This is a genomic window from Synechocystis sp. FACHB-383 (assembly GCF_014698605.1).
Taxonomy (GTDB): domain Bacteria; phylum Cyanobacteriota; class Cyanobacteriia; order Cyanobacteriales; family Microcystaceae; genus Synechocystis; species Synechocystis salina.
Map to the genome: position 1 here is coordinate 1 of NZ_JACJTJ010000041.1, position 115,343 is coordinate 115,343.

The 115,343-nt window shown below is 47.7% G+C and carries 107 protein-coding genes, 2 tRNA genes, 1 pseudogene and 1 riboswitch; of the genes and pseudogenes, 51 read left to right on the top strand and 59 right to left on the bottom strand.

The features are described 5' to 3' along the window. The 18 genes from H6G45_RS11860 to H6G45_RS11945 all read left to right on the top strand — a co-directional run. Positions 1 to 242 (top strand): DUF4114 domain-containing protein (locus tag H6G45_RS11860; RefSeq protein WP_190598637.1); only part of this gene is annotated, 242 nt, incomplete at its 5' end. Positions 243 to 480: 238 nt separating this feature from the next. Continuing rightward, positions 481 to 1,215: a YoaK family protein gene (locus tag H6G45_RS11865; RefSeq protein ID WP_190598638.1), complete on the top strand. Its 735-nt coding sequence runs from the start codon at positions 481 to 483 to the stop codon at positions 1,213 to 1,215. A gap of 319 nt (positions 1,216 to 1,534) precedes the next feature. Beyond that, complete coding sequence (locus H6G45_RS11870; RefSeq protein WP_190598639.1) at positions 1,535 to 5,131, top strand: AAA-like domain-containing protein; 3,597 nt, start codon at positions 1,535 to 1,537, stop codon at positions 5,129 to 5,131. A gap of 330 nt (positions 5,132 to 5,461) precedes the next feature. Continuing rightward, complete coding sequence (locus H6G45_RS11875) at positions 5,462 to 6,250, top strand: V4R domain-containing protein (protein ID WP_190598640.1); 789 nt, start codon at positions 5,462 to 5,464, stop codon at positions 6,248 to 6,250. Beyond that, positions 6,247 to 6,672 (top strand): hypothetical protein, encoded by a 426-nt coding sequence (locus H6G45_RS11880; protein ID WP_190598641.1) that lies wholly within the window; start codon positions 6,247 to 6,249, stop codon positions 6,670 to 6,672. The genes H6G45_RS11875 and H6G45_RS11880 overlap by 4 nt, the downstream gene beginning before the upstream one ends. Positions 6,673 to 6,686: 14 nt before the next feature. After that, on the top strand, positions 6,687 to 7,199 hold the full coding sequence (locus H6G45_RS11885) for a phycobilisome protein (protein WP_190598642.1): 513 nt from the start codon (positions 6,687 to 6,689) through the stop codon (positions 7,197 to 7,199). 2 nt (positions 7,200 to 7,201) lie between these two features. Then, positions 7,202 to 7,867 (top strand): V4R domain-containing protein, encoded by a 666-nt coding sequence (locus H6G45_RS11890; RefSeq protein WP_190598643.1) that lies wholly within the window; start codon positions 7,202 to 7,204, stop codon positions 7,865 to 7,867. A 30-nt stretch (positions 7,868 to 7,897) separates the two neighbouring features. Next, a complete protein-coding gene (locus tag H6G45_RS11895; protein ID WP_190598644.1) occupies positions 7,898 to 8,380 on the top strand; it encodes a 2Fe-2S iron-sulfur cluster-binding protein in 483 nt (160 codons plus the stop codon). Between the two features lie 52 nt (positions 8,381 to 8,432). Continuing rightward, the gene (locus H6G45_RS11900) at positions 8,433 to 8,903 is read left to right on the top strand and encodes an allophycocyanin (protein WP_190598645.1); all 471 of its coding nucleotides are present in this window, start codon (positions 8,433 to 8,435) and stop codon (positions 8,901 to 8,903) included. Positions 8,904 to 8,937: 34 nt separating this feature from the next. After that, positions 8,938 to 9,249 (top strand): 2Fe-2S iron-sulfur cluster-binding protein, encoded by a 312-nt coding sequence (locus H6G45_RS11905; protein ID WP_190598646.1) that lies wholly within the window; start codon positions 8,938 to 8,940, stop codon positions 9,247 to 9,249. 120 nt (positions 9,250 to 9,369) lie between these two features. Beyond that, positions 9,370 to 10,296, top strand: coding sequence for a tetratricopeptide repeat protein (locus H6G45_RS11910; RefSeq protein WP_190598647.1), 927 nt, complete (start codon positions 9,370 to 9,372; stop codon positions 10,294 to 10,296). Positions 10,297 to 10,416: 120 nt separating this feature from the next. Beyond that, a complete protein-coding gene (locus H6G45_RS11915; RefSeq protein ID WP_199309733.1) occupies positions 10,417 to 12,279 on the top strand; it encodes a serine/threonine-protein kinase in 1,863 nt (620 codons plus the stop codon). Between the two features lie 74 nt (positions 12,280 to 12,353). Then, the gene (locus H6G45_RS11920) at positions 12,354 to 12,575 is read left to right on the top strand and encodes a hypothetical protein (RefSeq protein ID WP_190598648.1); all 222 of its coding nucleotides are present in this window, start codon (positions 12,354 to 12,356) and stop codon (positions 12,573 to 12,575) included. 24 nt (positions 12,576 to 12,599) lie between these two features. Then, the gene (locus H6G45_RS11925) at positions 12,600 to 12,737 is read left to right on the top strand and encodes a hypothetical protein (RefSeq protein WP_190598782.1); all 138 of its coding nucleotides are present in this window, start codon (positions 12,600 to 12,602) and stop codon (positions 12,735 to 12,737) included. A 17-nt stretch (positions 12,738 to 12,754) separates the two neighbouring features. Beyond that, positions 12,755 to 13,243: a type II toxin-antitoxin system VapC family toxin gene (locus tag H6G45_RS11930; protein ID WP_190598649.1), complete on the top strand. Its 489-nt coding sequence runs from the start codon at positions 12,755 to 12,757 to the stop codon at positions 13,241 to 13,243. A 218-nt stretch (positions 13,244 to 13,461) separates the two neighbouring features. Beyond that, entirely contained in the window at positions 13,462 to 14,628 is a 1,167-nt protein-coding gene (locus H6G45_RS11935) for a lipid-A-disaccharide synthase-related protein (RefSeq protein ID WP_190598650.1), read from the top strand. Positions 14,629 to 14,762: 134 nt separating this feature from the next. Beyond that, positions 14,763 to 15,731, top strand: coding sequence for a GAF domain-containing protein (locus tag H6G45_RS11940; RefSeq protein WP_190598651.1), 969 nt, complete (start codon positions 14,763 to 14,765; stop codon positions 15,729 to 15,731). A 174-nt stretch (positions 15,732 to 15,905) separates the two neighbouring features. Continuing rightward, positions 15,906 to 16,154: a hypothetical protein gene (locus tag H6G45_RS11945; protein ID WP_190598652.1), complete on the top strand. Its 249-nt coding sequence runs from the start codon at positions 15,906 to 15,908 to the stop codon at positions 16,152 to 16,154. 11 nt (positions 16,155 to 16,165) lie between these two features. Here the strand turns inward: H6G45_RS11945 and H6G45_RS11950 are convergent, their stop codons facing one another. The 9 genes from H6G45_RS11950 to H6G45_RS11990 form a co-directional block, all read right to left on the bottom strand. Then, on the bottom strand, positions 16,166 to 17,179 hold the full coding sequence (locus H6G45_RS11950) for an aromatic ring-hydroxylating dioxygenase subunit alpha (protein WP_190598653.1): 1,014 nt from the start codon (positions 17,177 to 17,179) through the stop codon (positions 16,166 to 16,168). Further along, entirely contained in the window at positions 17,169 to 17,465 is a 297-nt protein-coding gene (locus H6G45_RS11955; protein ID WP_190598654.1) for a 2Fe-2S iron-sulfur cluster-binding protein, read from the bottom strand. Before H6G45_RS11955 ends, H6G45_RS11950 begins: the two co-directional genes overlap by 11 nt. A gap of 304 nt (positions 17,466 to 17,769) precedes the next feature. Continuing rightward, positions 17,770 to 20,538 (bottom strand): hybrid sensor histidine kinase/response regulator, encoded by a 2,769-nt coding sequence (locus H6G45_RS11960; RefSeq protein WP_190598655.1) that lies wholly within the window; start codon positions 20,536 to 20,538, stop codon positions 17,770 to 17,772. Positions 20,539 to 20,593: 55 nt separating this feature from the next. Next, entirely contained in the window at positions 20,594 to 23,047 is a 2,454-nt protein-coding gene (locus H6G45_RS11965; RefSeq protein WP_190598656.1) for a HAMP domain-containing methyl-accepting chemotaxis protein, read from the bottom strand. 119 nt (positions 23,048 to 23,166) lie between these two features. Further along, the gene (locus tag H6G45_RS11970; protein WP_190598657.1) at positions 23,167 to 23,637 is read right to left on the bottom strand and encodes a chemotaxis protein CheW; all 471 of its coding nucleotides are present in this window, start codon (positions 23,635 to 23,637) and stop codon (positions 23,167 to 23,169) included. 32 nt (positions 23,638 to 23,669) lie between these two features. Then, entirely contained in the window at positions 23,670 to 24,035 is a 366-nt protein-coding gene (locus H6G45_RS11975; RefSeq protein ID WP_190598658.1) for a response regulator, read from the bottom strand. 153 nt (positions 24,036 to 24,188) lie between these two features. Then, on the bottom strand, positions 24,189 to 25,403 hold the full coding sequence (locus tag H6G45_RS11980) for a response regulator (RefSeq protein ID WP_190598659.1): 1,215 nt from the start codon (positions 25,401 to 25,403) through the stop codon (positions 24,189 to 24,191). 501 nt (positions 25,404 to 25,904) lie between these two features. After that, positions 25,905 to 27,905, bottom strand: a complete 2,001-nt coding sequence (locus H6G45_RS11985) for an RNB domain-containing ribonuclease (RefSeq protein ID WP_190598660.1) — start codon at positions 27,903 to 27,905, stop codon at positions 25,905 to 25,907. A gap of 78 nt (positions 27,906 to 27,983) precedes the next feature. Next, positions 27,984 to 28,568 (bottom strand): thioredoxin family protein, encoded by a 585-nt coding sequence (locus tag H6G45_RS11990; protein ID WP_190598661.1) that lies wholly within the window; start codon positions 28,566 to 28,568, stop codon positions 27,984 to 27,986. 100 nt (positions 28,569 to 28,668) lie between these two features. Here H6G45_RS11990 and ftsH1 point away from each other — a divergent pair, with 100 nt between their 5' ends. Both ftsH1 and H6G45_RS12000 read left to right on the top strand, forming a co-directional pair. Beyond that, on the top strand, positions 28,669 to 30,666 hold the full coding sequence (gene ftsH1 / locus H6G45_RS11995; protein WP_190598662.1) for an ATP-dependent zinc metalloprotease FtsH1: 1,998 nt from the start codon (positions 28,669 to 28,671) through the stop codon (positions 30,664 to 30,666). 14 nt (positions 30,667 to 30,680) lie between these two features. Then, entirely contained in the window at positions 30,681 to 31,151 is a 471-nt protein-coding gene (locus H6G45_RS12000; protein ID WP_190598663.1) for a hypothetical protein, read from the top strand. On the opposite strand, the gene H6G45_RS12005 is transcribed toward H6G45_RS12000, so the two are convergent. After that, positions 31,148 to 31,285 carry a hypothetical protein gene (locus tag H6G45_RS12005; protein ID WP_190598664.1) on the bottom strand — a complete coding sequence of 46 codons (138 nt, stop codon included), beginning with the start codon at positions 31,283 to 31,285 and terminating at the stop codon, positions 31,148 to 31,150. The genes H6G45_RS12000 and H6G45_RS12005 overlap by 4 nt on opposite strands. A gap of 109 nt (positions 31,286 to 31,394) precedes the next feature. Here H6G45_RS12005 and H6G45_RS12010 point away from each other — a divergent pair, with 109 nt between their 5' ends. The 3 genes from H6G45_RS12010 (at position 31,395) to H6G45_RS12020 (ending at position 34,960) form a co-directional block, all read left to right on the top strand. Then, on the top strand, positions 31,395 to 31,634 hold the full coding sequence (locus H6G45_RS12010) for a ferrous iron transport protein A (protein WP_190598665.1): 240 nt from the start codon (positions 31,395 to 31,397) through the stop codon (positions 31,632 to 31,634). 7 nt (positions 31,635 to 31,641) lie between these two features. After that, positions 31,642 to 33,492: a ferrous iron transport protein B gene (gene feoB, locus H6G45_RS12015; RefSeq protein ID WP_190598666.1), complete on the top strand. Its 1,851-nt coding sequence runs from the start codon at positions 31,642 to 31,644 to the stop codon at positions 33,490 to 33,492. A gap of 379 nt (positions 33,493 to 33,871) precedes the next feature. After that, complete coding sequence (locus tag H6G45_RS12020; protein ID WP_190598667.1) at positions 33,872 to 34,960, top strand: calcium/sodium antiporter; 1,089 nt, start codon at positions 33,872 to 33,874, stop codon at positions 34,958 to 34,960. Between the two features lie 239 nt (positions 34,961 to 35,199). Here the strand turns inward: H6G45_RS12020 and H6G45_RS12025 are convergent, their stop codons facing one another. From H6G45_RS12025 to H6G45_RS12080, 12 genes are all read right to left on the bottom strand, one after another. Continuing rightward, on the bottom strand, positions 35,200 to 36,279 hold the full coding sequence (locus tag H6G45_RS12025) for a DUF2157 domain-containing protein (RefSeq protein ID WP_242018153.1): 1,080 nt from the start codon (positions 36,277 to 36,279) through the stop codon (positions 35,200 to 35,202). A gap of 162 nt (positions 36,280 to 36,441) precedes the next feature. Beyond that, positions 36,442 to 37,251: a nucleoside triphosphate pyrophosphohydrolase gene (gene mazG, locus H6G45_RS12030; protein WP_190598668.1), complete on the bottom strand. Its 810-nt coding sequence runs from the start codon at positions 37,249 to 37,251 to the stop codon at positions 36,442 to 36,444. Positions 37,252 to 37,382: 131 nt separating this feature from the next. After that, entirely contained in the window at positions 37,383 to 38,567 is a 1,185-nt protein-coding gene (gene cruG, locus H6G45_RS12035; RefSeq protein WP_190598771.1) for a 2'-O-glycosyltransferase CruG, read from the bottom strand. Positions 38,568 to 38,602: 35 nt separating this feature from the next. After that, a complete protein-coding gene (locus tag H6G45_RS12040) occupies positions 38,603 to 40,633 on the bottom strand; it encodes a PAS domain-containing sensor histidine kinase (protein ID WP_190598669.1) in 2,031 nt (676 codons plus the stop codon). Between the two features lie 410 nt (positions 40,634 to 41,043). Beyond that, complete coding sequence (locus H6G45_RS12045) at positions 41,044 to 41,934, bottom strand: DUF2887 domain-containing protein (protein WP_190598670.1); 891 nt, start codon at positions 41,932 to 41,934, stop codon at positions 41,044 to 41,046. 6 nt (positions 41,935 to 41,940) lie between these two features. After that, positions 41,941 to 43,068 carry a glutamate 5-kinase gene (proB, locus tag H6G45_RS12050; protein ID WP_190598772.1) on the bottom strand — a complete coding sequence of 376 codons (1,128 nt, stop codon included), beginning with the start codon at positions 43,066 to 43,068 and terminating at the stop codon, positions 41,941 to 41,943. Between the two features lie 85 nt (positions 43,069 to 43,153). Beyond that, on the bottom strand, positions 43,154 to 43,273 hold the full coding sequence (locus H6G45_RS12055; protein ID WP_010871724.1) for a photosystem II reaction center protein J: 120 nt from the start codon (positions 43,271 to 43,273) through the stop codon (positions 43,154 to 43,156). 32 nt (positions 43,274 to 43,305) lie between these two features. Then, positions 43,306 to 43,425: a photosystem II reaction center protein L gene (locus tag H6G45_RS12060; RefSeq protein ID WP_010871723.1), complete on the bottom strand. Its 120-nt coding sequence runs from the start codon at positions 43,423 to 43,425 to the stop codon at positions 43,306 to 43,308. A 9-nt stretch (positions 43,426 to 43,434) separates the two neighbouring features. Next, complete coding sequence (gene psbF, locus H6G45_RS12065) at positions 43,435 to 43,569, bottom strand: cytochrome b559 subunit beta (RefSeq protein WP_010871722.1); 135 nt, start codon at positions 43,567 to 43,569, stop codon at positions 43,435 to 43,437. A gap of 37 nt (positions 43,570 to 43,606) precedes the next feature. Beyond that, entirely contained in the window at positions 43,607 to 43,852 is a 246-nt protein-coding gene (gene psbE, locus H6G45_RS12070) for a cytochrome b559 subunit alpha (protein ID WP_010871721.1), read from the bottom strand. 84 nt (positions 43,853 to 43,936) lie between these two features. Continuing rightward, complete coding sequence (locus H6G45_RS12075; protein ID WP_190598671.1) at positions 43,937 to 44,965, bottom strand: photosynthesis system II assembly factor Ycf48; 1,029 nt, start codon at positions 44,963 to 44,965, stop codon at positions 43,937 to 43,939. A gap of 55 nt (positions 44,966 to 45,020) precedes the next feature. Then, positions 45,021 to 45,368: a rubredoxin gene (locus tag H6G45_RS12080; RefSeq protein ID WP_190598672.1), complete on the bottom strand. Its 348-nt coding sequence runs from the start codon at positions 45,366 to 45,368 to the stop codon at positions 45,021 to 45,023. A 235-nt stretch (positions 45,369 to 45,603) separates the two neighbouring features. Between H6G45_RS12080 and dxs the strand changes: the two genes are divergently transcribed. Next, positions 45,604 to 47,520 carry a 1-deoxy-D-xylulose-5-phosphate synthase gene (gene dxs / locus H6G45_RS12085; RefSeq protein ID WP_190598673.1) on the top strand — a complete coding sequence of 639 codons (1,917 nt, stop codon included), beginning with the start codon at positions 45,604 to 45,606 and terminating at the stop codon, positions 47,518 to 47,520. Between the two features lie 184 nt (positions 47,521 to 47,704). Here the strand turns inward: dxs and H6G45_RS12090 are convergent, their stop codons facing one another. After that, positions 47,705 to 48,451 carry a DUF561 domain-containing protein gene (locus tag H6G45_RS12090; protein ID WP_190598674.1) on the bottom strand — a complete coding sequence of 249 codons (747 nt, stop codon included), beginning with the start codon at positions 48,449 to 48,451 and terminating at the stop codon, positions 47,705 to 47,707. Positions 48,452 to 48,581: 130 nt separating this feature from the next. On the opposite strand from H6G45_RS12090, the gene H6G45_RS12095 reads away from it, so the two are divergent. The 5 genes from H6G45_RS12095 to H6G45_RS12115 all read left to right on the top strand — a co-directional run bounded on the left by H6G45_RS12095 (position 48,582) and on the right by H6G45_RS12115 (position 54,122). Next, complete coding sequence (locus tag H6G45_RS12095) at positions 48,582 to 51,059, top strand: phospholipid carrier-dependent glycosyltransferase (RefSeq protein WP_190598675.1); 2,478 nt, start codon at positions 48,582 to 48,584, stop codon at positions 51,057 to 51,059. A 114-nt stretch (positions 51,060 to 51,173) separates the two neighbouring features. Then, positions 51,174 to 51,428 carry a 2TM domain-containing protein gene (locus H6G45_RS12100; protein ID WP_010871713.1) on the top strand — a complete coding sequence of 85 codons (255 nt, stop codon included), beginning with the start codon at positions 51,174 to 51,176 and terminating at the stop codon, positions 51,426 to 51,428. Between the two features lie 50 nt (positions 51,429 to 51,478). After that, complete coding sequence (locus H6G45_RS12105; RefSeq protein ID WP_190598676.1) at positions 51,479 to 51,949, top strand: DUF29 domain-containing protein; 471 nt, start codon at positions 51,479 to 51,481, stop codon at positions 51,947 to 51,949. 17 nt (positions 51,950 to 51,966) lie between these two features. Continuing rightward, the gene (gene ureC, locus H6G45_RS12110) at positions 51,967 to 53,676 is read left to right on the top strand and encodes an urease subunit alpha (protein ID WP_190598677.1); all 1,710 of its coding nucleotides are present in this window, start codon (positions 51,967 to 51,969) and stop codon (positions 53,674 to 53,676) included. A gap of 110 nt (positions 53,677 to 53,786) precedes the next feature. Continuing rightward, positions 53,787 to 54,122 (top strand): hypothetical protein, encoded by a 336-nt coding sequence (locus tag H6G45_RS12115; RefSeq protein WP_190598678.1) that lies wholly within the window; start codon positions 53,787 to 53,789, stop codon positions 54,120 to 54,122. A 66-nt stretch (positions 54,123 to 54,188) separates the two neighbouring features. Here the strand turns inward: H6G45_RS12115 and H6G45_RS12120 are convergent, their stop codons facing one another. From H6G45_RS12120 to H6G45_RS12155, 8 genes are all read right to left on the bottom strand, one after another. Then, a complete protein-coding gene (locus tag H6G45_RS12120; protein WP_190598679.1) occupies positions 54,189 to 55,745 on the bottom strand; it encodes a mercuric reductase in 1,557 nt (518 codons plus the stop codon). Positions 55,746 to 55,870: 125 nt separating this feature from the next. Beyond that, the gene (locus H6G45_RS12125; protein WP_190598680.1) at positions 55,871 to 56,644 is read right to left on the bottom strand and encodes a TVP38/TMEM64 family protein; all 774 of its coding nucleotides are present in this window, start codon (positions 56,642 to 56,644) and stop codon (positions 55,871 to 55,873) included. A gap of 39 nt (positions 56,645 to 56,683) precedes the next feature. Continuing rightward, positions 56,684 to 57,694: an arsenosugar biosynthesis radical SAM (seleno)protein ArsS gene (gene arsS, locus H6G45_RS12130; protein ID WP_190598681.1), complete on the bottom strand. Its 1,011-nt coding sequence runs from the start codon at positions 57,692 to 57,694 to the stop codon at positions 56,684 to 56,686. A 66-nt stretch (positions 57,695 to 57,760) separates the two neighbouring features. Further along, positions 57,761 to 58,729, bottom strand: a complete 969-nt coding sequence (arsM, locus tag H6G45_RS12135) for an arsenosugar biosynthesis arsenite methyltransferase ArsM (RefSeq protein ID WP_190598682.1) — start codon at positions 58,727 to 58,729, stop codon at positions 57,761 to 57,763. 49 nt (positions 58,730 to 58,778) lie between these two features. Beyond that, complete coding sequence (locus H6G45_RS12140) at positions 58,779 to 59,483, bottom strand: TVP38/TMEM64 family protein (RefSeq protein ID WP_190598683.1); 705 nt, start codon at positions 59,481 to 59,483, stop codon at positions 58,779 to 58,781. Between the two features lie 265 nt (positions 59,484 to 59,748). Then, entirely contained in the window at positions 59,749 to 62,208 is a 2,460-nt protein-coding gene (gene ppsA / locus H6G45_RS12145; protein WP_190598684.1) for a pyruvate, water dikinase, read from the bottom strand. 276 nt (positions 62,209 to 62,484) lie between these two features. After that, positions 62,485 to 63,162: a CatA-like O-acetyltransferase gene (locus tag H6G45_RS12150; RefSeq protein ID WP_190598685.1), complete on the bottom strand. Its 678-nt coding sequence runs from the start codon at positions 63,160 to 63,162 to the stop codon at positions 62,485 to 62,487. A gap of 60 nt (positions 63,163 to 63,222) precedes the next feature. Beyond that, the gene (locus H6G45_RS12155) at positions 63,223 to 63,855 is read right to left on the bottom strand and encodes an FHA domain-containing protein (RefSeq protein ID WP_190598686.1); all 633 of its coding nucleotides are present in this window, start codon (positions 63,853 to 63,855) and stop codon (positions 63,223 to 63,225) included. A gap of 212 nt (positions 63,856 to 64,067) precedes the next feature. Here H6G45_RS12155 and minC point away from each other — a divergent pair, with 212 nt between their 5' ends. From minC to ppk1, 5 genes are all read left to right on the top strand, one after another. Beyond that, entirely contained in the window at positions 64,068 to 64,811 is a 744-nt protein-coding gene (gene minC / locus H6G45_RS12160) for a septum site-determining protein MinC (protein WP_190598687.1), read from the top strand. 65 nt (positions 64,812 to 64,876) lie between these two features. Then, entirely contained in the window at positions 64,877 to 65,677 is an 801-nt protein-coding gene (minD, locus tag H6G45_RS12165; protein ID WP_190598688.1) for a septum site-determining protein MinD, read from the top strand. Between the two features lie 57 nt (positions 65,678 to 65,734). Next, positions 65,735 to 66,028, top strand: coding sequence for a cell division topological specificity factor MinE (gene minE / locus H6G45_RS12170; protein WP_190598689.1), 294 nt, complete (start codon positions 65,735 to 65,737; stop codon positions 66,026 to 66,028). 9 nt (positions 66,029 to 66,037) lie between these two features. Next, the gene (locus H6G45_RS12175; RefSeq protein WP_199309736.1) at positions 66,038 to 66,250 is read left to right on the top strand and encodes a hypothetical protein; all 213 of its coding nucleotides are present in this window, start codon (positions 66,038 to 66,040) and stop codon (positions 66,248 to 66,250) included. Between the two features lie 384 nt (positions 66,251 to 66,634). After that, complete coding sequence (gene ppk1 / locus H6G45_RS12180) at positions 66,635 to 68,815, top strand: polyphosphate kinase 1 (protein ID WP_190598690.1); 2,181 nt, start codon at positions 66,635 to 66,637, stop codon at positions 68,813 to 68,815. A 6-nt stretch (positions 68,816 to 68,821) separates the two neighbouring features. On the opposite strand, the gene H6G45_RS12185 is transcribed toward ppk1, so the two are convergent. From H6G45_RS12185 to H6G45_RS12210, 5 genes are all read right to left on the bottom strand, one after another. Beyond that, a complete protein-coding gene (locus H6G45_RS12185) occupies positions 68,822 to 70,306 on the bottom strand; it encodes a serine hydrolase (protein ID WP_190598691.1) in 1,485 nt (494 codons plus the stop codon). 170 nt (positions 70,307 to 70,476) lie between these two features. Continuing rightward, entirely contained in the window at positions 70,477 to 71,223 is a 747-nt protein-coding gene (locus H6G45_RS12190) for a TrmJ/YjtD family RNA methyltransferase (protein WP_190598692.1), read from the bottom strand. Between the two features lie 166 nt (positions 71,224 to 71,389). Next, entirely contained in the window at positions 71,390 to 72,346 is a 957-nt protein-coding gene (locus tag H6G45_RS12195; RefSeq protein ID WP_190598693.1) for a YihY/virulence factor BrkB family protein, read from the bottom strand. 190 nt (positions 72,347 to 72,536) lie between these two features. After that, positions 72,537 to 73,916, bottom strand: a complete 1,380-nt coding sequence (gene thiC, locus H6G45_RS12200) for a phosphomethylpyrimidine synthase (protein WP_190598694.1) — start codon at positions 73,914 to 73,916, stop codon at positions 72,537 to 72,539. A 7-nt stretch (positions 73,917 to 73,923) separates the two neighbouring features. Next, positions 73,924 to 74,019: riboswitch (TPP riboswitch) on the bottom strand. A gap of 616 nt (positions 74,020 to 74,635) precedes the next feature. Then, a tRNA-Asn gene (locus H6G45_RS12210) sits at positions 74,636 to 74,707 on the bottom strand. A gap of 219 nt (positions 74,708 to 74,926) precedes the next feature. Here H6G45_RS12210 and H6G45_RS12215 point away from each other — a divergent pair. Both H6G45_RS12215 and H6G45_RS12220 read left to right on the top strand, forming a co-directional pair. Next, positions 74,927 to 75,394 carry a hypothetical protein gene (locus H6G45_RS12215; protein ID WP_190598696.1) on the top strand — a complete coding sequence of 156 codons (468 nt, stop codon included), beginning with the start codon at positions 74,927 to 74,929 and terminating at the stop codon, positions 75,392 to 75,394. An 80-nt stretch (positions 75,395 to 75,474) separates the two neighbouring features. Beyond that, positions 75,475 to 77,079, top strand: coding sequence for a radical SAM protein (locus H6G45_RS12220; RefSeq protein ID WP_190598697.1), 1,605 nt, complete (start codon positions 75,475 to 75,477; stop codon positions 77,077 to 77,079). A gap of 15 nt (positions 77,080 to 77,094) precedes the next feature. Here H6G45_RS12220 and aroA read toward each other — a convergent pair whose 3' ends face one another. Further along, positions 77,095 to 78,438 carry a 3-phosphoshikimate 1-carboxyvinyltransferase gene (gene aroA / locus H6G45_RS12225; protein WP_190598698.1) on the bottom strand — a complete coding sequence of 448 codons (1,344 nt, stop codon included), beginning with the start codon at positions 78,436 to 78,438 and terminating at the stop codon, positions 77,095 to 77,097. Between the two features lie 107 nt (positions 78,439 to 78,545). Here aroA and H6G45_RS12230 point away from each other — a divergent pair, with 107 nt between their 5' ends. Together H6G45_RS12230 and H6G45_RS12235 are read left to right on the top strand one after the other, a co-directional pair. After that, the gene (locus tag H6G45_RS12230; protein WP_242018154.1) at positions 78,546 to 78,992 is read left to right on the top strand and encodes a hypothetical protein; all 447 of its coding nucleotides are present in this window, start codon (positions 78,546 to 78,548) and stop codon (positions 78,990 to 78,992) included. A gap of 220 nt (positions 78,993 to 79,212) precedes the next feature. Then, positions 79,213 to 79,284 (top strand) — tRNA-Gln (locus H6G45_RS12235). Positions 79,285 to 79,346: 62 nt separating this feature from the next. Here H6G45_RS12235 and H6G45_RS12240 read toward each other — a convergent pair. Beyond that, entirely contained in the window at positions 79,347 to 79,673 is a 327-nt protein-coding gene (locus H6G45_RS12240; protein WP_199309739.1) for a hypothetical protein, read from the bottom strand. A gap of 276 nt (positions 79,674 to 79,949) precedes the next feature. Between H6G45_RS12240 and H6G45_RS12245 the strand changes: the two genes are divergently transcribed. Continuing rightward, on the top strand, positions 79,950 to 80,774 hold the full coding sequence (locus tag H6G45_RS12245; protein WP_190598699.1) for a photosystem II manganese-stabilizing polypeptide: 825 nt from the start codon (positions 79,950 to 79,952) through the stop codon (positions 80,772 to 80,774). Between the two features lie 137 nt (positions 80,775 to 80,911). On the opposite strand, the gene H6G45_RS12250 is transcribed toward H6G45_RS12245, so the two are convergent. Beyond that, positions 80,912 to 82,597, bottom strand: coding sequence for a DUF697 domain-containing protein (locus H6G45_RS12250; protein ID WP_190598700.1), 1,686 nt, complete (start codon positions 82,595 to 82,597; stop codon positions 80,912 to 80,914). 225 nt (positions 82,598 to 82,822) lie between these two features. Between H6G45_RS12250 and H6G45_RS12255 the strand changes: the two genes are divergently transcribed. After that, complete coding sequence (locus H6G45_RS12255; protein WP_242018155.1) at positions 82,823 to 84,736, top strand: PP2C family protein-serine/threonine phosphatase; 1,914 nt, start codon at positions 82,823 to 82,825, stop codon at positions 84,734 to 84,736. Between the two features lie 48 nt (positions 84,737 to 84,784). Here H6G45_RS12255 and H6G45_RS12260 read toward each other — a convergent pair whose 3' ends face one another. Next, complete coding sequence (locus H6G45_RS12260) at positions 84,785 to 85,381, bottom strand: rhomboid family intramembrane serine protease (RefSeq protein WP_190598701.1); 597 nt, start codon at positions 85,379 to 85,381, stop codon at positions 84,785 to 84,787. Positions 85,382 to 85,484: 103 nt separating this feature from the next. Between H6G45_RS12260 and H6G45_RS12265 the strand changes: the two genes are divergently transcribed. Continuing rightward, entirely contained in the window at positions 85,485 to 88,604 is a 3,120-nt protein-coding gene (locus H6G45_RS12265) for a DEAD/DEAH box helicase (RefSeq protein WP_190598702.1), read from the top strand. 127 nt (positions 88,605 to 88,731) lie between these two features. Here the strand turns inward: H6G45_RS12265 and apcB are convergent, their stop codons facing one another. The 8 genes and pseudogenes from apcB to H6G45_RS12305 all read right to left on the bottom strand — a co-directional run bounded on the left by apcB (position 88,732) and on the right by H6G45_RS12305 (position 95,837). Beyond that, positions 88,732 to 89,241, bottom strand: coding sequence for an allophycocyanin subunit beta (gene apcB / locus H6G45_RS12270; protein ID WP_190598703.1), 510 nt, complete (start codon positions 89,239 to 89,241; stop codon positions 88,732 to 88,734). A 191-nt stretch (positions 89,242 to 89,432) separates the two neighbouring features. Then, positions 89,433 to 90,603: pseudogene (locus H6G45_RS12275) on the bottom strand (chromate transporter). Positions 90,604 to 90,685: 82 nt separating this feature from the next. Next, on the bottom strand, positions 90,686 to 91,753 hold the full coding sequence (locus H6G45_RS12280; protein WP_190598704.1) for a sulfate/molybdate ABC transporter ATP-binding protein: 1,068 nt from the start codon (positions 91,751 to 91,753) through the stop codon (positions 90,686 to 90,688). 76 nt (positions 91,754 to 91,829) lie between these two features. Further along, entirely contained in the window at positions 91,830 to 92,660 is an 831-nt protein-coding gene (gene cysW, locus H6G45_RS12285; protein ID WP_190598705.1) for a sulfate ABC transporter permease subunit CysW, read from the bottom strand. Beyond that, a complete protein-coding gene (gene cysT / locus H6G45_RS12290; RefSeq protein ID WP_190598706.1) occupies positions 92,647 to 93,507 on the bottom strand; it encodes a sulfate ABC transporter permease subunit CysT in 861 nt (286 codons plus the stop codon). Before cysT ends, cysW begins: the two co-directional genes overlap by 14 nt. A 1-nt stretch (position 93,508) precedes the next feature. After that, positions 93,509 to 93,802: an NIL domain-containing protein gene (locus H6G45_RS12295; protein WP_190598707.1), complete on the bottom strand. Its 294-nt coding sequence runs from the start codon at positions 93,800 to 93,802 to the stop codon at positions 93,509 to 93,511. Positions 93,803 to 93,838: 36 nt separating this feature from the next. Beyond that, positions 93,839 to 94,909: a sulfate ABC transporter substrate-binding protein gene (locus tag H6G45_RS12300; protein ID WP_190598708.1), complete on the bottom strand. Its 1,071-nt coding sequence runs from the start codon at positions 94,907 to 94,909 to the stop codon at positions 93,839 to 93,841. A gap of 262 nt (positions 94,910 to 95,171) precedes the next feature. Further along, positions 95,172 to 95,837 (bottom strand): hypothetical protein, encoded by a 666-nt coding sequence (locus H6G45_RS12305; RefSeq protein ID WP_190598709.1) that lies wholly within the window; start codon positions 95,835 to 95,837, stop codon positions 95,172 to 95,174. A gap of 210 nt (positions 95,838 to 96,047) precedes the next feature. Here H6G45_RS12305 and H6G45_RS12310 point away from each other — a divergent pair, with 210 nt between their 5' ends. Beyond that, positions 96,048 to 96,899 (top strand): prohibitin family protein, encoded by an 852-nt coding sequence (locus tag H6G45_RS12310; protein WP_190598710.1) that lies wholly within the window; start codon positions 96,048 to 96,050, stop codon positions 96,897 to 96,899. Positions 96,900 to 96,901: 2 nt separating this feature from the next. Here H6G45_RS12310 and H6G45_RS12315 read toward each other — a convergent pair whose 3' ends face one another. Together H6G45_RS12315 and H6G45_RS12320 are read right to left on the bottom strand one after the other, a co-directional pair. Beyond that, complete coding sequence (locus tag H6G45_RS12315) at positions 96,902 to 97,825, bottom strand: LysR substrate-binding domain-containing protein (protein WP_190598711.1); 924 nt, start codon at positions 97,823 to 97,825, stop codon at positions 96,902 to 96,904. Between the two features lie 29 nt (positions 97,826 to 97,854). Next, positions 97,855 to 99,141, bottom strand: a complete 1,287-nt coding sequence (locus H6G45_RS12320) for an aliphatic sulfonate ABC transporter substrate-binding protein (protein WP_199309740.1) — start codon at positions 99,139 to 99,141, stop codon at positions 97,855 to 97,857. Positions 99,142 to 99,492: 351 nt separating this feature from the next. Between H6G45_RS12320 and H6G45_RS12325 the strand changes: the two genes are divergently transcribed. The 5 genes from H6G45_RS12325 to H6G45_RS12345 all read left to right on the top strand — a co-directional run bounded on the left by H6G45_RS12325 (position 99,493) and on the right by H6G45_RS12345 (position 103,448). Next, positions 99,493 to 100,170, top strand: coding sequence for a cadmium resistance transporter (locus H6G45_RS12325; protein ID WP_199309741.1), 678 nt, complete (start codon positions 99,493 to 99,495; stop codon positions 100,168 to 100,170). A gap of 143 nt (positions 100,171 to 100,313) precedes the next feature. Further along, positions 100,314 to 101,057 carry a cadmium resistance transporter gene (locus H6G45_RS12330; RefSeq protein ID WP_190598712.1) on the top strand — a complete coding sequence of 248 codons (744 nt, stop codon included), beginning with the start codon at positions 100,314 to 100,316 and terminating at the stop codon, positions 101,055 to 101,057. Positions 101,058 to 101,112: 55 nt separating this feature from the next. Then, the gene (locus H6G45_RS12335) at positions 101,113 to 101,778 is read left to right on the top strand and encodes a cadmium resistance transporter (RefSeq protein ID WP_190598713.1); all 666 of its coding nucleotides are present in this window, start codon (positions 101,113 to 101,115) and stop codon (positions 101,776 to 101,778) included. Positions 101,779 to 101,838: 60 nt separating this feature from the next. Further along, entirely contained in the window at positions 101,839 to 102,267 is a 429-nt protein-coding gene (locus tag H6G45_RS12340) for a DUF202 domain-containing protein (RefSeq protein WP_190598714.1), read from the top strand. Between the two features lie 422 nt (positions 102,268 to 102,689). Next, positions 102,690 to 103,448, top strand: a complete 759-nt coding sequence (locus H6G45_RS12345) for a class II glutamine amidotransferase (protein ID WP_242018156.1) — start codon at positions 102,690 to 102,692, stop codon at positions 103,446 to 103,448. Here the strand turns inward: H6G45_RS12345 and H6G45_RS12350 are convergent. The 7 genes from H6G45_RS12350 to cysK form a co-directional block, all read right to left on the bottom strand. After that, positions 103,404 to 104,039, bottom strand: a complete 636-nt coding sequence (locus H6G45_RS12350) for a phosphatase PAP2 family protein (RefSeq protein ID WP_190598716.1) — start codon at positions 104,037 to 104,039, stop codon at positions 103,404 to 103,406. The two genes, H6G45_RS12345 and H6G45_RS12350, sit on opposite strands and share 45 nt — an antisense overlap. A 73-nt stretch (positions 104,040 to 104,112) precedes the next feature. After that, positions 104,113 to 105,108, bottom strand: a complete 996-nt coding sequence (locus tag H6G45_RS12355; RefSeq protein ID WP_190598717.1) for a sulfurtransferase — start codon at positions 105,106 to 105,108, stop codon at positions 104,113 to 104,115. 68 nt (positions 105,109 to 105,176) lie between these two features. Further along, positions 105,177 to 105,593 carry a hypothetical protein gene (locus H6G45_RS12360; protein WP_190598718.1) on the bottom strand — a complete coding sequence of 139 codons (417 nt, stop codon included), beginning with the start codon at positions 105,591 to 105,593 and terminating at the stop codon, positions 105,177 to 105,179. Positions 105,594 to 105,654: 61 nt separating this feature from the next. Beyond that, a complete protein-coding gene (locus tag H6G45_RS12365) occupies positions 105,655 to 105,894 on the bottom strand; it encodes a hypothetical protein (protein ID WP_206754991.1) in 240 nt (79 codons plus the stop codon). Between the two features lie 109 nt (positions 105,895 to 106,003). Continuing rightward, entirely contained in the window at positions 106,004 to 106,636 is a 633-nt protein-coding gene (locus tag H6G45_RS12370) for a Crp/Fnr family transcriptional regulator (protein ID WP_199309742.1), read from the bottom strand. A 51-nt stretch (positions 106,637 to 106,687) separates the two neighbouring features. Further along, positions 106,688 to 107,992, bottom strand: a complete 1,305-nt coding sequence (locus H6G45_RS12375; protein ID WP_190598720.1) for a cysteine desulfurase — start codon at positions 107,990 to 107,992, stop codon at positions 106,688 to 106,690. A 118-nt stretch (positions 107,993 to 108,110) separates the two neighbouring features. Next, entirely contained in the window at positions 108,111 to 109,088 is a 978-nt protein-coding gene (gene cysK / locus H6G45_RS12380; protein ID WP_190598721.1) for a cysteine synthase A, read from the bottom strand. A 217-nt stretch (positions 109,089 to 109,305) separates the two neighbouring features. Between cysK and H6G45_RS12385 the strand changes: the two genes are divergently transcribed. Beyond that, a complete protein-coding gene (locus H6G45_RS12385) occupies positions 109,306 to 110,076 on the top strand; it encodes a Crp/Fnr family transcriptional regulator (protein WP_242018157.1) in 771 nt (256 codons plus the stop codon). Between the two features lie 176 nt (positions 110,077 to 110,252). Here H6G45_RS12385 and H6G45_RS12390 read toward each other — a convergent pair whose 3' ends face one another. Beyond that, positions 110,253 to 111,038, bottom strand: coding sequence for a hypothetical protein (locus H6G45_RS12390; protein ID WP_190598723.1), 786 nt, complete (start codon positions 111,036 to 111,038; stop codon positions 110,253 to 110,255). A 75-nt stretch (positions 111,039 to 111,113) separates the two neighbouring features. Between H6G45_RS12390 and H6G45_RS12395 the strand changes: the two genes are divergently transcribed. After that, entirely contained in the window at positions 111,114 to 111,920 is an 807-nt protein-coding gene (locus tag H6G45_RS12395; RefSeq protein WP_190598724.1) for an inositol monophosphatase family protein, read from the top strand. A gap of 328 nt (positions 111,921 to 112,248) precedes the next feature. Beyond that, positions 112,249 to 113,001, top strand: a complete 753-nt coding sequence (locus H6G45_RS12400; protein WP_190598779.1) for a response regulator transcription factor — start codon at positions 112,249 to 112,251, stop codon at positions 112,999 to 113,001. Here H6G45_RS12400 and H6G45_RS12405 read toward each other — a convergent pair. Then, positions 112,994 to 114,421, bottom strand: coding sequence for a DUF3370 domain-containing protein (locus tag H6G45_RS12405; protein ID WP_190598725.1), 1,428 nt, complete (start codon positions 114,419 to 114,421; stop codon positions 112,994 to 112,996). The genes H6G45_RS12400 and H6G45_RS12405 overlap by 8 nt on opposite strands. A 196-nt stretch (positions 114,422 to 114,617) precedes the next feature. Between H6G45_RS12405 and H6G45_RS12410 the strand changes: the two genes are divergently transcribed. After that, on the top strand, positions 114,618 to 115,337 hold the full coding sequence (locus H6G45_RS12410) for a hypothetical protein (protein WP_190598726.1): 720 nt from the start codon (positions 114,618 to 114,620) through the stop codon (positions 115,335 to 115,337). Positions 115,338 to 115,343 lie beyond the last annotated feature (6 nt).

Here is a 115,343-nt window from a genome sequence, read left to right on the forward strand (position 1 = left end):
GCATGGTGATTATTCCCAACGCCACCATTGCAGAGGTGCTGAACCAAAATCCCGGTAATGATCCCAATCTTGGCCCCGTTGCTCTTTTCTCTTTTAATGAGGCTAATCCCGGTGGTATTAATCAAATGTCCCGTCTTGGTAGTAACCTTTTTGGTTTTGAAGATATAGTTGGGGGCGGTGATCAGGATTACAATGATGTGATTTTACAATTTAGTTTTCCAACTTCTAACGCCGTAAATTAGAATTTATTCAGTGTTACTTTACGCGCATGGTCAAGCTAAGAATGGACTTAAAAAATTGCCTTGTCAGTAAAGAATCCTTGCTAAAATGAGGAACTCTTCCAAGTTTATCCTCCTTAATCAGGAGCGCTAGGGGGAGACTAACTAGCATTGTCAGAAAAGCAGAGGAGGGGGTAATTAACCACAATTGTCAGATTTTTGAGACACGCTCTAACATAACTTTGCCATGTAACCATAGACGATGAAACTATTATTAAATGAGCAGTTTATTGTCGGTGTTTTATTCAGTTGGGTAGCCGGCTTTGTCGATGCAGCTAGCTTTCTAGGGTTGAATGGTTTATTCACCTCTCACATTACTGGCAATCTGGTCATAGCGGCAACGGAAATAATTGGCGTGGGGGGACAAGCCCTGTGGGTTAGACTTGCAGTCATTCCCGTTTTTATGTTTGCCGTTATCCTTACCACTGTCCTGGCTCGCCGCCATCAACTAAAGCTCAGCCATTTGATTAGTATGGAAACTTTAGTTTTACTGTTATTTACCATAACTGCAATTATTTTGGCTCCAGCCCACCATAAATCAGCCAATAATTTGCCGTTATTTTTGACTGGCTCCCTAGGAGTATTTTCCATGGGAATGCAAAATGCGTTAATGCGGGAATCCCTCGGACATATTGCCCCTACCACCGCCATGACCAATAATTTGACCCAATTCACCATGGATCTAGCATTAATTAGTGGACTACAAGACACCCTTCGCCCAAGGGCATCCTGCCAGGATCTTGATGCTTGCCGCACAAGACTAATAAAATTTGGCAGTGCATTGCTAGGATTTAGTGTCGGTGCTATTTTCGGTGGAGTTTTGACGGCTAAATTGGGTTTATCTTCATTATGCTTACCTTTGGTGTTGATGCTGTGGTTGTCATTAAAAGCTGAACTGATTTTCCGCCATACTGATATGAATGCTGGGTTAAAATAAAATCTGATTCAACCTGCTTAAGCGTGATCAAAGTTTTTAATTAATAAATCTTTTCCAATTTTTTTTCGGTCTAATCTTGCTTATTAAGTCAACTCAATTAGGATTTACGACGGCTAAGTTTTTTGTCTATTTTATTCCCAAATTCAGATGGTAATAACAGCCTTATAAATGCACTTTTGTCTTAGTTTTAAGGTGGTTTGCTATCTGCGTATAATGAAAGTCAGAGGCGGAAACCATAGCTCCCCTCAAAGAGTCGATGCACTATTGCAAACCGTTACTTGCCCTTTGGCGGGATAGTCAAAGACATAACTAAATAACAATGTCCTCCATGTCCCTAAATTTATTGCAATCGAGTCCCTACCAGGTGGGGGGAAGTTTGGCCGCTAACCATCCCAGTTATAGCCAACGGGAGGCAGACCGGGAACTTTTGGCCCAGTTGCGAGGAGGGAAATTTTGCTATGTGTTCAACTGCCGGCAGATGGGCAAATCTAGCCTGCGGGTACGTACCATGCATCAACTACAGCAAGATGGGGTGGTGTGTGTTTCCATTGACATCACCAGTTTGGGCACTGAAGCTGACCCACAAAAATGGTATAACGGCATTATTACCCAGCTTTACCTTGGTCTATCTTTGGCGGGCAAAGTGGCCCTCAAACCCTGGTTGCGGGAGCGGGAACAACTCAGTCCCATTCAAAAGTTACGAGAATTTGTTGAATCGGTCATTCTTCAAACCATTGGCGATCGCCAGATTGTCATTTTTATTGATGAAATTGATAAGGTGCTGAGCCTGCCCTTTTCCCTGGATGACTTTTTTTCTTACATTCGTTTTTGCTACAACCAACGGGCGGATGATAGGGAATATAATCGCCTCAGCTTTGCCCTCTTTGGGGTAGCGACCCCCTCGGATTTAATTGATAATAAAACCCAAACTCCCTTTAACATTGGCCAAGCCATTGCCCTGACTGGGTTTACCCTAACAGAAGCCCTGCCCCTCAGCGCTGGTTTTGCGGTGGATGAAGGGAGTGCCCAGGCAATTCTCAGGGAAATTTTAGCCTGGACAGGGGGACAACCCTTTTTAACCCAGAAGGTCTGCGAACTAGTGGCCCAAGCTCTGCAAGGGGGGGAGTTGCATTGCCAAGCTGACACCATTCCCACCGCCATTGCCCAGGTGATCGGAGATAAAATCATTCACCACTGGGAATCCAATGACGAACCGGTACATTTTCGCACCATCGGCGATCGCCTTTTGAAGGACGAGGCCCGCAGTGGGCAACTGTTGGGACTGTACCAAGAAATTCTGCATAAGGGTGCCATTCCGGCGGACGATAGCGTCGAACAAACGGTGTTGCGGCTAACAGGGCTGGTGGTCAAAGTGGAAGGGCAATTGCGTCCCTATAACCCCATTTACCAAGCAATTTTTAATGCCCAATGGGTTAGTAAAGAGCTCAATAAACTCCGACCCTACAGCACTAACCTCCAGGCTTGGATCAATTCCAATTACCAAGACTCTTCTCGATTACTACGGGGGGAAGCTCTGCGGGAAGCCTTGGCCTGGGCCAGCAGTAAAAACCTCAGTGGGGTGGATTACCGTTACCTCAACGCCAGTCAAAATCAGGAACAGGAAGCTTCCCTGGCCGCCAACCAAATTTTGACCCAGGCCAATGTCAAGGCTAAACGGATGATCAGCTTCGGTATTGTGGTGCTGATGATGTCCCTGGGGGGATCGGCGATCGCCTTAAGCCAGGCTTACTTTGCCACCCTCAAGCAACAACGGAGTCAACAGGGCACAGAACTACAACGCTTAGGCACTAGCGCCCAACGGCAATTCACCTTTGATCAAATTCCGGGTTTGGTGACAGCTTTGGAGGCAGGGCAACAACTCCACCACCTAGTCAAAGCGAATGAAACCCTCAGTCAATATCCCGCCACCAGTCCATTGGTAAGTTTGCAACAAATTCTTAGCCAAATTGCCGAAAAAAATATTCTCACGGGCCATAGGGACGGAGTGACCAGTGTGGCCATTAGTCCCGACAACAATTTAATTGCTTCTGCTTCCCGGGATGCAACAGTGCGCCTTTGGACTCCCCAGGGCCGATTTTTGCGGGAACTGACTGGCCATAATGACAGTATCTATCGGGTGGATTTCTCCCCCAACGGTAAAGTGATCGCCACCGCCGGTCAGGATCAAACGGTCAAAATTTGGGATCTGGAAGGCAACGTTTTGCAGACCCTAAAGGGCCATCAAGATTCTGTTTATAGCGTCAGTTTCAGCCCCGATGGAGAAACCCTGGCTTCCACCTCCCGGGACCGCACTGTGCGTATTTGGCATTGGCGATCGGGTAAAACCCTAGCTGTGTTGGAGGGGCACACGAAATCCGTGGATGATGCCCAATTTAGTCCCGATGGCCAAACCCTGGTCAGCGTCTGCCGGGATGGGCAAATTCGCCTCTGGGATTTGCAGGGTAAGCTCATCCGTCAGTTTGGCTTGCCGGAGGTGGCCTTTTTTGGGGTTAATTGGCACCCCGATGGCAACCTACTGGCCGTGGCGGCGGACGATGGCACTGTGAGACTTTGGAATCTCCAGGGGGAAATTAAAGCCACCCTATTGGGCCATGATGAATTTGTCACCAGGGTAGTCTTCAGCCCTGATGGTAAAGAGTTATTTTCTAGCAGTAGTAACGGCAGCATCATTCACTGGTCCACCAGCGGCAAAATGCTGAAAAAGTACCAGGGTTACCCAGAGGCAATTTTTGGTTTAGCCCTAGCCACCAATGGTGCCCTATTGGCGATCGGCTTGGAAAATAACTTGGTTAAGGTCTGGGATATGACCCCAAAGCCCGATTTGGTTAGCCTCAATTTGCCTGGTGTACTTGGGGGCTTAGCAGAAAACGCCCATACGAATACTATTGCGTTGGCAATGGAAAATGAACCCTTAATGTTATTCAATACGGCAGACCAAAGCCGCCGGACTTTACCAAATACTAGCCAAAATGTTAATCGCCTCCAGTTCAGTGTTGATGGCCGCTGGTTATTGGGGCAACGGGGTCGGCAATGGCAACTGTGGCAACTCCAGGCCAAGCCCCAATTGCTCAAAGCCTGGACGGCGGATATTGGCCGTGTTTACGATGTGGACCTACGCACCCCCCCCACATCTCCCCAATGGGCGATCGCCGTAGCCACCGGTAGCGGAGAAGTGCAACTTTGGCAGGGGGCAAACAACGAAAATCCTAGTGGGAACCACGCCCAAGGGGATAGCAATAGCAACCCCAGTAATGCCATTGAATTGCATGGCCCCATTGCCCTGGCCCTGGGCAACCCCATGCAACGAAAAGAACCCATCCGCAGTGTTAGCCTCCACCCGACCTTACCCCAACTGGCCGCCGGAGATGAGCAGGGTAATCTCACCCTCTGGAATTTTGATGGCACCCTAATTAAAAGCATTGTGGCCCACGGCGATCGCCTCAATCAACTGCAATACAGCCCCAACGGTAAATACCTATTAAGTGCTGGTCGGGAAGGCACCGCCAAAATTTGGAGTGTGGAGGGGGAATTGTTACACACCCTAAAAAGTGACCCTCTACCCATCGATCAGATTGCCATCAGTCCCGACAGCCAATGGATCGCCACCGCTGCCAGTGATGGCATGGTCAGACTTTGGGACCAACAGGGTAACCTCCGGGGGGAATTTACCAGTACATCGGGATCATTATTAGGGCTAGGCTTTAATCGGGAAGGCCAATGGTTACTGGCCGTGGCCCAAAATGGTGATCTGCAAAGTTGGCCCGTAACTCCGGAGAAGGAGCGGCTCCGCCAACTAGTGGAGCAGGGTTGTGGCTGGTTGAGGGATTATCTGGCCACCGAGAAACAACCAGCCCAGACCTATTCCCTGGAATTTTGCCAGTCAACGGAAAATTGAAGGGCAGTTTTGTCAACAGAAGAAATACAAACTTAACAATAATTAATGGAGAAATGTTTAGTTGTCTTTTCTACTTTGACAACGTTTTGTAACGGAGATTTATCCTGCCTACAAAAGCCATGTAAAAATTAGAATTAGTTGGGATTTTTAGAGTAACACTGATTAAACTTTGTACTGGCTACAAAGTGGGTCAGCCGTTGGTTGAATTTTCCCCATTTAGGAAAATAGTCAGTGGTTATTCAGAATTACTCAACACCGTGAACCCAGGGCAAGGCTCTTGTTTTTCACCGCATTTACCCGTTTTATCCTGAATCCTTTTCTAACCCATAGATGGGTTGCCTGCCAAGCCAAACTGATTTTTTTACCATACCCAAGGGGATGTCGTCCATGGTTTTAACTTCCATTAGTACATCAAACACTCCGGCCCAGGTCAAAGGATCTAACTTGTTGGAACATAGTTTAAGAAAGGTTCATCCCAACAAACACCACCACTATCAAGTGGAGGACTTCTTTTGTTTTCAAATGAATTCTGGTTCCATTGTGGACTGGAATAATTGCCGTAACGTTCTTACCAGCGAAGATTTTATCGTTGGCTTAATTGACGGTTTGCAAGAGGAAGTGGGCAACGCCTCCAGTGTGGTCATGTACAACATCGGGAAAGAGTGGGGTCATTACGATGCTGAGTTTTTTAATCAATGGTTCCTGACCGAATTTGGTTACACCAGTTCTTTGAGCGAGCTCAATCTTAACTATGTGCTGGAAGGTTGGTGGTGGCCCTTCACTGCCCAGGGCTGGGGGAACTGGGCCATTGACCTAAGTGAGCAAAAAAACGGTTTTCTGTTTGTGGACATTTTCGACTCCGCCGTGGCCCGCACCTTGGGAGATGTGGGTAAACCAGTCTGTCATATTTACGCTGGCCTGTTGGCAGGGTTCTTCAGTCGCCTGGTGAAAAAGTCCCTCAACTGCATTGAAATTCAGTGCTACGCCATGGGGGAAACCTATTGCAAGTTTCTAATCGGCAAACAGGACCGCATTGATGCGGCCACCTTCTGGCAAAACGAAGGGGCCAATGCCAATGACATTGCCACCAAGCTGGTTAAGGGAGAGTACCTCAAATGATCCATCCAGCCCAATGGGCCCAGATGAAAGTGGGGGATTTTTTCCGGGGTTACAACTGGCAGGGCTCCCCCTGGGTGTTGGAGTCTTCGGTGACGGAGGAAAGCCTAGATAACTTGCCCTCTTTGGTTTGTCTGTCGGTGGCGGATTTCTTTTCCCAGGGAAATTGGACTGGGCAACAATCCCGCCCTGGGGGGGAAAACTTACCAACGTTGCATCGTCCCAAAGCCCCTCCCCGACCCCTTTCCCTCACAGCCTCGGTGGCGGATTTTTGTCGGGGTATTCAGTGGCAAGGTCAGCCATTGCCTCAACCATTGGCGATCGCCAGTTCTCGCCCTGCCAAGCTAGAACAACTAGAACAAAAAGCGCCGGTGACCAAGCTAGAACCGGCCATTGGTTTGGAAGATCTTTCCGATTTATTTTAGGGGTCCATAAAATTATGCAAAAGGATTTTGAACGGCTCTTTCATCGGGCGGAAGACCATTATCTCCATCCTCTGGAAATTATTTCCTTCCGCAAAAATTTAGGCTTAATGCAAGAACGGTTAAACACCTACCGCCTCCTGCGGGATAGGGAAACTATTCTTTTCCAGGCGATCGCCGACCAATTGGAAATGGAATTTAACGATGCACCGGTGGCCCAACTGCACCAAGCTCTCCTGCATTGGATTAGCATTTTGCGCTACGGAGCCATGGCCATGCTCCTGAGTAATCCCGAATACCTACAATACCGTTTGTTGGAGTGGCTAGAGGGAGTGGTACAGGCCCATGAAATGGTGGCCATGGAAACCAGGGTATCGGAATTACTAAAAGAACAGTTACAGTCCCTGTTGGAGCCCCTCCAATACCATCTCCTAGAACCCTTTTTAGCCCAGGCAGACCAAACCATCCTCGGCCAGGCCCCTGCGCCCGCCCCAGAGGAAGAAGCAGAAATGATGACCCTAGGAGAGTAACGATGATTGACGTAAATGCTCTGATTAATGCCCAACCCCCCAAAGGTAACTACTTTGCCCCGGACGTTTATCTCCAAGGGGATAACGAGTTTGGCCTGTTGGAAAATCGCAGTGGAGCCCGCCTAATTGCCCTGCCCGATACCCTCATCAAAGGTCTATTCTCCGCCCTAGATTCCGAACTAGGCATTGGGGCTGGGGTGGCCCTCACCGCCTGTGGCAAAACCTGGGGCAGTGCTTTCTATAAGCGCTTTGCCGACGAACTGCAGGAATACTATGGCAAGCCAATCCAGGCCATGGCCATGGTGGAATTCCTGCAGACCTTTAAACAATGTTGGAAATCCCACGGTTACGGCCTGGTGGATATCGACTTGAAATACTACCAAAACGGCTTCATTGTGGCCGAGGTGATTAATTCCCCTTTTGTGGCCTGTGCTCCCCAGGGTAAAAGCCCCATGGGTTTCCTGGAGGCGGGCATGCTGGCCGCCTTTTTCTCACAGTTAACCGGTGAAAAGCTCCACTGTGAGCAAACCGTCTGTGAGTCCCTGGGGGCGGAAAAAAATCTTTTCATCCTCGGCCTGAAGGAGCGCCTTAAACCAGTTTCTGCTTGGTTAACAGAAGGCCATGACCATGCCACCATTATGGAATTGCTCTGTCGCCAACAGGGCTAATATCAGTATTACAGCACTAAGGAGGATTGTGTGGCTAAAACCATTAGACTCGACCCCATCAATTTAAAAGTCGCCATTGAGACTAACGATAATCTGCTTTCAGGATTACTTAGTCAAGATTTGCGAATTATGAAGGAGTGTGGTGGTCGGGGGATGTGTGCCACTTGTCATGTTTACGTCACCGCTGGGATGGAAAGTCTTTCCCCCCTCAACCGTCGGGAACAGCGCACCCTAGAGGTGATTACTACCCATAATGGCCGCTCCCGCTTGGCCTGCCAGGCCCGGGTGTTGGACGAAGGGGTGGTGGTGGAGTTGCCCGCTGGGATGTACGTCAGTGAAATCGAGGACATCGAGGAACTGATTGGCCGTCGGGCGGAGGAAAACATTTTAAATCCTCGGGATGGGGGCATCCTGGTGGAAAAAGGTAAATTAATTACCCGTTCGATGATTAGTCAATTAGCAGATCAGTTACAGGCAGCCAAAATCCAAATTGCCAAGGATGTGGATGAGTAGGCACCGGCCCATGGGGGCAGTTTGATTTTTATTTTTATGAGGTATGTGATTGATGTTTAAATCCCTAACTCGTTTGACCATTGATACCGATGGCCGTTACGCCACGGATCAAGAATTGCAGTTTTTGCAGGATTTGTTAGATACGGCGGAAATCCGTATTAGTGCCTATGAAAAAATCCGGGACAACGAAGAACAAATTATTAACCGCTGGGAAGCGGAAAAACGGAACCTGCCCCAGGATACTTTCCACATGGGCGATCGGGATGTGACGGAGATTTGTCGGCGGGATATGACCAATGTGTTCCGTTGTTCAATTACGGCCATTTTATTTGGGGATTTAGACCGCCTGCGGGAGGGTTTATTGATTTGGTACCAAACTATTGTGCGTGCCTACAACTATACTGAGTACGCCAAGATTAGTTATAAAGTGATCCAGGAAACCATTAAGGAATTTCTGGAACCTGATGAGGTGGCAATGGTGTTGCCAGCGCTGAAGTTGGACCACACCATTCTCAGTAGCTAATGGGCTAATTTTGAATCAATTGTTTGGATCATTCATGGATACGCTTTATTCCGTTAATCTGGTCAATCCGGCCACGGGCAGTGATGTCACCATCCAGGTGGAGGCGGATGAGTTAATTCTCGAAGCGGCGGAAAATCAGGGATTGGATTTGCCCTATTCCTGTCGGGCGGCGTCCTGTGTGGCCTGTGCAGGTCAATTGCTGGAGGGAACCATTGAGCATACGGATAAGGGATCTGATTTCCTTAAGCCGGAGGAATTGGCGGCGGGTTGTGTGTTGCTCTGTGCGGCCTATGCCACTGCCAATTGCAAAATTCTTACTCACCAAGAGGAAGCTTTGTTTGGTTAAATCTCCAGCGGGGTTCTCCGATCTTCCATAGGATGCCCAGCATGTTCAAACTCTGTTGATGGGCTTTTCTGAGCTCTAGCAATCTGTGTTCTATCCATTGTCGGCAAAGGAATCAGGATTATGATGGAAAATCAAGTTAATGAACAAACGGTAACTTCCCAGGGAAACGGGGCCCCAACCACGGGCTACAAATCCGGGCTCTGGGATGGTTTGTCGGTGGTAGCGTTAATCGGTGGGGCGATCGCCAGTGTGGTTTTGCCTGCTAACCCAGCGGCCGGGGTAATTCCAGTGGCGGCCGGGGTCGGACTCCATTTATTTAACCGTAAGCAATTGGAACAGCATTTGCTGGCCAATCAACAGGCCACAGCGGCCCAGATTGTCCAGTTGGTGAACCAAAACCAAGCCCATCTGCAGGAATATCTACAAAAATTCCAAGGGGATGTTCACACTTCCCTCGGTCAACAGCAACAGGCGATCGCCGCTAACCAAGCAAATTTGACCAAAGCTTTCCGGGCAACCGCTGCACAGACCCATGAAATCCTAGACCACCAACATCAAGACCTAGTTGCTGTGGTTCAGGAGTTACGCACCATGGAAACCTGCACCCAAAGCATTGCCGCCTATCCCCATGCTGAGGCTTATTACCAACGGGGCTTGAGCCATTTCCGCTTGGAAGATTGGACCGAAGCAGTGCGGGATTGCACGGAAGCTATCCGCCTTAGGGGCGATTTGGCCGGTGCTTTTCACCATCGGGGCATGGCCTACGCCCGCCTAGATAACCGCAAGCAAGCCACGGACGATTTACGTCAGGCCTACAAGCTCTATTTTGACCAAGGGGATTTGGACAACTATGAAGTGGCCAGGGCTCTCCATAAGCAGTACTATGAAGGGCCAGTGGAAGATCTGGAGCTAGAAATGGAAGCCACCGCGGCAATGGCCCCAGCGGATGGTGTTGGCCATGAAGCTTACATTGCCGATCCAGACCGGGAAATTAAACCCCTGTTGACGGAAGAAAGCAACACCACGGCGGCCAACTTGTTTGGTTAAAGCTGCGGTTTCAGCCCGTTGGCCAAGACTTCCCCCATTGCCTCCAAGACAACAACAACAGCAATAATCGCCTGGGACAAAGGTAAGATAGAGTCACTCCCTGTCCTAGGCGTGTTTTTTATGGTGAAGACTGCCAATGTGGCGGTTATGCCACTGTTTCCCCGCTCCCAATATAGAATTATTGGACAAATTGGACAGGGACAGTTCGGACGGGTTTACTGTGCTATCCACCGGCTTACGGGTAGAATGTTTGCCCTCAAGGATTTGGAGCACCGGGTATTTCCCACCAACAAATTTCTGCGGGAACTGTCCTATCTGCTGACCCTACGCCATCCCAACATTGTGGCTTGCCATGGCTTGGAATACCATCCTGGGGGGCGCTATTTGGTGATGGATTACTGCGAGGGGGGCACTCTACGGGACATTATCGATGGGGATGGAGATTTATGTGTGGCGGGAAAAATAGACCTAGTACGACAGATATTGCTGGGTTTGGCCCAGGCCCATCAGCACGACATTGTCCACTGTGACCTCAAACCAGAAAATATCCTGTTAATTCCGCGGGGAGAGGGGTGGCAGGTGAAAGTATCAGATTTTGGCATTGCTCGCCTGACGGCAAAAACGGGCAATCCTAACTTCGGCAAAGGTTATACTGGTTCCCCCGCCTATATGGCCCCGGAACGCTTCTACGGCAAATTTTCTGTGGCTTCCGACATTTATGCAGTGGGCATTTTACTGTACGAGCTCATTGTCGGCGATCGCCCATTTTCAGGATTTCCTAAAGCTTTACAGACGGCCCATCTCAATACCCGCCTAACTTTACCGCCGGAATTTCCCCCCTTGCTTGGTTCCATCGTCCAACGAGCTTTGGAGAAATTGCCCCAACGGCGATTTTCCAGTGCCGCAGCCATGGCCAGTGCTTTGGCAACGGCCCAAAAACAAGCATTGGAACAGAGTCTCCCCCAGGCTAACGGCTATCTTTACCATCACCTTGCCCCGGCCTCGCTGACTTTTACGGCCACGGTGAAACACAGTACCCCTTTGCTATTTCCCGTCAACCACCTAACCAGGGCAGGACTTTGGCTGTATCTGGGCAATGGGACCAAACTGTACCTATGGCAATATGGCGACGGCAATTTCGAGCACCATCCCTTGCCCCGATGGTCTTTGGGTTTGCCGGGAACCATGGCTAACCTGGAGGTAAACCAAGACCAAATTAGCCTGTTAATCCAGGGGGGTGAAACGGGAGAATGGCAATTTTACCAATGGCGAGAAACCCTACTTAGGAATCTTTGCCTACCCAAGCCCTGCATCAATTTGCAAGCAGATCGTCTGTTGGCTAACCTGAGCCCCGGGGGCAAAACCCTGGCAGTGGTGGTGGGCGATCAAAACAGTGCTAAAGGTTACTTTCAGGTATGGCGGACTGACCTCTGCTTAGCGGTGGCCCCGGCATTGCCAACTCGATGTCCTTGCCAACTGCTCACCCTAGATCAAAACCATGGCCTGTTAGTGCAGTCACCATCAACTGCGAGTCACCGTCAGACTGTTTTTTTCCTATTTAATCGGCGGGGGTCTGTGTTTCCGGCATTTCGTCTTTCTTTTTTAGTGTCTCAATTGGTGGTTAACCGCTACTCCCGTAACCATTTGTTTGGCTTGGCCGATGATGCCCCCCAAACCGGTATTTTGATTCGTCTGCAACCCCTAAAAGTCAATCGCATTGCTTTAAATGTCCAGCCCCAATTCGTTCAGCCTTTTCCCTGGGGTTACTTGCTGGCCGATCGCCATGGGGAAGTGGCTCTGTTGGATTATGAGGGTTTTCTATTTGGCAATTTTTCCCTAGGGGAAACTATCACGGCGATCGCCCCCATGGGTCGTTATCTCTGCTTGTTTGCCACGTGGCAGGGCAATGGGGGAAATTTACGTCTGCTGGATTTGGGCTCCCAGGTGGAAAACATTATCCGCCAACGCCAAGAAAAACGTTAAGATCGCAAACTGTAACTGTTGTTACCTAAGGGTAACCACCGTCATTTTTTTGCAATCTAAGGGAATTGAGGACAATGTTTAAACCTGGCTTACTTTTGTCTTTGCTTGTTGTGGGTTGTTTGTTAGTGGTCAGTGGTTGCGGCGGTGGTAATCGGGAAGAGGAAGGTAGACAAAATCAACAGAACATGGAACAGCAAGAAGATAGGGCTGGGGATAACGATAATCATGCCAATGATGACCACAATGATGATAACGAGGAAGATAATGACAATGACGACAACGATAAAGATGACTGAAGCGGTTTGGTTCTAATTACCCCAGTGAAGATCCTTTTCATTAGTAACGGCCACGGAGAAGACCTCAACGCCGGCCTGATTATCGATGCCCTACAACGGCGATCGCCGGAATTTGATCTGTTTGTTCTGCCCTTGGTGGGGATAGGGAAAGCCTATCAATAGACACTTTGGTCTAAACCATGAAAAGTACGGTTTACGTCGAAACAAGTGTGATTAGCTATCTCGCAGCCCGTCCCAGCCGGGATGTGGTTGCCGCAGGGCATCAACAGATCAGCTACGAATGGTGGGCCACAGAGCGCATCAATTTTTCTCTCTACACTTCCGCCCTGGTGCTTCGGGAAGCCAGTAACGGAAACCCAGAGGCCGCATCGGCCCGTTTAGAATGGTTGCAGGACATTCCCGTTATTGCTATTACCCAAGAAGCTGAAGCTCTTTCCGAATATCTTATTCAAAGAGCGGCCCTCCCCCAGACCGCAGTGGCGGACGCATTACATATTGCAATAGCGGCTTACCACCAACTTAATTTTTTGCTTACCTGGAATTGTAAACACATTGCCAACGCAGTTAAACGTCACCTTATTGAACGTGCTTGCCGAGAATTTGGCTTTGAGTCCCCTATCCTTTGCACTCCCGAGGAACTGCTCGGAGTTAATTCTGATGTGGAATGATCATATAGTTGAAGAAACACGACGCTTACGAGATGAGTATGCGGCCAAACATGGCTACAATATCCACGCGATTGTGGCGGATCTCAAGCATTGGCAAGAACAAGGTTTTCCCCTTACAGGCCAAAGAACCGAGATGCTTCAACCCAAACTTTTGTCTTCCCTAAATCATCACAATCAAGAGTCAGAATGACCAAAGTGGCTCTATTCGCATTACCCCAGTGAAGATCCTTTTCATTAGTAACGGCCACGGAGAAGACCTCAACGCCGGCTTGATTATCGATGCCCTACAACGGCGATCGCCGGAATTTGATCTGTTTGCCCTGCCCTTGGTGGGGGAAGGCAAGGCCTATCAACAGAGGGGGATTAGTATCATTGCCCCGACCCAACCTCTGCCCTCCGGGGGGCTAATTTACACTGGCTTTCTGACCTGGTGGCGAGATATTGTTGGTGGTTTAGTGGGCCTGACCATTAAGCAAATTAAAGCCCTACTCAAACAAAAACATCAATTTGACCTCATTGTGGCGATCGGTGACATTGTGCCCTTGGCCTTTGCCCGTCTCAGTGGTAAGCCCTACCTGAGTTTTTTGGTGGCCAATTCCAGTTATTACGAAGGCCGGTTACCCTTACCCTTTACTGTGGCCTGGTGTTTAAAATCTCGCCATTGTCTCGGGGCGATCGCCAAAGACCATTTAACAGCGGAGGATTTAGGACAACGGGGCATTAATATTCGTTGTTTGGGCTATCCGATCATGGACGCTCTCCAACCGACGGGACAGCCATTGCAACGGCACAGCAACACCCTCATTGCCCTTTTGCCCGGTAGCCGGGTGCCGGAAGCGTTAAACAATTTGGGCCAACTATTACCCCTCTGTAGAGCCATTGCCCAGGAAAAAGTAGTGGATTTTTGGGCCGCCCTCGTGCCCGCAGTGACGGTGGAGCATCTACAAACCTTGGCAGTGGAGCATGGTTGGCAATACCACGGCGATCGCCTGGAACGGGGGAACTGCACCATTCATCTTTCCTGGCAGCAATTTGCCGACATTCTGCAGCAGGCGGATTTAGTGTTAGGCATGGCCGGTACTGCGGTGGAACAGGCCGTGGGTTTGGGTAAGCCAGTGTTACAAATTCCTGGCCGTGGCCCCCAATTTACCTATGGTTTTGCGGAAGCTCAAATGCGATTATTAGGCCGTTCCGTCACCACCATTGGCCAAAATCCCCAGGAAGCCAATTTAATCAGTCAAGCTAGTCAGAAAGCCCTGGAAATTTTGGCAGATCACCATTATCAACAAAGCTGTCGGCAGAACGGGCAAGAACGCATTGGTTCCCCCGGTGGTTCCCTGGCGATCGCCAACTATATTGCCAAAACTTTGGCCAGCAAGGGGTAGAATGCGGTCAATATCGCCATCATTGACTGCAACTCACCCACCAGATCAAGGAAAAGTCTTCCCTTTAACAACCGGAAAATCCCCAAGAAGATTAGGATAAAAGCATCTAGGCCAATTTTCATCGTCCTCCGTGTATGAGCATCTACGATCCCAATCCAGATCTGTCTCTAGCCAGAATCGAAGCCCTAGAGCAGGAGTTGGCCAGCCTCAAAGCCAGTAACAACACCCTGGATATCCAAAATAAAATTCTCAAAGGCTTTATTTCCCTCACCAACGTCTCCGCGGGGCGGATGTTGATTAAGGCCACGTTGCAAAAAACCATGGAAGCCTCCATTCACCAAACGGGGGCCCAGTTGGGCAGTCTTTTCTTACTAGATGGCGACGGCCGGGTCACAGAGAGTATTTTGGCCAGGGGAGCCACCGACCAAAATCAGAAAAAAAATCTTGTCGGCCAAGTGTTGGATAAAGGACTGGCGGGTTGGGTCAGGGAAAATAAAAGAACGGGATTAATTAACGACACCACTAAGGATTACCGTTGGCTGAAACTGCCCGACGAACCCTACAATGCCCTGTCGGCCCTGGGGGTTCCCATTGTTTGGGGAGACGAATTGTTGGGGATTTTAACCCTGATGCATTCCCAATCGGACCATTTCACCCCGGCCTCTGCCATCGCCATGGAGAAAACGGCGGAATTAATTGCCCTAGTCTTGAACAATGCCCGCATTCAAACCAAGCATAAGCAAAATGAGACCCTGATCCAACAGGAAGATGACCTCTTAAACCAGGCTATTTTATGGTTTCCCAGTGTGATCTTCATTTTAGATAACCAAGGAGTATTGCTAAAATGTGGGGGAAAATATTTAGCACAAATTGGCCTTGACCCCAAAGAAAGCATTGGTAAATCGATTTATTATTTGTTACCCGAAGCTAACGAATTAAAAAGTTTGATCAGCCATGCTTTAGCTAACAATGTGATTGAGTCCGTCAGTGTGCAATTGGAACGAGTTGACCATGGCACTTGGTTCTATGATGCTTGGTTTTCCCCCATTCTAGATACCCATGGCCAGGTTGCCCACGTTGTTTGTATGCTTTTGCCAGCCTAGAAAAGTGGGTAAAAGTTCAGAATTATCCCTTCCATACCCATCTGCATTTTGGTTACACTGCGGCTGAAGTTTACTTTTTAACTGGGGAATGGGAGGATGTCTTCAAGACCCATTTCATGACTGGAATAACTAGAATTTTAAGGATAAATTCCACGAGCAATACAACAGAAACGTATGAAGAGTTACCGGCGGTTGAAGCGATTATTTTTCTCTACCAAGGTTGGCAATAAACCTAAGCAAATTAAACAAAAGTCCGGTTCAGGCAGAGCAAAAACCTACCTCAGTTTAGCGGTGTTTCTACTCTGTCCCCTCACCCTCTGGGGAACCACCCAGAACTTCAATTTAACCATGATGGCCCTGACTACTTTTTGCATTGCTTATCTGGGCAAAGGAATGCGTCGCCCCAAGCCCAACGATCCATAAAGCCCTACCCATCAAACGTAGAAAGTTACTTCCACACTCTTATCTGGCAACTGTCGCGGATCTTCTCCCTTGGCGATCGCCGTGCGGATGGATTCCACAAAAATATGGATAGTATCGGCGGGGGTATGATTAAAATTGGTGCCGTATTTTGCGATTACTTCCTGTTGGATGGCAAGAATTTTTAAGTCCTGGGCAATAATCCGTTTTGCAGTCCCCCAAACCAAAGGAATGGCAAATAAATTCCAAATGCCATAATTGAAGGCAACGTCTGTATAAACTAGGGTAGATTGTTCCGTTTCGGGCACCGATTGGCTAGTAATAAATAAATGACGTTGGGCATTAAATTTATATTCCACAGACGTGGTATTCGGCATCATAAACCGGTCAGTATGAATAATTTCATTGCCCTGGGAATTGAGGAATTTGCCCCACCAACCCAAATTATTATTTTCGTTATGATACTCAGCTTTGACTTGTCCTTGATGGCGACGCACAGTCATTTGTATGGCTTGCCGTTGGGCAGTGCGAAAAATACCTGGATGCACCGAAGCTGTGTGGGGAATGTCAATGAAATTCTCAACGCAGTTGGTGACGTTATTGGCAAATTGGTGGATTAGTCTTATCCTCTGCCAACCTTTTTTACCATACTGGGGTAAAGCAAAAGGGGGTTGAATGGGGTTCCCTAAACAGACATAAATAAAGCCTTCCTGCTCCATCGTTTGGTAACATTTTGTCTGCAAATTTTCCCTTGGTTTAAACTGCTGACCTTCCGCTGGCACACCAATAACTTGGCCTCGATGATCATAAATCCAACCGTGGTAGGGACAGTGAAGATTACCTTGCTTTACCGAACCGCAGGAAAGGCGACTATGGCGATGGACACAACGATCCTCCAAGGCGATCGCCATGCCATGGTGATCTCGAAAAATTGCTAACCATTGCCCCAAAATTTGCCGGGCCAAAACTTGACCAGGCTTTAAATGCTGACTTTCCGCCGCCACATACCAAAAATCTTCAAATTTCATCGCTTTGATAGGTTCTAATCGCAATATCTCCCGTTAATCTAATCTGACAAGCCAACCTAGCTTGGGCATCATCGGGGGACAGAATAGCCAACAGTTCCTTTTCCTCGGCCCCTGGAGGCGGGATTTCTCCCACAACCCGCACTAGACAGGTACCACATAATCCTGTGCGACAACCGAATAAAATTGGCGAATTCTCTAGGGTTAAATATTCCCCTAGACGAGCATTAAATTGTAATGATAGGGGTGAAAAATTACTTTCAGGGAAGGAAATTATGCAATGATCCATAATTTTCAAAATTGGCGATCGCCTATGTATGACAATCTACGGGCAAGTCTGGTGTCAAAGCCTAAACTTCCAATGGGATAGTAGCATCACAAAATATGGTCCGCTTTAAAAAAGAAGTTTTCTAACTCCTTCTGGACAGAAATCAAGGTCTTGCTAGTAACTCAAATTGTCCAGATAGAAGTAAAAAGCAACAAGCCACTTCTCAAACTCTCATTTGATGGATATTGCAGAAGTTTTCCAATTCAATGGAGATCCTGAAGCAATGCAAGGGCGATCGCCGACTGGAAAAGTCTTGTTAGTTGATTTAATTCCTAGCAGTTTCTGCCAAAAATTGGTCAATGGTATCTAGTAGTTGGTTTGGTTGGAAAGGTTTGGTAAGGTAGCCACTGGCACCTAGGGCCTGGGCTCGGCTACGGTGGAGGGGATTTTCCCTCGAAGTAAGCATAATCACCGTCAAGCTATGCCATACCCGGTGGGCCCGCACCAATTGCAGGAGGCTAAAGCCGTCCATATTGGGCATTTCGATGTCACACAGGGCTAAATCAATGCCTTGGTTCTGCCGGTTGAGCAAATCCCAGGCTTCTTTGCCATCCCGACATTGGATCAAACGGAAAGTGCCCCCCAATACCCGTTGTAAAGTCCGCCGTACTGTGACGGAGTCGTCTATGACCAGAATCGTTGTTTGGCCAGTACCAACGACGCTGGGGGCTTGGGTCAGGGTGGGTTCCATGCGCCAGAGCACAGCAAAATTGTTGGGAATTAATACAGGCACCACATCCCCAGTCCCCAACACAGTGCAACCCGCCACATAGGAAGGAATGGGGGTGATGGCATCCAAAGCCTTGACCACTAGGGGCCGTTCATCGACAATTTGCTCCACCGTTAACAATGCCGGGCGATCGCCGAGGTTGACCATGAGGCCAACTTTATGGGGTAAGCCGGGGGAAGGACTAAAACCCTGGGGATAAATTTGGGGTAACACCTCATCCAGGGGGCGGGCTTCCATAATTTGGGATTGCCACTCCACCCGGCCATTTTTAACGGGGTAATCATCCAGGGGCAAAATACGCAACACACTTTCGGAAGGAAACGCCAGTAACCGCTGTTGATAGCGCACCAACAGTAGGGGCACAATGTTAAGGCTGAGGGGAATACGGATGAGAAAACGACTACCCTGGCCCAGTTTAGTTTCCACCGTCAATGTCCCCCGCAGGGCTTCGATCATCTGCTTGACAATGTCTAGCCCCAGGCCCCGGCCGGACAGGTTGCTAACCTCCGCCGCGGTGGAAAATCCCGGCTGGAAGAGAAAATCAAGTATTCGGGCTTCGGCCATGCTCCCTGATTGTGCTTCCGTTAACCAACCCAGTTCCACTGCTTTGCGGGCAATTTTCTCTGGATCAATTCCCCGACCGTCGTCGGCCACAGTGATCAACACTTGGTTATTAGCCGTGCTGGCGCTGAGGGTGATGGTTCCCTGGGGGGGCTTGCCCTGGGCCTGGCGTTCCGGCACAAATTCTAGGCCATGGTCAAAGGCATTGCGGATTAAATGGGTGAGGGGGGTGCGTAACTGGTCGAGAATGGCCACCTCCACCAAGGTTGTTTCCCCTTCAACCGCAAACTGTATCGGCTTTTTATGGCGATCGCCTAATTTTTCTAGGGGTTGGGCAAAGGATTGGGCCAGACCCCGAAAGGGCACCAGACGGGATTGGGTCAACTCACTATCCAACTGATGGAGGGATTGACTCATTTGAATCAAAGTTTCCTGTAAATCCCGTTCCACTAAATCCACGTCTTCCTGGATTTCCTGCACCTGCACCATCAGTTCTTGAAACCTCTGCAAAATGCCGTGGACAGCAGTGTAACTATCCATTTCCAACGCGTCAAAGTCCACGAACCCCGCTATGCCTAGACTACTTTGGCCATCACTGGGCTCCCCTCCATTGCCGGGGATGACTTTGGTTTGGTCACTAAAGGACAATTCGTCATAGAGAGACTCCACCTGTTCCCGCATGGGGATTAACTGTTGTCCCCGTTTTTTCAAATTACGACTGGCCTGGCGCAGTTGTTTGTCGTATTCCAATAACCTCTCCTGGTTGATTAGCAGTTCGCTGACTGTGTTGCTCAGTTTATTGAGGCGATCGAGGGGAATACGGAGAGTCTGGCGGCTAGTGGTCGGCCTAACTGCGACAGGCGATTTTACGGGGAGCGGTGCTGAGGCAGTAACGGTAACAGGGACTGGCTTAGTCTGGGCCATGGTCACAGGGACTGGGGCTTCTACGACGGCCAATGGGGGTGGATCTGCTGGGGGCGTTAATTCCCCTGCTAGAAACTGCGCCCTTAGGGATCTCAACGTGGCGATCGCCGGAGGGATAAAGCTGGGCAAATCCAAGGTAGGCTCGGCTAGTTGGGCCCGGAATTCCTTGGCGGTTTCCTCTAGCCATTCACAGCTCAGGGCCTGGCCCAGAAGAGTACATTCCTCCAGTAAAAGACTAAAACTTTCCCGCAATTCCCCGGCCGTGCCGCCCCGTTCCAACCGACGTTCCACCCGATCTAAACAGGCCTCCAATTCCACCGAGAGGGAAGTCCGCACAAATTGAGACACATTGCCACTAACCGTTTCCCCCTGGGCAGGCTGGGGTTGACAGGTGGCCAGAAATTCCCCTAGGGCCAAGGCTAGTTCCGGTGGCTCGTCTGTATCTAGCAACTGGCCACTGTTAGCTAACTCCACCATGGCCTGGGTTTCTTCAATGGTCATGCCAATCAAACCCACTGCCACGGAGGTATCTTCCACCCTTCCTTGTTCCAGGGCCTCAAATAAATCCTCTAGGCGATGGCAAAGGGTTTGCAGGGGAGTGAGGGCCGACATGCCCGCTCCCCCCTTCAGGGAATGGGCCGCCCGTCCCATATCTTGGATTAATTTCTGGCGTTGCTGGGCATCCCCGGCAGAGTTCAACACCTGTTCCAAGGACTGAAAACCCACTGTCAACTGTTCTAAACATTCCGGCGCATCTTCCTCCAGAAAGGCCTGGCGGGCTTCGGCGGTAATGGCGGCGAGGGTGGCAGCATCAAACATACGTTGACCAGATGGAGAGTTAGGCGTTTGGACGAGGCATGGAAAAATTTTTGACCTATTCCACTTTGAATTTACCGGCGGCGGTTTGTAGATCCACAGCGGTTTTAGCCAGGGACTGGAGGGATTGGGATACCTGCTGAGATTTATCGGAGGTGGATTTTGCCACACTGGCTACGTTCTGTACCGTTTCCGTCACCGTCTGGGAGGCCAACCGTTGGGATTCGGTGTTACGGGAGATGGAATCGAGGAGGCCATCAATTTCCTCACTAATTTGGGTCAGATTTTGCAGGGTTTCCTTGGTTTTTTGCACTAGTTGGGTGCCAGTTACCACCTCGTTGGTGCTTTCTTCCATTAGTTGGCTCATTTGGGAGGTTTCTTCTTGGATGCTCAGAATTACCTGTTCAATTTCCTGGGCAGAAAGGGTGACCATTTCCGCTAGACGACGTACCTCATCCGCAACGATCCGGAAGCCCTGGCCATTTTCCCCTGCCCGAGCGGCTTCAATGGAGGCGTTAAAAGCCAACAAGTTGGTTTTTTCGGAGATACCAGCGATAATACCAACAATTTTGGAAATTTCCAGCGAAGATTCCGCCAATCGCTTCGATTTTTTGGAAATTTCTGCTACCCGCCCCCGCACCTTATAGATACTGTCCACCGTTTGGTCCATGGTGTTTTGCCCCTGCTGGGCGGCTTCGTTACCTTGTTTGGCGATCGCCGCTGCCGTTTGGGCACTTTTAGCTACGGATTCAATGGATTGGGCCATTTCTGCCACCGAAGCCGTGGCCGATTCCAGAGCCCGGGCCTGTTCCAGGGCATTGTCAGACAAATTGGTGATCTCCTCACTATCTTCCTGGGCCTGGCCACTTACCTCCGTCGCCGTATCCACCACCTGTTTAACCAGTTTTCTTAGCCCTGCTAGGGTGGCATTGAACGCATCGGCGATCGCCCCCACTGCCCCGGCTTCTACCGAACTGCGCACAGTCAAATCCCCCCGGGAGGATTCTTCAATATCCGTCAACAACCGCACCACCCCCTCTTGGAGTTCTTCTTTTTGGCGCCGTTGGTTTTCCGCTTCCCGTTGCCGTTCCAAGGAGGTTTCCTGCAGGGATTGGGTGGAAGCCTCAATTTGTTCTGCCATGGCGTTAAAGGTGCGGGCCAATTCCCCTACCTCATCCTTGGATTCCACCACTGCCCGCATACTGGTGTCCCCCTCCCCCAACTTTTGGGCGGTGGTTTGTAAAGTTTTTAGGGGCTTAGTCAACGTTCTTCCCAGCCAATAGGCCACGATCGCCGCCACTACCAGGGCCAGACCCCCCACCCCCATCTGCAGGAGGAAAGTGGTTTCCAGCAAGTCCATCAAAGCCTGTTCCTGTTTACCCCGCACCAAAAAAGCAGTCACTTCCCCCTGGCCATCACTGATGGGTTTGACCGCAATGGTAAAGGGCACACCACGGATGTCCCCCCGACCGGCCACCATTTCCGTTCCGCCACTGCGAGCTTGCTCTACTAGGGTCAAATTTTCTAGGGGCACACTGTCGGCAATGCGGGCATTACCCTGGGCATCCTCCGTTTCTAGGGCCGACACGGACAATTCCAAATTGCCAGCGGGGTTAATGGTGTAGATGGCATTGTAGCCCCCATTGAGAATCTCTAAAGTTTCCCGGACCACACTGCGGGAGCGATCGCCAAAATCAACAATGTTGCCTTGGACGCTGACGTTATAGTTATTTTCGGAGATGACTAACTCCGCCATGGTTTGGTTGGCCAGTTGGGCCCGCCCCGTCACCAGGGCAATGGCCATCCCCGTACCCACTACCCCCACCACCGTCAGGGCACTGGAGGCCACAAAGGCGGTGAACTGTTTAGCTGCAATGGGGAGATTGGCCCAGCGTTTTTGCAGCGTTAAATTAGAGCGTTCCTCATCCAGAGCCAAATCATCGGTGGCAGCGGCGTATTTCAGGGTCCCCGTCCAGCCCGTGGCCTGGGAAACTCGCCTGGGGTCTGCCAATTGGGCTTCAATGCCGGCGATCGCCTGGTCACAGGTGGTGTGGAAGATTCCCTCTTCGTCTCGGATTTTTAGATCTTCGTAGGCCGCCAGGGCATCGGGTAAAAAGCCTCCCGCTTCCAAAGCACTGGCAAAACTAATTTGGGCCACCAAATCGTCTGGGCGATCGCGCACAGTTTCCTGGAGGGCCAAAATTTCCGGGGGATAGGCTTGCTTTTTTTCTTCCTCCGTCAAAACCTGGGGACGGATTTCCTCTTCCTCTTCCTCGGGTAAATGGGGACCAATTTCCGCCAAGGCCTTAGCGATGGTTTCGGCATAAATGCCATCGGAGTCCAAAGCCCTAGCTTTTTGGTAATAGTGGGCCGCCTCCTGCCAATATTCCTCTTCCTGCAGGGCCCCAGCCAAAACGATGTTGGCAAACAGATCGTCCGGAGCTCCCAGGGCAATTTTTTCTAATTCGAGGATCTCTGCGGAAAACTTGGGGGTAGTGGTGGAGCTGGCCATGGCGGTTCCCAGTGGATAAACAATGAATAGAAAACTAACGGAGCAGTATTAATGACTAACAAGGAGTGGAAATAGTTTTGTCAATAGACCACAAAAAACAGGTAAATTGTCGTTTTTTCCTATTTTGCAGCCTTCTCTCCTGGGTAAACACCACTCCCCCCTCCTTGAAACCAGGCAAAGACTTGATCCACATCCAAAATGAGAATGGTTTCCCCATCTTTGTTGCCTTCTCCCAATAAAAAAGGTTCCCGTAGGGGCTTAATTTCCCCCCGTTCAAAGCTGACAATCCCCTTCAACCCTTCGGCGATCGCCGCCACCTGGGCCGATTCCCCCACCAGTACCACCGCCTTAGTATTGTTTAAGGTCCGGTAATTGAGAGGCTTGGCCGTGGTCGGAGACAATAGGCGGGGCAAATCCATCACCCAAAGCAAATTTCCCCGTTGATTACTCACCCCCAGCAACTCCGGTCTCACCCCAGGAATCAGACAAAGGGAATTAACGGGAAACGATAACACCTCCCTAGTTTTCGTCAAAGGAATAGCCACCGTTAGGGCCAAACCTAAGTCAATCCAAAAATAGTCCTCTACCATAACCCCATCACCATAGTCAGCATTGGCAAATTTTAGGAAATATAGGGCTTAACGGTTTTCATCAACTCAATGGGGCTATAGGGCTTAATTAAGTAAGCATTGCCCCCCTGCCGCAGGGCCCAAAACCGGTCATAATCTTCGTTCTTGGTGGAACAGAAAACAATGGGCACATCTTCCAGAGCTAATTCGCCGCGAATTTTGCGACATAGATCATAACCACTAACATCCGGCATAACGATGTCCAGCATGATTAAGTCCGGCACCTTGTTTTTGTCTAGCCAATCCAGAGCCTCGTCGGCATTGTTGCAAATGACCGTTTCTGTGCCCATGGATTTCAAAAGGCCCTGAACCAATAATTGGTCAGATTTGGTATCTTCCACAACTAAAACAGTTTTCACTGGTATCTCCCTAGACAACTCTTAACGATAATAATCATAAACTAGTGACAGCAATCTTGGTGATTAATTTGAGTGTGGTTTAGGCATTAGATTTAAAATTTGACTCCACAATTTAGAGCCGCCCTGAGCAGTCAATGGTGTTAGTGAAATTGATTAAACCGTCATGGGATTAACGGAAATAAAGCTCTGCACTGTTTCCACCAATTCCTGGGGTTGGAAGGGCTTGCAAATATAGCCAACGGAGCCGTGCATTTTAGCCTTTACCCGGTCTAAAACCCCACTGCGGCCGGTCAACATCACAATGGGAATATGTTTGAGAGCTTCGGATTTATTGCAAATACTGCACAGTTGATAGCCGTCAATGTCGGGCATATTGATGTCCATCAAAATCAGAGCCGGTTTGGCATGCATCAAGGTGGTTAGGGCGCTGGCGGCCTGTTTAATATTGATCACCTTAAAGCCGGTGGCCTCCAGAGCAAAGCTCACTACCCTTTGGATAGAGGGGCTGTCATCCACACAGGCAATGACGGGGCGATTATCCTCCTCCTGGGGTTCGTAGGGCCCCATGGAGATTATCCCTTGGTCCACTAAGGTTTTGAGAACGATCGCCACGTTGAGGGTGCTGGTGTTTAGGGATTCAGCAATCTCATACACACATGTTTCCTGTGCCACCAATTCCGGCAGTTTTTGGTAACGGTTCAGCAAGTCGCTGGTGATGTGCTCAAGCTTACATAGCCCAGGCAAAATCGCATCCACATTGTCGGCGATCGCCCTTTGAAAAGGGGAATTGATAACAGTGCGGACCTTGAGCCAATGTTTGATCTCCTGGGTGGCGGGCTGCATCAACTGTTTGAAATCAAGATAGAGCAACAAACGATCCAAACCCACCGTTTCCTCGAACACACACACCGGCTGGGATAGGGAAAGGATTTGTACCAATGCTTCCTGGGTCAACTTGGCCAGAATGGAACGAATTTCTTGAAAGGAAAACTGCTGGGAATCCCACAACTCACAGAGGTACTGATAGTCGCTTGCAATGGGCTCTTCTAGACGGATGTTCTTCGTGGGAATATACCGCTGGAAAAGGTAACTGAGCCTTTCCCGTTGCCCCTGCTCACTCCCAGCATAATGAATGCGGCCATTGCCAAGATAAACGCGCCATTGAACATCAGGGTTAGCCTGACTATGGACAATGAGCTTACCCGAACTCTCATTAACGATGAGACTCTGCAAAATCTGATAGAGGTTCGGATTTTCAGTAACCGGCGACGCTGAGGCTTCCATAACATTAGGGGGAGGCGGCGGGGGATAGGCCAGCTCCAATAGAGTCTGATTCGTATCTGGGGAAGGAGACAGGGGAGACTGCATAGGACAACAATGGCGTTTGAGCAAAAAAGTCCATCAAGGGCGGAGTTAAACCTGTCAATTCTTATTAATTCTGTAAGTTAACTATTTTTTAATCCTAAGTTAACTTTTCATAATGAGAACAAAAAAAATTAACGAGTAGAGTCTAACCCTATCTTCTGTTCAAAATCAAGCACTACCCAATTTGTACACCAAGCATACATCTCCGAATCCTTTTTGCACTTCAATTTATGGGAAACGTCCTCTCTTAGTAGTATCTGTTGCTACATTTATTGTAATTAAATTTCAGTGTTCAACTACTTAAGTGGGGGCTCAAATTTTATTTACACAAATACCTAAGTGGAAACACAATTTTTACTTATACAAGAAGACTTTTTTTGTTATAAATAGATATTTTTTGTAGAACTAATCCACCGTAAACCACAATAAAAACAAATACCCAATCTGGATAGAATGCCAAAAACGGCCTTTCAAGTGGGACTATAAAAACACAGACTCTTTATCCTAGGCTTCTTTAGCCAGCAATTCCCGAAAACGGATTTCGTCTCGGTGTGGATCAGCATTACTAACTTTCAAACTCAGGCGATCGCCAGGGGAAATGGGGCGGTCAAAGCGGTGGGGTAGTTCCAGTCCCAACTCTTCCAGGAGAATTAACCCCAGACCATCATCCTCCCGTAACCAACGGAGCATCACCCCCTGCCACACCTCATTAATATTGCGCCGCAGAAATTCCAGGCTCCAGTAGCGGTTAGTTTGTCGTTCCACCAAGGTGGCCTCCTTAGAAGAGGGCATAACGCTATATAAAATTTCCTGCACTTGCTCCCCGGAAAAAGGCAACGGTTCCCCCCGCAGATAGGCCTTAATTTGAAAATGGGTAATTAAATCGGTGTAGCGACGGATGGGGGAAGTGGCTTGGGAATAGAGGTCTAACCCCAAACTGGCATGGCGACTGGGGGTAATGCCCACTTCACTACGGGGCATACAACGACGCACCGCACATTCCCGCACGGGACCAGGCGGCAGGGACAGCAATTCTTCATCGGAAGGCAATTCTGGTTGGGGCTGGCCCCGAAATGGCACCGGGATGCCATGCTCTTGGGAAAAACGCCCCGCCACTTCTCCAGCCAGGATCATCATTTCCGCCACCAGTTGCCTAGCAACGGAGGTTTCTTGAAGATATATTTGCACTTCTTCGTCAGCGTTGACCTTGATGATGGCTTCCGGCATTTTGATAGTGATGGCCCCCTGGGATTTACGCCATTGGGCCCGTTTTTTAGCCGCCTCTGCCAGTAGGGGCAATTCCGGTTCCCCCTGGATTTTCAGCACCAGCATCTCGTCCACGTCCTCATAGGTGAGGCGGTAGGTGGGCTTGACCCAACTGGGGGCAATGGTAAAATCCGTCACCGCTCCGACTTCGTCTAAAATCACCCCAAAACTGAGGGCCACGCACCGCTGGCCCTGGAGTAAACTCATGGGCCCTGTGGCCAATTCCGGCGGAAACATGGAAATCATGCCCGTGGGGAGGTAAAGACTGGTGCTGCGCTTACGGGCTTCTAAATCTAGTTCGTCGTTGGGACTCAATAGTCGGGTGGGGTCAGCCACATGAATCCAAAGCCGATGGCCACCGTCCGCCAAGGTTTCCACACTCAGACCATCGTCAATTTCCGAAGTACTTTCATCGTCGATGGTGTAGGTCTTCAGGGCGGTCAAATCGAGGCGTTCTTGGTCGGGGTCGGGGGGAGGATTGGTTAAGTAAGCATGGGCCACATCAGATACCTTGGCGGGGAATTGGTTGGGGTAAGCACTACGACGCAAAAAGAGATTTTCATGGCGTTGCCAGATGCCTAATTCTATCAGGAGGTTTTGGGTTTCGTCGGTGCGGCCAGGTTTACCAAGACTCTGCAAAATATCCAAGGCTTGGCGATGGTTTTGGTCCGGGAAAAGGATGAATTTCTCTAGGGCTTCTAGCCGTAGGCGATCGCTGCCCTGCCAAGTTACCGTTTCTCCGGCCAGGGCTTGGTTGACTCGGTCAATAAAACCCTGTTGTTCCTCTTCTTTTTGGGCTTGCACCCGCATTTGATGTTTGATTTCTTCAATTTGACCACTGGGGCGGGGTTCGTAACGATCGCCTTTTTGTTTGAAGTAGAGTTTATCTTCCGCTAGCAGGGCATGGGCGGCATAGCATTGGCTGGGGCTCTGGCCAGAAAATAGCAATAAGGCTAAATCGGCCGGGGTAATGCTTTCCCCATCTTCCACTAACAATTCCCAGGCCACCTCCAAACTGGAAGGGTCGAGATACGGTTCCACCTCCCCCAAAAAACTGGGCAAATCGTCGGTGGTATAGGGGCCGCCGGGAATTTCGTACTCCACCCGCTGGGGCTTCAGTTTATGGCTCTGGCCCTGGGAGTCAATAACCACCCAATCCTTTTTGCCGTCCGGGCGATCGACCACCGCCAACCGCCGTTCCCCTTGATGCCGAAATTCAATTAGTTTGCCTTTTTCCACCGGAATGCCTTTGCCCCGTCACAATTACTCTCCCGTTATTTTGGCACAGGGGTTACTCCCCCTTAGACTTTTCACCGCCTAATTGCTTTGATAATCGGGTTCATTACCCGGTTTCCACTTAATGTTGCAACCGATGCTGGGTTTTTGCTCCGTTGGCACAGGGCTACCTGCCAGCAGTAAATCCATCGCCTGTCTCAGGTCTACTCCGGTCAACGGCAAACCATTGCTAGGACGACTATCATCCAACTGGCCCCGGTAAGCTAATTTCCCCTGGGCATCAAAGAGGAAAAAGTCGGGGGTGCAAGCCGCTCGGTAGGCCTTGGCGATCGCCTGGGTTTCGTCGTACAGCACCGGGAAGCGATAGTCCCAATCCTGGGCCATTTTTTTCAGGCCTGGGGGAGCGTCATCGGGGTACTTGGCCGCATCGTTGGCGCTGATGGCCACCATGGCTAAGCCAGTGTTTTGGTAATCCTTACCCAACTGACTTAACTGGGCCTGGATATGCTTCACAAAGGGACAATGACAACAGATGAACATCACCAGTAGGCCTTTTTCCCCCATGGCTTCCCCTAGGGTCAGGGGCTTTTCCGTGGTCACGTCCCAGAGGGAAAAATCTGGTGCTTGGGTACCGAGGGTGAGCATGGTGGAGGGAGTTAAAACCATAGTTAAAGCAGTTCGTTACATTTTGTTAATCAAAGACCCAAGCTATCATGGGGGTTGGAGTTTTTCCCCTCTGCTGGAATTTTTTTAGTTTAAAACGTCCATGAGTCATCGTCCCCGTTCCGATCGCCATTTTTTCTCCAGCCCTAGCCGATTTTGGCACCGTTTGGGGATGGGTTTACTGGTAGCTGGCACCCTAGTTCTACCAGTATCCACCCTGGCCCAGGAAGGGGGAGATGGGGCCCAACCCAAGGCCAGTCCTAGTGCCCCCCAATCCCCTAGCTCCAGCAATGGAGAAACTCAGCCCCGCTCCTTGTTTGGCTCTGGCTCCTCCCGTTCCGCTGAACCCAAAATGAACTATGGGCAGTTGATCGATGCCATCAAGGCCAATCAGGTGGCCAAGGTGGAAGTGGACACTAACCGCCGCCAGGCGATCGTAACCCTCAAGGATGCGCCCCCAGGGTCTAAGCCCCAAACGGTGCAGTTGCTAGACAATAACCCAGAGTTGCTCAACCTCCTGCGGAGTCGTTCTGAAACCATTGATTTAGACATCAACCGCACCCCGGATAATTCGGCCCTGTATGGTCTATTGACCAATTTGCTGGTGGTGGCTATTTTGATCGGTTTGGTGGTGATGGTGGTGCGTCGATCCGCCAATGCGTCGGGGCAGGCCATGAGTTTTGGCAAATCTAAGGCCCGGTTCCAAATGGAAGCAAAAACCGGTGTTGGTTTTGACGATGTGGCCGGCATTGATGAAGCGAAGGAAGAATTGCAGGAAGTGGTGACTTTCCTCAAGCAGCCGGAAAAATTTACCGCCATTGGGGCCAAAATTCCCCGGGGTGTATTGTTAATTGGCCCTCCCGGTACGGGCAAAACTTTATTGGCCAAGGCGATCGCCGGGGAGGCGGGGGTGCCATTTTTCAGCATTTCCGGTTCGGAATTTGTGGAAATGTTTGTGGGGGTGGGAGCTTCCCGGGTGAGGGATTTATTCAAAAAAGCGAAGGAAAATGCCCCCTGCTTAGTCTTTATCGATGAAATTGATGCGGTGGGTCGGCAACGGGGCGTGGGCTACGGCGGCGGCAACGATGAACGGGAACAGACCCTTAACCAATTGCTGACAGAAATGGATGGCTTTGAAGGTAATAGCGGCATCATTGTCATTGCGGCCACTAACCGGCCCGATGTGTTGGATTTGGCCCTTTTGCGGCCGGGACGGTTCGATCGCCAGGTGACAGTGGATTATCCCGATGTGCAGGGCAGGGAATTAATTTTGGCAATCCACGCCCAAAATAAAAAATTGCACGAAGAAGTCCAGTTAGCGGCGATCGCCCGCAGGACTCCAGGATTCACCGGGGCAGATTTAGCCAATGTGTTAAATGAAGCGGCCATTTTCACTGCTCGGCGGCGCAAGGATGCCATCACCATGGCGGAAGTGAATGATGCCATTGACCGGGTAGTGGCCGGTATGGAAGGGACTCCCTTGGTGGACAGTAAAAGCAAAAGGTTAATTGCCTACCACGAAGTCGGCCATGCCTTAATTGGCACCCTCTGTCCTGGCCATGATCCAGTGGAAAAAGTTACCCTCATTCCCCGGGGTCAAGCCCAAGGTTTAACCTGGTTCACCCCCGATGAAGACCAAAGCCTCATGACCCGCAACCAAATGATTGCCCGCATCGCCGGATTGTTGGGGGGCAGGGTAGCGGAGGAAGTTATTTTTGGCGACGACGAGGTGACCACCGGGGCCGGTAATGACATTGAAAAAATTACCTACCTAGCCCGACAAATGGTGACCAAACTAGGCATGTCCTCCCTCGGCTTGGTGGCGTTGGAGGAAGAGGGCGATCGTAATTACAGCGGTGGCGATTGGGGTAAACGATCGGAATACTCCGAAGATATTGCCGCCCGCATTGACCGGGAAATCCAAGCCATTGTCACCGCCGCCCACCAACGGGCCACCCGCATCATCGAAGACAACCGCAATTTGATGGATTTATTGGTGGATGCCCTGATTGATCAAGAAACCATTGAAGGAGAGCATTTTCGGCAACTGGTGGAAAGTTATCAAAAGTCTCAAAAACAGCCTGCTTTAGCGGGTAAGTAGCCCCCATCTCCATAATGTCCGACCCCCATCTAACCTATTCCCAACCGAGAAAACCGGGAAAATCTGCCAATGGCGGCAAATTTTTGGGCACATTACTATTGTTTAGTTTGCTCAGTATTGGTCCAGTCCAGGGTTGTGCCTACGCCGACCAGAGTTTATCCCCCCCAGGGCAAAACTCCTCCGCCATTGCCAACCAACCCCCTTCCCCTAGTTCTTTAGCTTCCCCATCTCCCATGCTTCCCCAGGCGATCGCCGACAAAATCATAGCTGACCTCGCTCAACGTACCGGTGAACCAACCAGTGCATTCCAAGTCCAGTCCTCGGAAAATAAAACCTGGCCAGACAGTTGCCTTGGTTTAGCCCAGGAAGGGCAAATGTGCGCCCAAGTGATGACCCCAGGCTGGCAGGTGACGGTGCAATCGGGAGAAAAAAATTGGGTTTACCGCACTAATCAAAATGGTCGCACTGTTTTACTTGAATCCTAGCTCCCATCGGGGATTTCCCTTAACCCACTAAAACCCAAGGCTCGATTCCCAAATAGTTGGGGATATTTTTTCTCGTTCACAGCAATGCCATCCCAAGCATCTACCCTGGGTCTAATTTTTTTGATCGTTTGCATCGAGTTTAATCAATGGTAAGTGATTATACTCACAATTATTTTTGAGATCTATTCTTAACAAACAGTGCTAATTTAATAATTGAGAATTATTTGCAGCTTTCGGAAAACCATGACTTTATTGGATTTGTCGGTGGGCCAGGTGGCTTTTGTGGAGCAAATTTTACTGGGAAATCACGGTCAGGGCTTGGTTAATCGTCTAGAAGCAATGGGAATTATTCCTGATAAACCGATTCAATTACTCCGCAAGGCTGGTTTGGGGGGACCGCTCCACCTCCGCATTGGCAGTACCACCGAAGTGGCCATGCGCCGCAGTGAAGCCCAATTGGTGCAGATTACCTTAGGAGAGTAGGGCGATTATGGTGAGTCATTGCCAGCGGGGGTCAGTCCAGTCCAGTCGTCCCGATGTGAAAAAAAGGATTGCTTTTATTGGTCAGCCCAATACGGGCAAATCTACTTTCTTCAACCGGATTACCAAGGCCAATGCGGCGATCGCCAACTGGCCAGGATTGACGGTGGACCTATTCCGGGCGGTGGTGCCGTTACAGGGGGAATCCATCGAGTTTGTCGATCTACCGGGCATCTATGACCTCAATGGCTTTTCCGAAGATGAACGAGTGGTACAACGCTTCCTTACCGACTATGCTGTCAACTTGGTGGTGGTGGTGGTGAATGCAGCCCAAATTGACCGGCAAATCCGTCTTCTTCTTCAGGTACAAACCCTGGGCATTCCGGCGATCGCCCTCTTAAACCTAGCTGACGAAGCTAAGCGCTATGGGGTGCAAATTGATGTGGCCGCCCTCCAGGAAAGGCTTGGTCTGCCCCTCTATCCCATCAGTGCGAAATACGGCACCGGCTGTCCCCGGGCCATGGATGCCATTGGTCGTGCTGTGGCGCAGCAACCGGAAGCCTACCAAATTCCCGATCTGGTTAATGTTCTTTCCCACCATCCCGTGGCGATCGCTGATATGGAAACGGCCCTGGCTGGTGTGGTGCAGATGCCGTCTCCCACTGCCCGTACCCTCACCAATGCCATTGACGGGGTGATGCTCCATCCCTTGTTTGGTCTGCCCCTCTTCTTCGCCTCCATGTTTGGCGTGTTTTGGGTGATTTGGAGTGTGGGTTTGCCCAGTGCCGATCCTGTGGATGTAGTCACTGGTTGGTTGCAAAGCAATGTCTTAGAGCCGTTATTTTCCCCTCTACCCACTATCCTGCAAGAACTGCTCTTGGACGGTATTTGGACCGGGTTTGCCGCCCTACTCTCCTTTGTACCCTTGGTGGCCATATTTTTCATGGTCATGGGAATTTTAGAGGGCAGTGGCTACCTCTCCCGGGCTGCCTACCTAATGGACGCCCTCATGGGGCGATTGGGGCTAGATGGTCGGAGCTTTGTTTTGCAAATGATGGGGTTTGGCTGTAACGTCCCTGCCATTATGGGTACTAGGGTGATGCGTAGCCGGGGAATGCGACTCCTGGCCATGTTGGTCATTCCCTTTTCTCTCTGCTCTGCCCGCCTGCAAGTATTTGTTTTTATCTTGGCCGCCGTTATGCCCGGTACCCAAGGGGCGATCGCCCTATTTTTACTCTATTTGATGAGCTTTGTGGCTGCCTTTACTGTCGCCGCCGTATTAAGTCGTTTTCATTACTTCCAAGCCCGGGACCCCTTCGTATTAGAATTACCCCCCTACCGCTTGCCCACCTTCAAGCAAGTATTTTTGCGAGTCTGGGGAGAGATGCGAGAATTTGTTGCCCGTTTATCGATATTTATGATTATCGGTAGTAGCCTGATTTGGTTTTTAACCAGCTTTCCTGAAGGCAGTACGGGTTTGGACACTTTTGCTGGCCGCATCGGCAGTCTTTTCCAGCCGTTAATGAATCCCTTGGGCATTAATCCCTTTTTAACGGTTTCCCTGATTTTTGGTTTTGTGGCCAAAGAAATTCAAGTGGCAGCCCTAACTGTTATTTACGGCCTCAATAATTCCGACGCTGTCTCTGATCAGATCCATAGTACGGTGACCTTTGTCCAGGGATTTAGTTATTGTCTATTTAGTCTGATCTATATTCCTTGCCTTACTACCCTTGGCGCTATTTGGGGGGAAAGTAAATCCCTTGTCTATACCATTATTGCCGTGGTAGTTCCCCTGATAACAGCTTGGCTGTTTAGCTTTATTTTCTACCAAGGATTTTCCTGGCTCGGCTGGGGAGGATAAATTTTTTCTTTGCCATGTTTATGCTCAACCGTTGTTAGAATCTGTTTTAAAGGCCCCCTTCCCCGCCCATTTGGGGGGAAACTGAATGAAAGTCCCCCAGTATTGCCAGAGCTTTAGTGGGTCGATTTAGGGAGCGGAATAAAACTTTCCAAACACGTTGACCTTACCAGCATCCTCAGGGAGATCGCCATTGCGAAAGAAAACCGGGCCACCGCCTAAATTCTCCTTAACCATTGGGCCCTTCTTCGGGAATAATGGTTTGTACCCCTTTGGGGGAACCTATTCCAAGTTTTTCCTACCCGATCCTTCGCACTCGGTGCATTTCCTTTAGGCAAAACCCTTTTTTCCGTCTTTTTTACCCCTCGGGAGCTGCAACAGCATGAATTGGATAACTTGGGTTAGTCTGGCGATCGGATTAACCGTTCTTGTTGTCGGTGCGGAAGTTTTAGTAAAAGGGGCGTCCCGCATCGCCCTAATGGTGGGGCTTTCTCCCCTGATTATAGGGTTGACCATTGTGGCCTATGGCACCAGTATGCCGGAAATGGTGGTGAGTCTCCAATCGGCCCTTGCTGGTCAGGCGGACATTGCCCTGGGAAACGTGGTAGGCAGTAACATTTTTAATGTTTTGCTTATTCTGGGTATCTGTTCCATCGTGACTCCTCTGGTCGTGGATCAGCAATTGATTCGCTTGGATGTACCCATTTTGATTGGGGTGTCAGGCTTGGCCATGATGTTCGGGTTGGATGGGCTGATTAGCCGGGTAGATGGGGCCATTTTTGCCACAGGGTCCATTTTGTACACCGGATTTCTAATTCGCCAGAGCAAAAAGGAACATAATCCCGCCGTTGAAGAAGAATATCTCCAAGAATTTGGGGGGACGGTGCCCAAAACAGGTAAACAAATCGCCCTCCAGGTGGCTTATATCCTAGGAGGAATCTGCCTATTGGTATTCGGGTCTCGATTATTAGTGTCCAGTTCCGTGGCGATCGCCAAAACCTTTGGCATTAGTGAGTTAGTTATTGGCTTAACCCTGGTTTCTGCTGGAACTTCTTTGCCGGAGTTAGCCACATCGGTGGTGGCTAGTTATCGCGGCGAGCGAGATATCGCAGTAGGTAATGTGATTGGCAGTAATATTTTTAATATTTTGGCGGTGTTGGGTTTTTCCGCTCTCATATCACCGGAAGGGATACGGGTATCGACGGAAGCGATCCGATTCGACTTGCCGGTTATGTGTGCAGTGGCGCTGGTGTGTTTGCCTGTATTCATTAGTGGTCGCTTAATTTCTCGGTGGGAAGGGTGCCTATTTTTAGCCTATTACATTGCCTATACCGCCTACATTGTGTTGGGCGCCACCCAAAATACAAATATTGACCTATTCAATAGGATTTTGCTTTTTGGGGTCATGCCCGCAACAATTTTTGCCCTAGTCCTATCGCTCTGGCCTGAGCTGCGACGTTCCAAAGGGTAAAGGGGAACCCGTGGGGCATTAGAAATAAGAGACGAGAAAACGGGACTTTAATGATTGGTTTCACCTTATTCCCCAAGGGGACATCCTGTTGCCGGCAACCGAATCCTCGTTCATGATCACCACGGTGCAGTTAGTACGAGCACTATTGAAAGAAGTTATCAAAACTAGTCTAAAACTGACGGTGCCCGTTACTGAGTTAGGCAAAGAATAGGCACGGAATCGGTGTCAATGTCATACTCTTACCGTTCCCTGGGCAAAAAATTGCGCCACTGAGGAGGGAGTAGATTGTCAAAATAGGCTTCCACCACACGGTAATGTTTTTGGTACAGTACGCCAACGGCAATGATGGCTAGGCCCAGGGCAGAAAGAGCAAAGGGGAAGAGGAGGGAATCGGCAAAGACTTGGAAGGCGAGATAACTGATGTAGCCGAACACTCCAATGACGCCAAACACCATAAATAGTCGTCGTTTAAGGAGAATTGATAAAGCCATCAGACCTAAATTGATTAGACAAAAAAGTAGTCGGTACCATTCCGTATCCTGCCCGGTGGCCAAGAGACTAAACCAAAAACTAATCAGTCCGAAAAGGTAGAGCCAAAAGCTGTAATCCCCCCGGCTGCGTCGCCAACGTAAATCCACCCCATAGGCGATCGCCAAACAAACAATACCAAAGCCTAGGGTCAAGTGGGCTGCGGTGGTGAAACTGACTGTCTCTCCGTAGATGAGGGGGGGAATATCAATGGAGAGGAACCAGAGGCAAAAGGCGAGGGGAAAGGTGAGGAAGGGAAAGTGGATAAAGCGTAAAGCTAATAAACTGGCAATAATGGTGCCCATGGCCAGGGGAAAACGGCCGCTGACTAACCAGGTGGGTAAATTGCGGTACACAGATGGATCATCAAGGGAAATTAACCCAAAACCCCGTTGCAGTCCATAAATGGCCAAGGGGGTCATCCACACAGCAATGGTAATTAGTAAACCGCCGGGAACGGGTAATTTTTGCTGGAAATAAAGCCATTGACCCACTAGGGTTAAACCCACTGCATACACCACCGCCACGGTGAATAGACCAAATCCCCCCAGGGCATCCCAAACAATGGTACCGAGGAAAACCATGGCCACAATTACAATCAAGGCGCCAAAGTAAAAAGCGACGTTGGCAAAGTCGAATCGCAACGGTGGGGAATCACTGTTTTCCCTTTCTTCTTCCATGGCAAGGAGGCCTTTATGTTCTGTCCAGGCTTGCCATAATTGTTCGGCTTGCTCGGCGGATAAGTATCCTTGCTCTATCGCCCAGGCTAGGTCTGTTTTGGTGATGTTCATGCCCAAATTTTCCTCCATTGCTCGCCACTGAACTTTCACCGTACCAGGCGATCGCCAGGGATAGGGGATGATAACGGGGCAATTTTGGAACTGGAAGAAATTAACGACAACGATCTGCTTGGAAATGAACTAGAAAAATTTAACTCAGATCAATGGGTGAATTTATTGATTGAGTTGTTTTTTTGCCCTCTGCCATAGGGTTTCCAATGCTTCCAGATTGTATTTATCCAAGGGGCGATCGGCAAATTTTTCCATTAATTGCAGCCGTTGAATAAATCTTTGATTAGTGCCGTGGAGGGCGAGGGAAGCGTCCAACTTGTACCAGCGGGCCAGGTTAATGAGGGTGAACAGTAAATCTCCCAATTCTGCCTGTTGATGTTCTTTGTCTGTCGTGGCCAAAGCCTGTTTAAACTCGGTTAATTCTTCGTTAAATTTAGCCCAGACGCCTTCAATATCTGGCCATTCAAAGCCCGCCGCCGCCGCTTTCTGGGAAATTTTACTACTGGCCATCATAGGGGGAAATGTACTGTTATAGCGTTCCAGTTTGGAGCTTAAAAGTTCTGCTTGGTCGGGGCTTAAACCCTTTTCCTCTGCTTTAATTGCTTGCCAATTGGCTTTCACTTCCTCGGCATTACTAACTGTTACCTCGGCAAAGACATGGGGATGGCGACGGATGAGCTTTGCGGTAATGCCTTCTGCCACCTGTTGCAAATTGAAGTGGCCTAAATCTTGCGCAACTTGGGCTTGGAGCACCACCTGGAGCAGTAAATCCCCCAATTCTTCGGCGATCGCCGTTTGGTCTTGGCCTTGTAGAGCGTGAACTACTTCATAGGCTTCTTCCACCACGTAGGGAATTAAACTTTGTTGGGTTTGGGCCAAATCCCAGGGGCATCCCCCCTCTGGCGATCGCAATTGGGCCACTACGGCAATTAATTTTTCTAGGGCTTGGAGAATGGGGGCAGTGGCATCCATAAAATTAGCAATTAATTAATTTGGCCAGTACAACGGGGAATCAGAAGATGATTTTTAATTGGGGCAAAACGTTTACATGGGTTGGCAAAGTTTGCGGCAATGCCAATTTTTCCCGATGAAGTTGAGCCATTCTAGGACGCACCGGGGTAAACCCTTCCCCGCCATTGTTTGGGGGTTTGGGAAGCGGAAATGATAATTCGGGCCACTGCCAACGGATCCGCCAGGGGAGAAAGCCAATAACTCCAGGCCCCCTGTCCCGACGGTCGGTAATAGGAAGGATAAATTGCCCATAGCATAGCCCAACGGATTAGGAGTAAAAAGCCATTGACGGCGATCGCCAAGCGGAGGGTTAAAAAATCAAAGTCTTCTCCCCAGAGCATCAACAACAGGGAAAAAAGCAAAATGGGCAAACCCTGCACCAATAGCAGAAAAATCACCTCTGCCCATAACCGGGCCGGCACCGTGGCATCTTTGAGATCCAACGATCGCCCCCATTCTCGCCAGGTTTCACCAATCCCTTCGTACATTCTCACCCGGATTAAATTGGCGCCATCTAAAAAGCCCACCCGATAACCCCGTTGGGCCGCCGCCCTAGCTAAGGTCACATCATCACAAAAGGAGCGAGCCGCCAGTTCATAACCCTGCAAGGCCTCCAGCACCGATCGCCGACAGAGAAAACATTGACCATTGGCCATCACCGTTTCCGGCGCCTGTTGCCTCACCCCAGCGGACTCAAAGCGATAGAGCAAAGTCATCAGCAAAGCCGGTTGCAGCCACCATTCCCCAGGGGATTGCAAAATAAATTGGGGCGATAGGGAAAGTATGTCATATCCTTCTTCTTGCGCCGCTTGCACCACGCTGGCTACTAGCCCCGGTTGGGGTTGGGTATCGGCATCAATGCCCAAAATCCACTCGCTAGCGGCATCACTCTGCCTAAAACCATAATTCAAGGCCCAGGGTCGCCCTACCCAGTTATCCGGCAAAGGATCATCGGTGAGCAGTTGCAAACGGGGATTATCTTTTTGCCTAGCTTGCACCACCGCTTGGGTGCCATCGGTGGAACGACTATCCACCACCAAAATTTCCCTTAACGGCGGCCCCTGTTGTGCCAAACCCACTAAACACGGAGTTACCCGGGCTGCCTCATTCAAGGTGGGCACCACTACCGAGACATTGCGGACCCGGTCTTCGGGTAGAAATACTGGTGTCAATGGCGATCGCCGCCGTGCTCCTTTGGCCAAACGACTGAGCAAAATTAAACTGGCTACCCCCTGGGACACTAACAACCCCAGGCAAAGTATGGCAATGATCAGCATTATTTCCGAAAAGATTAATAGTTTTTCTACAACCGTCAGGCTGGAGAGTCCCATGGGATATTGGTAAAGGGCCATTTAGGAATGGATAAAGACACCCTGGTGCCCTCCCCTAGCTCACTTTGGATCTCGATTTTACCCCCATAGAAGGTTACCAATTTTCTGGCGATCGTCAAACCAATGCCAATGCCGGCAATATGCCCCACGTTGGAACCCCGCTGAAATGGCTCGAAAATTTTTTCCAAATCTGTTTTCGGGATGCCGATGCCATAATCTAAAACATCAAAAATTATTTCCTGGGGAGATTCTCGCAGATGAAAATCAATGGTGTAATTGGTGGGGGAATACTTAATCCCGTTAGTCAGTAAATGATTCAAAATTGGCGCCAGTAATACAGGATCAAATCTCACTATTACTTGCTCGCATTCTGTGTTTAGATCTATGGCTAAGTCAGGATGAAAATTGATTTTGTATGGTGCATAGAGATATTCAATCTTATCAATTAACTCGTGACAAAAATCAATTAAGTCTCCATCGATCACCATAGGCTCTACTTCTTCGGTATTAAGGTTAATTGTGGTGATGTCATTGATTAACTCATCAATGTATTTAACGCTTTTGAGAATTGAATGTAGATATTGACCTTGTTTTTCCCTGGTAATTTTCCCCTGGAACTTTTCCATAATCGAAGCAGCACAGGCAATGGTTGTTAAAGGGGTGCGAAACTGATGAGAGATGGAAGTAATGAATTGAGAACGCAGTTCATTTAGCTCCTTTTCCCGCTGCAAAGCCAAAGAGATGCTGTTTTCCATAGCCTTACGATCGCCAATGTCTTGGATCATCACCACGCAAAAGTTCAAACTACCATCGGGACGACGGTGAGCCTGGACCCCGAGATTAGCGTAAACAGCATGGCCATTTTTATGGATGTAGCGCTTATCAATTTGGTAACCATCTATTTCTCCGTCTAATACACGTTGATAATTACCTAGGTCCAACTCTATGTCATCGGGATGAGTAATTTCTGCCCAGGTTTTGATCCGCAACTCTTCAGGGGAATAGCCCACTATTTCCGAAAATTTTTGATTCACATTACAGCAAAATTTATCAACGGATACTATGGCCATGCCAATAATAGACTGGTCAAAATAAAGTTGTAGGAGTTGTTGTTGTTCATAAACTTCTATCGTTCTAAGTTTGACCCTCTCTTCCAATTGCTGATTAATTTTTTGGATTTCGTCCCTAGATTGAGTTATTTTTTTCTCATCTTCAATGCGTTGACTAATATCCTGAACATAGGAAATAAAATATAATGGCTGGCAATTTATATCCCGCACCAAAGAAGTGCAAACTTCCCCATAAATGATATGTCCCTGACTATGAATATAGCGTTTTTTAAAAGTAGCAAAATTCACATGTTGGTGAATGGCTTCATTCATTACCTTTGTACTCAAACTTTTGTCTTCCGGAACTGTCAAATCATTGACATTCATGGATTGCATTTGCTCTGGAGTGTAGCCAAATATATCCGCCATTTTTTGGTTTACCTTGATTAAGTTGCCTTCAAGATTTACCAAACACACACCAACGTTAGCATTTTCAAAGGCTAGACGAAATCTTTGTTCGCTTTCTTGGAGATCATTATTTAATTGGATTAATTCTTCTTGGCTCTGCTTTTCTGCTGTAATGTCCAAGACCATGCCGTACCAAAAGGTATCTTGATTGGGCAACCTTTCTGGTTGAGAGTTAGTCCGTAAATATTTAAGCTTCCCTGAAGGGGTAATGATGCGCCATTCTAAAAATAATGGTTCTAGGGTAGCTCGGCTGTAGGCCAGGGTTTGGCGATAGTGGAGCCAGTCGTCAGGATGGATCTGCCGCAGGAGTATCTCGGCATCGGCCAACACGGCAGTGGCAGAGACTTCGTGCACAACCTCAATTTGGGAGCTGATATAGGTGAAGGCAATGGAATCATCGCTACGTTGCACAAAACCATACAACCAGCCCGGAATTACTCCGGCCACTTTCTGTAAAAATCCCTCTGGTTCAGAACCGAGCAAAAAAGCGGACATAGTTTTAACGCCCAAATTTAAGGCAGAATTTTCGAGTGGCAGAAACTGGTTTTTTCGAGGTAGTAAAAACTGTTTTAAATCTGGTCAAAGCAATCCCCTAAAGCTTGTCAGTTGCGAAATACGGTTCTTTTTGAGACTCGTTAGGGAGTAATTCGCAATATTTGCCAGGGTAGCTGGGTCGGATAACGGCTTTTTAAATCGCACTCCTAGAAACTTCAGTTTTTAGACCAAAAAATTCCATACCTGAACCATGTTCTTCCTTAAGTCTAATTGCTTAGGAAGGGTTAAAACCAGATACTTTTTCTTGATTTACAAAACTTTATCTTCCACAGTCCAATGGGCACAATGCCAGACTACATCAGGATTTCAATAACTCATTACTATAGCTGATCGCCACCAATTTTTGAGCATTATCCCAACTTTTCTAAATACACTTCTAGGTCGGTCGTCTCCGTAAAATCCAACAATGCTTCCCCCAAATCTTCCAACTCGGCGATCGATAGTTTCTGAATTCGCTCCACCTGAACTACTGTCAATCTACCCAGACGACGGTTTAATAGGCGCAACACTAGGATCAAGGCTTCATTTTGACGACCCTCTTGGTGACCCTCCTGGCGACCCTCTTGGCGACCCTTCTCATGACCTTCTTGGAGTCCTTCTTGGATAATTTCTTGATAAAAGCGAGACTGGGTAATATCCGTTTTCTTCAAGTCTAATATTTGCATGATGGCTTCCTTGGTCAAATTTGGAAATTTATTGGCCAGTATAGCCTCGATCAAAGTTAGTCGGCGTTGAAATTCAGCTTCTGTCTCCGCTTCGTGCAAAATTCTTTTACCAACGTTTGCGCTTGCTTCTTGGTCCAACACTAGCAGTTGTAGCAGGGCGAAATTAGATTGCAACCCTTGTTGATTCTGCAGATCGCTGAGATATAGCTTGGTTATGCGCTGTTCTAACAAATCTTCATAAGGCAAATCTGGACCAAGTTTCTGCTCTCGATTTTGTAAAATTAACAGTCCTCGCCAGGTATTTTTTACCTGATATTGCTCCAAGTAAAGGAATATTTCAGCAAAATATCGCCCGTAAAAGGTGAAATCTGTCTGCATTTGGGCTTCTGCAAACACCAATGGTATCAGGGGATTATTGGACAAGGGTTTGAACAATCCATCGAGACGGAATTCCCTTTCTTTAATCACCGGTGCACTGTAGGCAAACTGCCAGCTTGCTTCAATACCGGGAATTAACTCCGCCAACATGCCGGGTTCAGATAAAAATAATTCGTAAAACCATTTGTCTGTCTTCATACTCTTCTAATTTTCTTGTAGTACCAAATTATCTCGATGGATCACTGTTTCTGGACCTATGTAACCCAACACTGCGGCGATCGCCTCGGAGTGGAGTCCTTTGATTTTCTCTAGCTCGTTGCAGTTGTAATTAACTAAGCCCCTTCCCAGTTCCTGCCCCTGGGGATCACAAATCACCACGGCATCGGTGGCGCTAAATTCTCCTTCCATGGCAATGACCCCGATCGCCAATAGGGACTTGCCCCTTGCTTTGAGGGCCTGTACTGCCCCGGCATCAATAAAAATTTTCCCGGTGGGCACTAAACCATAGGCGATCCAACGTTTGCGGGCATTGTCGGAGCGGGGCTGGGCTTCAAACTGGGTACCCAAATCAGCTCCTTGGAGGATGGCTAGAATTTGCTCAGGTTTTTGGCCATGGGTAATGACGGTACGGACCCCGGACCCGGTGGCAATGCGGGCGGCGGTGATTTTGGTGGCCATGCCGCCGGTCCCCCAGGCAGAGCCAGTGCTATCGGTGCGGACTTGCAGTTGGGCCAATTCCGTCGCTTTCACCAGGGGAATGGGATAGGCTTGGGGATCTAAGCGGGGATCACTAGAATAAAGGCGGTCAACGTCGGTGAGCAAAAATAACCAATCCGCCTCCACCAAGCTGGCTACTAAAGCCGATAGGGTATCATTATCACCAAATTTCAGCTCATCGATCGCCACTGTGTCGTTTTCATTGACAATGGCGATTACCCCCAACTCAAACAGAGCTTGGAACGTGTTGTAGGCGTTGACGTAGGCGGTGCGCTCAATTAATTCCCGCCTGGTGAGCAAAATTTGGGCAATGGGTTGCTGAAGACTACTAAAAAGATCGTCATAGGTCCGCATTAATCTGCCTTGGCCTACTGCGGCGATCGCCTGTTTGAAGGCCATTTTTTTCGGTCTTTCCGTCAAACCCAAACGACTACATCCCACCCCCACTGCCCCGGAGGAGACTAGCACCACCCGATGACCTTGGTTGATTAACTTGCATAAAGTTTCCACCAAAGCGGCAATGGTGGACAGGGCCAACTGGCCCGTTTCCGGGCGAGCTAGGCTGGAAGTACCAATTTTAATCACCAAAGTTTGGGGTTGCATTGCCATTGTTATCTATTTTGGGAGGAAAAATTGCCATAAAAAAAGTGGGCCAAGCCCACCTTAAAAACCATGATATTGTGTGGCGGCTAGCCCTCGATTACATGGAAGAACCTAAACCAGCATAGGCTCCGTAGAAAAATAAACCTAGGACACCAATGGCTCCAATACCAGCCACTACACCCACCACCCACAACGGGATTCTGCCTTCTGCGAACATACCATGCCTCCTAAATTGCGTATTAAAAAAGTTTAGTTAAAGAAATAGCTGGAGAATAAAATCCCCAACACAGCCACCAACAATAGACCCAGGTATAAAGAAGTACGATTCAATTCCACCGGTTGGCGGTTTGGGTTTGAATTTCTGTCCATGGAAAACTCCTAGCGTTGAATAAATTGCATCGCGGCGATCGCCCCGACAAAGAAGACAGAGGGCACCGCCAGGGTGTGAACCGCCAGCCAGCGCACCGTAAAAATGGGATAAGTAACCGGTTGATTAGGATTTTGGGTTGCCATTGTTAATTACCAACTAAAAAAAGAACAATTAAATGTTTTATTGATTAAACTCTTGAATTTCCTGATTAATGTCGTAGCGTTCCTGGAGAATGGGCAACTCTTGACGGGTCTGGGTGAAATATTCATCGGGGCGGGGAGTGCCGAAAGCATCGTAGGCTAAGCCCGTGCTGACAAACAACCAACCAGCAATGAACAACATCGGAATGGTGATGCTGTGGATCACCCAGTAGCGAATGCTGGTGACAATATCGGAAAATGGACGCTCGCCGGTAGTCCCTGACATTTTGTGTTCTCCTTCAATTTTTCAAAACAACATTGACTGACAAATGCAAAGCAATTAGAGTCTAGTCTACTATTTGTGAGCCGCCTAGGGAACCATAGCCACCTCGGCGCTGGGGTTATATTTGAGCAAAATCCCGTCCTGTCCCAGCACAAATCCTTTTTCCGGACTGAGGAACACCACCCGATAAAGATTGGCGGGAATATCCTCCACCCCAGTGTCCTTAGCCCAGGTTTGGCCGCCGTCCTGACTCATCAACAGGTTACCGCTAGCCCCCGCCACCCACACTTCTTCGGGGGTACGGAAGGATAGGTCGAGCAGACCCCAACTACCCTTATCCTGGGGCGCAATCACATCACTCCATTCTTCCGCATCGGGATCGGTGCTGAACTGGAGTTGTCCCCCCCGGGCTAACAACCATAACTGACCATCTTTGCCATAGCCCATGGTCTGCAAGCGTCGGGAAGAATTCCGGTTATGGGGAGTCCATTCCGTTTGTCCTGGGGCCCAGGTGGAATAAAAATTACCCCGGGCCGACACCGCCACATAACGGCCATCCGGCGATCGTTGAATGGTGCGGGCTACTCCTACGGCCCCTTCCACCAAAGCCTTCCAGTTTTTGCCCCCATTGGTGGTTTTATAGATGGCCCCCAAATCCGTAATCATTTCCGCTGTTTGGGACCCCAGGGCAATAATGCTATAGGGAGCGCCGGGCAATTTTTCGCTCAGGGGAATGCGGGCCCAGGTTTGGCCACCATCGGTGGTGTGGAGCAGAATGGAAGGCTTGCCAGTGATCCACCCCTCATTGCCAGAGAAACTAACGGCGGAAAAACTAGCCTTTTCTTCCCCCAGATCAATCAACTTTTGCTCCCAGGTGTCACCGCCATCGGTGGTCTCGAAAATGGTTTCCTTGGTGCCCACCAACCAGCCATGGTTGGCATCCTCCGTGAAGGCAATATCCGCAAAGGTAGAATCCGTTTCTAAAACAATTTCTTGCCAGGGATTGAATACCAAATCCGGCACATGGCTACAGCTCACACAGAAAACGGCAATGACCGCCACTAGGGCAAGTTGCTTCAGTCGCTCAAACTTCAAACTGGGGAATTTAAAAGGCATTGTGAACAGAGATAATCAAGGAGTACAGCAAGGGCTCAGAGGGAAAATTTAAGCCTTATCCCATGCCGTAAAGGCTCAGGAAAAATAGGAAAATGACAAAAAGACTACCAAAAATCAGCAAATTCTTTTTGCCACCGCTCATACGGTTAAAACCAAAACCGTAGTTAAGATTCTCAGCAAAACCAGAGGGAGCATCGGTTTCCCCCGTGCTCATGAAGTAGTTACGGGGAGCGCCACACACTGGACATTTCCAATTAAGGGGTAAGGCCTCAAAGGGAGTACCGGGGGAGATATTGGTCTTTTGATCCCCTTGGCTGGGAATGTAAACATAGCCGCAGGCCCGGCATTCATGGTTTGGGGATGCCAACTCCGCCAGGGTCTTTTCGGGGGGACGCTCACTCATGGCTACTACCGCAGGGAACTGGGGGGAAATCTTTAGTAATCTTTGTTAAAAATTATGACATCTTCGCTACCCTTTTCCCCAGCCTTGTCAATGTGGATTGATGATTGATTCATTGGATATTTTGTCCAGGCCATGACCGGAGTTTTCCCTCCTAACTTCCCTTCACCCAATGGGTTAAAGTGTGAGAAGTCTGAAAAAAGTTCCACAATCTAGCCATAGTTAGTCCCAATCCACCATGCACATCAGCGAACTGACCCACCCTAACCAGTTAAAGGGTTTATCCATCCGTGAGCTGGAGGAAGTCTCCCGGCAGATCCGAGAAAAACATCTCCAAACGGTAGCCACCAGCGGTGGTCATTTGGGGCCAGGGTTGGGAGTGGTGGAACTGACAGTGGCGCTTTACTCCACTCTGGATTTGGACAAAGACCGGGTGATTTGGGATGTGGGGCACCAAGCCTATCCCCACAAAATGTTGACTGGTCGTTACCACGATTTCCACACCCTGCGGCAGAAAGATGGGGTGGCTGGTTACCTGAAACGCTCCGAAAGTCGTTTTGACCATTTTGGTGCTGGCCACGCTTCCACTAGTATTTCTGCTGGCTTGGGCATGGCCCTAGCCCGGGATGCCAAAGGGGAAGACTTCAAGGTGGTTTCCATCATTGGCGACGGCGCTTTGACCGGAGGCATGGCCCTGGAAGCAATTAACCATGCGGGGCATTTACCCCACACCAAGTTAATGGTGGTGCTCAACGATAACGAAATGTCCATTTCCCCCAATGTGGGCGCCATTTCTCGTTATTTGAATAAGGTACGCCTCAGCAGTCCGATGCAATTTCTAACGGACAATCTGGAGGAACAAATTAAGCACTTACCTTTCCTTGGCGATTCCCTCACCCCGGAAATGGAGCGGGTTAAGGAAGGGATGAAGCGGCTGGTGGTGCCCAAGGTGGGGGCGGTGATTGAAGAGTTGGGCTTCAAATATTTTGGACCCATTGATGGTCACAATTTGCAGGAATTAATCGACACATTTAAGCAAGCGGAAAAAGTACAAGGCCCGGTATTTGTCCATGTTTCCACCACCAAAGGTAAGGGCTATGACCTGGCAGAAAAAGACCAGGTGGGTTACCACGCCCAAAGTCCCTTTAATCTTTCCACTGGGAAGGCCTACCCCTCCAGCAAGCCTAAACCCCCCAGTTATTCCAAGGTTTTTGCCCACACGTTAACCACCCTAGCTAAGGAAAATCCCCACATTGTCGGTATCACGGCGGCCATGGCGACGGGGACAGGGTTGGATAAACTCCAGGCCAAGCTCCCCAAACAGTATGTGGATGTAGGCATTGCCGAACAACATGCCGTTACTTTAGCCGCAGGCATGGCCTGTGAAGGAATGCGTCCGGTGGTAGCCATCTATTCCACCTTTTTGCAGCGGGGTTATGACCAGATTATCCACGACGTTTGCATCCAAAAATTACCGGTGTTTTTCTGCCTAGACCGGGCGGGCATTGTGGGGGCCGATGGCCCTACCCACCAAGGGATGTATGACATTGCCTATCTCCGCTGCATCCCCAATTTGGTGATCATGGCTCCTAAGGATGAGGCAGAGCTACAGCAAATGTTGGTCACGGGTGTTGACTACACCGATGGGGCGATCGCCATGCGTTATCCCCGGGGTAATGGTATTGGAGTGCCCCTGATGGAGGAAGGTTGGGAGTCGCTGGAAATCGGCAAGGGGGAAATTCTCCGGTCTGGGGACGATGTATTATTGCTGGGCTATGGCTCCATGGTGTATCCGGCTCTGCAAACAGCAGAATTGCTCCACGAACATGGCATTGAAGCGACGGTGGTTAATGCCCGCTTTGTTAAACCCCTGGATACGGAACTAATTTTGCCCTTGGCCCAGCGCATTGGCAAAGTGGTAACCATGGAAGAAGGTTGTTTGATGGGGGGCTTTGGCTCAGCGGTGGCGGAGGCCTTGATGGATAACAATGTGCTCGTACCTTTGAAGCGTCTAGGGGTACCCGATATGCTGGTGGACCACGCCACTCCGGAACAATCGACAGTTGATCTTGGCTTAACCCCAGCGCAGATGGCGGCGGACATTATGGCTTCCCTCTTCAAAGCGGAATCAGCGGTGGCCCCCGGGGTTAGTTAGGCAAAAAAAGTTGTAACGCGCTCGCCAGGGGGAGTCAACGGTTATTCCGACGCTCCCCTCGGTTTTTATTTTCCAAGTCTCAGTTTGCCCCCTAAATCTCCTTGCTAAAGCGACCGCAATACTGGGGGACTTTACTGGAGAGTCAAGGGGTTTTTGAGTTATTTAGTCGAACTGAAACCGATAACTACGCCACCCGCACAGGCTGGGCCACTAAAGCATCGGCCAAGCGACGAACCGCAGCCACCATAGCCACTTGGTCGTTCAATTGGTTAATTGCGGAACCAACCCCTACTCCACTGGCCCCAGCGGCGATCGCCATGGGAACGGTCACATCGGACAGACCAGAGGCACAGAGTACGGGGACAGTGACGGCTCGACTGATGGCATGGGCGGCGGCCAAAGTGGGGGCAGCTTTTTCAATCAGCCCTAAAACTCCGGGGTGATGGGGTTCGGCACTGGTGCCACCTTCGGTTTGGATAATGTCGGCTCCAGCGGCCACTAAGGCTTCGGCCAATTGCACCTGTTCATCCAAGGCCAAGATGTGGGGCACGGTAACAGAGAGTAAAGTATGGGGCAACAGTTGACGGGTTGCTTTGGTGAGGGCTAACACCTCTGGCCCTTCAAAACGGCGACCCTGGGCGTAAAAACTGTCAAAGTTACCAATTTCCACCAAGTCAGCCCCCGCGGGCACTGCTGCCGCTAACAATTCCGCTTCCACCGCTGACACACAAATGGGCAAATCAATGGCTTGGCGTACCTGTTGGATCAGTTGGCGATCGGCCGCAATGTCCACAAAAGTCGCTCCCCCAGCCTGGGCGGCCTGGGCCACAGCTAAAACATTGGCGCCATCGAAGTTATTTAAACCGCTAATTACCTTTAAGGCGGTACGATTTTCCAGGGCCTGGTGGAGTTGGGCAAGGTTTGCACTCATAGGATTACCAAAATGATTAATGCTGAATGGTAAGCCCCCCTAACCCTAACCGTTTGGGTCAGGCCAGGAAGACTCTCTGCCCAATCATAACGATGGGCTGTTGGTATCCATCTTACGTCTAACCCCTACTATGGTTAAGCAAATTTTATCTAAATCCTGGGGAGTGCCTCTGCTCTTGGCCCTGGTGTGGCTTGGTAGCAACGGCCTTGATCGCCTCTGGTTGGCCATGGACCAGACGGTGCCGGCCTGGGACCAAAGTAATCACCTATCCTACGGCCTGGAATATTGGCAAGCCCTACGATCGCCGAACCTTTTGAGCGGGGAATGGTGGCGGAGTTTTTGGATGCTTTCCACCAAATATCCCCCTTTGACCTACATTGTCAATGCTCCTTTCCAGGGACTGGATGGCCCAGGCAGTGATCTGGCTTTATTGAGTAATTGGCTCTGGAGTGGCATTTTAATTCTCTCTGTCTACGGCCTAGGGAAAAAGCTTTTCAGCCGGGAAATTGGCCTGTGGGCAGTGGCCATCATGGTTTTGATTCCTCGTTTAATCCATAGTCGTTTGATTGTGTTGTTGGACAGCCCGCTCCTGGCTTTTACCCTGTTGAGCTTTACCTGTCTGACCTATTGGAAAGAGGCCAAAGGTCGCCGTTCCCAATGGCTCTGGGCGATCGCCGCTGGAGTTGGGTTAGGACTAGGTTTGCTCTCTAAACAAAGTATTATTTTCTATCTGTTTTTTCCCCTGGTGGGCTTGGGATTGTGGACTCTGTGGACCAAACAATGGCAACGGTTAGCTCAATTGCTAGTGGGTTTACTGGCAAGCATTCCCCTCTGGTATCCGTGGTATCGCACCAACTGGATTTACTTATTTAGCACCGCCCAAAATTCCAATGCCATTCCCGCCACCTTGGAGGGGGACCCTCCCATTAATACCCTGGCTGCCTGGACTTACTACTGGCAGGATTTACCCAATGCCCTGTCCTGGGTTTGGTTGATACCTCCTTTGGTGGGAGTAATTTTATCTTTACTAAACCGTTTTCCTGCTTCGTTGCAGATGCCTAGCTGGTGGGAAGCAAAACCGGGATTGCTGTGGCTGGGATATTACTACGGCGGCACCTATCTAATCTGTTCTGCTATTCAAAATAAAGATGACCGCTACATTTTGCCCTATCTGCCCATTGTGGCTATTTTTCTCGCCTTTGGGTTGACTCGTTGGTGTGGGCGTTGGTTATGGGTACGTTGGGGCACGTTGGCGATCGCCATTTTGATCACCCTTGGTAACTTATTTCCCATCCCCGGTAGTAATAGCATTGTCCAAGCCCTAAACCCATCGGTATTATTTCGTCCCGATTTTGTTTTGCTTGCTCCCAACACGGAAGTTATTAACGCCGCCATAGCAACCACCCCGGAGCAAAGGATTAATTTGGGCGTAATTCCCAACACCCCAGCGGTCAATCCCAACACGCTCAATTATTATGGCGCAGCAGAAAATTTTCGGGCCTACGGTCGGGAATTGAGTCGTAACGGGGAAATTATTCAACAGGATCAGCAAAATTTCGACTGGTTCTTGACCAAAACCGGAGACAACTATTTAGCCGATCCCGTACAGGTGGAGTTGGGGGAAACCCTTGCCCAGAATGACGATTTTGCCGCTGTGCAAACCTGGCTTTTGCCCGATGGTGATGAGTTGAGCCTCTGGCACCGCCGTCAACCCAGGATAGAAGTTAAACCCAGTCCCATCAACACTGAATTGCCCCAATTGACCCAAGTTGATTTACCGGCCAGCGCTCCCCCCGGTCAACCTGTACCAATTACCTACCATTGGCAGGGCAACGGCGATCGCCTCAGTGGAGGCATTGTTTTGCTCACTTGGGAAAATACGGCTAACCCAGGGCAAGTTTGGTTCCATGACCATGCCATCGGTTTGGGGGAATTGCTTCCTTCTGTTGAGGATCAAGGGGTTGAAATTGTTGAAAGGACAGCTATGTTGCCTCCAGCGGATCTACCCCCAGGGAATTACCGCTTAAAAGGGCAATGGTTAGACCCCAGCACGATGACGGCCCAACCTCTGTCTTTGCCGGAGATTACTCTCACCCTGGATGCCAACGCTCCGGCTTTACCTGCACCACCATTGGATTTTGTCAGCCAACTGTACCATTTAGCGCAAAATTTACGGCAGGGTATTACTGGATTAGAACCGGTTTTTGCCCAGGTGGACCGGATTAATTTATACGACCCACGCCACGATTATCTGCGTCAGGGGGATGCTAGTTGGACCTATCGTTTGAGCCAAAATCCTGTTGATGCCCTGAGTCTCACCTATGCCCAGGTTTTGGCCCGGGTATTGCAGGAAAATCCGTCCGAGGCGATCGCCGCTTTGCAGTCGTTAGTCACATTGGATCCCAAAAATCCCTACGCCCACGCCTATTTAGCCTTTGTTTATCTCTATGACTGGCAGGGATACCAGGGGGAACAGGCCCTAAAACCTGCTCTAGCCCTGGCCCCGGATAATCCAGAAATCAATGGCCTCCAGGCGATCGCCCTCTTTATGCAGGGAAAAATTTGGCCCGCTTGGCAAACAGTACAAAAATCTGGCTTGCTCAATTAGTTGACTCAAAACTAGGAGGGATCCCAAAAATTTTACGCCCCGATCTGCGGGGATTTCAGACCGTTGCCGTTAAAATTGGGGCTAGTGATGAATTGTGACCCTGACTGGTAATCTATGCCTCCCCGTTGGCCCCGTAAACCCGACCGTAACGATCCCGCCTTTCGCCGTTTAGACGATCGCATGAATTTTGCTGTCCATGTGGCGGTGTTTTTAGCGATTAATTCTGGCCTATGGTTTGTCCATAACTTGAACAAGGCCGATTGGTCTTGGTTGACGCCCCTTTCCGGCATCTGGCTGGGGGGTTTACTTTTGCACCTGTTATACATTGCCGTTATTGCCGATTATTCCCCTGCCACTGGTAAGAGTTAAGGGCTTTAGGTAGACTGAACCAAATATTCCGGACTGTTAGTTTCTCAGCAATGGAATCTCAACTGCAATTCCCCATTTCCCCTAGCGAAGTTCTCTCCGAACTTTATGAGCAAGATCCAACCCAATGGCTTGAGGTGACGGTTAGCCTATTGCGTCAGAATGCTCTGGTGGATGTGGACTGGGTTCATTTAATTGAGGAGTTGGAAAGTTTGGGTAAGCGGGACCGCAATCGAGTCGCCCATCTTTTGGAGCAGCTAATGCGCCATTGCCTACTCTTGCAATACTGGCAGCAGGAACGGGGGCGGAACCAAAACCATTGGCGAGCTGAAATACAGGGTTTTCGTACCCAATTGCGCCGCCATTTGACCACTACTCTGAAAAACTATCTGGAGGAAGAATTACCCCAGATTTATCAAGATGCCCTAGGCTACGTGCAGGAGAAAACCGGCCACACAGTGGATTTTCCTCAGAAATGTTCCTATAGTTTGACGCAACTGCTCGAATCCCTTCCCCTTGATTAACAAAGGAAATAGTCACCATGAGTTATCGGATGGACCGCCACAGCTACGCCCACACCTTTGGTCCCACAGTGGGGGATAAGGTGCGGCTGGCGGATACGGAATTATTTATCGAAGTGGAACAGGACTATACCACCTATGGCGACGAGGTCAAATTTGGCGGTGGGAAGGTGGTGCGGGATGGCATGGGGCAGTCCCCTTTAAGCCGAGCAGAAGGCGCAGTGGATGTGGTGATCACCAATGCTTTGATTTTGGATTGGTGGGGCATTGTCAAAGCTGATGTGGGCATTAAGAACGGCCGTATTTGCGCCATTGGCAAGGCGGGGAACCCCCATGTCCAAGACAATGTTTCTATTATTATCGGCCCCAGCACCGAGGCGATCGCCGGAGAAGGCATGATTTTAACGGCGGGGGGAATTGATGCCCACGTGCATTTTATTTGTCCCCAACAGATTGAAACGGCCTTAGCTTCGGGGGTTACTACCCTGGTGGGGGGCGGCACTGGGCCAGCGGCGGGCACCAAAGCCACCACATGTACCCCCGGGGCTTGGAATATTCACCGCATGTTACAGGCGTCCGATGGCTTTCCCATTAACCTGGGCTTTTTGGGCAAAGGCAATGGCAGTCAACCGGCGGCCTTAGCAGAGCAGATTAAGGCTGGGGCGATCGGGCTGAAACTCCATGAGGATTGGGGCACTACCCCAGCGGCGATCGACAACTGTTTGAGCGTGGCGGAAGATTACGACGTCCAGGTGGCTATCCACACCGACACCCTCAACGAAGCGGGGTTTGTGGAAACCACCATTGCCGCCCTCAAAAATCGAGTTATTCACACCTATCACACCGAAGGAGCCGGGGGGGGGCACGCACCGGACATTATCAAAATTTGTGGAGAATTGAACGTCCTCCCCTCCTCCACCAATCCTACCCGACCCTACACCATCAACACCCTGGAAGAACATCTAGATATGTTAATGGTGTGCCATCACCTGCACCGTAATATTCCCGAAGATGTGGCTTTTGCAGAGTCTCGGATCCGTCGAGAAACCATTGCGGCGGAGGATATTCTCCATGACCTGGGGGCCTTTAGCATCATTTCTTCCGATTCCCAAGCCATGGGCCGGGTAGGGGAAGTAATTTGTCGCACTTGGCAAACAGCCCACAAAATGAAAGTGCAACGGGGAGCCCTCACCGGGGAAAGGGGAAATAATGATAATCTCCGGGCTAAGCGCTATGTGGCTAAATACACCATCAACCCCGCCATTACCCATGGCATCTCCGAGGAAATCGGTTCAGTGGAAGTGGGTAAGTTAGCGGATCTATGCCTCTGGAGTCCCGCCTTCTTTGGGGTTAAACCGGAATTAGTAATTAAAGGGGGCATGGTTGCCTACGCCCAAATGGGGGATGCCAATGCTAGTATTCCCACGCCTCAGCCAGTGCATATGCAACCCATGTTTGCTAGTTATGGTGGGGCGATCGCCGCTACGAGTGTGACTTTTGTTTCCCAGAAGGCGGCCAAAAAAGATATTGGAGAAAAATTGGGACTGAGCAAGCCGGTGGTGGCGGTGAAAAATATTCGCCAGTTAACCAAACGGGATTTGAAACTGAATGATTATTTGCCCCATATTGAAGTAGATCCAGAAACTTACGAAGTGCGGGCCGACGGAGAATTACTCACCTGTGAGCCAGCAACGGTATTGCCCATGGCCCAGCGTTACTTCTTGTTTTAGTAACTTTTGGACCTGTTTTTGGCCATGTAACAATCTGCTACGATGGCCTTGAATTGCCCATTTTTTGACAATATTCCGTCAACATTTTATTAGCAAAGCGTCCTAGAACTATGGCTGTTGACCCCATCCCCCCCATCACATTGCCCCCCATCCAAGACCCTGTGCAAGAGGGAGATTGGTTACGTCAAGGATTACAACAATGGCTTAACCAAGAATTTATCCCCGAAGGAATTAATGCCACCATTGCGGAACGGGCTGCCCAAATTTTTGTACGTCAACGATTGGAAGGGGAAAATGACCTGGGCTCCTTAGTAATTGCCATTGTGACCGAGATGCAAGCTTTTGATTTTCGGGAAAGTTTTTTTAGTGAATTTGCGGTGGCCAATGCTGTCAGCGATCTAATCTTAGAAAGTTTAGGTTATGAAACCTGTTGTGGCCAATCTTAGAACAGGTTAGTGCAGATTTAATTTGTTAACTAATTTTCTCATTTTTAGAGTTTTTAGTTATTCTTTTTAGAATAATTTGCTGGGAAATTTAGCTAGAATTTTTAATAAATTTTTCGTATTATTCGTGAGCAAAGTACGACGATAAGTATCAGCAGCTTTTTTAATTGCTTCCGCTTGGGTAGGGTAGGGATGAATAACACCAGACAATTTACTCAAACCAATTTTATTGACCATGGCTGTGGTTATTTCTGAGATCATTTCCCCGGCGTGGGGAGCGACAATGGTGGCGCCTAAAATTTCATCGCTGTTGGCTATGTGAATAATTTTCAAAAAGCCCTCCGTCTCTCCGCAGGCGATCGCCCGGTCAACCTGAGAGAAGGGAATTTTAATAGTTTTATAGCCTAGGTCTAAAGCATCGGCGGTAGTTTCATTTAGTCCTACGTGGGCAATTTCTGGGTCAGTGTAGGTCACCCAAGGCATGGTTAAATGACTTAATTTACTACGTCCTAAACCGAAGGGAGAAAAGAGAGTATTTTTAATCACAATGCGGGCGGCAGCATCAGCGGCATGGGTGAATTTCCAGTCCATACAAATATTCCCGGCGGCATAAATTTGTGGATTGGTAGTTTGCAAATAATCGTTCACTTTCACGCCCCGGTGATCGAATTTTACCCCCACAGCCTCTAAATTTAATCCCTCCATATTGGGGGCTCGCCCTGCACCAACTAGAATTTCATCGACGATAACGGAACCTGATTCACTGTTATTGCTGTAGTGTAAAGTCTTGCCATTTTCTGTTAACTCTGCCCGTTCTAATTTGACATTTAAAACTAATTGAACGCCATCTTTAAGTAAGGATTGTTGAACAATTTCCGCAGCTTCTGGATCTTCTTTATTTAATAAATGATCACCTCGATGAAGCAGGGTAACTTTGGCTCCCAACCGCTGAAAGGCTTGGGCTAGCTCACAGCCAATGGGGCCACCGCCAATAACCGCCAGGCGATCGGGACATTTCGTTAAAGAAAATACTGTTTCATTAGTTAAAAATCCGACTTCTTCTATACCGGGAATGTCAGGTTTTACCGCCCTAGCTCCAGTGGCGATTACAGCTTTTTTGTAATTAAGAATAGTTTCCCCCACCTCAATTTTATTGTTACGCAAAAAATGTCCTTGCCCAAGAAAAACATCAATGCCTAAATCCCGAAATCTTTGGGCAGAATCATGGTGGCTAATACCAGCCCGAATTTGGCGCATTCTGGCCATCACGGCCGGAAAATCAACTTCAATATTGTCTGGTTTTTTAATGCCCAAACTGTCGGCATTATTCATCACCCCCACCACCCGGGCCGAGCTAATTAAGGCCTTGGATGGAACGCATCCCACATTGAGGCAATCACCTCCCATCAAATGCTTTTCAATTAGAGCAACTTTAAGACCAATGCCTAAACCGGCCGCTCCAGCCGCTACCACTAAACCAGCGGTACCTGCTCCAATAACCACTAGATCATATTGAGCTTTGGGAGCAGGATTGATCCAATCGGGGGGATGAACATGGGCTAATAATTGCTGGTTATATTCATCTAGGGGGGTAATGTCAATACTAGATATAGTGGGGTTATTCATAGGGATAATTGTGTAACAAAAAATTATTTGAAATTGAAATAAACATCACATTAAAAGCTAAAATTATTTCTAAATTATCAATTTAATTTGAAAAAATTCCTGAACAATAATTCAAAAATAAACTGTTATTCAACTACTTCCGATGTTAGAATCGCTTCATCTAAAGCCTTTCTGGCAATTTTAGTGACATAGATAGTAACGGCAACGGTGGCTATAAGGCCAATGATGCGGATTGCCCATTGTAAAGTGGGATTAGCTTGGTTAGTTTCTGTGCCAACAGTGGCTAAACTTCCAGCTAAAGAGCCAATGTAAACATACATAATGGTGCCGGGAATCATGCCGAGGGAGCCAATGACATAATCCTTTAAAGAAACGCCGGTGATGCCATAACCATAATTTAATAAATTAAAGGGAAAAACTGGAGAAAGTCTGGTTAAAATGACAATTTTTAGGCCTTCTTTACCCACCGCTTCATCAATGGCTTTGAACTTTTGATTACCGACAATTTTCTTGGCCACCCAGCCCCGGGCAAGATAGCGTCCCACCAGGAAAGCTGCCGTAGCTCCCAAAGTAGCTCCAACAAAAACATAGAGCGAACCGAGCACTACTCCGAACACAACCCCAGCCCCTAGGGTCAAGATTGATCCTGGTAGAAATGCCACTGTTGCGACTATGTAAAGCAAAATAAAGGCGATCGCCCCGGCCGTGCCTAAGTCGTCAATCCATTGCAGGGCATTAAGCAACCAATTTTGGGGATTGAAGCCACCGGTGCCTGTTTCCTGAGCTAGAGCCGGACTGGCAAAAAAGATTATGACAAGGCTAAAAGTGGAAATAACCAAAAAGTAAAAACTCTGCCTTTGGGAAAATAAAAATTGTTTTTTTAGCCAATGGATAAACATATAATCAAGGGGGAAGTAAATAGAGAAAGCTAACTAAGATCAAATTAGTGCACCTCCACAACTAGAACCAGAACCAGCGGTGCAACCATAACAATATTGGGCGGTTTTAACTCTTTGAATTAAGTCTAAATTTTCAGCTTTTATTAGATCAGCAACAGTTAACTTTTGATTGAATTTATTTTCAGCGGGAATGTTTTCCATTTGATTAAAATCACAATCATAAACATTGCCTAAATGGTCAATGGAAAGTTCGTTGCGGCACATTAAACTGTCAACTGTGTCTGGATTAAAATTATTTTCCAGAAAATTCAAATATTTTTGATGTAATTGATATTTTTCAAGGTGAAATTTGCTTCGACCAATGGGTAAATTTGTAATGGTCAATAAGTGATTAAAACTAATGTCGAAATGGTCTTTGAGGAATTTTTTGTAATCTTGTTCAAGGGGCTCCTGGGGAGGGGGCAGAGAAAATTCCTCTGAAGTTGGCAAAGGAGGATTATAAACCAAATCAAGAACTAAATTAGCATCCTTACCATAGCCAAGTTTATTTAACCATTGCAGAGCTTTAATTGACTTTTCATAAACCCCATTGCCACGCATTTTATCAACGTTATCTTCCAGGTAACAGGGCAATGATGCCACGATTTTCACTTGATGCTGGGCACAATAGTCCGGAATATCTGCAAATCCCATTTCAAAATAAATAGTCAAATTGGAGCGGACGATTACTTCTTTTCCCATCTCTCTAGCCGCTTTCACAATGGGCTTAAAACCATAGAGCATTTCCGGAGCTCCCCCGGTGAGATCCACTACCCTAATTTGGGGGAATTTTTGAATAATTTCAATTAGTTGTTGGCAAACTTCCGCTGATATTTCCTCTGTACGTTTGGGACTAGCTTCTACATGGCAATGGCTACAGGCTAGATTACACCTTTTCCCTAAATTGATTTGGAGAGTAGAAATTTTTTGCTTACCCAAGGGAGCAGTTAGCTTAGAGGCAAAGGGAGTTATGGGATATTTTTGTGAAGAAATTTCTAGGTGTTGAACCATATTACTCAAAGTTAACTACACAAGAGGGCAAAATCTGGCGATCGCCAAAGATCAATTAGACTAATTTTAACAACAACCACCGCCATCATAATGCCAAGTTGAGTCAGTGATCAGAATTTTATCTGGATAAGTAGAGCCTAATTTTAAGGCTGTTTTATCACATACCGCACTAGGAACTCCCTGCTGAAGAATATGGCCAGCTTGGTCATCAAATAGGGGTTCTGAACCGGCATAGATAGCAGTTTTACCAGTAAAAATGCAGGCCCCGTCATCGGGGATCGGGACTTTAAAGGAAACGGAATCAAGACTTTCTAACAACAAATTTTGCTCTAGTTGATAAGTAACAGAATCAAGTAAACGGTAGGGACGACGGGCCCGAATTTCAATTTGCCCAAAGCCGACATCAATCAAATGCTGAGTGTATTCTTCATAGGTCAATGCCCCGGATAAACACATGGCCCGGAGCCTTTCATCCTGACGCAGATGTCGGGGAATAGGCCGAGTAGCAATGGGGTCACTCATTATTAAACGACCATGGGGTTTTAAAACTCGATATGCTTCTTGCAAAGCTCGGGATAAATCTTCTGGCTCAAAAATATTAAATAAGCAATTTTGCGCAACTACGTCTACTGAATTATCCGCCACCGGCAACGCAAAGGCATCTCCTGCCCGAATATCCACAAAATCGATACTGAACCAATCATTTTCTTCAGCGGCTAACCGTAAATTTCGATTAGCGGCCTGACGCATAGCTTCTACAGGCTCCACTGCAATTACAGCCCCAACTTGACGGCAAAAGTAAGCAAATTGTAGTGCCTCTAGCCCACCACCAACACCGACATAAAGCACTTTTAGGTTATCACCCAGCTCGTTGGGATGAACGGTGCTACCACAGCCATAGTTCATTTCTTGCATGGAGCGGGGAATCACTAAGCCCGGCAGTTGCAGAGGGCTACTCTGAACGCAACAGAGTCCCACTTCTGGAGTCTGGGCAACTTCGGCGTAAAAATCAGCGGTGGTTTGGAGATAGGTCATCGTTAATTTTAGCTGACAAAAACTTGATAACTGAATTAGATGTGTTAACTTACTTTTTTGATTCTAAGTTAGATAGACTTTGATGGAAAACTTTGTCTGACCATTGCTTGAGATAAACAAACAAAAATATTGTTGCCCCCAAGCCACAAATGCGCATGAACCACTGAATCAATTGGGGTGTACCATTAAGGTTGTCACCAATGGTCGTTAAATCCGTAGCTAATGAGCCAATGTAAGTGTACATAATTGTAGCTGGAATCATAGCAAAAGAACCAGTGATATAATCCCTTATACAAACATCAGTGACCCCAAAGGCGTAATTAAGTAAATTGAACGGAAAAATGGGAGAAAGACGAGTTAAAGCAACAATTTTCCAACCATCTTTTTTAATCGCAACATTGAGCAATTGAAATTTTGGATATTTTGCTATTTTTTGCCTTACCCAATTTCTGGAGAGGTGCCGGCCAATCAAAAAAGCAATAATCGCTCCAATCATAGCGGCAACGGTAGTGTAAATACTGCCCCACCACCAACCAAATAAACAGCCTCCTTTCATGGTTAATAAGGAACCGGGTATCAGTAAAATTGTGGCTAGATTGTAGACAGCGATATAAATTAAAGGAGCCCACCAACCTAAGTTTTCAATTTTAGTTAGTAACAAATTAAGCGCATTTCCTAACTGAAAATGATGGACAATGAATATCAATCCAGCAATTAAAAGAGTGGTAATTGCCAACTTGACAAATAATTTCAAACTTAAGTTCTCCTATGGAATTACCAATCGACATCTGGTATTAGTTCTGCATGTTAACTAATGATTGATAATTAGTCTACTCCCTAGCCAAAAAATTAACCGTCAATGGATACCAGAAAGCCCTACCACACCTTGTTTTTAAAAATTATCCCCCACTATCAGAGATGGGGGAGGATAATCAATTTGAATTATCAGAGTGAAAACAACTGAGGATGTACAAATATAGCCTAGTGGAGCAATTCAAGACCTACTCAGGGTATGTTGATTAACTAGGTTTCGCTTTTTCCACCTCCGCAATGCGTAAAACGGTTTTCAGCACGGAATCTGGATTAAGACTGATGGAATCGATGCCCAATTCCACTAAAAATTCGGCGAACTCAGGATAATCTGAAGGGGCTTGACCACAAATACCGATCTTACGACCGTTGGCTTTGGCCGTTTCGATCGCCATTTTGACCATGCGTTTAACCCCCTGATTACGCTCATCAAATAGATGGGCAACGAGGGAAGAATCCCGGTCCAGACCCAGGGTTAATTGGGTTAAATCGTTGGAGCCAATGGAGAACCCATCAAATACTTGGCTAAACTCATCGGCGAGAATGACATTGCTAGGTAGTTCGCACATCACGTAAATTTCTAGGCCATTTTCCCCTTGCTTCAAGCCATGTTTAGCCATTTCCGCAATGACTTTGCGACCTTCGTCGGGGGTACGACAGAAAGGAATCATCGGAATAACATTGGTTAAACCCATATCGTCCCGGACCCGTTTGAGGGCTTGACATTCCAACGCGTAGGCTTCTCGGTAATTGGGGTCATAGTAACGGGAGGCCCCCCGCCAGCCGATCATGGGGTTTTCTTCCTTCGGTTCAAACTGACGACCACCAAGGAGATTGGCGTACTCATTGGATTTGAAGTCTGACATCCGCACCACCACAGGTTTGGGATAGAACGCCGCTGCAATCATGGCAATGCCATGGGCCAATTTATCGACAAAGAACTGCGGGCGATCGCCAGCGTAGAGTTTGGTCAACTGGGCAATTTCTGCCTTGGCAACGGGATCTTCCAACTCGTCAAATTTCATCAGGGCGAGGGGATGGGCCTTAATGTGATTAGCAATGATAAATTCCAACCGGGCTAGGCCTACACCATCGGCGGGATAACTGGCAAAACCAAAGGCCTGTTCTGGATTGCCCACATTCATCAAAATTTGAGTTTTGGTGCGGGGAATATTAGATAATTCCGTTTCGTGGACTTCGTAGTTCAAAATGCCGCTGTAAACAGAGCCTTCATCTCCCTCAGAGCAACAGATGGTAACGTCTTCGCCGGTTTTAATGCTGTCGGTAGCATCCCCACAACCCACGATCGCCGGAATGCCCATTTCCCTGGCAATAATTGCGGCATGGCAGGTTCGACCCCCTTGATTAGTAACGATCGCCGAAGCCTGTTTCATAATCGGTTCCCAATCCGGGTCGGTGCGGTTGGTGATCAAGACCTCGCCGGGACGAAACTGGTTAATTTCAGAAACATTGCGAATTACCTGGGCTTTGCCCTGGCCGATCGCCGCCCCCACACTGCGCCCCGTGGCTAACACTTGGCTGTGATCCTTTAACTCGTAGGTTTTAATCACATTGGCGGACTTTTGGGATTGCACCGTTTCTGGTCGGGCCTGAACAATGAATAATTCCCCCGTTTGTCCATCCTTAGCCCACTCAATATCCATGGGAGTGTAAATTCCCCGCACTTCAGAATAGTGGTCTTCAATAATGCAAGCCCAACGGGCTAGTTGGAGAATTTCTTCATCATTAATGCAATATTTTTCCCGTTCTGGTTCCGCCACTTCCACATTTTTAGTCAGTTTAGAACCGCCCACATCGTAAACCATTTTAATGGCTTTACTGCCTAAACGTTTCTCCAAAATTGGCTTAAAACCTTCCTTCAAAGTGGGTTTAAACACAAAATATTCATCGGGGTTCACCGCGCCCTGGACCACATTTTCCCCCAGCCCATAGGCCGCGGTAATCAAAGCCGCATTTTTGAAACCTGTTTCCGTATCAATGGAAAACATCACCCCAGAAGTGGCCAGATCAGAGCGCACCATTTTTTGTACACCCACCGATAAAGCCACCGCAAAATGGTCAAAGCCATTGTGATGCCGATAGGAAATGGCCCGGTCAGTGAACAGGGAAGCAAAGCATTTATGGCAGGATTCCAAAACGCAGGAAAGACTGTGGACATTGAGGTAGGTTTCCTGTTGCCCCGCAAAACTAGCCTCCGGTAAATCTTCTGCTGTGGCACTGGAGCGCACCGCCACATCCACTCCAGTACAATCAACCTTGCAACCGTAGCGCTCACACATGGCTCCATAGGCTTCGCCGATCGCCGCTTGTAGGTTTTGGGGGAAGGGAGTGTCTAATATTAATTGCCGGGCTAGATGACCCCTCTCCTGCAAATTGACCATGTTATTCACGTCCAGGTCGGCAAAGAGATTCCGCAGTTTTTGCTCTAAGCCAGCCTCTTGGATAAAATAGCGGTAAGCATAAGCAGTGGTGGCAAAACCAGAAGGCACATTTACTCCCTTGCTGGTCAACTGTTGAATCATTTCCCCCAGGGAAGAATTCTTACCCCCCACCAAGCCAACGTCATGGGTGCCCACCTCTTCAAACCAGAGGATTAAAGCAGTTTCTTTATGGGCCACAGAGGTTTTTTCGACGACTGAACTTACCATATCTATTTACCCCTAATCGATACCTTCAGTTTATCGAGGCTGATATAATAAACTTTATTTTGTTGGTAATTATTTATAAATTGATAGGTTTCTTAAATATAGTGTTAATTAATTATTAAAAAATCATTGTAAGGGCAAAATCTACGGTAAACTGATAATAGTTGCTTGTTTGTGGTTATTGATTTTAGTTTTTCTACGTCAGAGTTGGCTTTCAATTCCAGTGAGAAGGCGATCGCCAAAGATATTTGAGACAGTTTAAGGTTTGGATTAGATAGGTTAAATGAAGCGAGCTTGAAATTGATTGATGGCCTGGTCCAGTACCAAGGGATCCGTATTGGCGTGGTGGATTTTAAAACAAAGAGGAATAAATAACCGCTCATTGTGCTGATAGCGTTGCCCGAAGTAAAGCCAGGGTTGCCCTTGGATTGTTTCCCGGCGATAGTGCACGCTCAAGGCCGTAAATCTCAAGTTGGGCAAGTTGCCAAAAATACAAGCTAAACAAAAGGTGTCATATTCAGCCCGCTGGTAATACCCAGCCCGAATTTGGGCTAATTTTTCACTATAAAGTTCGCTAAACTCCTTGTAATTAAGTTGCACTACATTTTCCAGCAACATTTCCGAAAAGCGTTGTTTGCCCCCGATCGCCACGCTGACCATGGCCGGCGGATTATCGAGCACATACCATTGTTGGTTGTCATAGCGGAGCCGAAATTCCCAATGGTTTTGCAAACACTGCATCCAATGCCAGAGGAGAAAGGCAAAAAAACTGCCCCTGCCGCTCTTGTGCCGCTGGTAAACCCCATAGGCATTGGTCACATCCAACTGTAGGGTCAAGTCAATATAGGGAATTTGCAATAGGTGATCGTCGGTGAAAAAATCTAAAGACCAATCGAGATAACCTTCCCTTTCCTCGGGAGTTAAAAGACGAGGCTGATAGCGAACGGGAATTTCCATGCGCCTAGCGGATTGCGATTTTAATGGTGGATTTAATTCCTGAAAAAAGTTGGGTACAACCTAATGCAACTGGAAGATAAACGTGACCAAATCCCCTTTGCCCAAAGAAAGGCGATCGCCGGGGCGGAGTAAATGACGATTGCCAGGGGGGAGGGCTGTGTGGTTGACGTAGGTGCCATTGGCACTGCCCACATCTTCCAGGAAATACTCATTATCTTCCAGACGGATATCGGCATGGACCCTAGACACCACATCGGAATTAGCAAAACCCGATACATCAATATCTGGCGGCACCTTATCGTTGGGTTTTCCCACGTGGATAACAGCCATGCCCACAGGAATTTCCAACGTGGTTTGGGTCTGCACATGGACAAGGGAAGCACCCTGGGGTTGGAGTTGGGTGCCCACGGGGAATGGGGCTGGCGTGGAAGAAACTTCGGGAATGGCCGGAATGGGTTCGCTATTTTCCGGAGCCACGGCGATCGGGGTGGGGGTCTCTTCCTCCTCCGGGGCAGTTACCGCCAATTGCTGGGGGTCAATAGTCTGTCCACAGTTGCCGCAAAAGGTAGCATCACTTTGCACGGGGCTACCACAATGGGGGCAAGGCATCAGGGTGGGCAAGGGCGTAAAGCAGGCCTCACACTGGATGGCCCCTTCTGGATTGGTGTGGTTACAGGTGGGACAGACAGCCATAGATAATTGGGGATTAATGATTAGATGCCAAAGCAAGGTATGGCAGGATTCTCTATCAATCCTAGCGAAAAAGTTGTATTTCCCATCGTTCTTGCTCCCGGTGAACAAAACCGCCACTATAGTCTGAATTGCCCCCGTGGGGGGAGGACGGTCGGGGAAAGTGAAGTGCTAAGGTAAAGGGCGATCCTACGGTGAAATTCTGAGTTTTTTTGATGAGTGACGACACCCCCCACCCTGAGTGGCAATTAGCTCCCCAGGAAAACCTTATCCGATTATCCCTGACCCTACCGACGGTAACGACGGCCCCCGACTCCCCCAGCCTGGTGTTTTCCCATCAACAACTGCAACAAAGTTTGACCAATTATCTGCGTATTATGGCGGGGCGGTGGCAAGACCAGACCTTGGTGCGGTTGGCGGTGAATAATCAACTGTTGGACACCAGACAACTCCAGGCGATCGCCGCCGGTCTGAAGGAACAGAACCTGACGTTGCAATGGGTAGAAACCAACCGTCGTCAAACCGCTGTGGCCGCCGCTAGTGCGGGCCTTTCCGTGGATCAAACCATGGCCGACAAGCCCCTGGTAGACCCATCTGAGGTTCCCTTGCCTCCCAAACCTTTGGTGGTGCGCCATACTCTCCGTTCTGGGGGGGAAATTCGCCACAGTGGAGATGTAGTCATTATCGGTGACGTTAACCCTGGCAGTAGCATTGTGGCCGACGGTGACATCCTTATCTGGGGCTGTTTGCGGGGTATGGCTCATGCTGGTGCGAAAGGCAATGACCAGGCTGTTATTATGATCCTGCGGTTGGCCGCCTGTCAGATCCGCATTGGCGATCGCCTAGCTAGGGTGGGGGCCGATGCCGTTGATCGTCGCGAGCCCGAAATCGCTTATATTACTTCAGAAGGTATCCGTCTGACCCCGGTGCGTCAGTTTCAGCGTTCTGCCCTTTTCTAAAACCTTTACCCCTTGCCCACTAACAGTTTCGAGTCCAAGTTATCACCGCACGTTATCAGCCAACTATGAATCGGATTATTGTTGTCACTTCGGGCAAAGGTGGAGTCGGAAAAACCACCACCACCGCCAATTTGGGAGCGGCCCTAGCTCGATTGGGAAAAAAAGTTGTCCTGATTGATGCGGACTTTGGCCTGCGAAATCTGGATTTATTGCTGGGGTTAGAACAACGCATTGTTTACACCGCCATCGACGTTTTAGCCGATGAATGTACCATCGATAAAGCCCTGGTAAAAGATAAACGTCTGCCCAATTTAGTCCTCCTCCCCGCCGCCCAAAACCGGTCGAAGGATGCGATCAACGCCGAACAAATGCAGTCCCTGGTGGAACAACTCAAGGACAAATTTGACTACATCATCATCGACTGTCCCGCTGGCATTGAAGCTGGTTTTCGCAATGCGGTGGCTCCAGCCCAGGAGGCAATCATCGTCACTACTCCAGAAATGTCGGCGGTGCGGGATGCGGACCGGGTAATCGGTCTTTTGGAAGCGGAGGACATTGGCAAAATTAGTTTGATTGTCAACCGCCTGCGGCCAGAAATGGTACAAATCAATCAAATGATCAGTGTGGAGGATATCTTAGACCTGCTAGCAGTGCCCCTTATCGGTATTCTGCCGGACGATCAAAAAATTATTATTTCCACCAACAAAGGGGAACCTTTAGTAATGGAAGAAAAGCTATCTGTGCCAGGGCTAGCATTCCAAAATATTGCCCGCCGCCTAGAAGGCCAAGACATTCCCTTTCTGGATTTCATGGCCGCCCACAATAGCTTACTCAACCGTATCCGCCGTCGTCTCTTGGGGGGTTAATCCCATGGATTTGCCCTTTTTCCGTTATGACCCAACAGCCAGTGAGCGAAAACCAGCATGATTTTGGAATTGATTGAAAGGCTCTTTAGCCGGAGTGGCAAAAATAGCGGCGAAGATGCCCGTCGGAGGCTCAAACTGGTCATCGCCAATGATCGATCGGGACTCAGTCCAGAAATGATGGAGGAAATGCGACGGGAAATTGTGGAAGTGGTAAGTCGCTATGTGGAAATTGACCCTGGGGAGATGGAGTTTTCCTTGGAAAGTGACCAACGGATGACCGCTTTAATTGCCAATTTGCCGGTGCGTCGGGTGCGTCGAACCAAGGCCCGGTCAGAAGCCCAGGAAGGATAGGGGTTAGTCTTGCTAAATATTGATGCCCTAACAGCCTTGACCAATTTACCCATTGCCACCCAGGTTATTATTCTTGGCACTGCCCATTGCTTACTGGGGCTCACCGCCACGGCGATCGCCTATGGGAAAGGCCGCAATTTCCGTCGTTGGCTGGCGATCGGTTTAATTGGGGGTACTCCCGCTTTGGTAGCAGCTATTTTGCTCAAGAAGGTTTCAAGATAATTTTTCCCAATTCATCAAAGTAAAATAGTTATTAAGGGTAGAGTAACTTCCGAACTTAATGTAGAAAAATCTCCTTGGACAATAACTGCAATAAACTTTTCTAAGGCGATTTTTTACTAGATTAGAACCTTCATTTTTCCGAGATTTATGCTAGCGAATGTAACCGGAGGTCGTAGGAGTGCTATTCCAAGAGCGATGGCCATGGCATTTATTGGTATTTTGTAACTAATTCATCCCCGGCTAAGCCTACGCCGATATTGGTAAAAACTGTGAGTGCATTTCTGCTGACCTTAAACTGGCCATAATTTTCACCAGGTTAAGCTGGGGTAAGATCAACCTGATTGTCCCCATTGTCTTCTCCCCTGCCATTGGCATCTTGTCCCCATGATCCAAGCTATGCCCTCTGTCCCCACCGTTAACTTTAAAGATCCTGATTACTATTTCAATCGGGAATTAAGTTGGTTAGCCTTTAATCAACGGGTGCTCCATGAAGGTTTGGACGACCGCACTCCCCTGTTGGAACGGCTTAAGTTTTTGGCGATTTTTTGCTCCAACTTGGACGAATTTTTTATGGTGAGGGTGGCGGGGCTCAAGCAACAGGTAGAAGCGAATGTCACTAAGTTGACGGCGGATGGTCGTACCCCTTCTCAACAGCTGAAGGAAATTAGCAAAAGTCTGCGACCCTTGGTGTATCAGCAAAACCAGGTCTTTGAATATGTGCTCAAGGAAAAATTGACCGAGGAGGGGATTTTTCTCAATGATTATGTGGACCTCAGTCAGGAAGAACGGCATTATCTGCACCGGTTTTACGATGACCATATTTTCCCGGTTTTAACCCCCTTGGCGGTGGACCCCAGCCATCCTTTTCCCTACATTTCCAACCTCAGTCTCAATCTAGGCGTGGTGGTACGGGATCCCGACACGGACGAAGAATTATTTGCCCGGGTGAAAGTGCCCCCCACTCTGCCCCGCTTTGTGGCCCTGCCGGAGGATGTGTGCCAGCCCGATCCGAACAAGCCATGGATCTGGACTGGTGTGCCCCTGGAGCAAGTCATTGCCCACAATTTGGCTTCCCTTTTCCCCGGTATGATCATCCAGGAGTGTCATTTGTTTCGGGTGACCCGTAACGCTGATATTGCAGTGGAAGAAGATGAGGCTGACGATCTACTCTTGGCGATCGAAGAGGAATTACGGAAACGTAGGGTGGGTAAATCCGCTGTGCGCCTGGAAATTAATGCTTCGACTCCCAAAAATATTCGCGATCGCCTGATGACGGACTTGGGGCTAGAGGAAATTGACGTTTATGACATTGACGGCCTGTTGGGATTAAAGGATCTGTTCTTTTTCCTTTCTCTGCCGGCTCCCCATCTCAAGGATGAACCCTGGGCTTCCGTGATCCCTCCTCGCTTGAAAAATGTCTATGAATTGGTCGACGGAGATGAAAATGGCCGAGTCCAGCAGGAAGGGGTAGATATTTTCAGCCTGATTCGCCAGGGGGACATTTTAGTTCACCATCCCTATCAATCCTTCAGCGCTTCGGTGCAACAATTTATTACCCAAGCGGCCTACGATCCCCATGTATTGACCATTAAAATGACCCTGTACCGCACTTCGGGAGATTCTCCCATTGTTAATGCTCTCATTGCAGCGGCGGAAAATGGCAAACAGGTGGCGGTGTTGGTGGAACTAAAGGCCCGCTTTGACGAAGAAAATAACATTAACTGGGCCAGAAAATTAGAACAGTACGGTGTCCATGTGGTTTATGGATTGGTGGGGCTAAAAACCCATACCAAAACAGTACTAGTAGTGCGCCAAGAAGGCCCCGATATCCGTCGTTATGTTCACATTGGTACTGGTAATTACAATCCCAAAACCGCTAAGCTCTACACCGATTTGGGGCTCATTACCTGTCGTCCAGAATTGGGCAATGACCTGACCAATTTGTTTAATTTTCTGACTGGCTACTCCCGCCAAAAGGATTACCAAAAACTACTGGTGGCCCCGGTCAATATGCGGGAAAGAATGGTGGCCATGATTGAGCGGGAAGCAGACCACTGTCTAAATGGGGGCACTGGTCGCATTGTGGCCAAAATGAATTCCCTGGTGGATACCCAGATTATCCGTGCCCTCTACGCCGCTTCCCAGGCCGGGGTGCAGATTGATCTAATTGTGCGGGGCATTTGTTGCCTGCGGCCAGGGGTGGAAAATGTCAGTGAAAATATTCGGGTAATCAGTGTGATTGGTCGTTTGTTGGAGCACTCCCGCATTTTCTATTTCCACAATGGCGGTGAAGAAGAAATTTACATTGGTAGTGCTGATTGGATGAGTCGTAATCTAACTCGACGGGTGGAGGCGGTGGTGCCCGTGGAACAGCTGGATCTCAAACAGGAATTACAGTCTATTTTGGGCATTCTTTTGGCCGATAATCGCCAAGCTTGGGAGCTACAACCCGATGGCACCTACGTCCAGCGTCGTCCCGCTTCCCCGGAACAAAGTCAGAGTGCCCAGGCAATTTTCACGGCCCAGGCGATCGCCGAAAGTACGGAAGACCCAGAAATACGTTAGGGATGATTAATTGCTCTGAGCCGCCGGGGCCCCTGAGGGAGTTTCTTTCTTAGCGGGGGGCTGGCTGGGGTTAGCTGGAGGGGTAATGCCCTTGTAATGCTGGTAAGCGGTGCGGGAAATATCTTGAATTAGTGAACGTCCCGCCACATCGTTATGGGGTCGGGTGGCCAACACTGCTCCCACATAGCGTTTGCCATTGGGCATATCCACTATGCCCGCATCCCCGATGACTGTGCCAATGTCGCCGGTTTTATGGGCAATTTGGGCGTTTGGTTCTAACCCCTGGGGCAACAGGGTGCGGGTTTTGGTCTGTTGCATGATATTCAACAGGCGATCGCGGGATTTGAGGGATAACAATTCCCCTCCCTGTAGCTTGACCAACAATAGGGCTAAATTCTGGGGACTAGTGGTGTTGGTGCCTTCCAAATCCGGCAAGTAATTATTAATTTTCGTTTGGGACATCTGCCACGCCTGGAAGCGTTGATTGAGGAATTCCTTACCCCCCAGCCGTTTGATCAACATGTTGGTGGCGGTGTTATCGCTGATGACAATCATTTTGGTCACCACTTCCAAGGCCGGATAGCTGGAGCGTTTGCCCACGTCGTATTGCATGGTGCCCGCTTCCCCCACAATCACATCTTCCGTAAGGGGCAGTTCTTCATGGAGTTGGATTTTGCCCTGGTCCACCGCTTCAAAAAAGGCGATCGCCACGGGAATTTTAATGGTGCTGGCGGCGGGTAGTTGGGTGTCTCCTTTAGCATTGGCGAATTGGCCATTATCTACATCTATGAAGTAGGAGTAGGAGTTGATTGCTGGAGCTTTGGAGGTACCCAGGGCAGTTAACTTCTGGGTTAACGCTTGATCCTCTTGGATGGGCTTAACTTGGTTGGAGTCCGCCGTGGGGGCACTAGCCGTAGTTGTTTCCTGGTTTTCGGCTGTTTCCGGCGTGGCCGTTGCTGGAGTTCCCCGCAATTTATCGGTTTCTGTAGTAACCCAACCCGCAATGGAAGCTAGCACCTTTTGGGGATAAATAGCCGGCTGGTCCGCCTGGGCCTGATGGGGATCCTTCGCTGTGGCCAAGGGGGCGTCATCCTGGTCTCCCTGGATAAATTTGGTGGGGCTAAAGGTGGTAATGGCCGTACCGGCGATCGCCCCGATGCCAATGCCGACAATGCCAAGACGAACAGACGTCAACAAACTCTTTTGCCACCAACTGAGGGGTTTACTCGGTTTACGGGGCCGGGGGCTGACATTTTTGCCCTTGCCCACGGATTTCACCTCGGTGGAGCTGACCACCTTCAGGGGGTTGACCTTGGTTTCCCCTGACTTTGGGCTTGATTGTTTCTGATCTGTTTCTATGGAAGCATCGGCCTGTTCCCCAACCTCCGGAACGGTGGCGCCGATGGGGGGAGTGGATGTACCGGAGATAACCCGGAGATTACGGCGTTGGGCGCGGCGAGACTTAGGACGGCGGGGCATAGAAGTAATCATGGTGAGGCTGGAGGGGCATTAACCCAGAGGAGGATCGGTCATTAAGGGGGGAGCGGCCTTTCCATTAGTTCAACACTCTAAAACGAAGCACCCATACAGGACAAGAACTTGGCAAAAGTTTATTGGCCAGGCCATCACAATCCCCCCTTTGGTTGCTCGGGATGACTAATTTAAAGTTTAATTTGTTGCGCTAGCCAATCAATTTGTCCCAAAATTCCCCGCAATAGGGCCACTTCTTCGCTGTTTAGTGCGGCTCGCTGATAAATTCTGCGTAATTTCGCCATTTTGCTAGGGGCGGTGTGGGGATATAAAACTTGGATATTGAGCAAAGTTTTCTCCAAGTGCTGACAGTAACTATCCAATTGACCGTTGGTGGCTAAGGTCACCATTGACCCATCTTCCTGGCGATCGCCTGGGGCTTGATTGTCTGTCCCCATGGCCAGGTTAGCTTGGTACAGCTCATAAGTACAGACCATCACCGCTTGGGAAAGGTTCAAGGAAGGATATTGGGGATGGACGGGGATACGGACAAAACGGTGGGCTTGGTTGAGTTCTTCATTACTGAGGCCACTGTCTTCCCGGCCAAACACGAGGGCACTTTTTAGGTTTGGCGCCAGCAACCAAGGCAATGCTTGGCGGGGGGGTTCCATGGGAGATTGCAAAATTCGCTCCCGGGCACTGGTGGCAATGATGCGCTGACGATCGCCTAGGGCTGTGGCCAAATCATCCACCACCCTCGCTTGGGCTAGAACTTCTTTGGCATGGACTGCCATGGTTTGGGCCTCAACACTCTGATAATCGCAACGGGGATTGACTAAAATTAATTCCCCTAAACCCATATTCTTCATAGCCCTGGCGATCGCCCCTAAATTTCTTTCTCCCTGGGGCTCCACCACCACAATGGCAATATTTTCCAAATTAGTATCCTCCAAAAGTTTTAGATGAAGTTTTAAATTCGCGGGCGACAATGGTGGAAATTTTCAATACACTCTACAAATATCGATAAAATTACGCCTCAATTCTTCGTTCACTTGATCCATATTTGAGACTTTGACAAAAAGTGAAAAATGTATTCATCCAGTCCTAAAATGGCTTTTCCTTCTGGTGGCGACTACCAAAAATATAGGTAAATACAAAGGTAAATTCACAACCAATAAAAAATACTTGAAAAATCAAATAAATCCACAGCAACAATACCATTACATTGCCCACCACACCGTAGGCCTGCAAATTTTCTCCAATGCGAATGATGCCACTACCAACCGCATTTTGTAAAACCATCATGGCAGCAGCAGTCAAAATTGCTCCAGGAAAAATATCCCACCATTGCAGACGAGTCGGAGGCAAAACTTTAAACAACGTGATAATAACTGCGGTAATAACAAAATAGGAAATGCCAGTCTGGAGGGTAGTAATTAACGCCAAGCTATCAAAGGTAATCCAAGGAATGGATTGTTCAAACTCTCCTAAAACAGTCAGAATAATTTTGGCAGCCAGGTTAGCAAATATGGACAATAAAAACACCATCACCGTGCTTAACACCAGCAAGAAAGCCAGGATCTTATTTCTAATAAAATTAAAAGCATGTTGTTTAACCCCGGCATTTTCCTTGGGTCGATGAACCACAGCCCAGATTTTACTAACACTTTGATTAAGGGCATCAAAAATCCGGCTAGAAGTTAGCACTAAGATACCAAAGCCGATGATCCCAGCACTAAAGCTACTTTGATTAAGATTGGTCAATGCCTGCTGAAAAACCGTAAAAGGTTGTTCTGGCAAAATATTTTGGGCAAAGCTAATTAGTTGCAAATAATAGTTTGATTCTGATCCCAACAACCTACCAGCAATACTCAACATGACGAGGCAGATGGGGAAAAGGGAAAACAGGGCATAGTAGGCTAAGGCGGCCCCCATGTCCATGCAATTATCCTTTTGCCATTTCAGAAATGTTTGTAATATCAACTGACTGATGCGGGCTGGTAAAATCACAGTCCGAAAAAAGTTAATTAACCGCTTCAGTTGGGCGTAATTATTCCCCATCAATCAGATAAAAATGAAAAAATTACCAAGGTGGACCCAAATCGGTCTGATTTCCAGTATCTCCCCAATGGGAAGATACACTGACCCAAACTGTATCGAAATCGCTCGAGTTGGAGGAAATTTTTAGACCGGATTTGGCCCACCTCTACCTAGGATAGTTAATTATCCTCGGTAGGGGAAAAACCCATGGTTACCGCTGGGCCACCACTTCCTTGTCCTTAGCAAGAAACTGCTCTAGGTCTTCCAGCATTTCCGCATCAACTTTGGTTTGCATGGGGCAGAATTTGGGCCCACACATGGAGCAAAATTCAGCGGTTTTGTAAATGTCTGCCGGTAGGGTTTCGTCGTGGTACTCCTTGGCCCGTTCCGGGTCTAGGGCTAACTCAAACTGGCGATTCCAGTCAAAGTTGTAGCGAGCCTTGGAAAGCTCATCATCTCGGTCCCTGGCCCCTGGGCGATGGCGGGCAATGTCGGCGGCGTGGGCAGCAATTTTATAGGCAATCAAACCGTTGCGGACATCTTCGGCATTGGGTAAACCTAAGTGTTCTTTGGGGGTGACGTAACACAACATAGCAGTACCATGCCAACCGGCGATCGCCGCTCCGATGGCGGAGGTAATGTGGTCGTAACCGGGGGCAATGTCCGTCACTAAGGGACCCAAGACATAGAATGGTGCTTCACTGCACTCTTCCATTTGCTTTTTAACGTTGAACTCAATTTGGTCGATGGGGACATGGCCGGGGCCTTCCACCATGACCTGCACGTCATGCTCCCAAGCCCGTCGGGTCAATTGGCCCAAGGTTTTTAGTTCAGACAATTGGGCGTCATCGGAAGCATCATGGGTACAACCGGGGCGTAGAGAATCCCCCAAACTGAAGGAAACATCATACTTTTTGAAGATTTCGATAATTTCGTCAAAGTGGGTATAGAGGGGATTTTGCTTGTGGTGGTGCAACATCCATTTGGCTATAATGCCTCCCCCCCGGGAAACAATGCCAGTAATGCGAGACTTCACTAGGGGTAAATACTCGATCAGTAATCCCGCATGGATGGTCATGTAATCCACCCCCTGCTGGGCATGCTTTTCGATGATGTGGAGAAAGTCATCGGGGGTCAGATTTTCAATGCTACCGTGGACACTCTCCAGAGCTTGGTAAATGGGTACGGTACCAATGGGGACGGGGGAAGCATTGATGATGGCCGTACGAATCACATCTAAGTCACCGCCGCCGGTGGATAGATCCATTACCGTATCAGCACCATACTTGACTGATAGCAGTAATTTTTCCACTTCCTCATCAATGTTGGAAGAGTTGGGGGAAGCACCAATGTTGGCGTTAACTTTACATTTGGAAGCAATGCCGATCGCCATCGGCTCCAGATTGGTGTGGTTGATGTTGGCGGGGATAATCATACGTCCCCGGGCCACTTCGTCTTTAATCAACTCAACGGGCAGATTCTCTCGCTTCGCCACATAATCCATTTCCTCGGTGATCACCCCTTTGCGGGCATAATGCATCTGGGAAACATTGGTTTGTCCCTGGCGCTTAGCAACCCAAGCAGTTCGCATACAAATTTCCTCGAATGGTGAGCTTCCCTCCGCTGGTATTACCCAGTCTCAGGTTCTAAGGGTTTTTCTCAGCCTAGCCATCTAGACACCCCTAGCTATGGCAAATTTTAGCATCATTTTTTGAGGGACTAGAAGGGAACGTCCTCACTTAACCAACAAAAACAGCAGATTACACGAGAGTGTCAAGTGGATAATGATATGAGAGCATAGAGAATGTTGGCTAATGAGATTTTGAAAAGTTGTTACGCAACTGGCGGCTTTCATTACTTTCTTGAAACTCTCTAATATTTTTTGCGTTTCTTGCTCTTTTTGTCGTCGGAGTAGTTCCCTATAGGCCGACCTATTGTTTAAATGAGAACTGCCAGCTTTTCTACTTTTGCTAGAAGCAGTCTGAGTTACATAATTGATGCCTGTACCAGGAATGCTGTAAGTGCCGCGAACTCCCCTCTCGCTTATATTAGCTGTCGATCCTCTACCCTCGATGGACAAGCTAGTTCCACTTTTGTCTAGATTTAACCTAATGCCAGGCACTATTTTGATCGACTTTCTGAACCTGAATCCCATTTAGCTCTACCATCCAACTAAAAGCCAGAATGGCTCGATTCTAGTCTACTGCAGGACCAAAGAACAACATTCAGGAAACGGCTCCAAATGCTAATTACCACCCAACACAGTCGGGGCAATTTTTAATATTATTGTATAGAGTATGCACCAAAGAACTCCCCGGGTAGGATTCGAACCTACGACCAATCGGTTAACAGCCGACCGCTCTACCACTGAGCTACCGAGGATTGACTCAACGATTCAACATCATAGCAACTACAAGTTCGTTTACACAAGCCCCTTTTTAAAAAAATCTCAAATTTCTGGGCAGGCTCCCAGCTTGAGTCCAATTTGTCTCAATCGCCCTATGGCAGGGGGCCAATGTTGACCGCTATGCTGAAGCAGAATCTTGTTTGCCATTCCATGGCTGAACAGCCTGATTTTTCTCTCCTCACCCGTCAAGTTTTATGTTGACCCACCACCGTCGTCCGGTTTGCCTATCGCTCATTTCCACTGATTTGCCCATTCTTTCCACCCTGGAGACCGCCGCTACCCTCTACCAAAAGGATTTGAACCGCTTTCATCTCCTACTGCACCAAGAGCAGGAGCAAAGTCCCGGCAGGGACCAACAAGGGCCATCCACAGCTCAGTTACTGTGGTTAGAACTCTCTCCCCGGCGCATTGTGCTGACTCGCCAGGGCAATAGTCAATTTTCCTATCGTCATTTTTGGGAGCAGGGAGTTTATGGCATTAGCCGCTATTGGCTCAATGAGCAGGAAAGACACCTGAGCGATTCCTTCCAGTTACGGAATTACACTAGGGACATTACCTTACAGGGGTCCCCATTACCGGAATTTTTGCGGGTGGAATATGAACTCTGGGCCGCCCAGGAGTGCTTAGGCCATTATGTGTTGCATTTGGAAATTTACCATTAAGTCCCCTAACTCCTAATCCCCTGGCGATCGCCTTGGCTATATTTTTGATCCGCCATTGATTCAACTAAGTATTCTGATTTATGCACCAAGCCCAGGCCGAAAGGCTACTGTTTACCCCTGCTTCCCCCCAAGCTGATGCAGTACCGTTAATTTTTGCCTTTCCCAATATTTATAGTGTGGGCATTACCAGTTTGGGCTACCAAGTGATTTGGTCAACCTTGGCCCAACGGTCTGATGTGCAGGTGAGTCGCCTTTTCACCGATGCCCAAGAAACGTTACCCCGATCGCCGGAGTTGCTTGGTTTTTCTTTTTCCTGGGAGTTGGACTACAGCAACATTTTGACCCTGTTGGAACAGTTGCAGATTCCCCTGCTGGCTAAGGAGCGGGGCCCTGGGGAGCCGTTAGTATTTGGGGGCGGCCCGGTCCTGACAGCTAACCCGGAACCCTTTGCCGACTTTTTTGACCTCATTTTGCTTGGGGATGGGGAAAATTTAATCCCAGATTTCATTGATGGCTACCAGGCAATACGGTCCTGTTCCAGGGAGGACAAACTGGAGAAGCTGGCCCAAATTCCCGGCATTTATGTGCCCAGTTTGTACGAGGTGAGTTACGAATCCGCTGAGGGAAAAATTAGTCACATCCACCCCAGCGCCACCGCCATTCCGGCCCAGGTTAGCAAGCAAACCTACCGGGGCAATGTCCTCTCTGCTTCGACAGTAGTGACGGAAAAAGCCGCTTGGGAAAATATTTTCATGGTGGAAGTGGTACGCAGTTGCCCCGAAATGTGTCGCTTTTGCCTCGCTAGTTATTTGACGTTGCCCTTTCGGCCGGCGGATACGGAAAAGTCTTTACTGCCGGCCATTGAACGGGGTTTGCAGGTGAGCGATCGCCTGGGATTATTGGGAGCTTCGGTCACTCAACATCCGGAATTTGGCCAATTGTTAGATTACCTAGGCAAACCCGAATTTGACCACGTACGGCTCAGCATTGCCTCGGTACGAACCAATACGGTGGATGAAAAATTAGCCCAAACCTTAGCTAAGCGGGGCACCAAATCCCTGACCATTGCCATTGAAAGTGGCTCGGAAAAGTTACGGCAAATTATCAATAAAAAACTGACTAACGAGGAAATTCTCACTGCCGCCCAACGGGCCCAGGCGGGGGGATTACAGGGACTAAAATTCTACGGCATGGTAGGGGTGCCGGGGGAAACCATCGAGGACGTGGAAGCAACGGTAGCTTTATTAAAACAGGTGAAAAAAGTCGCCCCCGGTTTACGCCTCACCTTTGGCTGTAGCACTTTTGTACCCAAGGCTCACACCCCTTTCCAATGGTATGGGGTCAACCCAGAAGCCAAACAGCGTCTGCAATTTTTACAGAAAAATCTGCGTCCCTTAGGCATTGATTTTCGCCCCGAAAGTTATAACTGGTCAGTGATGCAGGCTCTAATTTCCCGTGGCGATCGCCGTTTGGCCCCATTACTTCTACTCACTCGCCATTACGGAGACACGTTGGGCAGTTTTAAGCGGGCCTTTAAGGAATTGAAGGGACAATTGCCGAGCTTAACGGATACGGTCCATGCAGATTGGTTAATCACAGATCAACTCCCCTGGCAACATTTACTGGGCCCTTTGCCCCAAACCACCTTGGTAAAACATTTACAAACCGCCCAGGAATTTTTTTGATTCTTTTAAGCCTATTTATCCTTGGGCAACTTCCCCCAGGGTGGCAAAAAACTCTGGATAGGAAATAGCGGCCGCTTCCGCCCGGTTCAGGATTGTTTGTCCCCCACTACCCAAAGCGGCGATCGCCAAAGCCATGGCAATGCGATGATCCGTCAAGCTATCCACCTCTGCCCCCTGTAACGGGATTCCCCCCTGAATTTCCAGCCCATCAGCAAATTCGGTGACCTTGGCCCCCATTTTGCCCAACTCCGAAGCAATGGCCGCCAGGCGATCGCTCTCTTTCACCCTCAATTCTGCGGCATCTTCAATGCGGGTAGTGCCCTCTGCAAAGGCCGCCGCCACCGCCAAAATGGGAATTTCATCAATCAGTCGAGGAATAATCTCACCGCCAAAGGTACAGCCCCGGAGACGGCTGGATCTAACCCGCAAGTCCGCCACCGGCTCCCCCGTTACCAACCGTTCATTTTCCGGGGTAATGTCCGCCCCCATCTGGGCCAATACTTCCAATACCCCGGTGCGGGTGGGGTTAATGCCCACATTTTCCACCAACAATTCCGACCCAGGCAAAATGGACGCCGCCACCAACCAAAAAGCCGCGGAGCTAATGTCCCCTGGCACCACCACCCGTTGCCCAGTCAAATGCGCCGGGCCGTGGACAGTGACGCTATGGATTGCCGAATCAATGGTTAACTTAGCTCCAAAGGCCTGCAACATTCGTTCACTATGGTCCCGGGACAAGGCCGGTTCCGTGACAGTGGTGTCCCCCTCAGTGGTTAACCCTGCTAGTAACAGGCAGGACTTCACCTGGGCTGAAGCAATGGGGGAATGGTAATGGATTGGTTTTAATTGGCTACCCTGTACTGCTAAAGGGGCAAACTTGCCGTTATTCCTGGCCCAAATTTTTGCCCCCATTTGTTGCAAGGGTTGAATTACCCTCGACATGGGTCTTTGCCGGAGGGAATCATCCCCAGTGACGGTGAATAGACAATCCCTTTGCCCGGCCAGTAAGCCCAACATTAATCTCATGGTGGTGCCAGAGTTACCAGCGTCCAAAACGGTACTTGGTTCCTGCAACTGTCCCAGACCCCGACCTTGAACGATAATTTTTTCTGAATTCAGTTCGCTGATTTGCGCTCCCATGGCCCGAAAACAATGGGCCGTACTACGGGGATCTTCCCCCAACAATAGTCCTTCGATGATTGTTTCTCCGGTGGCGATCGCCCCTAACATTAAGGCTCGATGGGAAATGGACTTATCCCCAGGTACCCGCAGGCGGCCGGTCAAAGCTACCCCCTGGGCAGGAGGATTAATGGTTAAACGTTGGTGGAATTGATAATTGTTGAGGGAAAGCAGGGCCATGGAGGGGACAAATTAGAGGCAGGGAAGACCAAGCTAAATTGTATTGGCATTTCTGCCCCCCGCCAAATTTTCCTGGGTTGGTCAGGGAAGCAAAAAACATCGTTACCATGGTTAGTGGAAAGGCGAACAGTTTGTTAATCTTGACAGGCGATCGCCTAGGAACCATTGCCAGACCAGAGGCCAAACCCATGAAATCCCATTTTTCTTCCCCGTGGAAATTAGTTCTGCTTGCCGGCACCGCTTTTGTGCTTGGTTCTCCCAGCAGCGTTGCAGCCCAATCCTATAACCCAGTGGAACCCTTCCCCGAAGACCTACCAGCCACGGGCAATATTAACGACCTCGATGGCCTACAGGAACGTCAAGTAGAAGATTGGTTCCCCGAGCAAAATACGGGGACTGATTCCCAAACCTTGTTGGAAATTAACACCACCAACACCCCTCCCTTGAGTGTCAATGACCGCAGTAGTCAAATCAAAGAAGAAAATGATTGGCAGCGAAGCTCTTCTGGGGAACCCAAGCAAACAGGTTCTGGTTTTCCCCTCGGTACTTTTTAGTTGATCAGTAGTAGGGCATTGTCTCCCCGTAATTGCGGGAGGCAGCCCGTTTTCCTTAACTCCCGTCGCCTTTTCTTCCCCCATCCATCTGACCATGTAGCAATTGTTCTTCCCCCAGGGGCCCTAGACCAAAATCATTGTTCCCGCTCCGGCCGCAAATTTTTCAGGGGAGCTTGACAGAACTCGGAATGGTGCTGGTAGAATAACAAAGGTTAATCAATGGGGTGTAGCCAAGTGGTAAGGCAGCGGGTTTTGGTCCCGCCATTCCTAGGTTCGAATCCTAGCACCCCAGTTCTAATAAGGTTCAGACTTTTTCCTCCTTCCCCACGTTGCCGTTACCCCAGGGGGGTGAGTTTAATCTAGTTCCCCCAGGGACTCCACCTCCTGCTCCAGGCTTTCCTGTAAATTCTTGATGAAATGACTCAGCTTACCCCGTTCAATGTAGGGCCAGCCACCACTTTCTTCTATGTCTCTCAGTAGGCCATATAAACCCCGACGGGTATTGGGCAAGGCCGGTTCAAAATAGTCGATGCGAATGCGACGGTGGAGAGATTCCAAAACCCTGAGGAGCTGTAGCAAACGGTCATGGTCGTCCTGGTAATCTTCCGCCAGGGCCTCGGTGGTGGTCATGAGGGCTTCTAACTCAGGAGTTAGACATAATTTTTGGTTGATCGATTCCATTGATTCCAATAAAGCTCAGTTAGGCAGATGGGCTGTTCGCAAACAAACACCAACCCAAATGATAGTGGTTTGTGGACAAGGCCTTGCTCTGACCCCCTGGGGAAATGTCCCTTCCGGCGAGATGACTGGTAAGGTAACGAAAGTTTGGTAGAGTGGATCTCGTTAAAATATGCCTATTTTGTCCATAATCCCTAGGGTTGCATCCGTGTAAGTCTGGAGCCGGACAAGGCCTGAAAAAGACAAAAAATTTGAGATTGACTTAAGCGAGGTTAAACCATGAGGTTTCGTCCGTCTATTGTGGCTTTGCTTTCAGTCTGCTTTGGACTACTAACGTTTTTATATAGCGGCAGTGCCTTTGCGGTTGATAAGAGCCAGCTTACCTACGATGACATTCTAAATACGGGCCTAGCTAACGTTTGCCCTGAAATTTCTTCCTTCACCAGAGGCACCATCGAGGTGGAACCAAATAGTAAATATTTTGTTTCCGACTTCTGCATGGAGCCCCAGGAGTACTTTGTTAAGGAAGAACCCGTTAATAAACGCCAAAAGCCTGAATACGTTAAAGGTAAGGTTCTGACCCGTCAAACCACCAGCCTGGAACAGATCCGGGGCACCATTGCCGTGGCCGCCGATGGCACGCTGACTTTTAAAGAAAAAGACGGGATTGATTTCCAACCGATTACGGTGTTGTTACCCGGTGGTGAAGAGGTACCTTTCTTTTTCACAGTGAAAAGTTTTACTGGCACCACAGAGCCCGGTTTCACTTCCATCAACAGTTCCACGGATTTTGTCGGCGATTTCAATGTGCCTTCCTACCGGGGGGCTGGTTTCCTAGATCCCAAGGCCCGGGGTCTGTACACTGGCTATGACAACGCAGTGGCTCTGCCTTCAGCGGCGGATAACTTCAGCACCAATAAGAAGGAAACTCCCCTGGGTAAAGGTACCCTTTCCTTGCAGGTAACCCAAGTGGACGGTTCCACTGGGGAAATTGCCGGTATTTTTGAAAGTGAACAGCCTTCCGACACTGATTTGGGTGCGAAGGAACCCCTCGATGTGAAAGTCCGGGGTATTTTCTACGGTCGGGTTGATACCGATGCTTAATTTTTGCTTTGGTAGCTGACTGGTTTTAGTCGGTTACTTTGACGAGCTGAATGATTTGGCGATCGCCGTTGGGGTGGTCGTCTTTTTTATGTGTTTATAATTTTTACAATTCTTCTGCCATGGCCGCCATGGGTTAATTACCAGTCATCCTGGCGTTGGGGTGGGGGGCTATGCCAATCGGCGTAGCGGGTACGGTAAACTTCCGGTTCTGGCAAAGTGGCTTCGATTAATTCTTCTTCCAGGGTGATTAAATTTTCTAGTTCTGGCAATGGTTCTAGCTGTTCTGGGGTATTTTCAACCGTCTCTTTACCCCAAAAATCTTCCAGGGGTTCCACTACTTTGGCGATCGCCTGTTTGACGAAGGCCTGAATGAATTCATCTTTGCGGCTGAGTTGAAATTGTTGTTCCACCACCTGGGCCACACCGCCATCGCCCCAATCCTGATCCTGACGGAAATATTGAATAAAACTTTTGCCAGCAATGCGGGTCAGATAAGCCGCTGTGACCCCCTGGATCGCTTTACCGATGATGTAGGTGGTGAGTTGCAACTGCATGGCCTGGGCCATCAACTCCACCGCTCCTTTGACAATGCCTAGCCCTACAAAGGTTTTGCCCAAGGAAATCGCCAATTCTTTGCCCCGATCGCCGTCAATTTCACAGCCATAGACCCGACCGATCTCCACTACCATCTGGGCATTGATGGCCGTAGTGGCCAACAAATCAATCACCGGCAGAGGCGTAACCGCAATGGCCCCGGCCCCAATCCACTGGTAACGGTCAATGATTTTCATCGCTTCCCGTTGCCGTTGTTGCTCGATAATTTGCCGGGCTTCCTCCCCTAGCCGTTGGGATTGCAACAGGATATTATCCGCCATCAAATCGTCCCCATCACTACGCAATACGGCGACTAAACGTTTGACCAAAGGCTCAATTTCCGGCTCTGGCCTCATCAGTAATCCCGGTTGAATGGCCACATCCTGGGGTCGGGCGGCGATCGCCAACACATCTTCCGGGGGAATAAAGGCTTTGACCCGTTGCCGGAGGGTTTGCAGTAAGATTTCTACCTCATCAGGGGGATATAAATCAGCTTTATTGAGAATTAGTAGAGATCTCTTGCCAATTTTAGCCAGGGCCCTGAGGGGTTCATATTCGGACTGGCGCAGGTCATTATCCACCACGAACAAAAGTAGGTCCGCCTCCGTGGCCAATTGCCGAGCCGCCGTTTCCCGTTCGGTACCGCGCACCCCCGCCTCCAAAATGCCCGGTGTATCGGTGATTTCCAAGTCCCGACTGACCCCATCCAGGTAAAGGTAATATTTCTCCCCGGCGATCGTGGTGCCCATGGTGGGGGCCACTTCCCCCTGAATTTGCCCCAATAAGGCATTAACCAAAGAGGTTTTGCCCGCCGCCCCTGTGCCAAATACCACCAGGTTCAAATTCCCCCGTTGCAACTGGGCTTCAATTAATCGGGTTTTTTCCAGCAAAGCTTTTTGAGCCACCTGGTCTTGAATTTGCTGCATCTGCCGCCGCACTGCTTGTAGATTGGCCGCCGCTGTTTCGTTTTTCTGCTCTGGTAATTTAATGCGTCGCCGTTTTTTAGCGGCAGTATCTTTGGGCTGGTTGGCTAGGTTGAAATAGTAAAAAAAAGTAGCAATTAACAGGGCCAGCACCCCAATCACTAGCAAAATGACAATATTGGCCAAAAAAGGAGAAGTCCAAGCCACCTGGGAGTAGAGCCTCAGAATGGCGTCAATGAGCCAAATCACCATCCCCAAAATGAAGCTCACAGCGAGGACAATGGTCAGTAAACGGGGCAGGGGCATGGGCAAAAAGGGAAAAATTCCAAGACAATGCTTGGCATTGAGCTTTGATCATAACAGTGGCAACGCAGTGCCTAGGAGTTGACGGAAACAAGGTTTGGCCATTGCTTTTCCCGAATGATAATCTCTCCAGGATTATGCTAGCGTTGGGAGCGGAAAGACCCTACTGTGGCTAGAGTTGCCCCTGGGTAGTCTTAGAAAGAGTTTTAAAAGGGTGTTGTTGCGGTGATGGAAAAAGTTATGGAGCCAGTAACTGTGGGCCAAAGGATGCTCAAACCAGCGGTGGGCTTGATTAATCGCTTACACTATCCCCAAAAGTTTGCCCTGATCAGTGTTTGCTTTTTGTTGCCCTTGGGTTTGGCTATTTTCCTGCTTCTGTCCGAAATTCAAGGTCAAATTCAGTTTGCCCAGCTAGAGCAACAGGGCTTGGCATACCTAGGTCCTCTGCAACAATTGCAACAAACGGTGCTGACAGAACCCCTCACGCCTTTGGAGTCAAGCCATTGGCAGTGCCCTGTGGAACATTTAGAACAAGTTCAGGACCGTTGGGGGCAAAAATTGCATACAGCAACGGATTATGTTGCCCTAGAAGAAGCTTTATCAACCAGGCGGAATAACAAGGAAACTAACCCCGAAGAAATTCTCCAGGCGATCGCCGTGCTGCGTAACAAAGTGGGAGACCAATCCAATCTCATTCTTGATCCGGATTTGGATAGTTATTACCTGATGGAAGCACTGTTGCTCAAATTACCCCAACTGCAAACGGATGTGGCCCAACTAGGTACTATCATTGCTTCCCACTCCGGCTCCGGCCTTTCCCCCACAGAAGAATCCCGATTGCTAGTGATTAAGGCCCAGTTGACCCAGCTCAGGGAAAGTTTGGTCAAAAACCTTGGGGTGGCCTTCACCCACAATGCTAATCAAAAACTACAACCGAGGGTAAGTAATGGTCTCCATGGTTTGGCCAACGCCCTAGAAGCATTGGATCGAAGTTTAACTAGGGTAATTTCAGGACAAACTAAGCTCGATGACCCGGCTTTAAGCCAGCAGAGCCAATGGAGTTTACTGAACAGTTTACATTTTTGGCGGATGCTCAGCCCAGAATTAGACCAACTACTGTCCGAGCGTATTCAACGGTTCCAGCAACGGCAATGGCTCCTTAGCACCTTTGTGTTGGCTACTCTGGCGATCGCCGCCTATTTATTTTGGGGATTCTATGCCAGCGTCATGGCTACCATCGCTAGTTTGAGCAGTGCAGCGGAAAAAATGGTGGCGGGCAGTCAAACTAAAGCGGTGGAATTACAAACCCAGGATGAAATGGCGGAAGTGGTCCACGCCTTTAACACGGTGGCCGATGCCCTCTGTCGCCTCATGGAAAAATTACAGGACGAAAATTTACGGCTAGAGGCGGAAATTGACATCACCCGCCAATTGCAACAGATGTTAATGCCTTCGGAACAGGAACTGGCAGCGGTGGCCGGCCTAGAAATTGCCGGTTTTATGGAATCGGCTACGGAGGTGGGGGGAGATTATTACGATGTGTTGCAAACTAATGGCCAAGTCAGAATTAGCATTGGTGACGTTACCGGGCACGATTTAGAAAGCAGTTTGGTGATGATTATGGCCCAAACGGCCCTGCGGACTTTGTTAGAACATGGGGTCACGGATCCGGTCAAACTGTTGAGCGCCATGAACCGCACCATCTATGAAAACACCAGACGCATGGGATCTTCTAAAAATATGACCTTAAGTTTGTTGCAATATGAAGCGGGGTTAATCCGTCTGAGTGGGCAACATGAGGAGGTGTTAATTATCCGCAGTAACGGGGAAACGGAACAGATTGACACGTTTGAGTTGGGCTTTCCCCTGGGTTTGGAACAGGATATTAGTGCCTTTGTGACAGAGCGGGAAATTAGTTTAAACAGTGGTGATTTGGCTGTGCTCTACACCGATGGCATCACCGAAGCGATGAATATTAAGAGGGAATTTTACGGCATAGAACGGTTGCAAACAGTACTTTCCCAGCATCGACACCAGACCCCAGCGGAAATCCGCCACCAGGCGATCGCCGATCTGAAGCATTTTTTGGGGGACCAACCCCAAGAGGATGATGTCACCCTATTAATTCTTAAGCAGAAGTAGTTCTGGGAAAGTTCAGGATCATTGTTAACCAATATTTTAAAAATCTCCCTAATTTTTGCTGTAGTAATGCTTTTCCCTGGCAATTAACCAAGCGGCGATCGCCCCACCGATGAAGCCGAATAGATGGCCCTGCCAAGAAACCCCCGGCCGACCGGGTAGTAAGCCCCAGAGAGCACTACCGTAGAGAACAAGGACAATGATGGAAAGCCCAATGGATGCCAGGTTTTTTTGGAACCAACCCCGCAGTAATAAAAATCCCAGGTAACCAAAAATCAGAATGCTGGCCCCCACGGTGACAGTGTTAGAGGGCGCAATCAACCAGACTCCCAAGCCCCCCACCACCATGGTGATCCCAGTCACAATCCAAAAGTCGCTCACTTCCTGGAGCATCACCAGCCAAGCCAAAATCACAAAGGGAACGCTATTGGCAATTAAATGACCGAAGTCGGCATGGAGAAAGGGGGCAAATAGGATTCCCCTCAGACCTTCCAAGGAGCGGGGATAAATGCCAAATTGATCCAGGCTGCCCCGAAAAACAAACGCATCCAAGATTTCCAGTAGCCAAAAAATGGCTAGAAAACTGACAATAATCGAGAACTGACTTTGCAGGGTGGCCCGCAAGGGAGTTTGGCGACTTTGGCTCATGGTGATCAAAAAGAGCGATGGCTGAGGTTAGGGGGACAGAGACCCATCCCTAATCAAGAATAACCAATCGCCATAGAATGGGACAGACCAGAAACTAGATCCTATGGCGACTATCCACGGTAATTGGCAACCTTCCCACGGGGAAAACGGCGGCAGACTGTTTCTTTGGGCGGATACCTGGGGTACTACCCTGCCAGAAACCACTGGCGATCGCCATCCCTTTGCGTTGGATGTACCGGCCTTGGTTCAGGCTTGGTCTAATGTGCCCCTGGCTTTTCCCCCAGCGGACAAGGTAACGGAGCAAACTTTAACGCTTCATTTACCAAGCCATTGTCAGCAAAAAATTCCCCTGCCCTTTGTTACAGGGCAAGACCCCGTGGCCATGGATGCGAAATACCTCCACTGGCGATCGTGGCAAATTACTGGGATGAGTTTGACCCCCAAGCAAACGTTAACGTTGCTGCAATCCATTCCCCTGGGAGGCCAGGTCCTAACCAGCTTGGGATCAGAATTTTATTTTTACGGTCAATTGCACCGCTGGTGTTTGGATTTAGTTCTGCGGGGCAAATTTGTGCCGGGGCTAGGGCAAATGGGGCAAGACGGCGGTTACTACGCTCAATGGATTCCCATCCTCGATAGCATCCAAGACCAAACCTATCTGGCCCAATTTACCCAGAGAGTCCCTCCCTGTGCCCTGGCCCTGACGCCCGAAACCGAAGCGGCTCAAGGGGTAGTGGTGGATTTACTCCAACAATTAGTCCAAGCCCAGATCGAGGTCACTAGTCCCGCCATTAGTAATGCCAAAGAAGCTTGGTTAAATGGTTGGCTCAAGGGCCTGACCCAGCCGGAGCAAACTTCCCTGGGTACGGGTAAAGCTCTGCAACGTTTAGCCACAACCCTGGACCATTGGTATCTGCCAGTCCAAGGTTATCTGGGGCAACAAAGCAACCAAGCCCTAGCCCAACGGCAATGGCGGGGTTCCCTGCGGTTACAGCCCCCGGTGGATGGTGCTGGCGGCATCTGGCAATTGGAATATGGTTTACAAGCCTTGGATGATGGAAAATTCTGGCTACCGGCCGCTGCCCTCTGGGCCATGACCGGCGATCGCCTAGTGTGGCAGGGCCGCAGAGTGGAGCAAGGAGCAGAAAGTTTACTGCGGGGCTTAGGAGTGGCGGCCCAAATCTATGAACCCATTGCCGACAGTTTGGCCCAACGCTGCCCCACAGGATGTGAACTAGATGCCATTCAAGCCTACGAATTTATCCTGGCGATCGGCCATCAGTTGCGGGACCGGGGACTGGGGGTAATCCTGCCGGCGGGGTTAGAACGGGGCGGCACCGCTAAACGCTTGGGGGTCAAGGTAGTGGGGGAAGTGCAACGGCAAAAAGGCCAGCGGCTCACCCTGCAAAGCTTAATTAACTATGACCTGCAATTGATGATGGGCACTGGGGACAATGCCCGCTTATTAACTAATGCAGACTTTGAAGGTTTGCTGGCCCAAAAATCTCCCCTGGTGGTGCTAGACGGGGAATGGATTACCCTGCAACCAGCGGACGTGCGGGCCGCCAAGGCCATTCTCCAGCAACAACAATCCGCCCCTCCCCTAACGGTGGAAGATGCCCTACGCCTCAGCATTGGCGATTTGCAGACCGTATCTAAGTTGCCAGTGACCCAATTTGCCGCTCGGGGCATGTTACAGGAGTTGATTGATACCCTCCGCAATCCCCAGGGAGTGGAGCCCATTGCTACCCCACCGGGTTTCCAGGGCACTCTGCGGCCTTACCAAGCTCGGGGTGTGGGTTGGTTAGCCTTTTTGGAGCGCTGGGGTCTGGGAGCTTGCTTGGCAGATGATATGGGTCTGGGCAAAACTCCTCAATTACTGGCTTTTTTGCTCCATTTAGCCGCTGAAGACATGCTAGTTAAGCCGGTGCTGATCGTTTGCCCTACGTCGGTAATGAGCAATTGGCAACACGAAATTAATAAGTTCGCCCCCCAGCTAAATACGGTTTTACACCATGGCGATCGCCGTAAAAAGGGACAACCTTTAGTCAAACAGGTCAAAGACCAGCAAATTGTTCTTACCAGTTATGCTTTGTTGCAACGGGACTTTAGCAGTTTGAAATTGGTGGACTGGCAGGGGGTGGTGCTGGACGAAGCCCAAAATATTAAAAATCCCCAGGCTAAACAATCCCAAGCGGCCCGGCAATTGCCAGCGGGTTTTCGCATTGCCTTAACGGGGACTCCGGTGGAAAATCGACTGACGGAACTCTGGTCAATTTTGGAATTTTTAAATCCCGGTTTCCTGGGCACCCAAAGCTTTTTCCAACGGCGCTTTGCCAACCCCATCGAAAAATTTGGCGATCGCCAGTCCCTGTTAATTTTGCGTAATTTGGTGCGACCGTTTATTTTGCGACGCCTGAAAACAGACCAAACTATTATCCAAGACCTGCCCGAAAAACAGGAAATGACCGTATTCTGTGACCTGTCCCAGCAGCAAGCCAATTTATATCAACAATTGGTGGAAGAGTCCCTCACGGCGATCGCCAACAGTGAAGGCATTCAACGCCACGGTTTAGTCCTCACCCTATTGACCAAGCTCAAACAGGTCTGTAACCATCCCGATTTATTGTTGAAAAAACCCGCCATTACCCACGGGCACCACTCCGGCAAACTGATCCGTCTGGCGGAAATGCTCGAAGAAATGATCAGCGAAGGCGATCGGGCATTAATTTTCACCCAATTTGCCAGTTGGGGCCATCTGCTCAAACCCTATCTGGAAAAACACTTTAACCAAGAGGTGCTTTATCTCCATGGAGGCACCCCCGCCGCCCAGCGACAAGCTCTGGTGGAAAGGTTCCAGCACGACCCCCACAGTCCCCATTTATTTATTCTCTCCCTCAAGGCTGGGGGCACAGGGCTTAACCTCACCAGGGCCAACCATGTGTTTCATGTGGACCGGTGGTGGAATCCGGCGGTGGAAAACCAAGCCACGGATCGGGCTTTTCGCATTGGCCAAACCCGCAACGTCCAAGTGCATAAATTTGTTTGCACAGGTACTTTGGAGGAAAAAATTAATGCCATGATGGCAGACAAACAACAGTTAGCGGAACAGACAGTGGATGCGGGGGAAAATTGGCTCACCCGTTTGGACACCGATAAGCTCCGTCAGTTATTAACCCTATCGGCTACCCCAGTGGATTACCAAGCTGAAACATCCGATTGATGAAAGCGAAAAAAATACAGTAGGGAAAATTCATCTCCTACTGTGGGCCTCCATTTAACTTGAGGTCGAGTTACTTATTTTGGTAAAGCAATTCTCTTGCGGAAATGCTTCCGAGGTTAAAAAGTTGCTACACAGAAACTTCGCTCAGTTCCCTGGTCATGTGGTCAAAGGGAGAAGCAATGAAATCTGCGGTGCTCAGATTGGCATCTTCCGCCATGGCTTCAATCATTTCCTTCATGATCTGAATGCCCCGCACCGTGGGCCCAATGGGTACTCCCAGGGAATTGTAGGTTTCCCGTAGTCCTTGCAGAACCCGCTCATCCAGCACGTTATTGTCCCCGGCAATGAGGGCATAACTGGCGTAGCGCAGGTAATAGTCCATATCCCGCAGGCAGGCGGAAAAACGACGGGTGGTGTAGGCATTACCACTGGGGCGGATTAGTTCGGGGATTTCTTCAAACAATTGGGCGGCGGCCCGTTTGACGATGGTGGCCGAATTAGCGTTAATCATGGCGGCGGCGGCAATCCTAGCCGCACCAGACTCAAAATAAGCTTTGAGCTCGTCCATGGCGTTCCGGTCTAGATAACGACCGGTCAAATCATAGCTTTTTATTAAAGTGGTAACCGCGTCTCGCATTTAAAAGGTTCTCCCAACGGCAGTTTATAGTTAAGGGGCTTGGGCAAGCCATTTTAGTTCTCCTACCTATCATTATTTCCGAGTGAACGCAAGTCAAGGGAGCCCTTACCCCTGCAATAAAACTACATATTTAGGCCGTCAGGGGCTTAAGTTTTTGCATTATTTTCTCGGCTAAATTAATGGCTAGGTCATTAAAGCATTGGCCAGCTTTGGCTAATTAAGCCCACCAATGCACCAAAGACCACTAACCAATGGGAACTGATGAAAAATCGTCCCAGGGTGATCGCCCCTAGCACCGCCAGGCCGATGGTCAAGGGATCAATAAGGGCAGAACGGGCTAAACCAATGGTAGTGACCACCATTAAACCCCAGGCACCGGCATTAACGCCATCCAGAAAAGCTCGGAAAATTAATGACTTTTGTAGGGTACTGACCCAGGGATTGACCAGGGCCACCAGCAAAAAAAATGCCCACCGTAGCGGCGATCGCCCCCGGGTTGCCCGCTAATAGATAACCGATAAAAGTGGCAGTGGTGAATAACGGACCAGGGGTAATTTGACCAATGGCGATCGCATCTAGCAATTGTTGGGAAGTTAGCCAGCCCAAACGATCCACTAGGTCAGCTTGCAAAAAGGCAAACAACACGTAACCGCCGCCATAAAGCAGACAACCGATTTTGAGGAAAATGCCAAACACAGACCAAGGGTTGGTGCCACTGACGGGTAACGCAGGGGAAGCATTGAGTTGACCCAAGGGCAAAAAGATCAGCGGTAAAGACTGGAGCCCTCCCCGCCCCATTTGGATCAATATCAGAGCTAAACCGGCCAGCAGTAACAGTAAGATTTCCGGTTGAGCCGAGACTGTGCCCACCATCACCAACACCGCCGCCCCGATGGTGAGGGGAGTTTTGAGTGCTTTCTGGCCTAGTTTCCATAAAGCTTGCCCGATCAGGGGAATAATCATGGGCTGAATGCCGTAAAGCATATTACCCACCGCTGGCACTGATTGGTAGTGAACATAGGCGATCGCCATTAACCAGACCACCACCATGGCCGGCAAAATGAAGGCAAATCCAGCAATAACCAAGCCGGCCCATATACCCCGTTCATAGCCCAGGTGAATGGCTAACTCGGTGGAATTAGGCCCGGGAATTAAATTGGTCACCCCGATCAAATCTAAAAATTTTTCGTGGCTGAGCCATTGCTGTTGCCGCACCACTTCCTCTTCCATCATGGCAGTGTGGGCCGCAGGGCCACCAAAGGAAAAAAGTCCTAACCGCAAAAATAAACAGGCCAACTGCTGCAACCGTTGCCGTTTTTGCGGCGGAGTTAAAGTTCCATAGTCCGCTTCGACGGTTTCCATCAAGGATTTATCCGCTGGCAAACAACATCCACCAGCTTAAGGCAATTTCCGTTACTCGCCCGATCGCCTTTTTGAATCATGTTCAAATGCCCGTACCATAAATAAAATCAGTAGAAACGGCGGAAGAAGCTCCAGCAAAAACTTTAGCAACTCGGGGTTTAATAAATACTTTTTGCCCAACTTTAGGGTTAAGCTGTTGCCCTTGTTCCCGGTTTAGGTAGGCAAGCACAACGGTGTTATCCGTTAGTATTACCTCCACTTGTATTTCTGAACCTAGGTGAATAACTCTTTTAATCGTACCTGCTACGCTGGCATCGTCCGCTTCCCTTAATAATTCAAAATCATGGGGACGGACAAAAACCGGATCCTGATGCCCATTATTACTATGGTTAGGTTCAAAAGCATGGTGGTTAAAGAGGGAAGCATTACGGGGCAAAATATTAACTTCGCCAATGAAACCCATCACAAAGGGACTAGCGGGATGCTCATAAATTTCTTCCGCTGTGCCAACTTGCTCAATTTTGCCGTTACTCATCACCACAATTTCATCCGCTACTTCCATGGCTTCTTCCTGGTCGTGAGTAACAAATACACTGGTGAGGTGTACTTCATCATGTAATTTGCGTAGCCAGCTACGGAGTTCTTTCCTTACTTTGGCATCTAGGGCTCCAAAGGGTTCATCCAGTAATAAAACCTGGGGCTGTACTGCTAAAGCTCGAGCCAAGGCCACCCGTTGCCGTTGTCCTCCAGAAAGTTGGGAAGGGTAGCGATTTCCCAGTCCTTCCAATTGAATTAGGGATAATAATTCCTCTACCTTTTCCTTGGTTTGATTGCGGGGGGATTTGCGAATTTCCAAACCAAAAGCAATGTTTTGGCGAATAGTTAAATGTTTAAATAAAGCGTAGTGCTGGAAGACAAAGCCAATGTTACGTTTACGAATGTCCACATGGGTAGCATCTTGGCCATTAATAATAATTTGTCCTTGGTCGGGGGGTTCTAAACCGGCGATCGCCCTTAGTAAAGTTGATTTTCCAGACCCGGAAGGACCTAGTAATGCCACTAATTTGCCATTGGGAATTTCTAAGTTAATATCCTTGAGAGCAGTAAAATCACCAAAGTTTTTGGATACGTTATTAATTACAATACTCATTGCCATGTCCTCTGTTAAATGTGAAAAGTTAGATTGATAAACAAAAAACGGATTTGAGACAAACTTAACTTCAAAGTTAAACAGTTTTGTGGTGACCAGTACGTTGCTCTAAAATTTCCTTTACAACTAGGGTTACCACTGCCAGTAAAGCTAATACCACTGCCGCTCCAAATGCCGCTTCCGTTTGATAGTTTTTGTATTCCTGTTCTACAAAAATTGGCAGAGTACTGGTTTTGCCTAAAATACTGCCGGAAACTACCGCCACGGCCCCAAATTCCCCCATAGCCCGAGCATTGGTTAAAAGAACCCCATAAAGTAAGCCCCAACGGATATTTGGCAACGTCACTCGCCAGAAAATTTGCCAATCCTTCGCCCCCAAGGTGCGGGCGGCCTCTTCCTGTTCCGGCCCCAATTCTTCCAGTACGGGAATCACTTCCCTGGCCACAAAGGGTAAGGTCACAAAAATAGTGGCGATCGCCATGCCAGGTACAGCAAACAGTATTTGCACATCGAGGGCGGCGAACCAGCTACCAATCCAGCCATCCTTGCCGTAGAGCAGAACAATCATCAAGCCGGCTACCACGGGGGAGATGGAGAAAGGTAAATCTAAAATGCTTAAAAATAAAGCTCGACCGGGGAATTGATTACGAGCTAATACCCAAGCGGCACAGAGACCAAATACCGTGTTCAAAGGAACAGAAATCAGCGCCATGACAACGGTTAACTGCAAAGCTGACTGAAAATTACGATCTCCCATGGCTGCTAAAAATGGCTCTATTCCCTTATGAAAAGCTTCGTAAAAAACGGCGATCGCCGGTAGTAGTAAAACCAAAACTAAATAAAATAAAACCAGGATGATGAGAAGATATTTAATCTTAAAAGTTTTGGGTGAATTAACTGTTAGCATAGCGACGGCCCCATTGTTGCAGTAGGTTAATAATTAGCAGTAAAATCAGGGAAACAAAAAGTAGCACCGCTCCAATTACTGTTGCTCCTGCGTAGTCATATTGCTCCAACCTCTCAAACACTAATACTGGAGCAATTAAATCTTTAAAAGGAATGTTAGAAGCAATTAAAACGATGGAGCCATATTCCCCCACCGCCCGGGAAAAGCCCAAAGCCACTCCGGTTAAAATGGGGGGAATTAAAGGGGGGAAAATTACTCGCCAAAAGGTTTGAAATTCCGTTGCCCCCAAAGACCAAGCGGCCTCCTCTGCTTCTTCTTCCAACTCCTGTAAAACTGGTTGTAAAGTTCGCACAATAAAGGGCAAGGAAATGAAAACCATAGCCACAAATACCCCCACGCGACTGAAAGCTATTTGAATGCCAAAGGGAGCAAAGAAGCGACCAACCCATCCTGTTTGACTATACAAAGTTGCCAACACTAAACCAGCAACGGAGGTGGGCAGAGCAAAAGGTAAATCGATGATGGCATCGACAATTTTTTTGCCGGGAAATTGATAGCGCACCAACACCCAAGCTACTAACGTGCCCATCACACCATTGACAATCCCCGCTGCTAAGGCCGTGAGAAAGGTGACGTTATAAGTTGAAATAGCAATGGGAGTGGTGGCAATTTGCCAAAATCCTTCTGAACCCAAGGAGGCGGATTTAAACAGGAGGGCAGCAATGGGTAACCATAAAATCAGTAAAAGATAAATAATGGTTACCACCCAGGGCACAGAAATAGATTGCCAAAAACTAAATTTAATCAGTTGTTTTGGTAGGGAAGAAAAAGGAAGATTTGTGGTCATGTTACCAGCCGTCTGATTCCTGATCTAAAACTATAGTGACTTGCAATTCTTCTAGATAAGCTAAGGCGTCATTAATTGCTTCGGCATGGCCAATTAAAGTTAATTTAAATTGACCTTGACCGCCGTTAGTGCCCAAAGTTGCCGCCAGGATATTGACCTGGAGTCGATAGCGGCTCACCAGTTGGGTCACAATTGGTTCTTGACGATAGCTTTCTGGAATAGTTAGGTAGAGGGTTACCTCGGTAGTTCGTTGGGAACTCTGGCTATGGAGGTGAGAGAAAGTTGATATTTGCATGGGTTAATTAGCTTCAACCAAAATTACTTAGAATTATTATTGCTTACCAATTTTGGTAATAACTTGGTCGAAAATACCCCCTTCATCGAAGAATTCGGTTTGGGCTTTTTTCCAACCGCCAAATTCTTCAATGGTGGCTAAATTTTCAACTTTAGGAAATTGGTTAGCAAACTTGGTTAGCACTTCCTCATTCACAGGACGAAATCCTGTTTCAGCAAAAATTTGTTGTGCTTCTGGAGTAAAAAGATATTGCACAAAGGCATCAGCCACTTCCCTGGTTCCTTTTTTATCTACATTGGTATCCACAACGGCCACTGGGCCACTAATGGAAACATTGAAATCCTGGGGAATGATATAGGGTTGATTTTCCCCTTTTTGTTTGGCTAACAGCACTTCATTTTCGTAGTTGAGCAAAACATTGCCTTGACCCTGTTTATAGAAAACGTCGGTGGATTCCCGCGCATCCTTGGGCAAAACCGGCGCATTGGCCAAAACCTTACTGGCAAAATCAAAAGCTTGCTCCTCTGTGCCCCCAGTTTTGGTTACTGAACCCCAAAGGCCGAGGAAATTCCAGCGGGCGCCCCCGGAAGTTTTGGGGTTGGCGGTGATCACTTTAACTTCTGGTTTAGCCAAGTCAGACCATTTTTCCACTTTGATGTTGTCCGATGCCCTAGTCACAAAGGCGATGACGGAGTTAGTGACAATGGAGCCATTGGGGGCTTCCTCTTCCCAACCGGGTTGAATTAGCCCGGCACTTTCAATTTTTTGCACGTCGGAACTGAGGGCCAGGGCAACAATATCCGCATCTAGCCCATCCACCACGGCTCTAGTCTGACTACCGGAACCACCATAGCTTTGTTCAAAAGTCACATCCTGGCCGGTTTTAGTTTTCCACTCTTCTGTGAATTTAGGAATGATTCTTTCAAAGGCATCCCTGGTGACGGCATAACTCACCAAGGTCAAATTCGCTGGAGCTTGACTGGCATTTTCCCCTGACCCTGACCCGGGCTCGGTGGTGGCGGTGGGGGTATTGTTGCAAGCGGTGATACTGCCCACCATTAAAACGGCGATCGCCGCACTACCCAACGAGAAAAAGGATCGAGCCATAACAAATTTCCTTGACTAAAAAATGAACTGAATCGTAACGCAATAGTAGCATACACGAAATGCAAAACAATTACAATCCATTCTATGTTTGAAAACAATCAAAACGTAGATGTTCTGCTAATTGTGTCCCTTACTCTGGTTAAAATCTGCCACGGGTCAAAAAAAGACCCCCAACCATTAGCCAGGGGTGGCAATTAAAGCCAAATTTAGAATCCGTATAAGTCGAGGGTGAGGAATGCTAAGTATGTGTGAGGTGTAAAGCTTAGGTGGCAGAGCCGTTGAGAAAGTCTAGGGATTGCTTAGCCTGAGTCAACGTCTGATTCACTTTTGTCAACTGTTGTTCAATGGTTGAGTGCAGGGCTGGGGTGCTTCCTCCTTTAGCTTTTTCGGTGCTGTCAGCCAACTGATCGATCAATTGTGCAATTTGATCTAATGACTGTTGAGCTTGCTGAAAACTCTCTTCTGCTTGGACTAAAGCTTCAGGTGCAAGATTGGCCTCTGCCAAAAGCTTGGGGCTAATATCCTCTATCTTTTCCGCTAAATCATCAAGATCATCCGCCACATTTTCCAGGACATCCTGTTTCTTGTCTAGGGATTTCTTTAATTGCTTCCGTTCAGCAATATCCGTTGCAGTAGTAAGTTGATCAAGTTCGGCGGTCAAATCGGCGATCGCCGTTTTTAGTTGGCCCTCAGCTTCCGCCAAGACAGATTGGGTTTTAGTGGCAAGTTTTTGCCACGGGGCAGGCAATACCGTTAATGCAGGTTCTTCTGTAACCACTGCTGACTCCGTTGTAGTCGCTGCTAAGCATTGGGAAATGGGCATAACTAGGAACAAGCCCAAAACCAGAATCAGTGATAACCCCCCATTAACTAACAATTTACGCCCAGGCCAACGCCCCTTAGACAAGATTTGACTAATAGCAGACATAAAAACAACCTCCCAAAAATATAGATAAAGAGAAACAACGCTAGCAGAATGGCCATATGCCCAAGCCAAGACCAATCTGCGTATCCTAATTTATTTTCATGTAATTTGCAAATAATTTCAAAATGTTTTTACAATGAATTATTATGGGCTCAGCCTTTCCGACAATCGACTCCCTCAGCCCGACTTAAATTGCGTCCGAGGCAAATCCCTATGGCTACGGAACTCCAGCCTTCCTCTATCCATCCCTCACCACGGTCAGTGTCCCAACCCAACAAACTATCGATCGCCAGATTTCTTCTCGGACTCGTACTCCTGGCGTTCGCCTCTACCTTTGTGGTAATGATTCCCCCAGGACACCAAGGCATTTTGTTGACCCTAGGTAAAATGCAGAAACCCTTGCTAGGGGAAGGTTTACACTTAATTTTGCCGGTGGTGAACACAGTGGAAATTTTGAATACCAGAGTCCAAAAACGAGAAATTGAGGCAGAAGCATCATCCAAAGATCTCCAGGATGTATTCACCGATGTGGCCCTCAACTGGCATTTGATTCCGGGAGCTGTTGATCAAGTTTTTGCCCAAGTAGGCAATCAGGAGCAAGTAGTAGACCACATCATTGACCCCGCCATTGAAGAAGTTTTAAAAGCTGTTTTAGCTAAATATACCGCCGAGAAAATTATTACCAAACGGGATCAAGTTAAAAGAGAAGTGGATACAGTGCTAATCAATCGTCTGGAAAATTATCACATTGCCATTGATGACCTTTCTCTAGTTCATATACATTTTTCCAAGGGGTTTCGGGAAGCGGTAGAAGCAAAACAAATTGCCGAGCAGGAAGCAAAACAAGCTGAATTTATTGCCCAAAAAGCTGTTAAACAAGCAGAGGCCATGGTTAATTTGGCAAAAGGGGAAGCGGAAGCCCAGCGATTAATTAAAGCCACATTAACCCCAGAGATTTTACAAAAACGAGCTATTGAAAAATGGAACGGTAATCTTTCGTTGATGGTGGGAGATAAAAACCATAAATTTTTGGATTTAAAACAAATTATTCCTGCTAAACCCTGAAGTCACGCATCAAAATCTTGGCAGAGAATTTCCTCAAAAGCTTGAACAATGCGAGTTTGAAAACGCTGTATATGTTTCAGTTTTAATATTGGTCTAGTAATTATCATTTCTTCAAATTTGGAAGAATTAAAGACCTTAATAGAGCGCAAAGTATCTAATCTTAGTTCTTTCCCAATCATTAATTCTGATAGGGCCGTTGCTTCCACTCCCCTTTCCACCACAGCCTTGACCATTTCACTACTATTAAATAGTAATGCAACATCAAGAGTCTGGGGATTAATACCCCAATTTTGTAAAGCCTGTTCAAAAGTCTGTTGACTGCCAGAACCAGCCTCCCTCATAACCCAACTAGTATTGACTAAATCATCCACCATAATTTCTGGTTGATCAAACCAAGAATGACTTTGACCAACTACAATCTGTAGGCGGTCTCTTCCTATAATTTCCGATGCAATATTCTTTTGTAAGTTAAGCTTAATTTCCCCAGCAACAACACCTAAATCATATAAGCCGGTCGCTGTTCCACCACAAATATTATCAGCATTAGCCAAAGTACAATTAACAGAAATTCCTGGATATTTTTGCTTAAATTTACTGATTTTTTCCGGCAACCAATAATTACCTATGGTCAAGCTAGAACCTAAGTTAAGTTCCCCTTGTTGTAAATTATTTAACTCTCTCAAGCCCCGCTCCGCTAACGTCACTTGAGCTAGGATTTTTTGTGCCTCTACTTGAAGCATTTTTCCCGCTGAAGTAATTTCAATCCTCCTGCCCATGCGATGAAATAGCTTCACTCCGTAATCAGATTCTAAAATATGAATTGCAGTACTAACTGCTGGCTGTGTAAGACATAGCTCCTCAGCGGCGTTAGTAAAATGAAGATGCTTAGCTACAGTTAAAAACACACGCAACTGATCTAGGGTCATAGATAAAAATCTAGCTAAAAACTAGACAACTAATAAGTCCAATTTTGTCGAGTTTGTAAACTATAGGTTCCATCCTTAACGTTAATTCGTTCTAAAATTAGCTTTAGATCACTAAACATATTGGCTTGGCGCTGGAGTGCGTCAAGAGTTAAATTGTCAATTGGGATAATTGCCCTCTCAATACTACGTTGTTGTAAACTAATTAGAATTGCCGGATCTAATTGATGATGTTCTACCAAACGCTTGGCTGCTTCTAGTTCCTGTTTTTTAGCCCAAGTACCCGCTTCATTCACTTCTTCGAGAATAACCTTTAAAATATTTGGATAATCTCGCACCAGCTCAGGAATAGCATAATATAAAGTTGGAACTTCAAGAGAAGCTTGGTCACCAAAAATATCTTCTAAATCAACTAAAACCCTTCCAGGATAATTACTCCTGACAGCGGTGGACGTATAAGGAACCCAGACAACCCAAGCATCCACTTCCCCTGCATAAAATTTAGGTAAAGCCTCCGGTTGAGTTAAATAAACTGGATCGATATCTGTATAATCTAATCCCACCTTATTCAAAGCTTTAACTAATACATAGTGAGCACTAGAACCTTGATCAAATGCAACTTTTTTCCCCTTTAAGTCCTTTATATTTTTAATCGGTGAATTATTTAGTACCAAAATTGCTTGACCTTTAGAAACCGTATATTTTTCCTTAGCAACCCTCATAAAAACATGTTCTGCTGCTTGGGAAAAAATACTAGCTGTTCCACCGCCGCCACAAAAATCAATTGATCCCTTACTCAAGGCTTCAATTAGACTAGATGCCGACAAAAAACTTGTCCAAGTGACCGTTACCCCCAGGGGTTCTAACTGTTTTTCCAATAACTTTTGCTCTTTTAATATAATGAGATTAATCATTCCCTCAGGATAACCAATATTTAATCGTTTAAGACGTTGAGCCTCCTGGACTAACAGTGTATTGTCTTTACTATTAGAACGCTTAAAAAACCATCGATCCAATAGAATACAAAGAATAATTCCTCCTATAAATAAGAGTATGGTTTCAACTAATCTCCGGATTGTATTTGATGGCAGCCTAAACGAAGTTATTGCGGAATTTGCTGTACTGCCACTAGTTTGAGAGACACTATCTGGTCCCAAAATCAGACCAGCGAAATAACTTAAAAAAAATCCGATAAAAAATAAAATAATTAAGCGATGACGAACCAATTGGGATCGAGTCAACGACAGTCTACTAAATGGTGAGTCTTTTCCTAATCGCCATTTAAAAGATAGAATTTTTTGGACAAAATAACTAATCACAGATGGGAATATAAATTACTCTAGTGAAAAGAAGATTATATCTTAACTCCAAAGATAACTGATTTTTTTGTATAAGCTTTTACATAAAAATATTTTATAAATCAATTGAGTCACAAGATACATATTTTTAAAACTCATAAATGCTACGCTTTCAAACCAATCTTTAAATAATTTTAAAAAGATCAAAAATCATAACTGATAGCAAAGGTTAGTTGTAAAAGTTTCAAATTATTTACTCAAATTTATTTATTCAGAAATATTATATTTTGACAAATCAAGTAGCCTATCTATTTGATATTTTCAGCATAGATTAAGAATAATTAAATTAAGTCTTTTAAATATTTAAAAACAATGATAGACTGGCTATTGGCAGCTATAAAAGTAGGAGTGGCAACAGGGGTAGCAACAACCTTTGATGATAATATTTATTTAACTGGTTTTTTTAGTGAAGTTAATCGAAATTTTCGTCCTAAACATATTGTTGTTGGTGAAATAATCGGCTTTACATGCTTAATTTCAATAAGCTTAATTGGGTTTTTGATAGGTCTGATTATTTCTTCGAAATGGATTGGTTTGTTGGGTATATTACCAATATTAATTGGAATAAATAACCTGCGCTTAATCATAACTTACAAAGAGGAATTTCCTTCTAAAGTACCAGAGACAAAAAAAAGAAGTTCACAATATCATGGTTTTGATTCTCACCGCTTGTCCCTATGGGATGTTCTTCGTGATCGTCAGACTTATAAGGTATCTGCTGTAACTATTTCCAACGGAGGTAATAATCTAGGCATTTATATTCCACTTTTTGCTAATAGCACATTTAGCAATCTTCTTGTTATTATACCGATTTGCTATTTTGTTGTTTGTGCTTGGCTATTCATGTCTTATAATTTAACTCGTCAGCCCAGCATTGCAGTAATTTTAAGTCGTTATGCTGGTAAATTATTTCCTTTTGCTTTAATGTGGCTAGGGCTGAGAATAATCATAGATAATGAGTCATATAAATTATTTTTCAATATTTCATAATTGGACAACAACTGTTTTTAGCTAGAAAGTAAATTAGGAATAGCATAAATTAAATTTATTAATTTAACAGAAAACTATGTTTGACCCTCTTGGCTTTTTTACCTAAAGTGAAAATACTAGTTCCATCTCTAAGAAGTTATACTATGAATGAATTAGATCTTTTAGCTGCAATTCCGACGGGTATCACCGCATTTTGTGCTACAAATTTGGATGACATTTTAATTCTTCTGCTTTTTTTTACCCAAACCAATGTAAGTTTTCGCCGTCGGCAGATTGTGGCGGGACAATATTTAGGATTTTTAGCTTTAATCGTCGCTAGTTTACCTGGATTTTTGGGTGGTTTATTACTACCCCGTCCATGGATCGGTTTACTGGGCTTAGTGCCTATTTTAATTGGACTTAACCGTTTACTCATGGCCAATGGGGATGAAGAACCTGAATTTATCGATTCTGTCACAACAAATACCACAAGCAATTCAGGTATTTTCAAAATGTCCTTGGGAGGAATATTCACAGCCCAAACTTATAGCGTAGCAGCAATTACCTTTGCTAATGGTGGTGACAATATCGGTATTTATTTGCCTTTGTTTGCCAGTAGTTCTTGGCAAAGTCTAACAATTATTTTAAGTGTATTTTTGCTGTTAGTAGGGGTTTGGTGTTATGTTGCTTATCAACTTACAAAAATTAAAATTATTGCCGAAAATATAACTCAATATGGAAATTTTATTATTCCATTTGTGCTAATTGGATTAGGAGGATTAATTCTGATAGATAGCCATACCCTTGACCATCGTGGTTTAGTGGTCTTAGTATTAATTGTTAGCGGTCTTTATTTGGCGAATTTTACTCATTATTATCAGAGCTATTTTGAAAAAATAAAACGATAAAAATTCTGCAAAACAATAATCATTAAATTAAATTTTGTCAGAGTAAACTTAAATTATGGTCTGGCTATTACAAATAATAATTCGCGCAACTTCTGCTTTTATAGCCACCAACTTAGATGACCTCTTAATTTTGATGTTTTTCTTTTCTCAAGTAAATTATCCTAAGTCTAATTTAAGAATCCGTGATATTGTGCTGAGCCAATATTTAGGATTTACTGTTATTCTATTACTTAGTTTACCTGGATTTTTTGGCGGACTAATCCTATCACAAAAATGGACTAGTTTACTGGGAATAGTACCAATTTTTATAGGACTAAAAATATTATTTAGCTCCGAAAAGGAAGACAAAACAATTGTATCTTTAAGTTATAGTGTTAAGCATTCTTCTGGAAAACAGTCCAGTTTAATTACGTCCTTGATTCCTCCCCAAGTTTATGGCATAGCGGCTATTTCAGTCGCCAATGGCGGAGATAATATTGGCATTTATATTCCCTTTTTTGCCGGCTTGTCTTGGTTGGGGTTATCTATAGTTATTGCTGTTTTTTTCATTTTGATCGCTGTGCGTTGTGCGATCGCCTACTATTTAACTTGCCATCCTGTAGTGGGAAAAATAGTCGCTCGCTATGGTAAAAAGATTGTTCCTTTTGTTTTAATTAACCTAGGGCTATGGATTTTCTGGGATAGTAAAAGTTACGAATTGTTAAGACTGTTATCCAAGTAACAATCAATGAACAACTTATTCAATAAATATTTTAAAACTCCTAGTTATTTGTAAATAGCAATGCTGCCTCTATTAAAAAAAAAGCCATCCTCGGCAAATCTCGAAGAAAAAAAACGACGTAACTCCTCTAGGATTCGAGACCATTTGGCCAACGAAAGAACTTACCTAGCTTGGTTACGTAGTGCCGTAGCTCTAATGGGGTTCGGCGTGCTTATTGCTCGTTTACGGATGTTTCAGCCACCAGAAGTCCATAGTCCTGGCAATAGTTGGAAATTAGGGTTATTTTTCTCAGTAATTGGTTTGTTGACGGTTTTACTATCAACTCAACATTACTTTGCTGTTCGCTATGACATTGATGAGGACACCTACGAACCAGCAGATCGCTGGGTAATTATTTTTAGCCTTTCAATTTTAGTGTTAGGGTCTGGAGTTATTTTCTATCTCTTCACAGCACCCTTAAATCCCTTAAGTAGTATTGTTTTTGAATGATTCGATTGGGAGTGACTTTGTTTTATTAAAAAAAGTATTGTAATAACTACTTGGCTATGATTTGTATTATTGTAGGCAAAGCAATTAGAGCTAATTTCTAAAGAAAATCTTAAGAGTGCTCAAACTCACATCTAGTAAGTGTTTGGAGCATTTTGTGCTCTTGCTATAACAAACACTGAAAGCCTTGTCATTGCGTGATCTCGGCGGACTTATGAAATCAGCTCTTAGTGAGTTATTCCAAATAACAACATTGTCCATAGTAGTAATTAAAAAATATACTTGGAGTTAATGGGTGGCGCAAAGAAAGCATAAATTATTTTTAAGTTTAAGTTTAGTAAAGAAATTTGTGATATAAGGAGTGGATGCAACTAGCTTGCGGATTTTTATAGATTATTTTCCGGATCATGTGTCAATTACTCGGCATGAATTGTAATGTTCCCACCGATATTTGCTTTTCCTTTGAGGGATTTTGTGCCAGAGGTGGCAAGACCGATGAACATCGAGATGGCTGGGGCATTGCCTTTTTTGAAAATTTAGGCTGTCGCTTATTTTTGGATGATAATCCATCAATTAGTTCCCCCGTGGCGGAACTGGTCAAAAAATACCCGATTAAGTCCCGTAATGTTATTGCCCATATCCGTAAAGCGACCCAAGGCGAAGTAGGCTTAGAAAATTGTCACCCTTTTCATAGGGAGTTGTGGGGAAACTATTGGGTTTTTGCCCACAATGGTAATTTGGAAAATTTTCAGCCCAACTTAATTGGTCCCTATCAACCGGTGGGGGCAACCGACAGTGAAAAGGCTTTTTGTCTATTATTACAAACCTTACGGGAAAACTTCCCTAACAATAAACCAAACTTAGAAGAGCTTTATCAAGTTTTACAGACAACAATAGATATTTTGTCCAATTATGGCATTTTCAATTGCCTGCTTTCCAATGGTGAATATTTATTTGTTCACTGTACCACTCAACTTCATTATCTCGTTCGTCAAGCTCCATTTGCCGCAGCTCATCTGATTGATGAAGATATTACCGTTGATTTTCAAGCTTTAACTGCCCAAGAAGATCGAGTAGCAATTATTGCGACGCTTCCTTTAACAGATAATGAGTTATGGACAAGAATTACCCCAGGCAAATTACTCGTTTTTCAGGATGGTATTCCGATTCTCGGTAACACTTAAAATAACTGCTTGCACCAGTAAACTCCAGGCGATCGCCAAACTCCAACCACCTAAAATATCACTGGGATAATGGACTCCTAGATACATTCTTGTCCAAGCAATTAAAATAACAAAAATAGAGCCTAAAATAATCACTAAGATTCTCCATTTGCTATGCCAACTTACGGTGGCTAAAATCATCACTAAAATCATACTCGATAAGGCATGACCACTAGGGAAAGAAAAACTATTTAGCCAGGGATAACTTGATTGCCAAAGATGGGGACGAATACGGGAAAATAAACTTTTTGTTTCATAAGTTAAAGCAACGGATCCTAGGGACGTAATAGCTACATAGAGCAAATACCGCCATTTCTGTTGATAGGCTAAAACTAAACTTAAAAGTAGAAGTATCGGGGTCGTTGCTCCATAAATACCTAAATTAGTAAAAAAGCTAGCAAATTTATCTAAAAGAGGATTAGATGTTTCGTGTAAAGCATATAAAATTTCTTGATCCACCCAAACCCCCTGAGGATAGTAGGAAATAGCGATCGCCAATAAGACAAAAATCTGTAGAAAAAACAATGCCCAAAATAAAACTTTAGTGTTCATATTTGAATTATTGATAAAAAATCCACCTACCACAAACAAGTAGATGGATATTGTCCACATTCATACTTAAGTGCTAAACACTTTTTTCAGGTCCCGTTTCCACTGGCAAATCCGTTGTGCTGTATTCTGTCCAGGAACCTTCATAAATTCGGACATTGGGATATCCAAGTAAGTGCTTAAGTACGACATATTGCAAAGTCGCTTCCCGTCCAGTACTGCAGGAAACAATAATGTTATCGCTGGGTTTAATATTCCGCTCAGCCAAAAGTCGTTTAATTTCACCCAAAGATTTCAACTTATGGGGATTTTTCAGAGCCTCATCGGGATTGTTAGCCTCAGTGAAAGTCGGCCAAGGAATATTTCTTGCCCCAGGAATATGACCATTCCTGACCCAAAGATTAACTTTACCTTCAAAAAGATCTGCTGGACGGGGATCAATGATTACATTGCCTGGCTTACCAATTAACGGCTTGAGCTGTTCTAGGCTGACACGAATGTTAGGATTATCTTGCAATGTAAATTTACCAGGTGTGTAACGGGGAAACTCCTTTGTTACAGTTTCTTTGGCATCTTTAAAACCTTTATAACCACCATCTATCACTGCAACCTTTTTAGCGCCAGAACGCTCCAATAGATAGGCAACCATGGTTGCGCCTAAAACGTTGTTCCCGTCGGAATAAACAACAATTTGATCGTCATTACTAATGCCAGATTTACTCAATAATTGGACAATTTTATTGGCATCCCAGTATTGAACCGGCAAAAAGCCGTTGGGGCCACGGAAAACATTATCAGCAAGGTTAACAGCTTTGGGGATATGCCCATCAATATACTCCAAGGGATTGATCCGGACATCTAGCACCTTTACTTTCGGATCGTTAACATGTTGGCTTACCCAACTAGGAGAAACAAATTCAATTTTAGTAGCAGGGGTATTAGCAACAGAAGGAATAGCAGACAGTAGGAAAAAACTGACTAATCCTCCCAGAAAGATAACAAAAAGCTGTACGAATTTTCGTTTGGTCCATTTCAGCTTTATTGTCGGATTAAAAGAGGCGAATTGAAGCATAGAAAAATTCTCCAAAGTGAATTAATGCGAAATAGCAAAAACTAAAATCAATGGGTAACTTACAAAGGCTAGAGGGGGAGAACACCAGCTAAGTCTATAAATTGAAAATGAACTAGTAAGAGTAGAGTTGCAGTGAATAGACTAGAAGACACAATGCCAGAGAAAAGAATCTTTCTAAAACTCTTTGGTTGAGTTTTTTGTTGGAAAATTCGATTTCCCCCGACCTGCATCAACAAAATCCCCCCCAGGTTTGATAACCAATAACCGGCGATCGCCCCTGGTAAGAGTGAGCCATTGACAAATAGGTCACAAACATAGCCAAAAGCATAGGCTAGAGGTAAATTAATCACTAAATCATTCCACCAGCACAAGGGAGACAGCAGAAAACCAACCAGCAATAGCAATAATCCCCCCAGACGATTTAAATCTTGCTCTATGGAACCTGGAGGACAACGTGAAATAATCAAATCTTTATTCTTGACCATCGATAAACATTTGTAGGAGGCATCGACAAAGGTAATCTTAAGGTTTCAAAATCTAGCCTATCTATGCTCCTAAATTGGTTAAGGATGATGATATTTGCTTAGTTTGGGTTTTTCCAAATAACTGATTTAGTTCTAAGCGGTAGATAAATTCAAACAAATATAAAAAACTAATACCGCCAGTAATTAAAACCAACAAACTTAAGGCAATAAAATAAGCATAAGCTTTCCAGATTAAGCCCCGTAATCCTATCAAATAAAGTGGGGGACTAGTGGGAATAAGATTAGACAAATGCCAGGTCATGATCTTCATAAACTTAATGGTTTATCTAGAGGAATACAGCTTAGCTAATTATCCCATTCATCACTAAAAATCCAACAAAATTGTATAAAGGGTACATTAAATTAATGAATCAAATTTCGTAGTGCCAAATTTCTTCCTCATTTAAAACAAAACGGTGTAAGGAATTTTGTTTGATTCGCCCCTGTTTTTCCAGGTGATTTAAATTTCTCGTCACTGTTACCCTGGTTATTCCCAAAATATCAGCAATATCTTGGTGGGTAAGACGAACATCAATTAACTTACCATTGGGGACTCTTTTGCCAATTTTTTTGCCAAGCCAATCAAATAATTTAATTATCATCAAATCCGTTGTTTTGTAATCGCGTATAATTCCCAATTCATGGACAGACTGAATGTAGGTTAGTAGTAGATCGATATTTTCTTCCGATTTTTTCCAAGGAACTAAAGATGCTTTAACTTCCGTCAAACACTCCAACTCATAGGGCTTAATATTAGTGAAAGTGTGGCTGATTATTTCACTATTACTCCAAACTCCTAAAGTAACAATGCTACCATCTTCTAAAAGAGTATAACCTTTGACTAATCCGCTATCAATTTTCCATACATTATTAATTCTATGGGGCAAATTGGAGCGACTATCAAAAAAATGCCACTTGTGATATTCTTGAGCTAAAAACATTTTCTCATTACTCTGATTAGAAGATAGATTTTGATAATTTGCTCTATAGTTTGAAGTTTGCATTTTCGGATCTGGATTTAGCTAATTGGTGATCGAGTGTTATTTAACATTAATTCAGCAGCAAATTTTTTCCAGAGCTTTAATACAGTGATTGATTTCAGATTTTGTATTATAAAAAGCAAGGGAAAGTCGCACCGTTGAAGTTAATCCCAACCTTTTTAAAATTGGCTGGGCACAGTGATGACCTGAGCGCACAGCAATGCCATGTTTGTTTAAGGCTTGTCCCACTTCTGCGGGGGTAAAACCATCTAATAGGAAGGAAATTACTGAAGCCTTCTCCACGGCATTACCAACTATGTGTAATCCCGTAATTGTCTTCAGTCCTAACGTGGCATACTCCAATAATTCGTTTTCATAATTGGCGATCGCCGTTAGGCCGATATTTTGCACATAATCTAAAGCCTTGCCTAGGGCCACTCCATCAGCAATATTAGCGGTGCCGGCTTCAAAGCGTTTGGGAATCGGACGATAACTAATATGCTCAAAGCTCACTTCACTGATCATATTTCCCCCGCCCTGCCAAGGGTCGGTAGCATCTAGTAAATCCTGCTGTCCATAGACCACGCCAATGCCGGTGGGTCCAAAAATTTTGTGACCGGAAAATACAAGCCAATCGGGATTTAATTCTTGGACATCAATGGGAATATGGGCAATGGATTGGGCTGCATCTATCAACACTTTTGCCCCAACTTCATGGGCTAAATTGATAATTTCTTGGGCTGGAGTAACGGTTCCCAATACATTTGATACGTGGCAAAGCCCAACTAATTTGGTGCGGGAACCAAGCAATTTTTTATATTCATCAAGTAAAACTTGTCCCTGATCGTCCACCGGTGCCACGATTAACTTTGCTCCCGTTGCCATTGCCAATTGATGCCAGGGGACAATGTTGGCATGGTGTTCCAGATGGGTTAAAAGAATTTCATCTCCAGCTTTGATATTTTGTTTACCCCAACTTTTTGCTACTAGGTTAATGCCTTCCGTTGTGCCCTTGACAAAAATAATTTCGTTGACTGACCTAGCATTGAGAAAATGACGCACAGTTTCTCTGGCATTTTCATAGGCATCGGTGGCTCTGGCGGCTAGGGTATGGGCGGCTCGATGGATATTAGAATTTTCATGTTGATAAAAATAGGTCAGACGATCAACGACCGCCTGGGGCTTCTGGGTGTTAGAAGCATTATCAAACCAAACTAGAGGATTTTCGTCTATTACCTCATTAAGAATTGGGAAATCTTGGCGAATTTTTTCAACATCAAAAACAGGAGAGTTGGAATCGTAAAACTTGCCATTGCCGCCATTAAAAATGGGAGTAAAATCTTGATAATTGTGTAGCGTATTTGTCTTAAGATATTCCATTGATTTATTTTTTTAAAATTATTAATAATTCCAAAAATTGACAACAAGTTTTGTCTTATTTCAACATATTTATTATTTGATCTTTGACCAAAAATATTTAATTTATGTTTATTTATAACTATGCAGCTAACCCTTCCTCATCAAATACTCCGTGGAAAAGCACTGAACTAAGATAACGTTCCCCAGAATCCGGCAGAATTACCACAATGGTTTTACCTTGGTTTTCTGGACGTTTAGCTAGGCGAGTTGCCACGGCCGTGGCTGCCCCACAGGAAATACCGGCCAAAATGCCTTCTTCTTTTGCTAAACGTTTGGCGTAGATAATGGCTTCTTCATTGGAAACAGTTTCCACCGCATCCACTAGGGACACATCCAAATTTTTGGGCACGAAACCAGCTCCAATACCCTGGATTTTATGGGGTCCAGATTTAATTTCTTTGCCGGCCATTGCCTGGGAAATAACAGGACTTGCTTCCGGCTCAACGGCTACAGAAATGATGGACTTGCCCTTAATTTCTTTGAAGTAACGGGAAATGCCCGTAATGGTCCCCCCAGTGCCGACACCGGAGACGAGAATGTCCACATCGCCATCGGTATCATCCCAAATTTCCGGCCCAGTGGTTTCTTGGTGAATGCGGGGGTTAGCTGGATTACAAAATTGTTGCAGTAAAACATAGCGGTCCTGATCGGAATTGGCAATCGCCTCAGCTTTGGCAATGGCTCCCACCATACCCTGGGTTCCCGGGGTTAAAACTAAATTTGCCCCATAGGCCTGCAATAACTTGCGCCGTTCTAAACTCATGGTTTCCGGCATAGTTAGAGTTAGGGGAATGCCCTTAGCCGCCGCCACAAACGCTAATGCAATGCCCGTATTGCCACTAGTCGGTTCCACTAATTCCTTGCCTGGCCCCAGTAAACCCTTTAGCTCCGCATCCCAAACTAAGGCTGCCCCCAATCGACATTTAACTGAATAGGCCGGATTACGACCTTCGATTTTAGCCAGCACCGTGGCATTCGTGTTTCCAACCACGTTATTTAAACGGACTAGGGGAGTCCGACCAATGGAAAAACTATTATCCGTAAACCATTTGCCCATTAGCGGGGCCTCCGAACACGATAGAACTTTTGTGTTTTGTAGATAGCTTGAGCAAGGCTATCTAGAATAAAAATAAATCTTATATCAATTACATGTGGAATGCAAGTTATCTGTAGATGTATTGCAATTGCAATTTAACGCAAAATAATGAGGGTTAGCTTTGTGGGATGATCGGAGCAGTGTAAATTTCCCTTGAGTTATGGCAAAAAGACAATCCATGTCCCCATCCCCCGACCCCATCACCAAGCTAATTGAAACGAATTATCTGTTTCGGGGTCTAGACACCCCTTGGATAGGGGAGTTACTTGCCAAAGACCGGGTCAAAGTAGAAAAGCTGTTTTCCAATCGCCCTCTATACACTGCCTTTTTGCCAGACCAGGATTTAGACAGTCTCTATGTCATGTTGGATGAGGGCATTGTCATCACCCGTAGTACTCCCCTGGACCGGATTATTGCCATCCACTACGCTGGCAGTTGTTTTGGTCTACGCAGCCTACCCTTTAGCTATGGTTTAGCCACCAAATCTTTTCCTTGTCTGGTGGAATCCTACAAAACTACCCACGTCATTAAAATTCCCCTCGCTACTGTTCAGCAAATTTATGAAAATAGCGAAATTTTTCGGGAACGCTATCGATTTTTATTTGAATTGCAACAAAAATTTGAATATCATCTACTCAATTGCAGCACCTATCCCCCTCAAGCGGTGGCGAGTTTATTGCGGGCGTTGATTTATCAAGAACGGGAATTGGGCAACCAACCTGATCGCCAGGGTAATTACATTTTTGATTTACCAATTGACGTCATTGCCAGGGCTTGTCAACTGAATCAAAGAACAGTGGAACAGGTGCTGAAGGGCATGCAAAAACACCATTTGATCACCATTCCCAAGGGGGAAAAGGAGGATCTCATTCAAATTCTGGCCCCGGAAGGACTGAAGGAAGTGTATAGTGCCACCCGGGAAAAGGTTAACTGGTGGCCTTTGAAATAGGGGTTGCAATGGTTGCGATAGATTTAAATAAAATTAAGGCACTTTTGTTTACTATAAAGACTGAATTAAAAACATTTTACTCAGCTAAGTTGAACCGCTCTTAATTAAATTATCTGCGACACCAAAGGTAAAAAGTGATGGTTGAATCTTCACCCGCACAACTACTGGGAGCTAGGTCATTCAATGGGTTGCCGTTGCCTTTGTCGTTGGGGAATGGATAAAGGTTCTTGGCGCATGGGAGACTGCCGGCATTGCTGGAGTAAATGCAAAGCCGCTCTTTGGAGGGCTGAGTCCTGTTCAGTGTCCAAAAAAGCTTGCAGATATAGAGCTAGTTCCCTTGGGTTCGGGGAGTGTGGGCCTGGCTGATTCCACCATTGCTGTAACTGACGCAGGGCAATTAATTTCTGCAGGCGATCGCCGTGGGCCAGGTAATGTAAAGAGCGGTCAAAGTCGGGGAGCGGAGCGGTGAGTAACTTGGGGGCAGTGACTTTTTGCTGTTGCCAGAGTAAAAGCCCCACCGTAGCGAGGGAACCCAAACCCTGCAAAATAATGCCCGTGGCTAACCAAGGGTTTTCCACCTCCGACCAAACCATGGTGGCCATGTAGGTGCCGACAGCAGTTAAACCACCTCCACCGCCAGCAATGGTCAATCGACCCTGGGCCCCGGAAAAAAACTGGTGCAATTGTTTAGTCTGGAGTTCCTGGCGATGGGTCAAAAGCCAATAGACCAAACGCATACTGCCCACCCCCAGGCCCGTGGCCAGCAGAAGTCGCCATTCCGTTGCCCAGAGCATAGTCGCCAAAAAAGCGCCCCCACTCCAGGGAGCCCAGCGGTGTAGCCAGCGGTAATCGCTCAAACGAAGGCCTAGGGCTGTAACCTCCTTGGGGGAAAGCGGCAAAAACTGACCGGTTGATTTCACCGTCGTAGCCGAATTTTTGGAGGGAAACCAAACCTGGGTCACAGCAAATTCCTGCGATGTGTGATGATGGCCATATTGCCCTTGTCAGGCAGTCTATTTACTATATCAAGATTCGACATGGAGACTTTTTGGCCAGAGGTTTTGAGCTTTTGTCAGTCCACGACCAAGGCGATCGCCACAGAGTTGGTGGCCCAATCCGCCAGAATCCCTGCCCAACGCAAAGCCGATGGTAGTTTGGTCACCGCCGCTGATCAATGGTCTGACCAGGAGTTGCGCCAGCGTATTGCCGCCCAATTTCCCGACCATGGGGTGCTAACGGAGGAAACGGCCCACATTTTTCCCGCTAATGATTGGTGTTGGATTGTCGATCCCATTGATGGCACCACCAATTTTGCCAGGGGCATTCCCATTTGGGGCATTTCCCTCGGTTTACTCTACCGGGGGACGCCGGTGTTTGGCTTCCTCCATTTTCCTTTACTACAGCAATCATTTTGGGGCTATTGGCTAGAAAATTCTGGCTTAACGGGACCCCATGGTGCCTTTCTGAACGGGGAACCAATCCAGGTGAGTGGGGCCGAACCTAGTCAAAATCATTTGTTTAACCTCTGTGCCCGAAGCGCTGCCATTTTAACCAATCCTTTTCCCTGTAAATTGAGGCTAATTGGGGTTAGTAGTTACAATTTAGCCCTGGTGGCCCTGGGAGCGGCCTTGGGAGGGACGGAAAAAACACCAAAAATTTGGGACATTGCTGGCGCCTGGCCGATCTTGTTGGCCGCTGGAGGGGAATTTCTCTGCCTTCGCCCGGAACCGTTGTTTCCCCTTACCCCAGGGGAGAATTATAGCGATCGCCCCTATCCTTGCATCACCGCCAGTCGGAGAGAACTAATGGAACAATTCAAACCCCTAGTTTTAGCTGTCCAGTGAGGGTGCCCCTGGATAGGTTAAAAAAAACCAGACTTCTCAGCTTTGAGGCAAAGTAAATCAAATTCTCCCGGTCTTGCGGGAGCTTTGGTGGGTAGATTGAGAGAGAAAATTAAAATTTTTAGGCTCTCGAATATTGTTTTTATTGGCCATTAATCTTTCAAAAACTCGTCATTTATTGACGGAAATGGTACAGACAAATAACATTATGACGAGCAAATTCTTTATATTTTTTGCAGATTTGCCCCCCTAGGCAGGTAACTGTTGTTACAAAGCCTTGACATTGACTTTGTTAGATTGGCAGGGAACTTTCAGTCAGGGGTCTAGATCGGTGAATCCAGTCTACATATCAGTCGTAGAGGGTAACCCCCATCTCCGCTCTCTATTAAGCTGGCATCTGCAGCAGAGCGGCTACCTTGTCCAACAATGTAGCGGTTTTCACCAGGCCCGCCAGGCATTTAATAATCAATTACCTACCCTGGCCGTGATCGATTCCGACCTTACCGATGGGGATGGCATTGAGCTTTGCCGTTGGTTGTATCAACAGCACCAATCAATGATTTTTATTCTTTCCGCCAAGGATACAGAAAAGGATATTGTCCATGGGTTAAAGGCCGGGGCTGATGATTATTTGACCAAACCCTTTGGTATGCAGGAATTTTTAGCCCGCATAGAATGTTTAATTCGCCGAGTCCGCACTGTGGCCGCCCCTTTGTTGTTGGATTATGGGGTACTAAAAATCGATTTGGTACAGCGACGGGTGGAATACCAGGGCAACTTTGTTGACCTCACCCCCCAGGAATTCAGTTTGCTCTACGTGCTCACCCAAGCTGAAGGTAGTGCCCTCAGCCGCACAGAACTGCTCCGCCGAGCCTGGCCCGAGGCGATCGATAACCCCCGCACCATCGACACCCATGTCCTTTCCCTCAGGAAAAAAATTGAGACAGACCCCAGGCAACCCAGCCTCATCCAAACCGTGCGAAATGTGGGCTACCGTTTTAACTCCTCCATTTTGGAAGAGAAAAAAGTAGTGGCGGAGAAACCCGTTTCCCTTTCCCCCGCTGGAGTCTCGGTGCTTACCTAGGGGAAGACAAACTGCCGTAATAAAGCTCCTCTGTTTTGACCGTCAGCACCTGGGGAGGGGTGGCATCGGGAGGATACATCAAGTCCACCGTCACTTCCCGCTGTTCCCCTGGTTGCATATTTAAGGTGATTAGGGGATTGCTCATTTCCCCCCGCCGTTGGGTAAGGTGAAAAAATCTTTCTTGGGGTTGGTTTTGGCTGTCGGTGTAGCTGACCCTAACCGTGCCCCGGAAAAAGACTTGGCCGGTGGGTTGGCGCATGAAGAATAGGCGATCGTTATATTGATCTTGTTTGATCGGAGTTTGCAGGGTGAGGGAAACGCTCTGTCGGTTATTAGTGGCGTTTTTCAGAGGTAACTGCAATTGATAATGCACCCCATAGTTGCCATGGGCTAGATAGGCCGTGTCGGGGTAGCGGGCCAGCATGGGAGCGCTCTGTACCTGTTGGGTAGCATAGGTACCCACACTAACGGTGCTGAGGGGATAGGAAAAAGCTCTCCCCCGTTGGGGAATAGTGAGGAATTGAGCCTTGGAATTGTCCACTAGGGTGGCTTGCCAAGAAGCGCCTTGGGAAATACCGGCCACCCGGCCATAGATGGGGGTGCGGGGAGCCCCAGGGCGGATTTGGTCGGGGGGAGTGGGGGCCAAATCCCTGGGATAAGCTAGATAGCCGCGGTATAGCATCGCTTGCCAATTGTCCAAGGTGGGGGGGCGGTAGGTCACCGTGGGGGTGGGCAGGTTAGCACCGGCGCTGGCCGTATCCACCACTGGGGCATATTCCGGTACGGCAAACATTGCTAGGTTAGCCATGTAAACGGGGCCGTCACTCTGGAGTCGGAGATAGGTGGACCGGGCACTACTGCGATTAATGGCCAGGGAAAATAGTAGTCTAGTGTGTCCCGGAGGAATAATGATCTGACTTGGGAAGCCGGCTTGGGTGTTACCCCGCAATAGCTGGCTCATTAGTTTGGATCCGGGACCAGAATGGAATTGTCCATGGGGATCTTCCACGGTGGGAGCAAGATTGATAAAGGGGGCATCGGGGCCAGTAAGATAACTTCCCCCCTGGAGGATGCGGATGGTGATGGTGCGATCGGTGGGATTCCCCACTAACACTCCCTGGTAGAGAGTACGGGAATCCCTCGGCCGGGCAATGTGATGGGAGAAAAAGTCAAAACGACCGTTGAGGGCTTTATTGAGGTGGGCGTTGGGATAGTATTTGCGGTCAGTGGGGAAGGTGGAGAGCAGAATCCCTTCCCCTTCAATTACTTCTGGACTATTACTGTTAAAAACGGGTATCTGGTCTAGTTGCCCTGGTAATGGTCTTATTTCCTGCGGCTGGACAATATAATCTGCTTGAATGGGCTGGATGGGGGCGGCGACGATTTGAGCCAACATCATGGGGGAAAGCAGTGGGATCATAATTTGTCCGCTGAAATAAAGAATTTGACAGGCTGTTGGGGGTCAAAGGAAATTAACTTCTACTTAGAGTGCTATTTGGAACTTGTCTTGTCAAGTTGCCGTCTCGGACTTTTTGGCTTTCCGGAGACAGAAGTTGTGGTTTTTCACCGGAGACCAATGACCGAATTCCTGGGTAGAAACACTTGATTGAGGGGCTATGAGGGTATTTTTTCGTAGTTGGTTGAGCTTTTGGCCTGCTAACTTGGGGCTCTTGTTGGCGATCGCCAGTGGGGGAATGGGGGGCCAAGCCTGGGGACAGACATCGCCGGAGGAAAACCCGTTGGATTTGGAGCCGGCCCTGGTGGAAAATAGCCCCACTTTGCAACGGTGGTGGGATGAAACTCCGGATTTATTTGAGCAAAATAGTAATGATCCAGCTTTTTTAACTAGGGTGCGCTTGGGTTATAACTATTTTCCCGACGATGATCAATCCAGTGGCGCGGCGATCGGTGTCGAAGACCTGTTCATCGGCCAATCCCCCCTGAGTGTGAGCGGCGATTACTACACCAATTTTGCTGGACAACAGGGGGGCGGGGCCAATCTGCAATACTATCTTCTGCCCCTGGGTTGGTATGTCAATGTTACTCCCTTGGTGGGTTACCGGGCGATCGCCCAAAATGACTACCACAGTGAGGGGGTTAATGTGGGGGGCAAAGTGGTTTTAGCCCTTTCCCGCACCGGGGCAGCGGACATTAGTTTTAGTCAAAATTTTGTTGCCCCCGGCGGCACCGCAGAAGTGGGCATTAGCACCCTTTCCGTGGGCTATGCGTTGACTCCCCAATGGCGTTTGGCAACGGATCTGCAACGACAAAATTCCTCCGCCTACCGGGAAAGTCGTTTTGGCGTTTATCTGGAGTGGCAACCCCAGCCACGTTAGTTCCAC

Bases quoted from the DNA above. Each gene is read 5' to 3' on its own strand.
- H6G45_RS11865 (WP_190598638.1), top strand. From the start codon at position 481: ATGAAACTATTATTAAATGAGCAGTTTATTGTCGGTGTTTTATTCAGT.
- H6G45_RS11870 (WP_190598639.1), top strand. From the start codon at position 1,535: ATGTCCTCCATGTCCCTAAATTTATTGCAATCGAGTCCCTACCAGGTG.
- H6G45_RS11875 (WP_190598640.1), top strand. From the start codon at position 5,462: ATGGGTTGCCTGCCAAGCCAAACTGATTTTTTTACCATACCCAAGGGG.
- H6G45_RS11880 (WP_190598641.1), top strand. From the start codon at position 6,247: ATGATCCATCCAGCCCAATGGGCCCAGATGAAAGTGGGGGATTTTTTC.
- H6G45_RS11885 (WP_190598642.1), top strand. From the start codon at position 6,687: ATGCAAAAGGATTTTGAACGGCTCTTTCATCGGGCGGAAGACCATTAT.
- H6G45_RS11890 (WP_190598643.1), top strand. From the start codon at position 7,202: ATGATTGACGTAAATGCTCTGATTAATGCCCAACCCCCCAAAGGTAAC.
- H6G45_RS11900 (WP_190598645.1), top strand. From the start codon at position 8,433: ATGTTTAAATCCCTAACTCGTTTGACCATTGATACCGATGGCCGTTAC.
- H6G45_RS11905 (WP_190598646.1), top strand. From the start codon at position 8,938: ATGGATACGCTTTATTCCGTTAATCTGGTCAATCCGGCCACGGGCAGT.
- H6G45_RS11910 (WP_190598647.1), top strand. From the start codon at position 9,370: ATGATGGAAAATCAAGTTAATGAACAAACGGTAACTTCCCAGGGAAAC.
- H6G45_RS11915 (WP_199309733.1), top strand. From the start codon at position 10,417: ATGGTGAAGACTGCCAATGTGGCGGTTATGCCACTGTTTCCCCGCTCC.
- H6G45_RS11920 (WP_190598648.1), top strand. From the start codon at position 12,354: ATGTTTAAACCTGGCTTACTTTTGTCTTTGCTTGTTGTGGGTTGTTTG.
- H6G45_RS11930 (WP_190598649.1), top strand. From the start codon at position 12,755: ATGAAAAGTACGGTTTACGTCGAAACAAGTGTGATTAGCTATCTCGCA.
- H6G45_RS11940 (WP_190598651.1), top strand. From the start codon at position 14,763: ATGAGCATCTACGATCCCAATCCAGATCTGTCTCTAGCCAGAATCGAA.
- H6G45_RS11945 (WP_190598652.1), top strand. From the start codon at position 15,906: ATGAAGAGTTACCGGCGGTTGAAGCGATTATTTTTCTCTACCAAGGTT.
- H6G45_RS11950 (WP_190598653.1), bottom strand. From the start codon at position 17,179: ATGAAATTTGAAGATTTTTGGTATGTGGCGGCGGAAAGTCAGCATTTA.
- H6G45_RS11955 (WP_190598654.1), bottom strand. From the start codon at position 17,465: ATGGATCATTGCATAATTTCCTTCCCTGAAAGTAATTTTTCACCCCTA.
- H6G45_RS11960 (WP_190598655.1), bottom strand. From the start codon at position 20,538: ATGTTTGATGCTGCCACCCTCGCCGCCATTACCGCCGAAGCCCGCCAG.
- H6G45_RS11965 (WP_190598656.1), bottom strand. From the start codon at position 23,047: ATGGCCAGCTCCACCACTACCCCCAAGTTTTCCGCAGAGATCCTCGAA.
- H6G45_RS11970 (WP_190598657.1), bottom strand. From the start codon at position 23,637: ATGGTAGAGGACTATTTTTGGATTGACTTAGGTTTGGCCCTAACGGTG.
- H6G45_RS11980 (WP_190598659.1), bottom strand. From the start codon at position 25,403: ATGCAGTCTCCCCTGTCTCCTTCCCCAGATACGAATCAGACTCTATTG.
- H6G45_RS11990 (WP_190598661.1), bottom strand. From the start codon at position 28,568: ATGGTTTTAACTCCCTCCACCATGCTCACCCTCGGTACCCAAGCACCA.
- ftsH1 (WP_190598662.1), top strand. From the start codon at position 28,669: ATGAGTCATCGTCCCCGTTCCGATCGCCATTTTTTCTCCAGCCCTAGC.
- H6G45_RS12000 (WP_190598663.1), top strand. From the start codon at position 30,681: ATGTCCGACCCCCATCTAACCTATTCCCAACCGAGAAAACCGGGAAAA.
- H6G45_RS12005 (WP_190598664.1), bottom strand. From the start codon at position 31,285: ATGCAAACGATCAAAAAAATTAGACCCAGGGTAGATGCTTGGGATGGC.
- H6G45_RS12010 (WP_190598665.1), top strand. From the start codon at position 31,395: ATGACTTTATTGGATTTGTCGGTGGGCCAGGTGGCTTTTGTGGAGCAA.
- feoB (WP_190598666.1), top strand. From the start codon at position 31,642: ATGGTGAGTCATTGCCAGCGGGGGTCAGTCCAGTCCAGTCGTCCCGAT.
- H6G45_RS12020 (WP_190598667.1), top strand. From the start codon at position 33,872: ATGAATTGGATAACTTGGGTTAGTCTGGCGATCGGATTAACCGTTCTT.
- H6G45_RS12025 (WP_242018153.1), bottom strand. From the start codon at position 36,279: ATGAACATCACCAAAACAGACCTAGCCTGGGCGATAGAGCAAGGATAC.
- mazG (WP_190598668.1), bottom strand. From the start codon at position 37,251: ATGGATGCCACTGCCCCCATTCTCCAAGCCCTAGAAAAATTAATTGCC.
- cruG (WP_190598771.1), bottom strand. From the start codon at position 38,567: ATGCTGATCATTGCCATACTTTGCCTGGGGTTGTTAGTGTCCCAGGGG.
- H6G45_RS12040 (WP_190598669.1), bottom strand. From the start codon at position 40,633: ATGTCCGCTTTTTTGCTCGGTTCTGAACCAGAGGGATTTTTACAGAAA.
- H6G45_RS12045 (WP_190598670.1), bottom strand. From the start codon at position 41,934: ATGAAGACAGACAAATGGTTTTACGAATTATTTTTATCTGAACCCGGC.
- H6G45_RS12055 (WP_010871724.1), bottom strand. From the start codon at position 43,273: ATGTTCGCAGAAGGCAGAATCCCGTTGTGGGTGGTGGGTGTAGTGGCT.
- H6G45_RS12060 (WP_010871723.1), bottom strand. From the start codon at position 43,425: ATGGACAGAAATTCAAACCCAAACCGCCAACCGGTGGAATTGAATCGT.
- psbF (WP_010871722.1), bottom strand. From the start codon at position 43,569: ATGGCAACCCAAAATCCTAATCAACCGGTTACTTATCCCATTTTTACG.
- psbE (WP_010871721.1), bottom strand. From the start codon at position 43,852: ATGTCAGGGACTACCGGCGAGCGTCCATTTTCCGATATTGTCACCAGC.
- H6G45_RS12075 (WP_190598671.1), bottom strand. From the start codon at position 44,965: ATGCCTTTTAAATTCCCCAGTTTGAAGTTTGAGCGACTGAAGCAACTT.
- H6G45_RS12080 (WP_190598672.1), bottom strand. From the start codon at position 45,368: ATGAGTGAGCGTCCCCCCGAAAAGACCCTGGCGGAGTTGGCATCCCCA.
- dxs (WP_190598673.1), top strand. From the start codon at position 45,604: ATGCACATCAGCGAACTGACCCACCCTAACCAGTTAAAGGGTTTATCC.
- H6G45_RS12090 (WP_190598674.1), bottom strand. From the start codon at position 48,451: ATGAGTGCAAACCTTGCCCAACTCCACCAGGCCCTGGAAAATCGTACC.
- H6G45_RS12095 (WP_190598675.1), top strand. From the start codon at position 48,582: ATGGTTAAGCAAATTTTATCTAAATCCTGGGGAGTGCCTCTGCTCTTG.
- H6G45_RS12100 (WP_010871713.1), top strand. From the start codon at position 51,174: ATGCCTCCCCGTTGGCCCCGTAAACCCGACCGTAACGATCCCGCCTTT.
- H6G45_RS12105 (WP_190598676.1), top strand. From the start codon at position 51,479: ATGGAATCTCAACTGCAATTCCCCATTTCCCCTAGCGAAGTTCTCTCC.
- ureC (WP_190598677.1), top strand. From the start codon at position 51,967: ATGAGTTATCGGATGGACCGCCACAGCTACGCCCACACCTTTGGTCCC.
- H6G45_RS12115 (WP_190598678.1), top strand. From the start codon at position 53,787: ATGGCTGTTGACCCCATCCCCCCCATCACATTGCCCCCCATCCAAGAC.
- H6G45_RS12120 (WP_190598679.1), bottom strand. From the start codon at position 55,745: ATGAATAACCCCACTATATCTAGTATTGACATTACCCCCCTAGATGAA.
- H6G45_RS12125 (WP_190598680.1), bottom strand. From the start codon at position 56,644: ATGTTTATCCATTGGCTAAAAAAACAATTTTTATTTTCCCAAAGGCAG.
- arsS (WP_190598681.1), bottom strand. From the start codon at position 57,694: ATGGTTCAACACCTAGAAATTTCTTCACAAAAATATCCCATAACTCCC.
- arsM (WP_190598682.1), bottom strand. From the start codon at position 58,729: ATGACCTATCTCCAAACCACCGCTGATTTTTACGCCGAAGTTGCCCAG.
- ppsA (WP_190598684.1), bottom strand. From the start codon at position 62,208: ATGGTAAGTTCAGTCGTCGAAAAAACCTCTGTGGCCCATAAAGAAACT.
- H6G45_RS12150 (WP_190598685.1), bottom strand. From the start codon at position 63,162: ATGGAAATTCCCGTTCGCTATCAGCCTCGTCTTTTAACTCCCGAGGAA.
- H6G45_RS12155 (WP_190598686.1), bottom strand. From the start codon at position 63,855: ATGGCTGTCTGTCCCACCTGTAACCACACCAATCCAGAAGGGGCCATC.
- minC (WP_190598687.1), top strand. From the start codon at position 64,068: ATGAGTGACGACACCCCCCACCCTGAGTGGCAATTAGCTCCCCAGGAA.
- minD (WP_190598688.1), top strand. From the start codon at position 64,877: ATGAATCGGATTATTGTTGTCACTTCGGGCAAAGGTGGAGTCGGAAAA.
- minE (WP_190598689.1), top strand. From the start codon at position 65,735: ATGATTTTGGAATTGATTGAAAGGCTCTTTAGCCGGAGTGGCAAAAAT.
- ppk1 (WP_190598690.1), top strand. From the start codon at position 66,635: ATGATCCAAGCTATGCCCTCTGTCCCCACCGTTAACTTTAAAGATCCT.
- H6G45_RS12185 (WP_190598691.1), bottom strand. From the start codon at position 70,306: ATGATTACTTCTATGCCCCGCCGTCCTAAGTCTCGCCGCGCCCAACGC.
- H6G45_RS12195 (WP_190598693.1), bottom strand. From the start codon at position 72,346: ATGGGGAATAATTACGCCCAACTGAAGCGGTTAATTAACTTTTTTCGG.
- thiC (WP_190598694.1), bottom strand. From the start codon at position 73,916: ATGCGAACTGCTTGGGTTGCTAAGCGCCAGGGACAAACCAATGTTTCC.
- H6G45_RS12215 (WP_190598696.1), top strand. From the start codon at position 74,927: ATGTTGACCCACCACCGTCGTCCGGTTTGCCTATCGCTCATTTCCACT.
- H6G45_RS12220 (WP_190598697.1), top strand. From the start codon at position 75,475: ATGCACCAAGCCCAGGCCGAAAGGCTACTGTTTACCCCTGCTTCCCCC.
- aroA (WP_190598698.1), bottom strand. From the start codon at position 78,438: ATGGCCCTGCTTTCCCTCAACAATTATCAATTCCACCAACGTTTAACC.
- H6G45_RS12230 (WP_242018154.1), top strand. From the start codon at position 78,546: ATGGTTAGTGGAAAGGCGAACAGTTTGTTAATCTTGACAGGCGATCGC.
- H6G45_RS12240 (WP_199309739.1), bottom strand. From the start codon at position 79,673: ATGGAATCGATCAACCAAAAATTATGTCTAACTCCTGAGTTAGAAGCC.
- H6G45_RS12245 (WP_190598699.1), top strand. From the start codon at position 79,950: ATGAGGTTTCGTCCGTCTATTGTGGCTTTGCTTTCAGTCTGCTTTGGA.
- H6G45_RS12250 (WP_190598700.1), bottom strand. From the start codon at position 82,597: ATGCCCCTGCCCCGTTTACTGACCATTGTCCTCGCTGTGAGCTTCATT.
- H6G45_RS12255 (WP_242018155.1), top strand. From the start codon at position 82,823: ATGGAAAAAGTTATGGAGCCAGTAACTGTGGGCCAAAGGATGCTCAAA.
- H6G45_RS12260 (WP_190598701.1), bottom strand. From the start codon at position 85,381: ATGAGCCAAAGTCGCCAAACTCCCTTGCGGGCCACCCTGCAAAGTCAG.
- H6G45_RS12265 (WP_190598702.1), top strand. From the start codon at position 85,485: ATGGCGACTATCCACGGTAATTGGCAACCTTCCCACGGGGAAAACGGC.
- apcB (WP_190598703.1), bottom strand. From the start codon at position 89,241: ATGCGAGACGCGGTTACCACTTTAATAAAAAGCTATGATTTGACCGGT.
- H6G45_RS12280 (WP_190598704.1), bottom strand. From the start codon at position 91,753: ATGAGTATTGTAATTAATAACGTATCCAAAAACTTTGGTGATTTTACT.
- cysW (WP_190598705.1), bottom strand. From the start codon at position 92,660: ATGCTAACAGTTAATTCACCCAAAACTTTTAAGATTAAATATCTTCTC.
- cysT (WP_190598706.1), bottom strand. From the start codon at position 93,507: ATGACCACAAATCTTCCTTTTTCTTCCCTACCAAAACAACTGATTAAA.
- H6G45_RS12295 (WP_190598707.1), bottom strand. From the start codon at position 93,802: ATGCAAATATCAACTTTCTCTCACCTCCATAGCCAGAGTTCCCAACGA.
- H6G45_RS12300 (WP_190598708.1), bottom strand. From the start codon at position 94,909: ATGGCTCGATCCTTTTTCTCGTTGGGTAGTGCGGCGATCGCCGTTTTA.
- H6G45_RS12305 (WP_190598709.1), bottom strand. From the start codon at position 95,837: ATGTCTGCTATTAGTCAAATCTTGTCTAAGGGGCGTTGGCCTGGGCGT.
- H6G45_RS12310 (WP_190598710.1), top strand. From the start codon at position 96,048: ATGGCTACGGAACTCCAGCCTTCCTCTATCCATCCCTCACCACGGTCA.
- H6G45_RS12315 (WP_190598711.1), bottom strand. From the start codon at position 97,825: ATGACCCTAGATCAGTTGCGTGTGTTTTTAACTGTAGCTAAGCATCTT.
- H6G45_RS12325 (WP_199309741.1), top strand. From the start codon at position 99,493: ATGATAGACTGGCTATTGGCAGCTATAAAAGTAGGAGTGGCAACAGGG.
- H6G45_RS12330 (WP_190598712.1), top strand. From the start codon at position 100,314: ATGAATGAATTAGATCTTTTAGCTGCAATTCCGACGGGTATCACCGCA.
- H6G45_RS12335 (WP_190598713.1), top strand. From the start codon at position 101,113: ATGGTCTGGCTATTACAAATAATAATTCGCGCAACTTCTGCTTTTATA.
- H6G45_RS12340 (WP_190598714.1), top strand. From the start codon at position 101,839: ATGCTGCCTCTATTAAAAAAAAAGCCATCCTCGGCAAATCTCGAAGAA.
- H6G45_RS12345 (WP_242018156.1), top strand. From the start codon at position 102,690: ATGAATTGTAATGTTCCCACCGATATTTGCTTTTCCTTTGAGGGATTT.
- H6G45_RS12350 (WP_190598716.1), bottom strand. From the start codon at position 104,039: ATGAACACTAAAGTTTTATTTTGGGCATTGTTTTTTCTACAGATTTTT.
- H6G45_RS12355 (WP_190598717.1), bottom strand. From the start codon at position 105,108: ATGCTTCAATTCGCCTCTTTTAATCCGACAATAAAGCTGAAATGGACC.
- H6G45_RS12360 (WP_190598718.1), bottom strand. From the start codon at position 105,593: ATGGTCAAGAATAAAGATTTGATTATTTCACGTTGTCCTCCAGGTTCC.
- H6G45_RS12365 (WP_206754991.1), bottom strand. From the start codon at position 105,894: ATGACCTGGCATTTGTCTAATCTTATTCCCACTAGTCCCCCACTTTAT.
- H6G45_RS12370 (WP_199309742.1), bottom strand. From the start codon at position 106,636: ATGCAAACTTCAAACTATAGAGCAAATTATCAAAATCTATCTTCTAAT.
- H6G45_RS12375 (WP_190598720.1), bottom strand. From the start codon at position 107,992: ATGGAATATCTTAAGACAAATACGCTACACAATTATCAAGATTTTACT.
- cysK (WP_190598721.1), bottom strand. From the start codon at position 109,088: ATGGGCAAATGGTTTACGGATAATAGTTTTTCCATTGGTCGGACTCCC.
- H6G45_RS12385 (WP_242018157.1), top strand. From the start codon at position 109,306: ATGTCCCCATCCCCCGACCCCATCACCAAGCTAATTGAAACGAATTAT.
- H6G45_RS12395 (WP_190598724.1), top strand. From the start codon at position 111,114: ATGGAGACTTTTTGGCCAGAGGTTTTGAGCTTTTGTCAGTCCACGACC.
- H6G45_RS12405 (WP_190598725.1), bottom strand. From the start codon at position 114,421: ATGATCCCACTGCTTTCCCCCATGATGTTGGCTCAAATCGTCGCCGCC.
- H6G45_RS12410 (WP_190598726.1), top strand. From the start codon at position 114,618: ATGAGGGTATTTTTTCGTAGTTGGTTGAGCTTTTGGCCTGCTAACTTG.